Genomic DNA, 115,343 nt, shown 5'->3' on the forward strand with positions numbered 1-115,343 from the left:
AGTTAAAGATCATCTGTAATTAAAATATGCTATCTTACTGACTGAAGGATCATTAACATTGCAATTAATACCAACTTTAGCAGCCTGATATTTCAATTAAACAAACCCTGAAATTTAGTATTTATCTATTTACTTAAGATAAGAACTTATCGATTTTCCCATCGAGGTCACTTATTCTTAAAAATCAATTTTTACCCTGTTATTCATCAAATTTTCAGCACTTTTTCATCACTATAATTGCTAAATTTAAAGTTAAAGATCCTCTCAAGTTGAAATCTTTTAAAACATTGATTACATTAGTCTTAAGCGTATTTCAAAACTCCGTTTTTACATGACAGAAGTAGAAAAAACATTAGATAACAAAAGTGTACGACCAACCGCAATGCGTATTCTTATCTATAAATTTATGGCTAGTAAAAATACAGCCGTTGCATTGACCGATATTGAGAACGCTTTCGAAAAAGCTGAGCGCACAACCTTGTACAGAACTTTAAAAACATTTGAAGAAAAAGGTATTGTTCATCAAATAGATGATGGTACAAATATTTCCAAATTCGCGCTCTGCGAGCCCGGTTGTAATTGTGAGATCGATCAAGACTTACACCTGCATTTTCACTGTATTCAATGTGATAAAACCGTTTGCTTAACCGAACATAAAATTCCGCATATCAATTTACCCGCAGGTTATATTGCCGAAGATGCCAATTTGGTCATTAAAGGTATATGCGATTCGTGTAACGATCATTAAATGCACTTCTGTTGCACGATCTCTTTTCAGACCTTGCAGGTATTATGAAAAAGAAAAAAATAGACCTACAATCACTTACGCCAACGCAAAGCACTTGTGCTCATTGTAGCGATGACGAACATACCCACGAAGCTGTACCACATTCATCAAACTTTAAATTATACCTTCCGGCAATCATCAGCTTTACGATGCTGGTCATTGGTATAGCCTTAGACTATTTTAATATTTTTACATTCTTTCAGGGCTACATACGTTTAGCTTGGTATATCGCGGCATACATACCCGTTGGTTTACCTGTATTAAAAGAAGGATGGGAAAGCATCAAAAAAGGGAATTTCTTCACCGAATTCTTTTTAATGGGTGTTGCTACTATCGGGGCATTTGGTATTGGCGAATATCCAGAAGGTGTCGCAGTAATGGTATTCTACGCAGTGGGTGAACTTTTTCAAAGTGCTGCGGTTCAGCGTGCTAAAGGCAACATTAAAGCTTTACTTGATCTACAGCCGGATCAAGCCTTGGTTTTCCGTGATCATCAATTTATTTCTATATCTCCAGAAGAGGTTAATGTGGGAGAAAAAATACAAGTTAGAGTTGGCGAGAAAGTCCCGTTAGATGGTATATTACTCTCAGAAAAGGGATCATTTAATACCGCAGCCTTAACAGGAGAAAGCAAGCCTGATACCCTTAAAAAAGGAGATACTATATACGCAGGAAGCATAAATTTAGACGGAGTTATCGAAATTGAAACCACAAAGGTTTTCAAAGACAGTTCCATTGCTCGTATTCTTGATATGGTACAGAATGCGACGGCTAGAAAATCAAAGACAGAACTGTTTATTAGAAAATTTGCAAAGGTCTACACGCCAATTGTCACCTATCTAGCTATTGCACTTACTTTTCTTCCTTATTTTTTTGTCGAGAATTATGTTTTTCAAGATTGGCTATATAGAGCCCTGATTTTCCTTGTGATTTCTTGTCCGTGTGCGTTGGTAATTTCTATTCCGTTAGGATATTTTGGCGGATTAGGAGCAGCATCACGTAACGGAATTCTTTTCAAAGGCGCATCTTTTTTAGACACCATGACCAAAGTGAATACGGTGGTAATGGACAAAACAGGCACTGTAACAAAAGGGGTTTTTAAGATTAAGGATCTTATTAAAGATCAGATCTTTACCGAAGACGAATTCATGAAGTACTTGATCGCCATTGAAGAACAATCTACACACCCTATTGCAAAGGCAATTTTGGAATACAAGGCAGGCGGAGACAAGTTTAAAGCTACGGATGTTATCGAAATTGCCGGTAAGGGATTACGAGGAACAATTAACCAAAAATCGGTCTTGGTCGGTAATAAGGCGTTGATGATCGCGAACCAAATTGAAGTGCCCGCAGCAACTGATAACATTGTAGAATCTATCGTAATGATGGCGATAGATGGAAAATTTACAGGTTATGTGACCGTAGCTGACGAATTAAAAGATGATGCATTCGAAGCCATTGCCAATATGCGTAAAGCAGGTATTGATAAAATTATCATGCTTTCTGGAGATAAGGATTACATTACCCAGCAAGTGGCGAAAGAATTAGGAATTGACTGGGCAAAAGGCGGATTATTACCGGAAGAAAAACTAGAAGAAGTAGAGAAACTTAAAAAACAATCGAATACCAAAATTGCTTTTGTAGGCGACGGAATTAACGATGCTCCTGTTCTTGCTATTAGTGATGTAGGCATTGCTATGGGCGGACTTGGTAGTGACGTCGCCATTGAAATTGCTGATGTTATTATACAAAACGATCAGCCTTCTAAGATTGCTACCGCAATCAAAATCGGGAATTCTACACGAAAAATTGTATGGCAAAATATTGCTCTAGCTTTTGGAGTGAAATTTATTGTTTTAGCTATGGGTGCCGGCGGATTAGCTACTATGTGGGAAGCTGTTTTTGCCGATGTTGGTGTTGCGCTTTTAGCAATTTTGAATGCAGTGCGATTGCAGAGGATGCAATGGAAATAACCATCATTACGAACGTAGTGAAGTAATCTGTTTATTGGTAGCCGAGAACTCACTTGGTGTAGAAATTCGGCAGATTGCTTCGTTGCGAAAAAGCTCCTCGCAAAGACGACTTCAGTTTAAACCCAACGTGATTACGAACACAGTGAAGTAATCTGTCTACTGCCGACCTAAAACTAAATTGGCTCAGAAATTCAACAGATTGCTTCGTCGCAAAAAGCTCCTCGCAATTCGTCTAATAACAATCTGTTTTTAGCTGACCGCTCTTTTCAAAAGCTTCAAAACTGATTGTTTGGTTGCCTTGCAATATTCTTTCTAACACATCAAGAACATCATGTTGCATAGCCAGTGATCCACAAATCATAATGGTGCCATTTTGGTTAATGGTTTTCAACACTAACCCTTTTTGCTCTAAAACGACATCTTGAACATATTGCTTTTCACCTTCCCGGGAGAATGAAGTAAATACATTGATACTTTCATGATTTGAGACTTCTTTTTCCAAAACGGAATTATAAATCTCCATAGAAGCCTTTTCACGTCCTCCCCAGAACATGGATATATTCTGAGTTGTATTTTCAGAAATCATTCCTAAGAATGGAGCTATACCGGTGCCATTTGAGATGAAAATTGATTTTTTTGCATTTTTCGAAAAATGGAAGTCTTCATTTCGGTCTATAGCAACTTTTATAGTTTCGCCAATTTTTAATCCGAAGAGGTAATTAGAACCTTTCCCTAACTCGTGTTTTTTAATGCTAAGTAAAATAGTATCGTCAATTCTGGCAATTGAATATTGACGAACGGTATCATCATCATTTGGAAATACTTCTAACAAATCTCCCGAAGTGAAATCAACTTTAGATTTTGGCAGTAGTTTTAACAAGAACGTATTATCGACATTCAAATCGGTTCGCTCCAAAACTTCAAACTCAACTTTCTTATACTTTTTCTTTTTTAAAAGTGGTCTTTCTACAGGAATTGTGAATCCGACTTTAGTAGTGTATTGAATCATCCACAGTTCAAAAGAATCGAAATCGGACTTATTAATTTTAAAAAGTGGCAATTGCTGTTGAAAGTTTTCAGCTGCTGATAATTGATTATCTAGTTCAATCGCGAACTTGCAGTAATCAGGATAATCCAAAGAACCAAAACCAATAACTGAAAAGTCAATATTATTCGGTTGCTGTATCGTAGAAAATAACGCAGAGAATTTACGGGCATTCGTTGGTGGCTCTCCTTCACCATATGTTGATGTAAAAATGACTATATTTTTGGCTTTTTCATAGGTGCTATATTTATTAAGCTCGGTTAAATAGACCTTCTTCCCTACTTGCGTTAATCCGTTATAGAAACGCTGTGCAAAATCGAATGCAGTACCACTCTCCGACCCTACTAAAATTATATACTCACATTCATCTTTGTCTAATACCTGGGCAATTCGTTTTCCTTTCTTTCTACGCTTCAAGGTCATTACAAATCCTGAATACATAAAAAACAAAATAGATGCACTGGCAAGTAATAGTATAATGGACCAAATGACATTTCCTTCACCCGTATGCAATACCAAACTTAAGCGCGAAGCCAATGTAACAAAAGGGAAATCGCCACTACTTACGATGGCTCCGGTTTGCTGATTCACTTCCACTTCCCTATCCTGCAAGGCAATTACGTAATATTCTTCAGGATCATCTGAAAAAGGAAATTCAACTTGTCGAACTGCCGCTAAAGTAGTTTCCTTAAAAAAGGGCACTTCTTTTATATTGTTATATGCTTTGGCTTTTTCATTTACAACTACTTCTTGCTGTTCAACATTAGTATCAGGCAACAGATTAAACTTTTCGGCAGATAAATAGACTCCCGTTACAGCAAGAATTACAATAGGAATAAAGAACCAGCGACTTAACACCACGTGATATCGTAGCTCGAAATAATCTTTCTGGACTTTTGAGAATAATTTCAGGAATCCGCCTTGGCGCTTAGCAAGCAAAACTAAGCCTGTAATAGCAATTATAGCTAAGAGTAATGAAATAAGACCAACAAAGAAACGACCTATACTTTTTAAAAATAATGACCGATGCACATTAGTCGCAAAAGTATATACATACGGACGCTCTTTCACTTCACCCAACTGTTCACCAGTTACAGGATTTACATAGACATCTAAAGTTTCCATATCCATCGTTAGTACGGAAGCCTTTACGAAGCCCGATGATTCTACTTCTAAGCCCAACACTTCGTCATAGGTATTCTTTAAAGCATCGATGGTAGTAGCCAATGACACCTCTTCTAAATTTTCTACCGCATAACCCTTTGCTTGATGAGAAATGGGTTCTACCGCCAAAATGATTCCCGTAACAGAAGCCACTATCAAGAATAGCGAAGAAACTAGGGCAAGCGTAAGATGACTATAACGCCAAATAGAAATTGTCATACGAAGTAAAATAAATAACCTTGGGACAAGCCCGCGAGGCATTAAATTGAAAACATAAATAATATTTCGACGCAAGCGTCGGAGCTTTTAAATCTCGATTATCGAGCAATTTTGTAACCTTATATTGTTTAAAAACTTCCAGAATGGCTGTACTAAGTCATTCTGGAAGCGTGATTGTGATTGTAAAAATAAACACACTAACTATAAAACTTCATTATGAACCCGCATAATCGTCAGGCAGGCGCAGTCGAAACTCTTAAGTTAGCTTCTCCACACCTGGCGTTTCGACTACGCTCAATGTGACACGCTAACATGCTGACTCTATTCAACAGATTGCTTCGTCGCGAAATGCTCCTCGCAAAGACGTTTTAAATTAAACCAAAATGTCATTTCGAACGCAGTTTAGAACTCTTAAGTTAACTTCTCGCACACCTGGCATTTCGACTGCGCTCAATGTGACACGCTAACATGCTAACTCTATTCAACAGATTGCTTCGTCGCGAAATGCTCCTCGCAAAGACGTCATTCTGCTTCATGGTAAACTAAAACAAAAATATTGCCACTTTTCAACAGATTGCTTCGTCGCGAAAAGCTCCTCGCAAAGACGTTATAATAATCTTTATTGAGGAAGCATACGTACGTAACGAATGAATCCTTTTCCTTCCACTTTAGTTGTTAAGTTTTCAGTCGTTAACGGGAACTGAATATCATCTGCATAATACCCTTGATCCTCTACAGAAGTTTCAAAACGAAGGCTATAACCCTTATCAATTTTATCCGTAGGAATTTGCAAAACATTTAATGCACGTTCTCCGCCACTGATAGTTTCTCCAGAAATAGCATCTATATTCGGTCGATTTTTTCCGTAGAATTTCCACCATTCTGTAATTTCACTGTACCACTCGCTGTCTTTGCCCTGCACGTATATGGTCTCTACATATTTATTATTGGCATCAACGATAGATACGATCAAATAAGCACCTTCACCAGAATAATTTGTTAATTGAATAAGACACTTTACAGGCGTTTTATCTACCGGAGTAAATGCTGTCAACAAAGACCCGACCAATAGCACTGCCGGAATGTATTTTAAAAATCTTTTCATCTATATATAAGTTTATAAATATGTATCGTTATCAGTTAATTCGGTTATTGCTTTAAGAAATCTAACGATGTGTTCCCTTTCTGCAACACCTCGTTCTCACTTGCTAAATCGTATACCGTTTCTTCAAAATCGGTTGTACTCTTTGCGTCTGCACCTTTAGCTAACAAGAATTTAAGCAACTTATCATTCTCAGCCTTCATAGCTGCTAAATGCAATGCCGTTACCCCTTCATCGTTTTTAGCATTGATATCGATATTAAAATCGGATACCTTTTTCAATAACTCAAGGTCATTTTTCTTAGCAGCAACGTGGTATAAGGTGTTCCCTTCACCTTGAACAGTATTAAACTTTAAACCTTTAGATTTCAACAATGCTAATTTCGCATCAAAAGCTTTGGCGTTTCTTTTGCTGTATGAATCTGCCAAGTAAAAAGCAGCAGTATTTCCGGTAGTATCTTTTGCATTGATATCTGCACCTTTTTCTATTAGAAAAGCTACAACATCTGCTTTATTATCATGAGCCGCAAGCATAAGTGCAGTTTCACCACTATTGTTGGCAGCATTGATGTTCGTTACATCTTTTGCTAATAATTGAACCATAGCAAGTTCGTTTCTAGCAGCAGCGTTCAAGAACGGAGTACTACCCTCTTCATCTGCTTGGTTGACATCTGCACCAGCGTTTAAGAAAAGCTCAAAAATAGCAGCATCTTTAGTACCAAATGCTAAACGATGTAATGGCGTACTACCATTTTTCTCAACAATATTAGGTTCCAAACCTAGACTTTTTAAATAAGTATAGACCGGTAAGCCATTACTGAATCCGCGTCCGCCTTGCGATGCGAACATGAAAGCATTACCACCATTCTTGTTCAGCGACTTATAATCAACTCCCTTTTTAACCAGCAGTTTTAGAAAATCGATATTTCCTTTTTTAGAAGCATAATTGAAAATTCCGTTACCGTCATTATCCTTACTATCTAGAGCAAGACCTTTACTTAAAAAGAAATTTAATTCTTTTTCGTTCTTCAGAGAAGCTGCAGCTAGCAATAAAACGTTAGCGCCATGTTCATTTTTCTCTTCAGCCAAATTCACACCTTTCTTTTCGAAAGCGTTATAAACCGCAGGGTTTGTAAGTCCCGCATTTGCACCAAAAGCAAGCGGTGTAAAACGGTGACTATCTAAAGCCGTAACCGACGCACCATTATCTAATAAATACTGTACTAATTCGGCATCACCAGAATAACTTGCCCAATGTAAATAAATACGGCTATCATGAGTTTTTTTATCTACCCCATTACCATCAAGAGACACTAAATACTTAATTACTTCGGTATCTTGCTTAGTGGTAATTGCCAATGTTGTAGCATCAAAAGAGTTGCTATCTGATTCAGCCGGATCATTACCTTCTGCAATTTTTTGTTTTACGGCAGCAAGATCAGGGTTCGTTTTCCAGAATTTACGATCTATCAATTCGTTCTTCTCTTGCGCTATACTTGTAAATCCTAAAAATAATAGAGCGGTTAGGGCTATTTGTTTTACGGTTTTCATGTTCTTATTTTTTAACAAATGATTCAATTACTTCTTCAATTTCACCTTCTTGATCATATTCATCATCAAAAAGATATTTATACAATACTTTATTATCTACTTTCTCTTCTAAAGACAAGTCTTTATTACGACCATAAACAGCATCCCACTTAGAACGTACAATGGTCCATTTATCAGTATTTTCTTTCCACCAAGCAGCAGCTGCGGCACATCTGCTATCATCGACCTTAACGTAAGTATTGTATCCTTTTTCTTGAGCTACAATATCATCATCTTTACCGGTTTCACGAATTACCTTGGTATTGTCTTGATCATGCAACCAACCATAATCGGTAACCTGATGACGGTTGCCACGAACGGTTAAATTATAATCACTTCTTGTGGTGTACTCACGTCTTGGCAAGGGTGCATCGGCAGTATTTTCCCAAAAACTCTTTCCGTCTACATGAACCCAAGTAGAAGACCCCTCGTACCGCGGACTATCATCTACCTGAAACACTTTTTGTGTCCACTGCCCTTTTACATTATCTGCTGGTAGCTTCTTAAACGTCCATGTATTATCGGCATTATAAGAATATAGGTCGGTGTTCTCGAACAACCAATCTTGTCTCCAATGCTTAACTATATGTGGAGCAGCCGGGTTACCAACTTGTAACAAATGTTGAATAGAAATTTTATCGTCCTCATCTACAATTAACTCTGCCCACTCTAAGCCTTTATCAACTTTTGTTTTAGATGGCTTGTAAAGCGAGTCTGTACTATAATTAAAGGTTTCTGCGAAGTTAAAAGTCACTTCATAACAACCGCACATACGCTTTATAGCTTCGCGGTCTTTCTTCATTTTATCTTTTTGTGAAAAGGCACTTATTGAAACAAGCAGTGCCATGGCAATGGTAACAGGTGTTCTCATTAGGTATCGATTTTTTGTTTTCTGGTTCGATGACAAAAATAACTATTTTTATTTATTCTAAATAAGAATTGTTTATATATTTGCTTCATTATTCATAATTAGTCTAAATAAGCATAATGCGATTTCAGCTTACCCCATTACTAGTATTAATTGGTTTCCAAATCACCATTGCACAAAGTAATACTGAACGTTCTAACGACTCGATCTTATCACAGCAATTAGAAGAAGTAATAGTTACTGCCACTAGAACCGAACGCCAATTATCATCGTTACCCCTACCCGTTACATTAGTAGGTAAAAAGCAGATTATAAAATCGGGCACCGTTCGTTTAAACGAAATACTTAATGAGCAAACAGGTATTATAACTGTAGCTGATGAAAGCGGATTTCAAGGGGTACAAATACAAGGTATCGCATCAGACTATATTCTTATACTTATTGATGGGGTTCCGCTAGTGGGTAGAAGTGCCGGTAATTTTGATTTAAGTCGACTTACGGTTGGTAACATTAAACAGATTGAAGTAGTAAAAGGTCCGGCGAGCTCTTTATATGGTTCTGAGGCTTTAGGCGGAGTGATAAATATCATCACAGAAAAGCCAAAGACCGAAGATTTAAGTGGTAATGCATCTTACAGAATAGGAAGTTTCACTCAACAGGATATTAATCTAGATTTGAAACAAGCATTTAAAAAGTTTCGTTACGGATTTTTCGCTAATAGATTTTCATCTAACGGGTATGATTTAAATGAAGATGTAGAAGGGCAAACCGTAAATCCCTTTACCAACTACACTTTAAATGGTCGTTTGTATTATGATTTCAACGATAAACTATCCCTATTCACCTCCTCACGTTTTTACAATCAAAACCAAGATGCAGGTTTTACACTAGACAGTATATTATATACAGGTGATACAACAGAACGTGAATGGAATACTCACGCTAGATTAGACCATAAATGGACCCCAAATCTTACCATGGCCTACGAGCTTTATTATACAAATTATATGGCTACGGAATTATTGGCAGATCCTATTTCTACAGATGTATTGAGTGATAGTGATTTTAACCAAAAACTATTTCGCCCAGAGGTACGTGGCAGCTACACATTTGCTTCTAAAAACGAAAATAATACTGGGTTACAAAACGGAACTTTAACTGCCGGTGCTGGCTTACAAATAGATGAATTAGATAGAACCTACTTTGATGAGACGGTTAATTTTACCTCTGAATACGTATATGCACAATACGATTTTAACCCTATTGAAAAACTAAATGTTATTGCCGGCGCACGATTCGATAATCACTCTGAATACAACAATCAATTCAGTCCGAAATTAGCATTGCGCTACCAGTTAAACGAAAACCTAGCTATTAAAGGATCTGTAGGCTACGGTTTTAAAGCGCCAGATTTTAGGCAGCTGTATTTTGACTTCACCAATTCTGCCGTCGGCTATACCGTATTAGGTTATAATGTGGCTTTAGACAAATTACAAGAACTAGAAACGCAAGACCAAATTCTTAGTGTGCTCGTTACCGAAGAAGACCTTAGCAAACCTTTAGAAGCAGAAAGTTCTATTGGCTACAATTTAGGCTTTAATCTAAAACACGGTCGCGGTAACACCGAAGTAAATTTCTTTAGAAATGATTTTAAAAATTTAATAGATACCCGCATTATCGCCCGTAAGACCAACGGACAAAATGTATTCAGCTATATAAATTTGGATGAAATATACACCACAGGTTTCGAAATCAATTCTGCCTATAAACTGACCAACAACCTAAATATAAGTGCCGGATACCAATTGCTCTATGCCTTTGACAAACAGAAGAAACAAGACGTCGCAGATAACCGAGTATTTGTACGTGATGCAACAAATGGGCAATCGGTAGCACTATCACAATCGGATTATTTTGGGTTGGTCAATCGCTCTCGCCACAACGCAAATTTTAAAGTGTACTATGATATACCTTCTGCCAGCACTAATGTAAATATGCGTGTTCTGTACCGAAGTAAATATGCGCAATATGACACCAATGGTAACGGACTCATAGATAGTTTTGACTCCAGTTTCATAGATGGGTTCGTAACTGTAAATGCAGCGGTGAGCAAAACATTTTATCAAGATTTTACACTACAGGTAGGTGCCAATAACCTTTTGGACTATACCGATAACAATATCCCGACGATGCCGGGAATTCAAGCATACGTAAAACTTAATTATCAATTCTAACCCACCTGACAACGCGCAGGTTTTAATCACATTTACCATGACGAAGAACATTTTAGCAGTAGCATTTTTAGCGGTAGCATTCGCTTCTTGTAGCAACGATGATGACAGTACACCAGTAGAGCCAATACAAACCGAAACGGTAAGCAATCTATATGCTCCACAAACAGGAGGACAAGGACAACCTGTTGGCGGAGCGTTTACAAAGTTCGATTTTGAAACCGGCTTAGAGACCACAAGCGACACCGATTGGGATGTTGCCTTTAGAGGAAGTACTATTGCCATTAACGGTGGTGCTGCAACAGGTACCGAAGATGAGCCAGAAAGAACCGGAAATGTTGGTGTCGCCGAAGTAACTGGTACTTTGGCAAGTGTAACCACAGCAAACGACCTCACTTTTAACCAAGATGCAGATGCATCATTTGCCATAGCAACAGGTAGTGACAACGGTTGGTACAACTACGCAGGCGACCCAACACATTTAATTACACCTATACCAGGTAAAGTATTTGTATTTAAAACTACCGCTGGCAATTACGCCAAAGTAGAAATTATTAGCTACTATGAAAATGCCCCTACTGAACCAGATGCATTTACAGATGCTACACCATACTACACCTTCAACTATGTTTATAACCCTAATGAAGGGGAAACTTCTTTTGAGTAGTTTATTTTTTAAATTTAAGTTGTTTATAAAAGCTCGTCTGTAAAGACGGGCTTTTTTTGTTTTGTGAATACGACTTGTTAATACAGTTTAAAACCAGTAAGAGTTTTCTTCAAATGTAATTTGGTATATTGCTGATATAAAAGATATATATAACATATGTTTTATATATCTCATATTGGCAGGATATATAACATATGTTATATATTTAATTGTTAGCTGTAATTTACAAAATAAAACGCATCATGCTTGATAAAACAACTATAAAAAAAGCCTTGAAACTCTGTGTTAATTCATTAAACAGTGAAGAAAACAGAATACAAAATGCAAAAGAGGTCACTTTAACCATCAGGCAACTATACAAAGAACCTTATCAAGGAAAAGGTCTAGGAATTGGTGACTTAAGTTGGAGAAACTTTCGTGCAAAATGGGAAGATTATAGGATTCGATGGGAAGACTCTGAAAAAATACAAACTGGCTTGGATTGGAAAACTGCATTTCTATTGCTTGGTGATGCAATGAATGTAAGCGAAGTAGAAATATTTAATATTGCTAAAAATATTGAAGAAGATATTTTGTTTAACCACGTTTTAAAACATATTATCACAAACTGTGTTGTACAAAATGAAATAGAACAAGCCCTTTCTTATATTTCTCATTTTAGAGAAACACATATTTTTGAGCATTCGGATAACCAAGATTTAGGTTACTTGATTATATTGAAACATTATGCGACCAAAGGTGATAAGTATAATTTCTTCAAATACTTTAAATTAGCAAAACCTGCCAAAAATCGTACTGAAGTTGCTGATTGTAAAGATTGGTTAGTCACATGCTTTAGTGAAAACAACTCACTGAATGATGCTATAAAATTATGTACGCATCGTAATTTGGGTAAAAAGTTTTATCAATCAGCTTTAAAACCTTTTGCCGAAAAAGGAATGTATCAAGAATTAAAAAAAATATTTGTAAATCAACCGGAATTAAAACAACCAGAACTGAATACTGAAATTAAAATATATATTGAATCTTATTTGAATGCAGTAAAAAACAGTCAAAAAATTGATGATGATTTTGAATGGCTTTTTTCACAATGTTTAAAAATTGACAGGAAAATACGTTTTGGTGATGTAAAATTGCAAGACGCAATGTTGCTCGATTTAGGTATTGCTTCAGAGAAACAAGACTATAAGGAAAGAGCCTTAAAATGTCGTAAAGCAATTAAAGATAATCGAATGAAAAGAGAATTAGTGCTAAAATAAAAACTACTGCTAACATAATATATAAAAAATTGCTATTCCGTGCTTAACCAATGTTAGTTGCTTTGTTTGCTAGCATCTGATTTTCCTTCGGAAAATCCTCGCACACAAACACGCAACTTTCCATATAAATAAACGTTAGGGCTAATTTAAAATCACCAGAAAAATCAATGACCCTTATTGTCGCCAAAATTAAAGATGATAAAATTAAAATAGTATCTGACTCTAAAATTACAGATGAAGCCGCTGTTCGTAACAATCCGTTATTTGGAAATCTTAAAACTCTAATCCTTAATCCAGACACTTGTATTGGATTCGCTGGTAATGTTTACTTCGCTGAGATAGTTCTCAATGAATTCTATCAAGGGAAATTCAAAAATTTTCAAGAACTTTTTAATAGATGTGGACGTTTACATCATGAATCAAATTTCGAAACAGATTTTATTCTAGCCACTTTATTTGAAAACAAACCTGTTATCTACAAAATTTCAGAAAGTAAAATTTTTGTAGACCATACAAACCTATGGATTGGACATATAGACGGATTTAATAAATACCAAAGCGAATTTCATGATAAGAAAAATAAAGATAGGTCTGAATTTCAAAGAATGGGAATTGCATTTTCTGAAGTTATCAAAGACGAAAAAATATCTGGGATTAGTGACTTTCAAATAGGTATTGAGACTGTATATCATGAAGAATTAAAATCTTCAATCTTCATTTATGAATTTAAAGCCGAATTTAATTTCGCAAACCAAAAAGTCAGCGTACCTGGAGGAAAACAATTTACTCCAATGAAAGTTGGTGGAGCCCAAATTGGAGGATACGGAATATGTTATTTAAGGTCTGTAAATGTCTATCAACCCGGAGTTGCAATTCATTTTCCTCAAGGAGGTTTTGGTATGTTATTCTGTCCGAAATTAAATCATAATAAAGCTATTATCATAAAAGAGAAAGATGGAGAAGATTTCGCAAAAAAGGTATGGGACTTGCATAATATTGCGTTAGAAGGTATTGTATTAAAAGATGGTTTTGCATTTAAATATATAGTCAATAAAAACTAGCCCTAACACAACCTATAAACAATACGGGCTTCGGGTTTAATCGAAAGGTTTGCGTATTTTTATAATGTCCGCAAAATCTTTAGGATTTTGCTTTAAACAAGGAAAAGAAAAAACAAAACCAAAAGATTTAGCTATGTGCGTGGCGGAAAGCAAACGCTAGTTTGCTCCCGTACTGTTAATAGCTTAAACGTTAGCCTTAATTAAAAAAAATGAATAGAATTGAAGAACTAAAGAGCTTATTATTGAACGAAAGTGACATAAAAGAATTTTCAATTAAAATAAATGAACTTGGTAACATATTTTTAAATGCCAATGATAATTCTATAGCTAAATTCTTCATAGACCTTTTAGTTAAATCGAAAACAGATAAATTTCGAGTTCTTTGTTTGCGGAATTTAGAGAAACAAAATTTCATAACTGAAAATCACGAATACCTAATCCCATTATTAAAAAAAAAGAATTCAGAAATAGTAATTCATACACTTAAAGCGTTAAATTCATTTAATGAATTTAAAAATGAAGAGTTACTTATTGAGCTATTAAATAACACAAAGGATAATAATTTAAAAAGGCAAATTATTGAAAATCTTACTAAAATAGGAAGCCTTAATGCTATAGATTTAATTGTATCGCTTTTCAAAAAAAGTAGAGATTTAAACATTACGCTTACCGCATTTAAAGCATTACAAATATTAAGTCTAAAATATCCACAATCAGATTTAGAAACGTTCTTAAAGAAAAATTACAAAAAATGGTATAAGAACCTTAAAAGTATACAATATATTGAATTGAAGTCTTCTATTCATTTATTTTTAGAAGATTTTGAGCCTAATACCATTTTATTTGAATTTCCAATAGAAGAACAGTTTATTGGATTTGTTCAAATTTATGTTAAGAAATTGAATAATAACAGTTGGTGGTCAATTGAATATGGAATACAGAATTCTCAACTAGATTATTTTAATTCATACATAAATCAATACCCACATATAACCAAACATTTAAAATTTGAAGGATTAGATTTCAATAAAAACCTTAATGAATCGTATAAACAAATTTCTGATTTTTTTGAAAATGAATTTAAGAAATTTTATAAATTATGGAAAGAGCCGACCATAGAATCAGTAAAATATATGGCAAATAACTCACCACTTTCCGATTTTGAAAAAGACTCTCTTATGCTTGGTTTTCTAAAAACAAAAGTAGGAAGCCAAACTGAATACCTGAATCATACATTTGAAATTGCAAAGAACAATAAAAATTTATTTGACAGCTTAAATTATGTTAACGCAAAAAAAACTAAGGCTAACAATGTATAAAAAACATAGGGCGTTTGTGCTAAACCGAAAGGTCTGTGTTTATTTGCAAAGTCGCCAAATATAAAATTTGGCATTTTCAATAAAAAAGATAAAAGCAAAATATTATATTTGGCTTAGTACCAAGCCGAAACATATCGCTTATCACCTGCCCTACTTTTCTTATACTCAACGTTAGGCTTCATTACCAAAAAAAGCTGAAATCTGAAATTATAGAAAAATGAACACACCTATTGTAAGTGAGAATTATTATAAAGAAAGAGAAGGTGTTTTAAAGCTTGCATTGGAGTTAAATAAATACGGTTATGTATTCAGAGAAACTTCAAACGGAGATATTGGCATTGATGGACAGATTGAATACATCACTGATAAAGGAAATTCTTTAGGTAAAATTGTTGCAGCTCAAGTAAAATCAGGAAACTCTTATTTACATGACAAAGGAGACCATTATGCCTTTTATCCTCATGAAAAACATAAAAATTATTGGTCGATTTTCCCTTTACCAGTCATTCTGTTTGTTTATTATCCGATAGATGACAAAATCTATTTTACTGATGTAAGATATCAATTAAACAGTCCTAATCAATTACCATATATTAAACTGAATAAAATAAATTATCTCAACGAAAAAACAGCTTTAAACATATTTGAGACTAGTGGAGAATTTAATATGCCTTATTATTCGATTCCTGAAGTTTTTGACAAAATGTTAAATACTATTTGTCCTAACCCAACATTCAGTGTGAGTTTCTTAGACTTATTCACTCAAGGTTTAACAAATATATGTAGACACATTTATTTTAGCATGGACTTAGTAATGACAATTGCTGATTATAATAACAAAACTGAATTTGGAGCTTCAATAGGTTCGACTGAACATGAGTTTTTACATGATTATGCAAAGTTTATAATAGGTCAAAACCTTGCGTCTATTAATTATTCAGATTACTTAATTGATTGGCGCGAACGTCAATTACAACCAATGTTTATTGCACCTTTAAATAATAGAGGTTTCCTATTGCTCGATTATATTAAAGAGATAGAAAAAAAAGACAAAGAAGATTTACCAGAAACAACTTTGGTTAGAGAACGATTTATAGAAATGAAATTCTTTTCTAGTGATGATTATGCAAGATTAGAATTAGGCAAAAAAATTAGAGAAAAACTAAAAACGAAAGCCTAACAATGGCTATAATTAATACGGGTTTTGGTGCTTAACCCAAAGTTTAGAGCTTTTAACCAAGTCCGCCAAATCTTTTAATTTGGCTTTAGAACAAAAAAGATAAAACAAAATAAAAAGTTTTGGCTAAGTGCTTAATCGGAAATTCAGTAATTTTAATTCCCGTACTAACCATAGCCTAGACGTTGTGTTTAATTTGGTACGATATACAAACATCCTTTACAGAGTTATAGAAACATCGTTTACACTTTTTAAGTTGCATTTGAAACCAAAATTCAGATGCTATGCCTTGGAAAGAATCAACGATTATGGAACAAAAAATTGAATTTATCTGTGAATGGCGAACTGGAAAATATACCATCACGGAGCTTTGCCGAGTCTTTGAGATATCAAGGCCAACGGCTTACAAAATCATTGCCCGNAATGTATTTTTAGGTTACTTTGATGAACATGTATTTAGAAAAAAAGAACAATCAGTGAGGTTAGAAACTAATTTAGTGTAAACTCTAATCTATAACTTTTGTAAACCATGTATATTAACGAACATTTAAAAAAAATGAAATCAATATATCTAATTTGCCTAATATCAATAACATTTTCGACATCTCTTTTTGGTCAAAAATTATTAGCAGAGGTTGGAAACGAGAGGAATATTTATATTATCCATTATGGACAAATTCCAACTTTTGAATATGATTCGGTAACAACACTTTTCAAAAAAGGGGGACTGGACAAAGGATGGAAATGCTCAAGAATGATTGATAAGATGTTAAAAAAGATGTCAAAAGATGAAATAAAAGGAGACGCAATAATATTTACCTCTGAAAACATGAATGACGCTTTGGTAATTAATTTTAGAGAAAAAGAATTAGCTAAACCAACCGTAGAATTGGAAAAAATCGGAGATGTATACTTAATGTATCTAGAACAACGACCCTTATTCGAGATGGAATTTGTCATGGCTATAGAATCTCCAAAAGTGATTAAGAACTGGAGGACTTCAACCTTGAGAAAAATAATGTTGAAAAAAGCTTTAAGTTCAAACCGAAAATTTAATGTCTTACATTTTAAAGAGGACGATTTATGGCAAGCAGACTCTTATATTACAGGTGTTGACCAACCGAAGGAAAACTAAACACAACAATGCCTAAACGTAATGCGGACTTTAGGGTAAAACAGAAAGGTCTGTGTATATTTATGAAGTCGCTAAATCTTATGGATTTAGCTTTGGACAAGAAAAATAAAACTAAACAATAAGCTTTAGCTTCGCGCTAAGACGGAAACGAAAAGTTTCCTTGCCTCCGCACTACGCTTAGCCTATACGTTGTTGTCATTCATTTAAATAGATGCCTAAGAAATTAACAGAAATTGAAAGAGTATGGAGATTCATTTGTGGATCATCACAAAATGGTTTTTATTATATCAACAGTAACAAACATCTTTGCCAATGGAAGAAAAATAAAAGCATTACAATTATTGATTCCTTTAAATGTGAAATTGTTGAACCTTGGGCTGATGGATTACTAATAAATGAAAACACCCTTTACTCTGGTAGTAAAATTCAAAAACTATTTGAAGGGGAAATCTATTCAAAAAGCATAATTGACAACAACTCTCTTTTAGTCCGTGAGCTAGATTTCATTAATGAAAAGGTTGGATATGGTGTTTTCGATAAAACTACTTCCCTAATCAACAAAATTAAAACTCCCAGCAACATTCGTCCTCTACATTATCTGAATGAAAACCGAATAATATCACAATCAGAATCTGATTTATATTGTCATTCTATCGATGGAGACATAATTTGGAATCGAGCATTTAAAGAATTGATAAATTCATCTAAAGGAACCATAACTAAACCTTTAATTAAAGTAGGTTACAGTTATTTCATTGGAATTGGAGAAAACAAAAGTGACCATCTTTTTAATATAGATTTGGAATCAGGAAAATGTGATGAATTAAAATATTTTCAATTTGAGTTTTTCTTTAACAATCAAGAACAGTTAATAACAAGTCAACACCAAAATACTTTATTAAAGCTCAACCTAAGGACTAAAGAGCAAGAAGTCTGGGATGTGGATGAATTAATTAAAACTGCTGGTTTTGAAAGTGTTCACGATCAAAGATGTCAATTCGATAAAAACACCTTTTATTTCACTCAAACACTAGGTGATGACAGAGCTAAAGTTGGATTTTTAGACACTAAAATCAAAGAATTAACTTTTAGTCATAAGTTTCAGCCTAATAATGGGGGGATTTCAACAATTGAACAGAACGAAAATCAAATATTTGTATGCACACAAGACAACATTCTACACATATTTGAAAAATAACGAATGACAACACGGTATATAGCAAATAGGGCGTTCAGTGGTTTACGACAGTTCAGTGCTATTTACAAACACCGCCAAATCGTTGATTTGGCTTTTAAAATGAATAAGATAAAAACAAAATACAACGATTTGGCTAAGTGCATACTTAAAAGTTTATCGCTTTCTAATGCCCTACTTGCCATATACTAAACGTATGCAATTTAGACGAACGATAAATGATGATAAATACCTTTATAAAACAACTTCGAATTACAGAAGAAGAGCTCTTAAATGAACTGCATAAAAATGCGACTATTACAAAGCATAAAAAAGGTGATTTTATCATTAAGAACAATCAATATATTAAGGTTCTTAAAATAGTTTTAAAAGGAAGAGTTAGGGTTTATCAAGATAATGAAGACAGAGAAATCCTTATTTATTATCTAAACGATATGGAAACCTGTACTTTATCACTTTCTGCTTGTTTTGAAGACTGTAAAAGTACAGTAAATGCTATTGTAGAGAAAGAATGTACAATTCTTAATATACCCGTACGATTTGTAAGAGACTGGAATTTTAAATACAAATCTTGGAACACATTTACTACAAATACCTTTAGAGAAAGTTATAACTACCTGATTAATCAATATTCAAATTTAGCATTTCAGCCTCTTAAAGATAGGTTGTTTGATTATCTTGTTTCTAAAGCTGATAATAATATTCTAAAAAAATCTCACCAAGAATTAGCAAAAGAATTGGGTACTACAAGAGAGGTTATTTCTAGGCTATTAAAGAAACTTGAGCAAAATAACAAGATTCATTTAGGTCAAAAAGAAATTAAAATTATAAAAAAATAATACCCTTGTGACAAAAGGCACAGGTTTATGAAACGGGTTCTGTTTTTCTTTGCATTGAATTAATAAAAATAAAAAGATGAACAGCATTAAAACAGGAATTATAGTACTTATTTTACTAACAGGAGCAACTGCTTTTGGACAACAAAACCAAGCCTACTCGTCGAACACACCTACCGCACACCATACCGTTGCATTAGAAGTCTTAAATGCTAGTAAGACTTGGATTAACAATTTCAATAACGGAAATGCCAAAGCCTGCGTAGCTGGGTATACAGAAAATGCAGTGATGAGCGCAAAACCATTTGGAATAATGAATGGAACGGAAACCATTTCTGAATTCTGGACACCTTTTATAGAGTCTGGAGCTACAAACTTAATTTATACTGAAGTAAGTATAGAAGTAGTAAACGAAAAAACAGCATTTCTTTCTGCCAACTGGAGTATGAACGTTGGTGAAGGGGTGATTTTTCAAGAAAAATGGGAGAAAATTGAAGGTAAATGGTTACTAACGTATGATGATTTTCAAGTTCTAGAGCAATTTAAAACACCACAAGAAAACACGATTAATCCTATTGCAAATCACCTTATTTTAGAAGATGTAATAAATGCTTCTATTTCTTGGACTAAAGGATTTAACGGTGGTAAAAGTGAAGATTGTAGAAACGGATACACTAAAAATGCGACTATGAATGCCGTGCCATTTGCATCTATGCATAATCAAGAAGAAATCGATGGGTTTTGGTCGAAATTAATTAAAGATGGCGCAAACAATTTAACGTATCACAATCCTACTTTTAAAGTTATAACTAACAATACTGTACTTTTGTCCTCTAACTGGAGTATGAACATTGGTGAAGGTAAGATTTATCAAGAAAAATGGGAGAAAATAGAAGAGAAATGGCTATTGTCTTATGATGAATTTGAACTACTAAAACAATATTAATACAATTTAAGGCTGTTATTATAACAGCCTTTTTTTATTTTTATCCTTATGAAACTAAACAGTTTTACTTTACAAGTTTTTAAACCTAAACAAACCCTCGATTTCTACACCAAAATCTTAGGTTTGCATCTGCTAAATGAGTTTTCTGAAGATAATTCAATTTATTACAACCTAGGTTTTACTAATAAAGACTTCTACATTCAATTAAGATTCACACCCTCACTCTCCAAAGTAAGCTATCAACTAGATGCGGCTGATAATTATTGGAAATACAGCTTATTTGTAGATGATATCCAGAAACAGCACCAAGAAATTGGAAATAAAAACCATAAAATTGGAGCGCCTTTTCAATTTGGAAATATAGGGTACTTAGCACATACTGCTGATATTGAAAATCATCAAATAGAATACATTCAAAAAACATTTAAGCAGAACACACCTAAACAAATTGAGGACAATAAAACGACTCTAGGTTTATTAACCATTAGAACCAAAGACCCCTTAAAAAGTATTCGATTTTATGAAGATATTTTAGACTTAAAACTATTTGTAAGAATGTATGTGGATCGTGGAAATGGTTTTACACTTTATTTTTTAGGACACAAAGATTTAAAAGCACCATCGTCAAATATTGATGCGACAGAAAATAGAGAATGGATGTACCAACAAAGTCATTTATTTATTGAAATACAACATTATTGGAATAGTGAATATGACACTGATTTTTCTTTAAAGTCAACACGAAATAACGGTTTAAAAAGTATTAACTTCTCAGGGAACTTAGATGTTTTAAAAGAACGACTAACAAAGAATAACATTTTATTCCATCAGGAAGAGGATAGGATTAGATTTGAAACAATTGACAGGCACGTAGTTATGTTAAAAACTACATACAACAATGTGTATAATTCATAAGGGTTTCAGTGGTTTTCGAACGTTATCGCCAGCATCAATTTTGGGTGGTAACTCGATAGGTTTTTAGTCCTGAATCCCTTACAAAATCATACACGAACCGTAAAACATCAAAAAAAACAGAACTTTAATAAGTTAATGTGTTTTTTTACCAAGTGTATTCTGGTGGTTGAATATTATTCATTCTAAGATATAAATTTGCTTTAGCCCTGTGATTGGTCATATGATCTTGCACATAAAAAAAGGCAAATGCCCTACTCACGGTATTACCACTATGATACATTACACATGACTCATCCAATTGTTCCTGTTCTATGGTTCCTATTACATTAGTGGTATAAGCAAACCCATTTTGTAACAATTCAATAATCTCAGCCTTCGTCATCTTAGTAGCATCAGGTGTATTGGGTTTTACTTCCATTCCTTGTACATAGCGTTTTGTAAGCAGCTCCACTGTATATCCAATATGTACCATTTGTTCACCAAAAGACTTACTTACAGGTGTTGGTTTATATGAATACAGTTCTTCTGGCATTGCTTTGGCAACATCCAATGAGTGTTCACTAGCTGCAAGCCAAACAGCTAAATAGGTTTTAGTAAAGGGGGTTTTTGGAACAATTTCAGCTTGCCCATAAGTCATAACAGTACAAAAAAGGACAACTATTATTAGAACTAAATTTTTCATAATTAAAAAGAGTTAAACGATTCCACAAGATATATATAAGCTTTTAAATATCATTCAATTACTGCTGTAAACCATTTCGGCGGAATCGATAAAAATTGGATTTCACCTTACTTATATAAAAAATAACAAGCTAGATTTTGCATATATAGCAAGTGAAGTTTCTTGTTTATTTAAGGCTTGCCAACAGATAAACTAAAAGAACACAATTTACCCTATGAATACAATGGTTTACAGTAAATCTTGTTAGTGAAAATTTAATAGTAATTGAGTACTCAACCACTTAATCACTCTCCTCTATTTATATAATTATAGTATCTTCAAACTGAGAACATAATATATAAGACAAACCACTACCAAAGTTTAAATTTTAACACCATTGAGTTCTATTAAACCAAAACAATTGACTACAATACAGAAGCTCATATTACGATTTGTATTTCTATATTTTCTCTTGTACATCTATCCATACGGATTTGAGTATATCAATGAGATTGATCCGAATAATTTTTCATTTTGGAAGGGAATTACAATAGGCTTTGGAGAAATATTTTTGGGTTGGGAATACAACAAAGATATGTTGTTAAACGGTTTGGACTCTAAATATGACTTTACCAGGTTTCTTTTGGTTGCTGTAATTTCTATAATTGGCGCCATAATCTGGGTGTTCATTGATACTAAAATCAAAAAAGAATACAACAACAAACTCAAAATACTTCTACAAACAATTCTTAGATATCATATAGGTCTTACGTTAATTCTTTATGGGCTTTCAAAAGTATTCTTACTCCAGTTTGGCACCATGGATATTGATAGTTTAGAAACTGCAATTGGCGAACATAACGGAATGAATTTGGTATGGGCTTTCATGAGTTATTCTAAATTCTATGGTATAACTGCAGGGTTGATAGAAGTTGTTGGCGGCTTGCTGTTGTTATTTAGAAGAACAACTTCTTTAGGTGCTTTCTTGTTGTTAATAGCAATGACCAATGTTGTTTTAATGGATATTGGGTACGACGTTATTGTTAAGATGTTTGCGATTCATTTACTTCTTATGATCGTATTTTTAATGTGGGATGATTTAAAGCGATTATATGATTTTTTCTTAAGAAATAAGCCATCTACTGCGGCTATCTACATGCCTCTTTTTGAAGGGCGAAAAGGCAAATACATTAGATATATAACTAAAGGTGTATTATTGCTATATGTCTTTATCTCGTTTAGCCTTGACATGACAGAAAGAATAGAACAACAGCATAGTAATCAATATGAAAATTTTACAAGTTCACAAGACATTGAAATATTTGTAAAGAATGGAGATACAATACCAAAGAGCAAAATAAATGGCAGTCGTTGGAATAAAATAAGAATAAACGATTTATCTTATTTACCCGAAACCTTAATGATTTTAAATGAAGATAATACAACAGAACGTTACAAGTTCACTGCAGATACATTGACTAAAAAAATACATTTAACCGGTTTGTATGGCGATGACCAAACCTCTCACGAATTAACTTATAAAGTCTTAGAGAATAAAGTTTATATTTATGAAGGCATATTTAAAGGAGATTCCCTTTGGATGAGAACAAGAGCCAAAACAATTCGTGATTATAGATTAACGCGGAATGGAATTCGTTGGATTAGAGATTTGGAATAAATTTCAAATTCTACGTAAAGAATAGATTTAAAGTACGATTGAAAATAGGCTATTAATTATTTAAATAAAAAGTTATGGGTAAAAGTCAAGATTCCAAGAAAAATGTAAAAAAGGAACCAGTAAAAACAGCTAAAGAAAAGAAAGAAGCAAAAAGATTGAAAAAATCTAAATAAGAAAGGCAATTCGTTCAATTTCATTCTCCTGATTATTTTTAATCAAAGCTTAACTAAGAGTTTTACATGTGCGGATTTATAGCGATATAGATAAATTCATATGGCAGATGATGGTAAAATTAGGCAGAGAAGATATTGAAAAGCAACAATCAAAAAATCATTACAAAGAAATGTTACGGTATGTATTGTAACTCTTTTTAATGATTTTTTGTTTTATTCTAGAGTTTAAATAATGATCTTCTTAATGTCTAATTCCGGTTTTAAACTTAGTATGTTATATTCAATTGTTATCAGTATTTCCTCCTTTTGGGGGAAATACTGATAATTACTTTAAGCCATAGTTTAATTAGTTGATAAAGAAGAAAGCACAAATAAAAATAGAATAATAAATAGCTGATTTTCCGAAATTTAAAAAAAGTTAGTCAGAATAGTAAGGAGAATAAATGGAAAAAATTCATAGCAAAATAATAGGAAATTTATATCGAAAAAATGAAAATGAGGATTGGAAATCTGAAAAGGATATTGCCATTCCTTTTTTAAATAATATTGAACTCCCTGTTTTCTACTACCTTGATTCAATTGAGAAAGATACTTCTTTCGAAAAAGAGGCAGATGAAGCACTAAAGAATATTTTACAGCTCAAAAAGCCTGAAATATTAGAAGTTGCTAAACACCTCTTTGAAAACCTTCAAGAGTTTAAATCTTTAGTAGGATTAAATGATGTTACCCCTGAATTAAGAAACCTTACGAATAAAATAGAAATATGGAAATATATTAATCCTTCTTGTTTGACTGTAGAAAGAAGAGCTTATGAGGATAAAAATATTTATGTAGTTATACCATGTAATTGTGATTGGGAAGAGGAACATGGTCTTCAAATGGTATTTCGAAAAGGAAAAATGTTGACAAGAGTAAGTGATATTGATGGCCATTTAACGAATGCTGATGCATTTGATATTCCTGATAAAGAAGATAATTTATTAAACAGATTTGAAGATTAACAATACTGCTAACAATTTGCATAGTGCATCTACACCCTTTAGAATGCTATCGCACCATACACGAAACGTTTAACAACAATTTAAAACTAGCTATTTGAAAATAATTGAGTACTTAGAAAAAACAATTAAAATCTTAATAGCAATCTCATTATTGTTAATATTAATCGGTGCTTTTATTCATTTATTTGATATCTATAATATTTTGAGAAGTAGTATTTTCGTGGGGATACCTCTTTTTTTAATTAGCTTTATTTTGTACTTGTTTTTAAAAATAACACAGAATTTAAAAAATAAGAAACCTATAAATAAATGGCATATTTTTCTACTACTATTATGTCTATTCGGTATTGGTATGAGCGTATTGTTTGTGGAAATTATGAGTACTGGTCATTGAAATATTTATGATTTTATAACAAACCACCTTCAAATACGTTGTGCTTACAATTGAAAAAGGCTATTAACAAATCTTTTCTTTCTTAACTTAGACCAACGATGAAACTAATTACATCAATAATTTTATTTTTAATTTCAATTTCTAGTTTTTCACAAAATGACTTAGAAAAACAGATTGAATTTATAGAGAAAAATATCATATTAAATAGTATGTCCGATTTTGAAAAAATAGAAACGGACTTAGATAACGATAATGATTTAGACTATATATACTTATACCAATGCTCTGAACCAAAATGCATAGAAGTTTATTTAAATGTAAATCAAAAACTAGAAAAAGTAATCTCTGAATTCTGCTATAATTTTTATTTATATAATGGAACGAATAAAGATTTAGTAATTAAACAAAATCATTGTTGTGGAGAAAGTCCTTTTACATCAAACAGAGTTTTTAATTTTCATTTAGACCAAACGATAACTAAAGAGAATTACGTTCTTTATAATGAAAGCTATGAACTTTTTGAACCTAGTTTTTATTTATCTACATCTTATGATGTAAAAATTCTCAACAACAATTATAATGTTAGATTTTCGCCAAACATAAGAGAATATGATGAAGATGAATCTCAGTTCTCGTGTGAAACAAAAACTAATATTATCGGTAAATTAAAAGTAAATAGTAGAACAAAGGTTTTATCTGAATTAATTAAAGGAAATAGAATTTGGCTTTTTGTTGAAATTGAAAGCGAAAATTTAAACGATACTGAATGTCATAACCCTATAGACTATGATTTCAAAGGTCAAAAACTAAGAGGCTGGATAAGTAATAAATTCGTGAGCAAATCAAAAAACTAATGCTAGCACATATTTTAATTTGTTACTTGTTTTAAATAATTTACATAAACCTTCGCAAAGGTTCTTTCTGTGCCCTTTTACTAACTTCATTGCTTAAAACAAAAAGCATACATACAAGAGAAGTCGTTAATGCAAAAAAAAAATAGAAATTACTCATAAAACGTTATCATACTTAAAAATACAACTTTCCATATACGTCGATGTTAGGTAACATCTAACAAAATAACGAAAAGAGAAATATGAAACATACTTTTTTTATTTTGAGTCTCTTAATTGCCGCTTGTTCATCAAAGGAAAAAAAAGAAGTCAATCATGAACATAAAGAAGTAGTTACTAAAAAGATAATTATAGAAACTAACGAATTAAAAGAAGATGAATTAACTTTTGCTGAAATTCAAGATTCTTTGAGAATACAACTCCTTAATTCAAAACCAAACGAAAACCTGAAATCTAGTATTTTACAAGAACTATATATTAAAGGGCTCGTAAATCAAATAAAAGATAAAATTAGGTTTGACCTTCCTTTTAATCTTCATGGTTTTGATTGCGGAGTACCTGATTGTTATTCAACAGATATACTATTTGAATTTACAGCCAGCAACCCTATTGTATTTCCTAAAAAAATTGATTTTCAATTAGTTGAGTATGGCTGTGGAATTGGAAAAAATATAAAAGAAAATGGAGTTTTTGAATTAGTTGAACAATCGCTAAAATATGTCAATTACTATTCTAAAAATCAGAAAAGTAATTTGATAATTATTGGAGACAAAAGAGAACTGTATTATTTTTCAGACACAAAACCAAATTCCATAAAAGTCGATTTAATAGAGAAACTATTTGAAGAATACAATGAAGAAGACCCAAAATTCACAGAACCATATCAATCTACAACAATGAGAAATAATGATTATGGAAATTTTATAAGAAAAGAATAAATACATTAGTTCGTAGGATGTATAGTTAATTGGCTGGTTCTCGCTTACTCACAAAAAAAGTGTTTACTTAATAAATTGAGGTAACATATGAAAGAGAAAATAACAGATGACAGATTTGAAGATATTCTAAATAGTATTATTATATCATATGCAAAAAAATCATCTCCTCTAATTTGGCATCAAATGGCCATGGAATGGAATTGGGACAGTTCATCTGTATTTCTAAATTGGCTTGTTGAAAACCCATTAACCGATAAAGGAACTGCATTAATGATTTATTGGAAATCGGCACCCAGATATTGGAAGAAATTCAAAGACAAAAAAGATTTAATAACTAAAGAAAAATATTCTTTAAATAATTTTGAATTTATTGAAAAAATAGAGGCTAATTATCTAAATGGATTTTATAAACAAAGTACTTTTGAATATAACCCAAAAAATGATGAACAAGGCTACGATTGGACAAATGATTATTTAGATGAAGAAATTGTCAGAGATATACCGAAAATAATGTTCGAAAAAGTGGAAGGCAAAAAAGTAGTTGAACCAAAAGATTATATAGAGGGGTTTCCACCTGAACTTGATTTACTAAGGCAAGAGATTTTTGAGAAATACGAAATAGAATAAGAATCAAACTTAAGCACTATAAAAATAATTAGGACTTAGTATTTAAGCAAAGGTGATATCTTTTTTTACTGCGATGAGCATCAAATAAAACTTTACTGTTGTCGATTCAATAAATTTGCAACCATTTAAGAAGCGTACCAAATCTAAGACTTGGCAATAAAAATATTATAATAACTACTACCACAAATTTTATTCATGTATAAATCAACCTTAATTATATTCCTTTTCAGTTCATTTTTATTGAACTGCCAAACCATTAACGAGCTTAAATTATTACCCATTCAAGTAGATGGAAATTTTGGTTTTATTGACTATTCAGGAAATATGGTTATTGAACCCATATACAATGATTTTGAAGGCTATTTTGAAGGGATTATTGGAGTAGGGTTTGAAGGTAATGATGGGTTTATAAATGAAGAAGGTGAAGAAATAACAGGTTTTATATATGATAGAGTACGTTACTTTAGTGACGGTCTAGCTGTTGTTCAATTAGATAAGAATATTGGGTTTGTAAATACAAAAGGTGAAATAGTTATACCTATAAAATATAAATATGCTTTTCCTTTTAGTGATGGTATGGCGGCATTTAGTAATTATATAGATACTGATAAATATGGGTATTTAAATAAAAAAGGAGAGGAAATAGTAGCACCAAAATTTGATGAAGCAAAATTGTTTAAAGAAGGTTTTGCTGCAGTAAAAGTTAATGATAAATATGGTTTTATAGATAAAAAAGGAAAATATATAGTTGAGCCAAAATATGATAGTGTTGAAGATTTTTTTCAAGGCTATGCAGCTGTTAGCAAAGAAGATTTTTGGGGGTTTATAGACACTAATGGAATTGAAATAATACCACTAAAATATAATGAAGTAGCACCATTTATAAATGGTTATGCCGTGGTAAATGAACCGTATCGTAACTATGGAATTATAAATACTTTGAATAAACCCGTTATACCATTAGATTATTATAAACTAGAAAATTTTCAAGAAGATATGGCACTTGCCACAAACGATGAAGAGAAAATGGGTTTTGTAAATAAAAATGGAGAATTAGCTATACCAGCAATATATGATTATGCCTATGGTTTTAATGAAGGTCTAGCGCCCGTTGCTATTAGAGAGGGAAATGACAAAAATGGAAACTTAAATTGGGGTTACATTAATAATAAAGGGAAACTAATTATACCATTGAAATTTGATACCGCTCAACCTTTTATTGAAGGTGTAGCCCTTGTAGGTAGAAGAACAGGAGAATTTACATATGAATATGGTTATATAGATATGCAAGGTAATTACATTGTAAAACCACGTTTTTTTAGTGCAACTCCATTTCATAAAGGTGTTGCTTCAGTTTACGATGAAAACGCTAATCCGAAAAAAAACTATATTAATAAACAAGGAGAATTACTTTATACTATTTCAGAAAAGTAAAATACAGCTTATAATTTCATAACATGATATTTTATTTTTTCAAGTCTACAAAGACAGTTTTAAGTTTAAGGTTAAAAGACTACCAATAGAATAATTATAGGCAAGATCGTTTAAACTTAGTTATTAGTTTTCGCTCATTTAAAATATGTTTTAGATTTTCGTTGTTCGTGATTTAACGAATAGCCTTACTTCTTAAACCACTTAAAAAACTCATGCCTAAACATAGTAATCATTTGAAAATGTTTTAAGTATTATAAGCAATGATTTCTGATAAAAATGAGATCACCAATAAATAGGTATTTAATAAATGAGTTTTGTAATTGTATTTTTGATTATTATCATGTTACTATATGCCATTCAAGAAAAAAATAAAAGCTTTTACTAATTGGTTTGTTAAAACAATGGTAGCCATATTCGTAATTACAATGATTTTTTGTGTATTCACTTTTGTTTTAATGAAACTGAGACATTAAGCATATGAAACGATTGATTAATATTAACTAAAAAAATAGCGCTATTTGCGGTTATCTTTACGAATCATTATACGTTTACAAAATCTGCCAAATATTTTGATTTAGCATTAAAAATAATGAATTGTAGATGTAGCCTAAATAATTGTTTGTCTACCACCCTACTTACCATAAATTAAAAATTCTAAGAAATTAAAAATGAAACCAAAATTATTAAAAACAAAAATTCAGCTTGAAAACGATCGTGTACTATTACTCCCTTTTGAGAATGAACGAAATGAAGAGCTCAAAGAAATAATTTTCGATAAAGAAATCTGGGAATTTATGGGAATGAGTGTAAATAACGAACAGGGCTTAAAGAATTACATCTCTAAGACGATTAAAGACAAAAACAGCGGCTTGTGCTATCCGTTTCTAGTTATAGACAAACTAACCAATAAAGTTGCAGGCAGTACCAGATACGGCAATTTAAATACCTCTAGCCAAAAATGCGAAATTGGATGGACCTGGTACGGAACAGAATTTCAAGGCACAGGCATAAACAAAGCCTGCAAGTATGAACTATTGAAATTTGGCTTTGAAGAAATTGGCTTTAGAAGAATACAGTTTAGTGCAGACAAAGCTAACTTAAGATCTTTAAAAGCAATTGAGAAATTAGGTGCGCAGAAAGAGGGTGTTTTTAGAAATAACTATATCGCATCAAATGGAGAAAGTAGAACTGATGTCTATTATAGTATCATTAAAAACGAATGGAAAAAACTTAAAGATGAGCTCTTTTCTGAATTTGAAACCTATTAAGAGATTAGTGTTTTAAAATAAAACCCAGATACAGTAACTCATAAAATAAATTACCTTAGGTTTTCCTGAACAGAAATCACGTTTAAAAAAGCTTTAAGTTCTGCTAAATTGATATCTGAAATGAATTTTAACAGCAAACAAGAACTTAAACGCTATACCATAATTTACTGTCATCAAAATTCAATTTAAAAAGCACTAGAAAATGAATACTTATATTCCTGTATTCTTTTTTTCGATATTCATTATAACGCCCATTTTTTGACATTTGCTTCTCTACATATTATAAAAGTGTACGGAATTTGGTAATTTGACGTTTTTCTCATCAATATATAATTTATGACCTATCAAGATGTTTTTCTTATTTTCTGGAAACAAGTAACAGAAAGTGTTGAAGAAGGTAACTTTGCAAAATTAACCATGGCAAAAACCATTGGTAAACCTAATTTGAGAAACATTTTTGTAAGACCAATCTATTCTGAAGATGGCTTTAAAGTCTTGCTTAAATTACGTTACAGATCTAAAGAGACCGAAGATCAAACCGAAGAGCTCACTTTAGATGAGGCTTTTATTATCTTGAAATCTCATCTTAAAACATCTTTCTTGACAGTTCTTTTATTCACCACAACAAAAGATGTGCTTTTCAAAGTCAATAAAAAAGGTGTTGGAAGTTTTACTGAAAATCCTCCTACTTTTAGCGATATCACTCAAGCTAAAATTGATGAATAGAATAGCGGATTAACTGATGAAATAATAGAGAAGATAAATCTTTAGAATTTCGCTTTCGACAAGAAAAAGAAAACCCACCCAAATGTACCAATTAGTTTCGGGTGTGTAAAATCAAAAGATTTAGCTGTACACATGACAGATAGCAAACGCTAGTTTGGCTACTAACGCGCGCTCCCCTATTGCCTATGTATTCTATATAATTACCTTATCTTCAAACAAAGAACCTAACTATAGAGTTCACATACTGCTTATAATAAAAGAACTTAATCACAGAAAAATGTATAAAGTAATTTCGATCTCAATACTATTTTTATTCTTTAGTTGGAAAAGTAAAAAAAATGAAAATCTGTTAATTAAACAGACAACAGAAGTAATTCAAAATTCAAAAAATTTCAAATTTGTAATTGCTGAATCGGGTTTGAATTATAGAAGTGAACCTAAAGGAAAGATTTTAGGGAAATTTGAGTGGAGAGAAAAAGTTGAATACCTCTACGAAACAGGTATAACACAAAAAATAATCGATAACTATACAGAAATAGAAGGTACTTGGGTTGCTGTAAAAAACAAAAAGGACACTGTTTTTGTGTTTGACTATTATCTATCGGATGATGAGCCCAGTTTTTCAAAAACCAAATTATATTATGCAGAACCGTATTTTAATGAAATTCGTAAACCTTCCAATGAAAGAGATATTCGACAAGCATTTGTAAACGTTTCTGAAAGTTTTTATATGCCCGAAAATTTCTTAGAAAAAAAAGATTTAAGAAAAGACACCATCTATTTTAATAAAGAACAACGTAAAGAGTTTTTTAAAAGAATGAAATACTCAATTACTGATAGTATATTTATTTATGATTTTAAATCTGGGATTATTAAAAAGCATTTAGTTGACAAAACACCTATAATAGCTTGTATTAGTATCTACGCAAAAACTGATGAAGAAAACAAAACACAAGATTATGACGAATGGAGTTATCAAATAGGCTTTAATTTAGGTAAAATGACTTCTGCCGGCTTTGCAATGATTGCAAACGAAAACCCTTTTGTAGAAAATGGATTACAACAAATTATTTTTGAAGAAATGGATTCGGCATCTATTGAAATAAACATAGAAAACAGCTTAGTACCTGAGGGGTGGAAAAATAATACTGTGCCTGCTTATACCTTTAGTTATGAAAATACAGCCTTTTTTGTAAAAAAATCAAAAGATAGTTATGGTTGGAATAATCTACTAGTTAAAAATGTAAATACAAAAGAGTCTTTTGATGTTAATATATATTTAGGTGAAGGGAGTAGTTTAGCCCCCATAAAAATAAAAGGAGAAAAGGGTGCCCATGATAATTATTTTCAATACCAAGGAACTCAATATATAGGCAAGCTATTCAAAAATAAACCACCGGTTGTATTTGGGTTTACATATAAATCTTTTGGATGTCCAAGTATAAGATTTATAGATAAACAAGAGCTGCCAATATTAATTCTATGTGATAATAGGCATTAAGGCAAGAAAAATAGCTATGTTTTACAAAGACCCATTATAAAAAAGAATAAACTAAGGCGTTAGCTATAATTTTGTGGCATAGCCAAAAAGTCATAAAACTGAATACTATAAAAATGAAAAAATATCTAAAAAATATAATTTTTGCGTTAGCACTTATTCCTGTTTTTGCATTTTCGCAAACGAATAAAAATTATATTCCTATTAGTTATACTAGCATTTGTTGTGGTACGCCAACAGAAAAACCTGTAATGGATTTCATCAAGAATTTTGAAGTGAAAAACAATATAAAACCTTTCGAAATATTTATAGAAGTCGGTTTAGGAAAAGAAGGCGAACACACTTTTTATATTGGAACAGATAATTTAGACGCCAAATTATTAGAATCTTTAAGTAGTAGCTTAACAACTATTACAGCAACCCAAAACAAAAAACGTTCAAAAAATAGAAGTGGATATGTGCATTTGGGAAATAACCTTACATCAAATGCTACATTGAAAGGCATAAAAATGACACCTAGAACTGGTATTAGTTCAATTAAAATTTATGATTATAAAAAATAGTACTGAAAATTAAAATATGGGATTTGGTTTTAATCTTGGAATGATTTTTAAATCTTAACCTGTGCAAGACTACTACTTTTGATTTGGTTGATTTCAAAAATGCAATATTCGGAAAAATTATTCTCAGAATTTGTAGTTTAATTATACTTTTAGCGATTGTAGGTTCTCGCCTATTTACAAAATTCTATGCAGTCTCTATTTGCTTAATCACCTGGTTAATATACAACAAACCATATACAAAGACGTTAGCAAATATATGGCCGAACACATTAACAAATATTTCATATTCCCTGTTATATTTTTAGTTTTGATTTTAAAATCAGGAATTTGCTATTCTCAAAATTCTATCGATCTATCTAATGTTGACTTAATTGTCTACAATGAATACGATACTGATATGAGATTCTTTAGTGAGAAGAATAAAAATCAATTTATAGAGCTCTATCTAGAATTTGATAAAGACTGGGATACTAATTTCATTACTGCTGATATTGAATACGATGATATAGATGATACTGTCACATTAGAAGAAATTAATTTATATGAAGGTGACATTCTTTTAAATGTAAATGAAATAAAGAAAACAAGCTTTTCTCATTTTTTAAAACAGGAACTAGAAATCAACGAAAGCTCATACTACAGGGCGGGCGAAGACACCAATAAATTAGTTTTAAAGTTTTTGACTAATGATATAGCTACCATTCAAGAATTATATTTTCAAGAAAAAAAACACAATCAAAGTTTTGGTTCCTCACGTGTATCTGGTAAAGATGACAATGAAGAAAGATGGAGAATTTATAATGCCAAATTTTACGCTACTATTGATTTAAATTTCGGTAATGATAAACACATTTATTTATTACTTAACAAAGATCGTATAGACTTTACAATCATACCATTAATCAAAAATGAATACTTACTATCTGATGATGATGGCATTAGTACCTTTCAAAACACTTCAAAATACAAAACTAGTTATGTAGAAAATTTTGAACGGATTGAATTCGTTGATTTTGCAGCCATCACTAAAAATAAAAATGACAAGTACGAGTTAATGAATACGTCAAAAGAAAACGTATTAAAGACAGCATACGATACTATTAGATTTAACCAATATTTTATAATTACACAAAACGAAAATCAAATTGACATTTTTGATTCCTTTTATGAAAAGGTTAAAATTGATCATATCAAAAGTGCATATCTGTATAGAAATGGTATCGAAATTTTAAATGATAGAGGCGCAAATTATTACAATAATGAAGCGAAAATTATTGAAAAATTTCCTCGAATGGTTACTACTGTATGTGGTACTGTTAATGAGGTAACTTATACTTTAGATTATAATGACGAATTAAAGACGAGCACCTTAACAAAAATAGACGGAGGGTTTGCATCAAATCTAGATAAAAGAAGAGCATATTATTTAGAAGAGATTAAAGCAACAGACAGTGTTACTTTTCTAAATAACGAGAAAGAATACTATTGGGACGAAAACGATAGCTTTCTTGGCAAGTCTTACATGTACCCAGAATTATTAAAAATTACAAGAAGCAAAAAAAACGGAATCTTTGAGTATAACTACGTTAATACTGATAAAGTAATAGATACAATTTCTAAAGATTGGAAAAAAGAAGTAAACTATCTGCCAACAAAAACTCAAAGAACAATTGTTCTACCTATCAACAACGATTCTATTATTTTTAATAGAAAAGATGGCTTAACTTATTTTTATAGAAAAAACAAGGTTGGGCTTTTTCCTCGACATAAAAAGGTTCAATACAATTCAATTCAACAGATCACTAATTCTTTTTATGCTATTAGTAGAAAAGGCAAAAAAGGCTGGCTAGATATTAAAACGAATATAGAGTACTTTGAAAATTAAGTTCATTCTACAACAAAGTGCTAAGCGCAAAACAAAACATTTTCTTAATATGAGTTCGTATGCTAACGGTGCTTTATTTGCTGAATTAAGCACATACTAAAGCAACTAACCATACACAAATACGTTAACTAAAATATGAGAAAAACCATTTACTTATTGGCATTAGTATTTATGTTGGTGCATAATAGCAATGGGCAAGAAATTACAATTCCAGTAAATTACGCTATTATAGATTCCATTAAAGGCGATTTAGACAATGATTCAATCAACGAATTAGTTGTAGCCTTTAATGTAATGCCAGAAAATGAAATAGACGGCGTACCACGCCAACTTGTAATTTATAAACTTGAAAACAACCAATGGGTTGCATGGAAAACAAGCGACCAAGCATTATATGGCAGTAAAGATGGCGGAATGTTGGGTGATCCTTATGGCGAAATGGAAATTAAAAACGGAATACTACATATAAGCCAAAATGGAGGAAGTAGCTGGAAATGGGGGTTTACTGATAAGTATCGCTTTCAAAACGATGAATTCTATTTAATAGGGTATACAAGCCTTGCAGGTAAGCTCTGTGCATATTGGACAGATGTCGATTTTAATCTTAACACAGGCAAAATGATAGTGAATAAAGAATTTGAGAAATGTGAGAATGAAGAGCAACAATTTTACAAGAGCGAGAATGAAACCCTACTTGTGAAAGACTTAAAAATTACATTAGAAAATAGACAAGAACGCGAAATAAAGATTACAACACCTAAATACAAGCACGAAATATATATAGCAATTGGTAAAGAATAAAAACAAAGTAATTAACGCCTTTTTAAATAAATAAGGTGATTTATTTTATTTCGTAAAATACTGTTTGTTGCCTAAGTTAATATACCTTTTGATTTGACGATAAAATAAATTACAAGACAAAATGTTTAGTTTACAAATTCAACTAAAAATGAAACCCTTACCACCTACCCTACTAAGCATAACCGAGACGGTTGGTATTTATGAAACAAATGATAAACTTGTAAATAATTACGTTGCTAATATTAACTTTTGTCATTAGTACTTTCAATTCTTATGAAAAAAAGAAGCGATTTAAGCAAGGTTAAATTTCAACCAAGAATTTATTGAAATTAGCCAAAGTATATGTTCAGCTACTATTGGCTTAATACATATTATATTTAAAAAATAAAATGAAGAAAATATTTATCTCAGTACTACTAATAACTTTTGGGTACCTAGCTAATGCTCAAAATACTATAAATCTTGAAAACGTAAATACAAATTTTAGTGCCAAAAAAGTTGTTGAAGAATACGAGGATGAAAGAAATAAAATTTTAGAAGAAATTAATATTTTATCGAGTAAAATTGAGAATGAAAAAAAAGATAAAAAGAAAAATAAAGAAAACAGAAAAGAGCTTAGTAGATTAATCTTAAAAAAATATGAAGTTAATAGTATTGAATCATATACTTGGAGTATTCCTATAGATGAGGATAAAGAATTAAGTGATGAAAACTCTAAAAACTGGCTTATTGAGTATGATATGGTGTCTTTTTCTACAGCAGACTCAACTGCAAACTTTAAAGAAATATTTTTTCCGAGCATTAATTTTTTTGAAGAACCCAATGGTGGCTTTGTTGCATTAAACACTAGGACTAATAATGATATACCAACAAAAGAATATTTTACAATTTTAAATACAACACTTGATAAAAAATTTGGAAAACCTATATCTAAAAACATTGAGTTATTTGATATAGATTATTTATATAATGAATATAGTAATGATCAATTAGTGTACTTATTAATATGTCCTAATAAAATGGAAGGTTCTATACGACTTTTCATTATTAACAAAACATATTTAGATGATTTAAAAGGTGAGTTTTCTGAAGGCAACTGGTTGTTTCTAAAATAAAATAGGTAACTACCAACACTTAAGCAAACCTTTAATTAGAAATAGTAGTTATAGACAGAAGCCTTTTTAAAAAGCTCTTTGTATAAAATAGTTAAAGCAGAGTATAAAATTAACATAATAATTTAAAAATGAAAAAACTTATTTATACCTATATATTTTTAATGTCTTTTGGCTTTGTTAAAGCACAAGAAATTGACAGTTTAATTGAAAAAGTAGCACCAGAATTTTGTAATTGTATCGAAAAAATTGAGTCATACGCAAGTTCAAATGATTTAGGAAATCAACTTAAAAAATGTGACGATGCTTATACCTTATCAAAAAGTGATTCTTTATTAATTGAGAATGTAGGTTCAAAAGAATATGAAAGTAAAATATTTAAAGCTCTTAGAAATAATTGCTGCGCGTTTAAAGACATATTTTCAGAAATGTTCCAAAAATCAATTGAAAGGAATAAGATAACTCAGATTGAAATAGATTCAATTAAAACAAAACCATTGATTGGGAATAGCTTATCTGATAATAGAAAGCATTTCAATAGTATATCTGAAGCTATTAAAATAAAAGTAACTGATATAAAAAAAGATAGTTGTGGCTATCCTACCCACATTTACGCTAGTAGTAATGGCGTTACTTTTAGAATATCTACTCTTTTTGACGATGAATTAATACTTACAGATGACGACTACTTATTAATAGGAAAAATACAAGATGCTGCTGATGGATTGTATATTACAGATAACGATTTAAAAGACCCCTATTTTTTCGTCTTTACAGTAATTAATTTGAAGACTTTAGAGATGAGAAAAATGAAGTAATTGCACCAGGTACAAAGATTATGTGGACCATTGAAACCAACCACCATAATTTAAAATTGAATGAACAAAATTTTTAAAACACACTTACTTCTTCTACTTACAGGTATTGGGTGTAACGCACAGTACACAGAAACATCAGATTTTATACCACAAGGGTATACCCTATTTGAAAAGTTTTTTGGAGACCTAAATAAAGACGGACTAGATGACTGCGTTCTTATGGTTAAACAAACCGACACAGCTAATGTCGTTATAAATAGATTTGATAAAAAAGTTGATAGAAATAGGCGCGGAATTATTGTCTTATTTAAAAATGAAAACGGGTATCAACTTGCCGATAAAAATTACAATTGCTTTTCGTCAGAAAATGAAGACGGCGGAGTGTATTATCCGCCAGATTTGTGGATTGTGATTAAAGACGAAAAAATGTATGTGGAATATTCGCACGGCAGATATGGTCATTGGAGATATACGTTCCGGTTTCAAAACTCAAATTTCAAATTAATTGGATTTGATTCAAGTAGTAATTACGGACCAATAACAAATAAAGAAAGAAGTATTAACTTTTTGACAAAAAAGCAATTACTCAAAGAAAACACCAATGAAGATGCAGAAGGTGGCGATGAGATATTTAAGGAAACTTGGAGTACTATTGAATTAAAGAATCTAATTAAACTGTCTGATATAAAAGACTTTGATGAATTAAATATGTATAATTATTAAATACAAAATTACCAGCAACTGTGCCAACGGTCTTACAAGCATCCAATGAGATTGCTACAGCTAACCATGCAATAGTTCTTATAGCAAATGATGTCTCTACCTTAAAAAGACAATAACAATATTGTAATATAAACGTTAGGTAAAAGAACCTCAATTAAAATTTTTAATAATTAGTGATAAAGGTTCATTAATAAATCAACTTAATCTAGTCAACACCATTCAGATGAAAAATACTACCACAAAACTATGTAAACAAAGAAGGTTATATTTTCAACTATTAATCTTGTTTTTAGGTTTTCAACAAGCAAACAGTCAAAGCACTTGTTTTACAAATGAAACAATTGAATTTCATAAAGAGTCAGAAACCAAAGAGAAAACACTTGACTGGCTACTTAGGGCTGCAGAGGCAAATCATGCATACTCTTTACATGACCTAGGGTTATTATATGTTCAGGGTAATAACACTACACCTATTGACTTTGAAAAAGCATATTTATATTTTGAGAAATCTGCTCATCTTGGTATTCATAATTCTATGCGAAGTTTGGGTATACTGTGGCAATATGGCGATGGTAGAAAAGTTGACTTAGCTAAAGCTTATGGCTGGTATAGACTAGCTGGTGATTATGTACCAACAGATTGGGACGAATGGTATATGCCAAGGTCAAAAGTTTTAATGTTTAAACGATTAGCACCTAATTTGGCTGAAAAAATGACTTCAAAACAAATTAGAAAAGGGGACAAATATTATGAAGAAATAAAGTCTAAAGTAAAATGCAATTTTAATGTGTGGATCAACAAGAATAGGAATGAGTCTGTAAACAATTAAAAAGCGTTATAAAATGCAATAGCTAACATTATAGGCACTTAATTCTAATCATAAACTATTTTTATTATTCTAATTTTCTTTTTCAAAAACTACAAATGAAAACATTTTTTAAAAATTTAGAAGAAAAGAACAGCATTTTCAAAAACACGAAATTGTTACCAATAATAGTCATAGCAGGTGTTATTCACGTCATATTTTTTATTTACGGTTTTCTATTAATAAATGATCCTAAGATATTTCGTGAGTATAATTTTCATGAATATTATGAAAGCAATCTAGTCTATGTAGGTGCAATAATATCTCTTGTTCTATTTATTATTTGGATTTTCTTAATGACTAAACAAAAATCATTTAGACTTTTGTTTCAATTTTCAGTTAAGAAAATATTCTTGCAGTTTCTATGCTATTTTTTTATATCATTTTTCATAACTTCATTTTATTATTCATTTAATCTTGGTCTTATATCTGGGGTAAAATCAAACTATACAGATCAAGAACTCGCCAAAGATGTAGAAATAGTCAACAAGGCAGCAGTCTTTTTAAATTTTGATAAGTCATACTACTCATTAACCAATCGCACATACGATTTTCCTTTTAATGAATTAACCTCTGAGGAAGTACCAAGTTATACTACCAAAGATTATTTCTTTGATTATGAAAATAGAAAACACAGATTTTGGTCAGTGAAAGAAATAGAAGAAGCCTATGATAAAGAAAAATACCAAAGTGATAATCATACAGTAAGAAAAATACTAAATTCTGATAGTACCAAAATTAAAGTCATTGCTTATGATACCATTGTAAATGTTATTCGAAATCCGTTTGTAACTATTTCTGGTGACTTTCTAATATTCAAGAGCTTACCTCATGTAAAACTTGATACAGTACCTGCAGCGGACTCTAAAACAGGAGAAATTACTTATAAAGAAAATGGCAGTATAAAAAAAGCCGTAGTCAACATTAAAGATTTTTCGAAATATCTACTTTCTAATTATGAAAGTGCTAATGAATATCAATTAAATTATTACAACTACTCAAGTATTTTAATACCTACCAAAACCACTGTTGTAAATAATGAATTTGATATACAAGCAGAAGGTTATCAAAAAGTTCATCTTAAGAATAGTACTAACATGAACAAGTTTGTACACACCCTTTTAAATAGTACTGATAAGAAAGAACAAATAAATAAGATCATGGCAGATTTTATTTCAGTTACAGATAAATATGAAATAGACAGAAACATAGATGCTAAAGAATGGTTTGATTTAGTGTATAATGAACAATCTGTTGTTAAGAATATTGTTTTTGGTACAGACCCCTCGAATCCCGATGCCTTATTGCCTTATGGTATGGGAGGATATACCAAGAAAACTGACGGAAAAAATCCTTACATAGACGTTTTTGCACTTACAGAAATCTTCGACCCTATTAATAATTTTATAAACGGTGATCAGTTAAACACCATACTATCTAATTTATATAAGTTTTTCTATCTAGCATTTTTTCTGTCTTTAATAGTATTTACATTCAGAATTTCGTCTATAAAAGTATTCATAACAACACTGATAGCTACAATAATTGTTTTGACTACCAACGCTATATTAGTAGATCACAGCAAAATTTATTTCGAAAAAGTAGATGTTCAAGTTAGTTGCTTAATCATCTTATACTTTTGTTTTGTAATACTACCTTATGTACTGTATAAGAGAAATAAATTTATTTTTGGTTTAGTTTTTAACTTAGGGCTCTTCTGTTTTATTCCATTAGTCTATACCATACTCTACAGTATTTCGTCGCTTCAAGTGCTTTCAACAAAAACGGGTAGTGAATATTTTCCTAAATATGTTTACAATGATATTTTAACAAACCTTGGTGGTTATATACATCTAATTCTTCCTGTTTTGGGTTTTGTGTTTGTGTATTTCGCTATCGCATTAATAAAAAAACATGCACTATTAAATACTACTAAACCTGCCTAAATTGAGCTATTCAGCACCGGCTAGAAATGAACGATGGCAAACATTAAGTACTAATAAGAAAAAACTCGAAGATTTTTATGTGGAACAATTTCGTCATGATTTATTTACCGCATGTACAAATATGGGATATTCGTTAGAGGAAACTCATTAAAAAAATAAGTAAATGAAAGAATTTAGTGTAGATAATTTTCCGAATATTGGCGCGGTAATGTGCTCTAAAATGATAGTTGATGAAGACTATAAACCGTTATTTATATTTCGTGAAAAACCAATAAATGATAATGACAGCGGATGGCGATTATTTTCAGGATTCGAAAGTGATGAGTATTCTGAAGATTCAGAAAATTTTGGCATCTATGATCCTAAAACAATCTTAGCGATAGATAATTCAATATCTAGCTTATTACTTTATAAAGGCATCGGTTCGGTCTGGGAAAGAGAACCTGGTTTAGAATGGAAAGAGGTTTTAGACTATCCGTTAGAAGATGATTTTATGGTTCAGCATCAATTAACTGATAATTGGAATCTTTCAATTAATAATGTATTTATTCGAAGTAAAGAAGAAGATACCATTATGTATACTACAAATGATAAAACCTTGCGTTTAGATATTTGGAACTATGATGGTAAAACTAAAGAAGATATCGTTGAAGAAAAAAAAGTAGAAATACGCGATCGAAATGCTGGTAATGAAATTATAAAGAAGTACGAGCTGAACCAAGGTAATCGTATTAAGATTGGTTTTCATATTAAGGAATATGACCAACAAAAAGATATAGACTATAATTTAATTTGTGGGTTCTGTGTTGTAGATAATGAAATTTTGAACACTTTCTTTTATTTTAATGATGACAAAGATTTAGACTGGGCATTGAACACTTGGAAAATGATAGAATACAAATAACAACCTTCATAGACTGCTACAACAACACCAAAAAACATCACTAATTAAATACTTTTTTTGTCAGCGTTAGTTTAAAGGTAACTCCCCTCCTGCGCTATTACTAAACATAGAAACCGAACCGTTACAAAAAATTAGAAATAGCACTTTTAATGAATAGCAATCAAAATGAAATCAGAGATTTATTAAAATCTATAGAAGACGAATATAGCGAAGACTTAATTCCGGCATCGATTGAGAATATCGAATTATTTAAAATAAAAGCTAAAGCTAATGGCGTCATTACAAGTGTAATTGAGCAGTTGGTAGATTTATACACTGTTACTGATAATTATATGGCGCAAATGATTTTAGGCTTTCACTCGTGTAATGATGCTGTTTTATATGAATGGTGGGCTGAAAAAGAATTATGGTTAGGGCAACTGGACTTTAATACCATACGTTGGGCTAATGATAAATTTTGTTTGGGAGATGCCAGTAATATTAGTTACTCTAAAAACAATGAATATGATACTTTAATCGACTTGATAAAAGGGTGTGTTGAAGAAATAAAAGAGCTTAACGAATAACAAAGTAAAATCAATACATTAAAATGTTTAAAATTAAAGACAAATCATTTGATATAAAACATGCCTATTTAGATGCTTCTATTAGTGGTAACGAACTAATATTTGGGTTGCAAATAAAAGCTACAGGAACAGATAAACACACAGAAGAAGATATTGAAGAAGAAGATATGTTTTATTCTGAAGATGAAGTATCATTTAATGCAGAAGTATTATTGAAGATCAAACCTCATGAAATAAATAATTGGCAAGAAATTGTTGGAAAAAAAATTCAATGGGGTGATTATCCAGAAGATGAAGATGAACCTCACGCACTTCTATATTTATACGAACATGAAGAAGTCTATAATGCAGATATAGAATTTAAAAAAATTGATGAAAAAATAATTGTGCGTATTAAGGCTACTTGCAATCTATATTCAAGCGAAAATTATTCTCATAATTTACCTTTAGATATCGAAACCGAAGTACAATTTTTCGGAATATTATTTGGTGCCGATGCATCTGAAGAAAATTGTCGAAAAAAGACAGCCCCCTTTTTATATTTAGACAACTTAAAATACGTTACTAATAAGTATAATGTAGCTGTATTAATACCTGTTGATAGTGATGTGGAGAAGAATATTCTTGTTTTAGGTGATTATTAAGCCAATTAGCAAACGTAAACACATTTATACCAAATGAGAATTTTAGCTTCGTTCTCTCGCCTTATTACTACAAAAATCTAAAAAGAGACCTTAATGAAAAACAAAATCCTTTTTTACATTTTAATAGTACTTTCAATATATTCTTGCGATTTAAAACCTAAAAATAATACGGAGCCAAAAGTTGAGAACATAACAATTTCAAAAAGTGATTCTACTAATAATACCAGAATCAACAGAATCAGCAGTTATAAAACTAGAATTGATAGTATCAACCAATCCTTACAATGGAAAGAATTAAAGTGTGGTCTTTGGTTATCTAAAAAAAACGATTTAGGATTCAAAACTACAGCAGGAAACGAACAAGGAATCTTTATTACAAAATATATAACAGATCTTTGGAATTCAGATAGCCCCATAAAACTAAACTCGGTAATTGATACGCTAACATTCAATTATTTAGGAAGCTCTTTCTACAAAGACAAAAACAATATATACACGCATTATTCAATGGCAGATGGCGGATTCTTTAAAATAGTAGAAAATGCTGATCATCGTACATTTAAAATTATCGGAGATTGTTATGCGAAAGATAAAAACCACATTTTTGGAGTAAGAAAAATGATTTTAGACTCGGTAGATTATAAAACATTTAAAACCAAAAAGGGAATTGGTTGCTACGCAAAAGATAAAAATGGATACTATTTTTGGGACAATAAATTAAATGAAGAAGAAATTAATGATACTGAAATTATGGAAACGATTACAGCATTAAAAAAACTTTAAGGAACACTAATAAACTAGGCTAAATACCTTATTTATAGACTACTAATTTAAAATATTAAACTAATAAAAGTTGCATTCTTAAATTACATTCAAAAAAATTACATTAAAATATGAAGTTAAATTTATTCTTATTATGTTTTTCTCTATTTTTTATAACACAATGCTTCTCTCAAATCAACGAGCAACAAATTAACAAATCAACCACTTATAACGATGAAAATTGGCCTCAATATATGGGTCCGAATATGAATGCTAAAGTTAAAAGTGAATATATACCAAGTGCTCATCCAGAAATTAGTTGGGAGTTCAAATATGATGGCGGCACCCCAACGCCACTTGTCGTAGATAAAGGAACTACCTTTTTTGGCACTGAGTCTAAAAATGTATATGCCATTGACAGTATTGGTAATTTAAAATGGAAAGTTGAACTTGATAGTAGAATTAAACATAGCCCAGTTATTTATGAGGATATTTTAGTGGTAGCCCCAGATTCTACCTTGATCTATGGAATAAATGCTTTAAATGGAAACATTATATGGAAAAGAGAATTCTCATATGAATATAAAAGCTATATATCTGACAAAAAAGACATGTTCGGTCGAACAATCGTAACAGATCCAGATAAGTTTACTATTAAGAAAATGGGTCAAAACGAAGCTCCACCATTTATAGATAAAGCACAAGTATTAATTACAGCATATTATCACTTTGTTATTTTAGATATCAAAACAGGAAAAACACAATCTTCTTTCCAAAAAAATCAAGGAAAAATAAGTATTCCTTTGATCACAGACGATGCCATATACACTACAAACCGTTATAATAAATTATTTGCTTACAATAAAGGCACTGGTAAACTAAAATGGGAAACGAAATTATCAGAATTAGAAACAAAACCCATTTTATATAAAGACACGATCTACACTTCTTCCTATTATTATTTAAATAAAATAGACAAAAATTCAGGAGAAAATTTGGGTGCTTTTCATTCTATAAAATCACGAAAAGAATATGACATTATCGATAACGAAACATATTACACCTCAGAAAATGGGTATCACACCCATATGGGTGTTAACTATGGTTCTTACCTAACAGCCTTTGATTTAAGTACCGGTGAAGAAAAGTGGGACTTTAATATAGAAGGAAAATATATAACCGAATTAATTATGGTAGGTGATTATATTTATTTTGGTGACTCGTCAGGTAGAATTAGAGGAGTACATAAAATTACCGGCCAAAAACTATTTAGCGGCTATATTGGTGGTTCAATAGATACCCCATTATCCTACGCTAATGGCAAGCTCTATGGAGCTTATGAAAAAAATGAAAAATATGTGATTTTTGCTGTGGAGTAAATCAACTTACTAATTTAGTATTACCCTAGATAAATAGTATAATAGCCTTTAAATACATACGCTGTGTTGATAGCTATAGAAGATATCTTTAAACTGCACAGAATAGCATGATTACTCACTAAGATGGGCTTATTTCACGTACTACACACCTAAAACATACACCAATGCCAAAACTTGGCTCGTTCGATGTTAAATAAAAATGGCACACGATTATAGTTACTATTCACCTCTCCTATTTTAGCTATCACTAATCTTCAATAATCTACTATATTTATAATCAATAACATTGTAGGCATAAACCATTATAGCTGAATATTCGATACTGATTTAAATGAACTATACCAACGAAAAAATAATTGAGCGATTTGAATCTGGTGAAAAACTAAAATTCTTATTGTTTTGGGGGCACTCGAAATATGACAGTTTAACAAAATCATGTTTCAGTCAATGGTACGAATCTAAATTTGAGGTTAATGGTATTGAATTTCTTACTGCTGAACATTTTATGATGGCAGAAAAGGCTTTGCTATTTAATGACAAGGAAATTTACGAGCAAATTATCAAGAGCTCAAAAGCAGGAAAGGTTAAAGAACTTGGCAGACAAGTGCAGCACTTTAATCAACAAATTTGGGAAGAAAATAGATTTGAAATAGTCGCTAGAGGTAACTTTCATAAGTTTAGTCAGCACCTTGAATTATCAGAATTTTTAAAAAACACAAATGACAGAGTACTAGTTGAGGCAAGCCCTGTTGACAATATTTGGGGAATTGGTCTTGCGCAAGACAATGAAGATGCTGAAAAACCATATTTATGGAAAGGTCTGAATCTACTTGGCTACGCATTAATGGAAACCAGAGATATACTTAATGAAATTGGTGAATTTAAACCCCTTGAGAACCCGACTTTACCACCTTGGTTAGCATATCCAGAAATAGATAAATATAGCATTGGTTGGCGCATGGGATATGGAGAAACCCATATGATGGACTTAAACAAATATTGGAAAAATCTAAATGACACTGATAAGAGAATTTACCAACTTACATATCCGGCAAGAGGTGAATGGAAAGATTGGTATAACACCTAAAAACCAATAAAAGCAACCAATAAATTCGATGCATTCTAATTAAACAAAAACTACTTTATAAGCTAATAAATAGTTCTAGAAACCATCACCCTATCGTCTTTGTTTGTAAACATTTAAAATATATAAAATGGGAACTTGGAGTTCAGAAATTTTTGGAAATGATACTTCATGTGAAGTACAAGAATATTTCTATGAAAAATATAACTCAGGTCTTGAGCCTGATAATATTTTAAAGTTGATCGAGAATAAGTTCAAAAGTAGTTTACAGGACTTTGAAGATAAAAACAATGTTCTTTTTGCATTGGGGTTTTGCTTATGGGAAACTAGTGGTTTACAAAAATTAAAACTTAAAGAAATAGCATCAATTATTGAAGAGGGAGAAGATTTAAAAATTTTAAAAAATTTAGGTGCTACTGAGCAATTTTTAATAGACAGACAGAAGTATCTAACCAAATTCTATAATAAAATAAGTGTTGAAAAATCCAACGCAAAAAAACGAAAGAAACCACCTATAGAAATTAAAACAAATATAAAAACAGGGAGCTGTTTAAGCTTTGAATATTCTAAAGGTTTATATGGTGGCATTATAGTTATAGATAGCGAATATTATAATAACAGAGGTCAATTAAGGTTTGCAGTAACAAACATTGAGCAAAAAGAAAAACCTGATTTTAATACATTTTTAAAAGCTAAACTTAAAAGTTTTAGTTGGGAGATTGTATATGGGCAAGCCTACCGAAAAGTTGTATTCGATGACAAAACTGCTAGAATTTGGACGTACCCATTATCTTATTCAAAATCAAAAGAAAGAGAACAATACTTCTCATTCAACAATACCTTTTTTAATAATTGCGGTCAACTTTCAACTTTTACACAATGTTTACTAGGCACTTCTGGTATCAAGGTTGAATACAAGAAAGAATATATTGATTTTAAAAAATCATTAACCGAAGAACTATTATATTTAAAAAATATAGATGACGAAAATATAGAATCTTATTCTAATGAGCGTATTGAAAAACTAAATGAAATATTGAATAAACAACCTAAGGCAGACATTTGATATTAGACTCACTAAATAATTTATTAGCTAAGCATTGCCAAAACATTACCATCAATTAAATGAAAGAATTACAAGAATTTATAGACTGGAAAAATAAAATCATAAAAAGCAATGACAGCGACGAAATGAATGACTTTGTGTGGTCAATCATGAAAAGTCCATATGTTGAATATCACTATAATTTAATAACAGACAAAACGCTTAACAATGAGTTTAGAAGAGATTTATCTTCAAGGTTTAAAGAACACCAAGATAAAGCAGAAGACTTTTTAATTAATAAGTTAGACCAGAACCAAGATTACGAATTTCAAGGAGATATTATATTTCAATTAGGGAAACTTAATAAGAAACATAAAGCAAAAATTTTAAACTATACGCGTGAGTTTACCGAATCTGAATTGGCTTATACAAGAAACAAAGCATTAATAGTTTTAGGATGGTTAGGAAAAATTGCGGACACAAAAATTCTTGAAAAACATATGCTAGAAGATTCTGACACTGAATGTCGTGCTTGGAGTGCTTCTGCTTATATGCAATTATGGTTTAAAAGAAAAAACGAAACCCTAAAAAAGAAAGCTTTTGAAGGGTATTATAAAGCCTTGCCTCTAGAGAAAGATTATTTTGTACTATCAGTTATTTTAGATTCTATAAGGGAAATTGGAAAAACTAAACTAGGTATTTCTCAAACAGCATTAGATGATTTAGATGTTGAGAAAATTGAAATCTCAAAGATTAAAGCCATGAACTATCTAGAAAAGCAATTGAAATAAAACTACATTATAATTGTAATTTATTTGAATGAAAAACATATTCTAATCAAGCCATCGCTTACTATATTTAGATAAGAGAATATAAACGCAAATAGTACAAATGACAGCAAAATAGAAACATGAATATAAAATATATTTTAGGATCAATCATTACTATCCCGCTATTACCTATAATGTATTTTCAAGGTAAAAAGATCAAAAAAACTATTCCAAGATTACCAGAAGCAGAGGGTACCAAAGGCTCATCTAAATTCTCTTCTAAAAAGGTACTACGTATGCTAACTATCGGCGAAAGCACTATTGCCGGTGTTGGTGTTAAAACACACCAAGAAGGCTTTACTGGCTCGTTGGCAGACGAATTGGCTACGCAACTACATACTACTGTAAATTGGAAAGTTTATGCTAAAAGCGGCTACACCGCAAAAAAAGTAAACGAAAATATTATTGATATCATCACAGAAGAAGCTGTCGACCTTATTGTAATTGGTCTTGGTGGTAATGATGCTTTTGAACTAAACTCTCCTAAAAAATGGAACAGAGACATTCGAGAACTTATCAAAAGCATAAAAAGTAAATTTAACGATGTACCAATCGTATTTACCAATATGCCGCCCATCAAAGAATTCCCAGCTTTTACGCCCATCATAAAATTTACCATTGGCAATTTGGTTAACATACTAGGAGAAGAATTAATTAGTATTGTAAAAGATTTTGACAAGGTGTATTACTACGCATTAAAGCCTTCTAGCAAAGATTATATTGACAGATTCAATTTAGAAATAGAACCTTCTGAATTTTTCGTTGACGGAGTTCATCCTTCAAAACGAACGTATCATATTTGGGCGAAAGATATTTCAAACTTTATAACCCAAACAGAAGAAATTAAAAATAACTTAGACTATAACCCATCAACAATTTAGATTAAAACATTTCATAATGAGTATATCTGACTTACTTTTTGGAAAAAAGAAAACTTTTAATCACCCTATATTAGGTACTTTAAAAAGTGATAGGATTAAAGGCAACAACCAAACTAAAACCTATACTTGGCGAGGCAGTATTTTAATTGGCAACAATACCATAGAAACTCTTTTTTACTTAGAAGGTAACAACGCTGCCCCTTTCAGCAATCACATAGATTTTGTGTGTCAACTGGCAGAGAATTGGGACAGTGAACATCTATCTAATATTGAAGAAAAAATCAATAAAAAAGGAATTGATAAAGTTGAACCATTCTCTAATTGGAAAAATGATCTTTACCTAGCTGCCATCTATGCAACGAACAAAAAAAATACTGATTTTGAATTAACATTAGAACCAGTAGATAGCGAAAACTTAGATTCCATAGGCATCGATGTCAAAAATGGGATAATTACAAAAGTTGAAATTTATTAATTACATATAACCACATTAATAATTAACTAAATAATGCTTTTGCACTATTCTTAATAGGATACTAAATGAGTAATATTTAATTTTCCTGAAGAGAATTCATAGATACTAATTTGAATTTATTCTAACACAAAATTTCAACTAAAACAATATTCTACAAAATATGGGCATATTTAAAAATCTCTTTGGAGGAGATAAACCAAAAGAAAAATCTGAAATCGATTCCTCTAAATTTAAAGCAATTGATAAAACAGACTATACCAGTCTTGAAGAATTAATTGAACAACATGCGGGACTTTCTTTTGAAAAACAACTCGTTTTTGGAGATGTAATCGGTTCAAACGCATGGGAGCTTGATATGGGAAAAGGAAATATCATTTTTGGCGATTTAGACTTTCCTATTCAAATAATAGGTTCTCTTTCTTTTAGTGATAGTTCTTGGATGTGGGGATGGGCAAACGCAAAAAGCGGTATGCCAGAAAACCTATTAGTTCAATCTAACCAACTTAAAGAAATCGGGCAAGAGAAAGATATTAAAGAGTTAACTGATGGTCATTTTAATGTTGAAGAAGGCTTTGAACATAAAATAGGAATGATGGCCTGTGGACTTTTTAAATGCAAAAGTTATTACTGCGCCAATTACGGACAAGGTACTCTTGTAGTTACCATAAACGATGACAAAATACCTGAAATAGACAAAAGTAGAATAGAAAAGGTTCTGACCAATTTTCCTCAATTAATAAGTGCAGTAGATTTAAACCACCAAAATACCTTTAAAAATTATTTGATTGACAGAGATTTTGAACTGAACATCTCAGCTCATAAAACTGAAGGCATGAAAAACGGTAAGGTGCTTACTGCTGAATTTGATGAACTTAATAGGTTGAAATCACTAAACGGGAAACTATAATACGTTTAACAATTTGTGAATTAAAACAAGCCTAAAAAGCCTCTTCTATAAACTAATGTGAATCATAATTTTTTAAATACAAGATGGATTTAAATAAACTTAAAGGAGAAAAAAAAGTCAGCCCTATACTTTCTCTTGGTACAGACTCTAAAAATGCCGAACTACTTTTAACATTGGTAAGTTCCGAAAAAGGGAAACTAAAACAAGCAGCTATGAAAGCTCTTGCTAACTTCGATTATGAACCAGCCACTACCCTATGGCAAAAAGCCATAAAGACCAAAACAAAAGGAGAGAAAATATTTATAGAATCTACAGCCGACTCAATTTCAGAGATTATAGCCAACGAGTTTTTTGATTTCTTATCTGATCTATTTAATCAACCCGAGGGGTATTCATTAACAGCTAAAGAAACAGCTGATTTTAAAACATTTATATCATTATCTCTTGGCAAGGGAAGTCCGAAAATGCATGAAATATATAGACTAGCAGCAAAAAACAATAACAAACTAGCTACATATACTATTGAGGCTAGAGAAAGTAATTTATTCATCAATGATTATATTAGGTTCTTTGCACCTACGGCAGAAGACATTAAAAAAATATTTCCAGCTATTTTATCCATGTCCATTTTAAAAAGCAAAGACTCTAGGCTGATTAAATTGGCAAATGACTTACAGACTGAATATGCCGAAAATTGGTTATCCCCTGTGTTTATGTCTGCCCTATTAACAGAATCATCTAATAGTGTATTTGAGAAATTCTCTAATCAACTTAACGGTACAAATGCAACCTATTTGAATGATACGTTAGGCGCTTTATTCTTTGATAAAAAAATTCAAAAACATGTAGGATTACTATTTTGGGGGCAATTGATATATGGCGAAATTGATACGCGTTTTACCTTTAGCAGACCGTTATTCGAAAATTTAGACGAAAGATGGTTTTTGCAATTAACAAACGAACCTGCTAGTGAAGTTACTTTACAAGTTTATAATCGTAATGGGGTTCTTTATGATTCTTATGACGAAATGCTGCTAGAAATATTACCGCAAAAAATAGAAAACAAAAATATAGCACAAGCATTAGGAGAGTATTTTGTTGAAAAAGAAAAAGAACATAATGGTGCAAGTACTTTGTACATAGATGCTTTACATACTTTAAAACAAGATGTTAGTGAAGAAGTAATTAAAAAACACATTAATTGTCGCGATAATGCTGTCAGTAAATATTCATTGAAACCTATCATTAATTACTACACCAATTGGTCTAACGAAAGAAAAATAGCCTTCTACAAGTCCATATCTTCCAAATACGTATTAAAAGAAGAAATTGCAGTATTAGAAAAATAACCCATTTCAAAAAAATAACCACCAACATGAATGAATACCTAAAACCTATAGCGCATTTTCTCGAAAATGAAAATCTAGATTTTGATGAAGATGATTTTGTTGGATTGCAGTATGATGTTGTTGATCAATTGGAAGAGCACAATATTGGTTTTGAAATTATTACAGATGTTCTTGAATTAATGGAAACAAACCCATTAGTAGAATTCGGCTCACCTGGACCACTCACCCATTTTATCGAAAGTTTTTATAACCATAATCAAAAAGAATACGAAAAATTACTAGAAACATCCATAAATAAAAAAACGTCTGTACATACTTTATGGTTATTAAATAGAGTAATAAATGGTAGTGAAGAAGCAAGAGCTTTGCAATTAACCCAGGTTATGAAATCTGTTTATGAGAATGAGCAAGTAGTTACAGACATTCGTAGTGTTGCACAAAACTTTTTAGAATAAGCCCATTTCAACAAATACCAAATATCTTAACAAACTGATTTCTGTCTAACAAAAATCCCGACAATCTATTCTTTTAAATTATCAATTTCGAAAAAAATCTATTAAGGTTAAGTACTGATTCAAATCATATTTTTTCAATAGACTACAAAGTAACTTGCGATACTATTTATTTGTTTTTCAAACAATTAAACTACAATTATGAAAAAGAAGAAGAATTCTATCCTCAAAGTTTTAGTAGCCATTTTGTCTATTATAGGTGTTGTAGCTGTAGTAATTTGGTTTTCTATGCCTAAAGAGCAGCGTAACATGATTTCGTTCATGATGTCTAAAGGAGAAAGCTATGACAATTATCAAGAATATCAAGTTATTGAACGCAATGATAAAGCCTTAGCTCCGGCATCTTTTGAACCTAGTGTGGTCGATACTATTTCTAAAAATAGCTATACAGTCGCAATCACAGAAATGGTGAAAAATGAAAAGTCAAGCATGCTTAAAAAAGGTATGGTTCAAACTTTAGGTATAGATGATTACACAGGGTGGCAGGTACTTGCCGATGAAGGTGCAGAAGAAGGAACTTATCCGTTCGGTCCATCACCACTTAGTTATTACACTGCAGGTATCGCTTCAAATTTACATACACAACTGCTGAAAGCGGCAAAAGAGAAAGATGTAGCATTAAAAAACATAAAAGTAGAAGTATTAAATAAATTCCGTTGGAACAAAATGTCATCAAGTAATGGAGCAGGATTTTTAGATGTAACTACTACCAATATTATTATTGATAGCGATGTATCTCAAGATAAAGTTCAAGGTGTAATAAACCTTGCCCTCCAAGCATGGACAGCAGGAAATGCCTTAAAAAATGAAACGGTTATAGAACCACATTTAGTTATTAATGGAGATAACTTTGACACTTATAAGGCCACACCAGGCACATCTGGTTCAGAAATATCTTATGATTCAGATTTCTTATTGACCTCTGTTACCAACAGCCCTAGGTTACCAGAATTTTTAGAGTTAGAAGTACCTAAAAACGAAGGAGTTTTTGAAATGCTAAGTACTATGGATAATTTGGAATTTGAAATATTCGCTATTTCTGAATCAGCAAATAATAGTGAAAGACCTTATCTAACTAAAATCACTATTTCAACACCTTCTGAAGAAACATGGGAAATATATGCAGATGAATTTAGCGACAAAAATGATAAGCCTTTAGCACCTACCTCGCTTGAATATTTCACTTTAGGTACTGCGCTTTGTTTAACTTCACAGACGACATTAACGAGTGCTATGATGAATTTACAATATACCGATTACCGAGTTGAAGACCAGATTGATTTTAAACAAGAAGCTATAGATTCTACTCAAATGGTTGATCACATTAGTACAGTTCATTCATACATTTTAGTTGAATCAAATGAAACGCAAGAAAGATTAGAGTATTTTTATAAGAAATCTTTAGCATTATGTTTTACAGGCGAAGGGTTAAAAAGTGCCACTGAAATGAACACTCACTTCTATTTGAACGGGCAACCTATTCACTAGATCTGATCAGTTTAGGAAACAGTTTGATTTATCAAACTGTTATCCCGCGCAGCAAGAGCTTTATGCTCTTGCTGCTTTTTTTTATTTTAAATTCCGCATCATAGACTACCCCTAGCCTGTATTATACAGTATACTTTTATAATAGTAGTCTATTATAAAATCAGATTAATTCATAAAATCAAATTAAACATTTCCACTTCAATGATAACCTTAGGGGTTGTATATTTATGAGGTAGTTAGATCCTAGATGGAGGTTCAATGAGAATATATGTTGATAATATGTCTAATGTGAATAGTTTTTTAGAAAAGGAATTCGGACTTCAAGTTATTGATTGTAAACAACTCGATGGGTACGATAATTGGAATTACCTCATTACCACATCAGATTCCTGTTATATTTATAAAACCTATCAATACTCAGAAGTAGTATTTGATATGGTTAAAGCAGAGAATGATACCCTGTTATTTCTACAAAGTGATTTTAAAAATAAAGTTCCAAAACCCATTCCATTTAAAGATGGTTCTTATCTAGGTACTTTTTCCATAACCGAGAAACCTTCTATATGTCGAATGCTTTCATTTCTAGAAGGTGATTTTTTAGGTGATGTCTCACACACAATTCCATTAATTGAATCTCTAGGTGCATTTCTAGCGGAATTAGACCTGAAACTAAAAGGGTTTAAAAATTACACGATACAGAGCAGACAATGGGAATGGGATCTTCAGTATTTTGATTTAAACAGAAAGTATATAGATGATATAACTGATGCCACAGATAGAAATATTGTCCGCTACTTTTTTAATCAATTTGAAGAAAATGTAAGACCACTATTTCCTGAATTAAGAAAGCAGATCATACATAATGATGCCAACGAATGGAATGTTCTGGTACAACAGAACAAAGTTTCCGGTATTATAGATTTCGGGGATCTAGCGCATTCTTTTCTTATTAATGAACTAGCTATTGCCATCACCTACACGTGCTACGATAAAGAAAATCCGTTAGAGTGGGCTGTTGTATTACTAAAATCTTACCATGAAAAGCTGCCGTTAGAAGCTAAAGAAATAAGTATTTTATATTACCTAATAGCAGCCAGGTTATGCACCAGTGTTTGTAACTCTGCACATGCAAAAAAGGTGAATCCAGCTAACAGCTACGCATCGGTAAGTGAGCAATCTGCTTGGAAAATGCTACACCGTTGGTTGACAATTAACCCTATACATGCTGAAAATGAATTTAGAAAAGCAGCTAATCTTTCTATTGAGAAGCCTGCTTCAATTTCGAGTCTTCTAAATAGAAGGTACGAACACATTAGTCCTATTTTATCTACTAGCTACAAAGACCCCATTTATATGGTAAGGTCAGCATTTCAATATATGTATGATGCGGAGGGAAATACGTTTTTAGACGCCTATAATAACATTCCGCATGTTGGTCATTCCCACCCAAAAGTCGTGGAAGCAGCGCAACGGCAAATGGCGAAACTAAATACCAATACACGTTATATTTATGATGAGTTAGCAGATTATGCAGAGAAATTATTAAAACATTTTCCACCCAATCTGAATAAAGTCTTTTTTGTGAATTCAGGTAGCGCAGCGAGTGATTTAGCGGTACGCATGGCAAATAATCATACCAAAAGTAATACCATGATGGTTATGGAATCTGGCTATCACGGCAACACCCAAATAGCCATAGATATTAGTGATTACAAGTTTAATAACCCTAAAGGGGAAGGTCAAAAAAACAATATAATCAAAGCGACGCTACCAGATACGTACCGAGGTAAATACACCGTTGATATTACAAATGCAGGTACGCCATATGGTAAAGAAGCAGTTGCTCAGATAGCACAAAGTAAACAAGCTATATCTGCTTTTATAAGTGAACCAATTTTAGGATGCGCAGGTCAAGTTCCACTAGCAGATGGCTATTTAAAAGAGGTGTACCCTACTATTCGAGCGCAGGGCGGAGTTTGTATAAGTGATGAAGTCCAAACAGGTTTTGGTAGATTAGGAGATCATTTTTGGGGATATGAAGCCCATGGCGTCGAACCTGATATGGTAATTTTAGGAAAACCTATAGCCAATGGTCACCCAATGGGAGCGGTGGTTTGCACACAAGAAATTGCAGCATCTTTTGAAAAAGGTGTGGAATTTTTCAGCTCTTTTGGTGGCAACCCAGTTTCTTGCGCAATTGCAAGTGCTGTGTTAGATGTTATAGCAGATGAAAAACTACAAGAAAACGCAAAAGTTGTCGGCGATTATTATAGGTCCCTTTTAAAAGATTTGATGCAAAAATATAGTTGCATTGGCGATGTGCGTGGTTCTGGACTATTTATAGGTTTTGATATAGTCGTAAATAATACCAAAACACCAAATACTTCATTAGCAAGCCATATAAAAAATGAACTAAGAAAAAGACATATTTTAGTAAGCACAGACGGCTCTTACGATAATGTTATTAAAACAAAACCCCCTTTATGTTTTAGTAAAGAAAATGCAGAAAAAGTAGTTACGACGGTCAGTGCAATTCTGCAGGAATATTATAATAATGGAGCAATTTTTGATGTTTAAATAAGTATGAAGAAAGCGATGTATTTGGTTTTAATTTGTTTTGTAATTGCTTTAACAGCAAAGGCTCAAGATAAGTCATACAATGAATCTGATTTCTACGGCATTTGGTCGCTTGACCTTAATGAATATGAATTAGAAGATGATATATACATTTTCAAAAAAGAGAAATCATCAAATAGTCAAGAAGAAAAATTAAATATAATAGTCACCTTTCTTGAGTCAGGTAAATGCAGAGTTAACTACGATAAAACTTCAGGTTTTTGCAGCAATGAAACATTTAGAGATTATAGCTGGTCGTTTGAAAAGGACTCAGGCATAATAAACATTTATCATTCTAAAAAGTGGTTAAAAGAATTTAAAGAACAAAGTCCTGAAGATTTTAAAGATTTCGGTTTACCTGAAAAATATAAATCTATGGAGCTCAAAATAATTACACTCCAAAGTGGAGGTACAGGATTAGAAATTTTAGATTGGGAGTGATTTAGTATAACCATAATAAACACGGTATACCTACTTATTTTTTGAACTTAGGCAGTTAAGATTCGTAGATACCTTTTACAACAAAAGAAGAAGTATTTAGTTCATTTAATAGAACGTCTGTAAAATTAGTTTAAATAGTTATTTGCGCCTTAGTTAGGTGGCCACAAAAAGAATTATAAATGAATACAGCTAACTTCGATAATTGGAGCGCAGACCTTGAAAAGGTCTGGGATTTAAAAACAGAAGATGATAGTAAAAAATTCAGTGATTTAATATATTCATTACATGGAGATGAAGGCATAAGCTACCTCTACAAACTAATTGATTCGGTCAAACTAAAAGAAGACTTTGGCTTATATGAAAGTATATATAATGCCATTTGGGCATTTCCACCAAATATAGTAGCACAAACGCTTGCTAAAAGGCTTCCCTCATTTCAAAAAAGAATAGGTAAATATGACCAAGTATTTAGATTTTACCTTCCTATTTCTACTAATATTGATCTATTAAAAGTTTTTATTGAAGAAGCAAAACAGTGGACTGCCAGTGAAAAACGAACGGCATTTGCTGCTATAAAAAACTGGAGCGTTGAAGACAAAAAATGGGAAGATATATTAGCACAATTAGGTAAACCTGTTTCTAAAAGTAAAGAAGACCCTATACCAGAATATTGGGATGAAAGCTGGAAAACCAGACTTGAAGAAGTTCGAGAAAAAGAAGGCGAATTTTCGTTTAATGGTTTATTCTGGAAAAAGGGTAAAAAAGCCTGGTTAGAAGATTTAGATTTTTTATTAGAGGTATTAACCCTCAATCATGGTAAACATTGGAGACAGGTCGACAACATTACTAATCCGCTTTGGTTTTATGCAAAAACCACAGTTTATCCAACCTTTTTAAAGAAACTAAAACAATTACCGATTGAAAAACAGACAAAAATTCTTGAAAATATAAAGCGTGTTAACAAGAGAAAACATAAGTTTTTACAAGAAGAAATAAGCGGTAGCTAGCATTATTAAAGTTTAATTTACAGACCATAAAGATCATCTAGAAAATATGAACATAGAATTATATCCAGACTTTAGTGAAGTCTTTGAAAATGATCAATTAAAAGGCATCTTTTATTCGCTTTGTAAAATTACAGATATAGAAACAAGCCTAAATCAACCTTTATATATTGTCTCAAGTAATGGTATTTGGACAAATGAGGATATTAAAAACGAAAACAACCAAACTGGTTTTACCTGCTTTCAATTAAACCATGGCAAATATTCATTTAATGGCGATTTAAATGTATACATAGGGCACAAAGAAGCTAAAGAAATAGTTAAAATATTAGAAGATGATTTTCATGAAAATGGAGCATCATATTTATCTAACAAAGTAAAAACAGAAGAATACATTCAAACTATTAAAGACAAATATGATTTGAATTTTGGGGAATTAGATGAAGAGTACTTTCTTGAAACCTTCTATCAGTTTTCTATAAACAAACTAAATTATAAACAAACAGGAAACTTTGGAACCTTTCGCCATATTATAGATGGATGGGGCAAACCAGATAAAATTAGTCCCGTAGTTCACGAAATTAAAGATGATAATTCTACCGGTTTTGCTGATATACAAATAAACCAAGAGTATATATTTCCTGACTCCATTGCCGTTGACAACTATGAAAAAATCGGCTATACGATAGGTTACGAATTCTTTACCGATGGTAATGACACATACCTTTTGTTTGATAAACAAAACAATAGAGCCATCTGTGTAAATCACTATTCATAATAGCACTACATTTTGAAAAGTAGAATTTTAAGTTGGCTTATATTTATTGTAGGTCTTATAGTGGTTGTATTTTCAATTTCACTAATTATTAAAGGAAATAGACCTTGCAGTAGTGACGGTTGTCTAATTCATTTATTAGTAATTGGCGGAGTTTTATTATTGCTTCCATCACTTACTATAGTAGTGTTGATTTTATGGAAATCATTTAGTCAAAAAATAAAAAAATTAAATACCCCCTTTAAATAATTACAAAATGATCAATCCAGATTTTGAAGAGTTTAAAAGCGATATAAGTTGGTATCTAGAACCAACCGACACTGTTGAATTAACGAATATAGAGGATGAAATATATTTATCCGACGAGTTTCAATCCATTTTCCCAAACTTGACTAAACTGGTTCGCAAGGCAAGAATTCAGAATTTAAAAATCAACGACCTCCCTTTCAAACTTTTCTCTTGGACCAACATTGATGATGTAAGCTGTGGCTGGCTGAGTAAAATTGAGCCAGAAAGCATATCTGACCTTAATATTTCAAAAGAGCATCAAATACTATTAAACGCAATTGGCGGCATTGAAGAATCTTACAATCAGCCAGAGCCATGTTTGGCGAACAATCAAGATTTTTTATTTACAAAATCAAAATGTAGTAAAGGAATCGGAGATTGGAACGTTTAATATGATGCTATGTGCACCGAGTATCATAAACCAAAAATAGATCCTAGTAATTACATCTCATTTGTAAAAGAAGCGAATGGAGCACTAACATTTTATGATCCAAAAAATAATGAAGTGTTATTATTCTCTGCCGACCATTGTTTTGATGACGTTGTATTTTTAAAAGACCAACCAGAATATACCTTTCATACTATAAACGGAATCAAAAACTTTAATGATTATGTAGAAAAGCTAGCTGAAGAATGGATTTCTGAGGTTCAGATTTAAGTAGATTATAAATTAAAAGACTTGTACAAAAATCGACCATTATCAGACCAAAGCACCTAACTACTGTTTGCAAACCAGCAATATCTTATATTCTTAACAACCTTGTTAACACTACTACAAAATGTAAGACAATTCTACTAAAAGAAATTACTATTTTGGCTGTAGAATAATTATAAAGAATAACCACGGTTAGCTAAAACGCTACCCACAACCACCTATTACTTGAATATTATGAGTGAAACGCAACAAAATGACTCTCAAAACAACAATGGTCAAACCATTATAATTAATCAAAACAATAGTAGTAATGGCATTGGAACCGCTGGTTTTGTATTATCTATTGTGGCACTTATTATAGGCTGTGTACCTATTCTTGGTTGGTTTATTTGGTTTTTAGGTCTTATGTTTTCTTTTATCGGAATTTTTAAAAAGCCAAGAACACTAGCTATGATCGGTTTATTCATTTCATTAATAGGCATAATTCTATTACTTTTTGTTTTTGCTAATCTTGCCTTATTTGGAGCTTCATCTGCAGCACTTGATGGATTGTAAGTTCACCTTAGAAAACAGATCAAGATAGCATCCGTTACAATACCCATAAAATTTAAAAAATGAGTTTATTTCGAATTTTTGGTCGCAAAGACAACAATGAAAATGACCCATACTGGGCGTTTAATGAAAAAGATCATTTTAAACCAAAACTTAATAAAGGTGATTACTATAAGCTAAGTGGTTTTGATTTTGGGTGGTTTGTTCTTGAACCGTTATCAAATTTTGTACAAGATAAAGAACATGAAATTGAGCGTGGCAAATCATTATCATACGGGCAAAAAGCACTTTACTATTGGTGGTATTTAGACGCACAGGTTACAAATGGTGGCTTTGTACAATTCTACTACAACGGTTATGGTGATTATATGCCAACCATTATAAAAGGTTTAGAATATATTGGTGATGTTGACATGGCTGAATTGGTTCGAAAAGCAGACAACATTTATCAAAAAAACAAGAAACTAATGAACAAGGCGCAACAAAGCGATTTGTTTGGTAGTGACCTCTATGAGAGGTTAGATGAGCTTTCTTTACTTGATGATAAATATTATGAAATGAACACTAATACCATGTCATTAATCGAAGATTACATTCGTAAGCACCCCAATGAAATCTGTATAGACGAAGACGGTTTATCATTCGATTTAAACTTTTCTGGCACCTACAAAACGTATTATGAAGATCAAAAGTTAAAAGAAGAATTTAGTATTCAAAAAGGTCATATTCACGGAGCATACAAAATCTACTTCCAAAATGGAAACCTTAAGGAATTTATAGCATATAAAGAAGGTAAGAAAACAGGCATTTACCAAGAGTATTATGAAAATGGAATCTTAAAATATGAAGTAACTAAAGGTGATACAGAAAACAAATTAATTCATAAATGGTTTTATGAAAACGGTATTCCTAAAAAACTAGAGGAAAGAAATGCCGATACTGACAAAAAATTTGGCGTGTTTAAAGAATGGTACGACAATGGTCAATTAAAGGAAGAAGGTAATTTTGCCAATAATACCACAAGAATTGGCAAATGGTTTTTATTTTGGAAAGATGGCAGCAAGAAACTAGAAGGTGAGGCCAAGAACGAAAAAGTATATTTAATTAATTATTGGAATGAAAATGGCGAACAAACCCTAATAAATGGTACAGGTATTCATTATACAGAATGGATTTCGCGCTCTAGTACAAGCATATATGAAACAGCATATAAAAACTATTTAAGAGATGGAGTTTCTAAAAGTGTAACAAACGATAAGGTTACGCTATATCAAGAATTTAAAGACGGAAAGCAACATGGGTATACACGATCCTATTATAATAATGGCAATTTAAAAGAAGAAAAGTACTTTGAATTTGGCAACTTGATTTCGAACGATGAGTTACCAATGTTTAAAAATCCTAAAGTAAAAACGACCATCGTTTGCAAAATGGAAGATGAATGGCTTATAAATAGAGAACTAGAAACTGCAGACTCCTACCCCATTATCTTGAACAAAACAGAACTAGAAGATAGCTTTAAAGCTTTGGTTTCTGTTTTTGATGGCTACACGCAAGATTACGAATTAAGTTACAACTACTTTGTTTCAATTGATGAAAATGGAAAACCGATCAAATTAAATTTTTTAATGGCAGACAATGGTTTTCTAAAAGATGAAGTAGAATCTAACATTAATAAAATGAAGTTTAAGCCTGCTTTAAAAGATGGTATAGCGGTAAATTCATATATAATCATTCACTTTAAACTACGGCTCAGCTCATAATGCACTGCTAACTAAGATTAAAAAAATGAAAAAGAAATATGAAGTCATTCCGTTTATATCTGTTGGAAATATAAATTTTGGAATATCTAAAGAAAACGTTGAAGAAAATATAGGAAAACCAAACAAGATAATAGATAACCCAATCATGGGAGAAGTAAGTGTTTATTATCCTGATTTTATTTTAATTTTTATTCGAAAGAGACTTGTAGATGTCAGATTTACTGATGAATTAAATATGGATAACTTATCGATTATTGTAAAAGAAGTGGATATATTAGAAACTAAAAATCTAATAAATATCTTATCTGAAATGCCTAGAGCCAAACCTTCTAAGGAAATAAAGGGATATATCAATTTTTATAATTTAGGATTAAATTTAGCAGGTTTTGGTAGAAAAAAAATGAAGAACAAAAGGGAAATTAGATTCTTCTCTAAGGGTCGAAAAAATATTATGAGTCATATTTGTTAGCATAGTTTTATGCTATAATCTTATAATACATGAGGTAATAGAACCTTAATAAACTTTAATACTTAATAAATTCTTTGGTTCAATAAATAAGTCCGTAAAAAGCTTATGCCCAAATGCTATTTAACTATAGATTTAAATACCTTTGTATTCATAGAAATCTTACTGATTAGTATAATTACTTCATTAAAAGTTCTCCGCTTTTAGTACATGAAGTGAAAATAGTTATTGCTATTAGTCTCGTTTTCTAATACCGATTAAATCATAAACGCAATGTTTAGACATCAAGGCAAAAGCAGAAAATTAAAGCACAATCTGCAAATTGCCACTATTTTATCTTTTGTAGCAGGCATTGTAAATGTAACGGGATTTTTGGCTTACAACCAGCTAACTACCAATGTTACTGGGCATTTCGCACTTTTCATGAACGATGTTGCTAATTTAGAATTCTGGAAAGGCACGATTTATTTTCTCTATATATTTTCTTTTCTTTTTGGATCTTTCTTCTCGAGTTTTCTGATCGAAAAATTTAGAAAGAATAAAAAATTAAATGTTTTTGTACTACCAACTATAATTGAATGTCTAATTCTAATAGCCATACCGCTTTATAGCGATGCTTTTGAAATCACTTATCCAGATATAATTATCTGCGCGCTTCTCTTTGCTATGGGGCTTCAAAATTCTTTCGTCACCAGAATTTCAAATGCAGTGGTAAGAACAACGCACTTAACGGGGCTATTTACAGATTTAGGAATTGAGTTATCGCAATTATTTTTTCCAGAAAGGCATCCAAATAGAGAAAAATTAAAATCTAATATTAAACTCCGTCTTTACATTATTTGCTTCTTTTTTCTCGGTGGAATAATCGGCGGATTTCTGTACCTGCAACTCAACTTAAAATTGAATGCACTCATTGTTGGTGCACTAATTTTATTGGGCAGTTTATTTTATGATGATTTTAGATATCAATTTATACGTACCAGAAGAAAATATACGCAACGTTGAGTTTTAATTACCCTTTTGAAACATTCAGTTATATTTTATAAAAAAGGATTGCGTAATTTTAAAAGTATTCTATAATCCTTTGAATATTAAAAAAGCTTAAACTAAAAACCATAAACCATGAAATATCTACTCTCTACATTCCTTTTCGCTGCACTATTAGTTTCTTGTAATTCATCAGATAAATCTAAATCAACATCTGCAGAAAGCACAGATGTAGACACAAGAACAGAAGCCGTTGCGAAAATTGAAAAGCAATTAAAAACCATAGAAACAGATGAAGACCTTATTGCTACGGCATTAATGGCAGCACCTGCAGAAAGTAGAGCTACTAGTAAAGTAATTGGTTATAATATGGCTGGTGAGTTTGTAACTTTAAAAGAAGGTGATAGCGAATATATTGTACTTGCAGATGACTCAAAGAAAGATGGTTTCAACGCTGCTTGTTACCATAAAGACCTAGACCCTTTTATGGCAAGAGGTAGAGCATTACGTGCCGAAGGCAAATCTGCAGATGAAATTTTCGCAATTAGAGAAGCTGAAGTAAAATCTGGTAAAATTAAAATTACTCCCGGTTCTACATTACACATTTACTACGGTCCCAATGCTGCTTATGATGTAGAAACATCAAAAGTAGATGGCGCAAGGCTACGTTATGTAATATACACGCCATTTGCAACATCAGCATCAATTGGGTTACCAGAAACTCCGTCTGCACCCAATCACCCATGGATTATGAATCCTGGTACGCACAGAGCACATATTATGATTTCTCCGTTAGAAAATGAAGTAGAGTAATAACAAAGCGAGTCAAAAAGCGTTAACCATATATGGTAAAACGACTACTTAAATACCTTGGCTGGTTTATTGTAGCCATAATTTTAGGGTTTCTACATATGCGCATAGTTTTAGGTGCACCACCAGAATCTGACGATGACAAATTCTCGTTTGCAAGTATGGTATATGAATGGGCTTTAGTACAAGTTGGCGCAATCGTTGGCTGTGTAATTGCACTTATATTCATTTTATTCGACGTATTTTATTTGAACAACAAACTTCAAGGTAATAGCAAAGCAACGCTGTTTCGTTTTGTTATTATTTCTATAATCGCAGCTATTGTTGGCGTCACGCATTATATTTTAGAAAACGTAATCGATGTTATATAGGTTTTACTTGACCTACATATTTAATCATCACCTATTAAAATGAGAAGCATTCTATTTCTATTTATTTCACTTATTTCATTAAATTTTGCTAAAACAGAAGACCTTGTATCAGCGCAGTACCCAGATAAATTAATGTACGAAGGCAATGTCTATGACTTGCATACCAACCCGTTAGAGCGCTATTTTGAGAAACACCAAGATAAAAAACCCGAACAAGTTTCATCTGCATTATGGCGCGGTTATGTTGCTTATTTCGAAATTATAGAAAATCAGCTTCTTGTGACCGACATAACTACACCCGTTTACGAAGAAAACGGAGAAACGAAATGGGTTTCTATTTACACTAATATTTTTCCCAATAATGAAAAAGTAATTATTGATTGGTATTCGGGTATTTTAACCCTTCCCTATGGCGAAATTGTAAACTATGTAAACCAGGGTTATGCTTCAACATACAGTAATTATAATCTTCTAGAAATTAAAAATGGATGTTTTACTGAAGCCAGAAATTTAAATCACAATCAATTTATAATGTTCAAAAAGAACCAGTTTTTAGCTTTTGAAAAAACAGAAACCTACAAAGAACTGTTTAATAGATTAAAAAATAATAGCACGCAAAAAGATCCGGTTGCCACTAAGTCTTACATCTCAGATTTTATTTTAGAATATACTTCGCAGTTTTTAGTGGAATAATCGTGTTGCTTTTCTTTAAAAATGCAGCTAATAGAAATCGTTCAATTAAATTTGCGGTATTATGCTTAGCATTATAGCGCTATATTTAATTTTATGAATACACTTGACATTAGAACAGTAGATGTTGTTCAATATTTACAGCCCTTACGCGAAGGTGGCTCTATGCCTGCCATTGTAAAAGCCGACGACGATTTTCTCTATGTATTGAAGTTTAGAGGCTCTGGGCAAGGTAAAAAATCACTCATCTCAGAGTTTATTGGTGGCGAATTGGCGCGTGCCATCGGTTTAAAAGTACCTGAGTTGGTATTTATGAATTTAGAAGATTCTTTTAGGCAGACCGAGCCAGACGAAGAAATTCAAGATTTATTGAAGTTTAGCGTAGGGCTTAACCTTGGTTTACACTTTCTATCTGGTGCCATTACATTTGATCCGTTAATTTCAACGGCAGATGCTATGACAGCTTCAAAGGTTGTGGTATTAGATAGTTTAATTAGCAATATAGATCGTACCGCTAAAAATGCAAATCTATTATACTGGCATAATGAATTATGGGTGATAGATAACGGAGCAAGTTTCTATTTTCATCATAATTGGGAGACTTGGGAGAGTCACCTTACCAGAACATTTCCGTTTATAAAAGACCATGTGCTTATACACCAAGCCACTGCCCTACCTGAAGCTGCAGCAGAAATTCAAAAATTAATCACGTTAGAAAAAATAACAGAAATTGTAACTAAAATACCAGAAGATTGGTTGACAAGTGAGTCGGATGTTTTAAATGCAGATGAAAAAAGAGCTGCCTATATTAAATTTATAACCACTAAGCTATCTATGATCGATGTTTTAGTTAAAGAAGCAAAAGATGCAAGATAGACATACCTTCAAATTTGCTATAGTTAGGATTGTACCCAAGGTAGAACGAGAAGAGTTCTTTAATGTTGGTGTGATTCTGTTCTGTAAACGGACAAAATTTTTAGATATTAAATATCATATTAATGAGGATAAATTAAAAGCATTTTCTCCGGAAATTGAATATGAAATACTGAATGATTATTTAAAAGCCTGGAAATTAATTTGTGAAGGAAAGGAAGCTGGCGGACCAATAGGAATGTTAGATTTACCTGATCGATTTGGGTGGTTAACTGCATGCAGAAGCACCGTGATACAAAGTTCCACTACCCGATCCGGACTCAGTACCGAACCAGAAAAAGAGTTAGAAGACATATTTAATAAGTACGTATTGTAAAGTTGAATACTTTTTACTACTCTTATATTAATTATATTCTAGAAATAATAATATTTAATTAAGTCAAAGGCTTGCCTTTTTTTTTTAAAATCAATAATATGCAATCATCAGAACTAAAAAGAATAATTCAAGGCATTCCAAAAACAGAACTTCACTTACACTTAGAAGGGAGTTTTGAACCAGAATTAATGTTCGAGATTGCAAAAAGAAACAATATTACATTACCATACGATTCTATCGAATCGGTTAAAGAAGCATACAAATTCAACAACCTTCAAGAATTTTTAGATATCTATTATGCTGGCGCGCAGGTACTATTACACGAGCAAGATTTCTTTGACTTGACTTGGGCGTATTTAACCAAAGTACACAGTGAAAATGTAAAGCATGTAGAGGTGTTTTTTGACCCGCAGACACATACCGAAAGAGGTGTTGCTTTTGATGTGGTGATAAAAGGAATTCACCGCGCTCTAGAAAAGGGAAAAAATGAGTTAAATATATCTTACAAACTCATCATGAGCTATTTGCGTCATATGAGTGAAGAAGATGCTTTTAAAACCTTAGAAGAATCATTACCGTTCAAAGACATTATCGATGGCGTTGGTTTAGATTCATCAGAAATGGGAAACCCGCCAAGTAAATTTGAAAAAGTATTTAAAGCGTCTGGTGAACATGGCTACAAGCTTGTTGCGCATGCAGGTGAAGAAGGTCCGGCAGAATATATATGGGAAGCTTTAGATATTTTAAACGTAGAACGCATAGATCATGGCAATCGCTGCCTAACAGACGAAGCTTTGGTTAAAAGATTGGTAGATGATAAAATCGCCCTAACCCTCTGCCCTACCAGTAATGTTGCCTTAAAAGTAATTCAGAAGATGGATGAGCATCCTGTTGCTAAAATGCTTGATAAAGGAATTGTGGCTACTATACACTCAGACGACCCTGCCTATTTTGGCGGATACATGAACGAGAACTACTACCAAACTGCGAAAGCGCTTAATTTAAGTTTAGCACAAATTGAGCAACTAGCAATAAATGGTTTTGAAGCAAGTTGGTTGAGTGCCACATCCAAAGAAAAATATATAAAAGAAGTGAAAGATTACTTTAAATCGCTTTAATCTGCGAGGGGTATAAATATTTCAAAAACAGCACCATTACCAAGAGAGCTTTCTACAGTAATATGCCCGTTATGCGTAGTAACAATACGTTTTACAATGGCGAGTCCGATTCCCGTGCCTTGATATTCTTCGTCGCTGTGTAAGCGCTGAAAAATCTCAAAGACTTTACTTTCGTACTTCTGATCAAAACCAATACCATTATCGGTTACCATAATATGAGAATATCGCTTGTCGTCATGTAATTGTAAAAGAGGATAATCTGCACCCTGTACAATTTTACCTGATACTTTAATTACAGGTTTATCTTCTTTTTTGGTAAACTTAATAGCATTAGTAAATAGATTGAATAACAACTGCTTAAACTGTATGGGTCGAACAGTAATTTCGCAATCACTCGGTATTTTAAGCAATGTTTTATGCTCTTTTAACTCTTCACTTAAAACATCTTTAACATCTAAAACCAACTTTTTTAAAGACACCGTTGTTAAGCTATTATCTATAGTTTCAGTAGCGCCATAGGTCAATAAATCTTGAATAAGATTACGCATACGAGCAGCAGACAAATCTATTCGTTCTAATTTATGTTTACCCGAAGTAGATAAATTATTAAACTCATTATCACTGACCTGAGAAATAAACATTTGTATTTTACGCAAGGGCTCTTGCAAATCGTGACTACAAATATGATTGAACGATGCCAAATCGTTTATCATCAACTCTAACTTTATAGTCTTGATTTCTAATTGATTGGTTCGTTGAAAAACTTTCTTCTCTAATTTTTTAGAGAATTTCTTCAACTTTTTATGTGCCCTTTCAAGCTCTAATTTATTCTTTCTAAGCTCCAATAAATTAATGACCTGCTCAGACAAAATATTCAATGATTCTTTTTGGCTCTCGGTTAATTTTCTAGGCTTATTATCAATAACACATAAGGTACCTAAAGGCAAACCACTTGCATTTTTTAACGGAATTCCAGCATAAAAAACAATATTAGGGTCACCGGTTACTAACGGGTTATCATGAAAACGATCATCTTCACGAGCATCTTCGGTGGTGAAAATAGGGTCATTACCCGTAATGGCATGTGCACAAAAAGCATCTTCAATCGGTGTTTCAGAAACTCCTAGTCCGTAGTGAGATTTAAACCACTGCCTTTTATCATCTAGCAGCGTAATTAATGAAATTGGAGTCTGACAAATTTCTGCCGCAAGTTTGGTAAGGTTATCATAATCTTTTTCAGGCAATGTGTCTAAAATGGAATATGAATTAAGAAGCGCAAGGCGTTCTTTTTCCCTATCATGAATTTTGGCTTTTGTCATAGTCTATCTAAGAGAAGTTGTTTTAACAACAGCAAATATAAGGCGCATGTTACTTTTGATATGCTAAATATAATATAATAGCGGTAAAAAATAAACCTATTAAAATACAGACTTGGAGAATGAATGAGGATTTACAAAAATGAGATTAAAATATATAGTTGTGATTCACTCCGTGCAACCCTCAACCTCCGCACCTGACAATAAAGCTCAAATCTGCTCTCGCAGATTTATGAACTTTTTCTTTTTCCGTCCTTACAAAAGCTTGCTTTGGACATAAGAAGTTGCGAACAAGGGATTCACTCCGTGCATCCCTCAACCTACGCACCTGACAATAAAGCTCAAATCTGCTCTCGCAGATTTATGAACTTTTTCTTTTTCCGTCCTTACAAAAGCAAGCTTTTGAAGTCCGTAAAAAGAAAAAAGCTCAATATCAAAAAGATATTGAGCTTTGCTCTAAGCGGAGAAAGAGGGATTCGAACCCCCGGAGGTGTGACCCTCAACAGTTTTCAAGACTGCCGCATTCGACCACTCTGCCATTTCTCCTGAGTGCCTCATCAGGTATTCCCTGAATGCGGGTGCAAATATATAAAGGTTTTCTTATCTATTAAAGCCTTTTCTTAATTATTTTTCAACTCATTTTTTTCTGAACTTTTCAAAGCAAATGAAAAGGTTGAAATTCAGTTATTTATTACCTTGCCGCAATGGTAAATTCGCTAGTAAGCATATTGATTCCTTTTAAGAATGTTGAAGATTATTTTGAAGATTGTCTGAAATCCATCCAAAATCAAACCTATAAAAATTGGGAAGTCATTGCCGTAAATGATAATTCTAGCGACAACAGTCTATTAATTGCAAATAAATTTGCTGCTGAAGATAATCGATTTAAAATATTCTCTAATGATGAATCGGGCATTATAACTGCTCTCAGAAAAGCGTACATAAATAGTTCTGGTAATTTTATCTCTCGAATGGATGCCGATGACCACATGACCAAAGACCGTATTAAAATAATGGTCGATTCTTTGGTAAAAGAAGGTATAGGAACTCTTGCCGTTGGAAAGGTGAAGTATTTTTCTAAAGCGGGAGTAAACGATGGCTATGATCGCTACGAGAAGTGGCTCAACAAACTGACTGCTACCGGAGAAAATTTTAAAGAGATATATAAAGAGTGCGTAATACCATCGCCCTGCTGGATGGTTCATAAAGAAGACTTTGACAACTGCGGAGCGTTTATGCCAGACCGATATCCTGAAGATTATGACCTTGCTTTTCGTTTCTATGAATACGGATTGAAATGTATACCCTGCTCCACTACCCTGCACTATTGGCGAGATTACGACAACAGAACATCGCGTACCAGCGAGCACTATGCACAGAATTACTTTTTAGATATAAAACTGCATTACTTTTTAAAATTAGAAATCAAACCAACAAACAACTTAGTGGTTTGGGGTGCTGGTAAAAAAGGAAAAACTATTGCCAACTCGCTCGTAGAAAAGAATATTAACTTTCATTGGGTTTGTGATAATGAAAAGAAAATAGGCAAAGATATTTATGGTGTGCGACTTGAACACTATACAGCACTTCAAAATATAAAAAATACTAAGTGTATGATTACTGTTGCCAATGAGGAAGACCAAATGAGCATTACTTCTTTTTTTAAAGAATTGAATTTAAAACCTGCTGTAGATTATTTCTTCTTTTGCTAAGTAATATTCATAAAAATAATAGTTGCATTCTCACAAGCTTCTAATTTCAAAATAATTATCTTTGGCATAAGCAAAATCAGGAATGCAATTTAAATATCCAGAACTTCTTTGGGGTCTTTTACTACTACTCATTCCGATTATTATTCATCTTTTTCAATTACGTCGATTTAAGAAAACGCCCTTTACCAACGTAAAGTTCTTAAAACAAGTAGTTTCTGAATCTAGAAAAAGTAGCACCTTAAAAAAGTGGTTATTACTTTTTACTAGAATGGGCTTATTAGCGGCTTTAGTACTAGCATTTGCACAGCCATTTATTGCCAATGACGCTGCACTTCAAGAAAAAGAAACCGTTTTCTACTTAGACGATTCTTTTAGTATGAACGGGCAAATTGAAAATGGCAATCTCTTTAAAAACACGATACAAGATTTTATAAAATACATACCTAACGACCAACGCTTTACTTTATTCACCAACAAACAGGTATTTAAAGATGTTGAAGTAAAAGATATTCAAAACGAATTGTTGAATCTTACCGTAGCTGCCGATCAGTTGGGTGTTACCGAAATTATTTTAAAAGGAAATACCTATTTCAGCGATAATGCCGCATCTCAAAAAAACCTAGTGATTATTTCAGATTTTCAGCAACGTATGGGAGACCTTGGCGAGATTGATTCAACAAGAAATATCAATATTCAGTACATAAAACCGTCTAACGCACCAATTACGAATACATCTATTGATTCTGTATTTATTGCCGAACGGACTAATGATAACATTGAATTGGTTGCGCTACTATCTACCAATGCTAATGATGAAACTATACCAGTTTCTTTATTCAACGATAACAAACTTATCGCTAAAACATCTGCTAAATTTGATACTAGTAATACGGCTGAAGTCCGGTTTACTGTCAACGCCAACGATATTATTTTAGGCAAGGTAAGTATCACAGATACCGGCTTGGATTATGACAACCGATTCTTCTTTAACATTGATAAGAAATCGAAAATTAAGGTATTGGCAATCGGTGATTCGTCAGCAGATTTCTTAAGACGCATCTATACCGAAAATGATTTTGATTTTGTGGTAAGCACATTAAATCAATTGAATTACAGCACTATAGAGAATCAAGATTTGGTTATACTTAACCAGATTCAAAAAATACCAAGCGCTCTTAATACGGCTCTGAAGTCTTTAAGTAATAATGGCGGCAGTTTTGTTTTGATTCCCTCAGTTGATGGCGATATAGCTTCTTATAACGAATTAGCATCCGCATATTTCAATAGTAAATTCTTAAACGGAGTATCACAAGAGATTGCAATTTCCGAAGTAAAGACAGCACATCCTTTGTTTATAAATGTGTTTGATAAAAAGGTTAGCGATTTTCAATTTCCCACTGTAAAAGAATATTTCAAAATTAATTCTAAAGCACCGACAGCACTTTCTTTTCAAAATAAAGAGCCGTTTTTAATAGGGAATAAAAATGGGTATTTCTTTACTGCAGCAATTAGTAGCGATAATTCAAATTTCAAAAATTCACCTTTAATAGTACCTGCATTCTACAATATGGGTATGAACAGTTTAAAGCTACCGCCACTGTATGCAACTATTGGCACTGACGTTGAAATAGAATTACCAATTACCCTACAGCAAGACGATATTATTAAAATCGCCAACGAAACCAATGAGTTTATACCGCAACAACGCGTATTGCCAAAAAAAGTACAGGTCAATTTTATAGAGAATCCGAAAGAAGCCGGCATCTATAAAATTATGCACAATGACAAAACCATTAGAAGCATCAGTTTTAATAACAACAGAGAAGAGAGTGTATTAATTTACACTCCTTTACCAGAAAATAACAGCGATACATCACTATCGAATTTCTTTTTAGAAAGTCAAAAAAACAATGCCATAAACGAGTTTTGGAAATGGTTTGCTATTTTAGCATTAGCATTTGTTTTAATAGAAACGGCACTTCAAAGATTCTTAAAATAAACTAGTAACGAACCAGCCATAACCCTATGAATATACTTTTAAAATCTGTTACGATAGTAAATGGGAACACAAAGAGTCTTCATTTAAAGAAGCGGGATATTCTTATTAAAAACGGAGTTATAGATGCTATTGAAACTACTATTGAACCTAGTGGCAAAACAAAGGTTGTCGATATTAAAAATTTACATGTTTCTTTAGGATGGTTTGATAGCGGCGTTAGTTTTGGCGAGCCTGGGTATGAAGAGAGAGAAACTATTGAAAACGGATTGTTAACGGCTGCCAAAAGCGGATTTACAGATGTCATCTTAAATACCAGCAGCTACCCAACACCAGATTCAGCTTCTAATATTGTGTATTTAAAAAATGCAGCCAAACATCAATTAACAGGTTTACACCCTTTAGGCAACCTAACTGTTAAAGGTGATGGCGAAGTACTCGCAGAGCTTTATGATATGAAAAATGCAGGTGCATTAGGCTTTTATGACTACAAGCACCCAATGGCAAATGCCAACCTTTTAAAAATTGCGTTGCAGTATGCTCAGAATTTCGACGGACTCGTATTTTCTTTTCCGTTGGATAAAAGCATATCTGGCAAAGGCATCGTTAATGAAGGTATTACCAGTACCAAATTAGGACTAAAAGGGATACCTGCCCTAGCAGAAGAATTACAGATTGCAAGAGATTTATTTATCTTAGAATATACAGGCGGAAAATTATTTATCCCAACCATTTCTACGGCAAGTTCTGTAAAACTGATAGCCGATGCCAAGAAAAAGGGATTGCAAGTATTCTGCAGCGTAGCAGCACACAACCTTGTTATTACCGATAGTGCGCTAGAAGATTTCGACACACAATATAAAGTAATGCCACCACTGAGAACGGCAGCAGATATAAAGGCACTTCAAAAAGGAGTAAAAAACGGAACTATAGATTTTGTAACATCTGATCACACACCATTGAATGTTGAACTGAAGCATGTGGAGTTTGATAATGCTGCTTTTGGCACCATAGGTCTAGAAAGCATCTTCGGTATGTTGAACGAACTTTTAGGTGCTGAAGACACTATTGAACTGCTTACAAAAGGAAGATCAGTTTTCGGAATGAAAGAGCCAGAATTAAAAGTTGGACAACCAGCAAACCTTTCTCTTTTTACTGCAGATGACGCTTACGAATTTTCAGAAGATCAGATCCTTAGCTCCAGTAAAAACTCCATCGCAATCGGCAAACCAATGAAAGGAAAAGTAGTTGGATCTATTGCAAATAACCAATTAGTATTAAATAAGTAACATGGAGAAAGCTCCCGAATTACCCGGAAAAACAACTGCCATTGTGGCCTACCTTACAATTGTAGGAGCACTAATTGCGATCAGTATGAATTCAGAACCAAAACACAAATTTGCTCGTTTTCACACAAGACAAGCTTTCGGACTTCATATTATCTTTCTGGCTTTTGCCATATTAAATGCGCAATGGGGTAATGAGTATGGCTTTTACGGTCTTTACATATTCTATATTGTTCTATGGTTTTATGCCTTTTTAGGCCTATTGGCAAACAAAGAACAAGAAGTTCCCGTATTGGGACCTTACTTTCAAAAATGGTTCACTTTTATAAATTAATATAATGACAACAGCTCCCCTTTCTTTAGAACACATTATTAAGCCTTCTAGCCTAACCGATAAAAAACCACCAGTACTTTTTATGCTGCATGGTTACGGTAGTAATGAAGAAGATTTATTTTCTTTCGCACCAGAATTGCCAGAAGAACTATGTATAATAGCCGTTCGTGCTCCTTATATATTACAGCCTTATGGTTATGCTTGGTACGCCATTAATTTTGATGATGAAAAAGGAAAATGGAGCGATGATAATCAAGCCATTGAATCTCGCGACAAAATCAAGAATTTCATTGATGAAGCCTGTTCTACTTATGGGCTAGATGAAAATAATGTAAACCTTTTAGGCTTTAGTCAAGGTACCATTCTTAGTTATGCAGTAGCCTTATCATATCCTGAAAAAGTAAAAAATATTATCGCTTTAAGCGGATATATTAATGAAGATGTATTAATTGATTCTTATAAGGATAATAACTTCGATAACCTTAATTTCTATTGCTCTCATGGCGATATGGATCAAGTGATACCGGTAGATTGGGCTAGAAAAGCACCAGAATTATTAACAACATTGGGTATTAAGCATGTATATGAAGAGTTTCCTGCAGGGCATGGTGTTGCACCGCAGAATTTCTACTCACTTAAAAAATGGATTTCAGATAAAATCTAGTTGCTTTGGGTATATAATAAGTGATCAATTAAGGTGAAATCTACACCTAGGTCATCTTTTAATTCATACTTGATCAATAGCTCACCCCAATATTTACCATCAGAGAAATCGGTAAGTATCCATTTATGGTTTAGAACTTTTATTTTATTGATTTTGAAATCGTTCTGCATTCCTTCATAAGGCACTAAAGGGTTATCACCTTTTTGAGCATTGGTTTCCAATAATTTATCGGCAACATAGGCTGCAGGATCGCTCATATTTAAATGCTCGAAATAAGCAAGTGCATCGTCGTTGTTCTCTAAAGAGAAATACTGCATATCAAGCACCTTCAAAGAAGATTTCTGAAGCGAGTCTTTCAAATTTTCAACCTTACTTTCTAGCCTTGTTATTGTTTCAGCATTAGCTTTAGTCATATTACCACTGCTAACCACTAGGTATAAACAGATTAAGGATACAAATAGAAATAAATAAAGGTATATTTTGCTCTTCATAGTTATATAGTAATTGTTAAATTATCGTATGCCAAATGTACATTTTTCGGCAGCATTTTCTCGACTTCTTCGTGAAAACCAAGCAAGTGGCTAATATGTGTTAAGTATGCTTTATCTGGGTTTACTTCTTTTATAAAAGCGAGTGCCTCTTCTAAATTAAAATGAGAAATATGAGGCTCTAATCTCAATGCATTAACCACAACAACTTTAGAACCTTTAATTTTCTCTATCTCTTTGGGTTCAATCGATTTTACATCAGTGAGATAAGTAAAATCCCCTAACCTAAAGCCGAAGACCTGAAGTTCGTTATGCAAGACATTAATTGGTGTAACCTCGCTATCACCGATTTTAAAGGGCTCATTATTCTTAACTAGATTGATATCTACTGTTGGTGCACCTGGGTATTTGTTTTTTTCTTGAAATATATACGCAAAACGGGTTTTTAAAGACTCCACTACCCTTTTATGGGCATAAATAGGAATATTACCTTGTCTAAAGAAAAAAGGACGGATATCATCTAAACCAGCAGTATGATCAGAATGTTCATGAGTGTATATGATACCATCAAGATGTCTAACATTATGGGTAAGCATTTGCTGACGAAAATCTGGACCACAATCAATAACATAGTTATAATCATTCCAAGAAAGTAAAACTGACACCCGCAATCTTTTATCCTTTGGGTTATCACTCAAACAAACCGGATGCGTACTACCAATAATTGGAATACCTTGAGAAGTTCCCGTTCCTAAAAATGTTACACGTAATTTGTTCATCATGTGCTACAAATTTAATTCCTTTTTAATAAAATCGGTAGTTCTAAATTATAAGATAGCTGTATTTAAAAGGGAATAAAAACAATAACCGAAACTTATACCTTTTTTTTGGTGCTATTGCCCTTTGTCACAACCATTCTTTATAACTTTGTGAAAAGCTAAACAGGTAAAAAATGGCATCGGTATTAAAAAGAGATAGTGTTTTTGAAAATATTCCCTCAATAAAAGCAAAAACCCTACGTATAAATCTGAATCCGGATATATACGGAACCTTCGCGGAAATTGGCGCCGGACAAGAAACCGCACGTCATTTCTTTAGATCTGGTGGTGCCTCGGGTACTATTGCAAAAGCAATGAGTGCTTATGATAAAGATTTTAGTGATGCTATTTATGGTATCGAGACAGATGGGCGATATGTAACCCAAGCGAGACTAAAAACCATGCTGGATTATGAAATGCAATTGATGGAAGAGCGTATTAGTCGCGAAAACCACCCAGAAAGATTGTTCTTTTCATATGCAAATACAGTAGCGACGATTGATTTCTCTAAACGCTACAAAGGTCACGGATGGATCGGTATTCGTTACCAATTAGACCCGAATCAAAAAGAATATGATGAAATTATTCTTCATATTCGTTTTAAGCAAAACGAAGCACGATTACAACAAGAAACTTTAGGTATTCTTGGGGTTAACTTAATCTACGGTGCATTTTACAAGTACCATAAGCCAAAGAAAATGTTGAAATATCTATATGACCATATAGATAAGGATACCTTAGAAATTGATATGATCAACTTCTCTGGACCAAATTTCAAAGAAGTAGATAACCGTTTAATGAGTTTACAACTTATTAAAAATGACATGACAGATGCCGTAATGTTCGGTCCTGATGGTAATAACCTATTGCCAGCTGCGGTACTTTACAAAAAGAATATTTTAGCGTTACGTGGTAGCTTTAGACCTGTAACCAAAGTGAATTTAGATATGTTTGAAAAGTCTTATGACATTTTCATTCGTGATAAAGGTGTTGACCAAAACAATACCATCGTAATTTTTGAGATAACACTTTCTAACTTAAAAGCATCGGGTGAAATCGATGAACAAGATTTTATGGATAGGGCAGAATTGCTTTGTTCTCTTGGTCATTCGGTAATGATTTCTAAATTTCAAGAATATTACAAATTAGTAGAGTACTTTAATAATTATACTAAAAACAGAATTGGTCTGACCATGGGTGTAAACAACCTGGTAGACATATTCGACGAAAAATATTACCGTCATTTAAGTGGTGGTATACTAGAAGCATTCGGTAAATTATTCTTTAAAGATTTACAGGTATACCTATACCCAATGAAAAACCCAGATACTGGGCAGATCATGACAAGTAATAATGTTAAGGTTCACCCACGTATGAAAGAATTGTACAAGTTCTTTAAATACAATGGCAAGGTTATGGACATCATAGATTACGAACCAGAAGTAATGCATATTTTCTCTAGAGATGTTCTTAAGAAATTAATGAACAATGACGAAGGCTGGGAAAAAATGCTGCCGGAAGGAATTGCTGAAATCATTAAAAAAAGACAGCTATTTACTAGAAAAACAGATGATCAAGAAACCGAATAAGTAGTTGGTTCTTAAAATAGCAATAACAAAAAAACGCCCATTTGAAATGGGCATTTTTTTTGTAAAATACTAAATATCAATCCAATAGCTGAGCTGCGTGATCTTTAGTCTTCACCTTATCGATTACTTTAGTAACAATACCATCACCATCTACAACAAAGGTTTTTCTATGAATACCATCGTACTCACGCCCCATAAATTTCTTTAATCCCCATACACCAAAAGCATTAATAACAGTTTTATCTTCATCTGCCAATAATGGAAATGGAAATTCATATTTCTCTTTAAATTTTGCCTGTCTTTTTTCAGAATCTGCACTAACTCCTAAAAGTTCATACCCCTCAGATTGCAATTCTTTATAATTATCCCTTAAATTACATGCTTCAGCCGTGCAACCAGGTGTACTTGCTTTTGGATAGAAAAAAACAACCAGCTTTTTACCAGCATAATCTTCTAATTTAATAGTATTGCCATCTTGATCTTTAGCAGAAAACGAAGGAACTTTATCACCAACTTTTAACGTATTCATAAATGAAGTTTTATAAATTTGTGTTTAAATATTTTCAATCAAAATTAAACAATTAATGACGAAAGCCGAAAAAATAGCATTTACAATTTCTACGCTTCAAGAGCTTTATCCAGAAATTCCTGTGCCTTTAGATCATAAAGATCCGTATACCTTATTGATTGCAGTTTTGATGTCAGCACAAAGTACCGATGTGAGAGTAAATAAAATTACTCCCCTCCTATTTGCTAAAGCTGACAACCCTTACGATATGATAAAATTAAGCGTAGAAGAAATACGTGAAATTATAAAGCCAGTTGGTTTATCACCGATGAAAGCAAAAGGTATTCATGGATTATCTCATATATTAATTGATAAACATAATGGTCAGGTTCCAAAAGAACTTGAATATTTAGAAGAATTACCAGCCGTTGGTCATAAAACGGCAAGTGTTGTAATATCGCAAGCTTTCGGTATACCTGCTTTTCCTGTAGATACTCATATTCATAGATTGTTATATCGCTGGGGATTTACCAACGGAAAAAATGTGGTACAGACAGAAAAGGATGCAAAACGACTATTCCCAGAAGAGATTTGGAACGATCTTCATTTACAAATAATCTGGTATGGTCGTGAATATTCACCAGCAAGAGGTTGGGATATGGAGAAAGATATAATTACGAAGACAATTGGTAGAAAAACAGTACTTAACGAGTACTATAAAAATAAAAAAGCCCGCTAATTGCGGGCTTTTTTATTAATTCAAAAATGTTTCGAATTCTAAATCTTCGTGTTCAAATTCAAATAAAGCTTGTGAATAGCTTAATAAGAAGTTGATTGTCTTCGGACAAACTTTGTTAAATCCGGTCTGTTCTTGGTAATTAGAGTAAATTTTTTCCATACTTCCTACGTTGTTACAATAAAATAACGCCGCAAATTTGGAAATATTGTTTATTCTAATTTCTACACCATCCTAGTTGGTAAGAACTATATTGTTTTTTTCAATGATTTTTCTAAGGTTGATTAAAGCATAACGCATTCTACCAAGAGCAGTATTAATGCTAACCCCAGTGTTTTCAGAGATTTCTTTGAAACTCATATCTTTATAGATACGCATTAAAAGAACTTCTTTTTGATCATCTGGTAACTCTTCAACTAATTGTCTTAGGTCAGAATCTATTTGATTTTTTATTAATTGTTTTTCAGCATTTAACTTATCGTCTCCAATTACAGAGAAAATATTGAAGTCATCGCTACCTTCAAACATTGGCATTCTTTTGTTTCTTCTAAAGTGATCGATAATAAGGTTATGAGAAATTCTCATTACCCAAGGTAAAAATTTACCCTCTTCACTATACTTACCTCTTTTTAAAGTTTTAATAACCTTAATAAAAGTATCTTGAAAAATGTCTTCAGTGATATCCCTATCTAAAACCTTAGAATAGATAAAACTAGTAATACGTTGATTGTGTCTGTTAATTAAAATTTCAAGGGCACCTTCGTTACCGCTGATATAATCTTTAACTAATTCTGAGTCTTCAATTTGTAGTTTCATACGAGTTACTTTCTTTAATTGGTTAAGCGTGGGAAATCTTTTAGTTAATTGGTTTGTTTCTTATTTCTGATATAAAACTAGAGAAAAGGGTCGCTGTAGGAAAAAGTATGTTGTCAAAACACGTATTTATGATGTGAAACATCGAAAAAGTATATTTCTACACAATAAATACAATTTCAGATAGTTCGGCAGAGAAATGTAGGAAAGGTAAAAATGACCTAAAAGCCCTTTATTATTAGCCCGACATTACTATACCTATATATAAGGTAGTATAGAAAACCTAGTTCTCTTACAAGTAATAAGTAGGTTACAAGCAGTAAATAGCAGAACTAAACCCATTTAAAACCAAAAAACCCCTTAGGCAATGCCTAAGGGGTTTATATATATTTGTAGGATTATTCTAGTTCAAATTACTCTCAAACTGCAATCCGTCTACTTCAGTAATATTTAAAGACTTCGAATAAGAAAGCAAAAACTGAATTGTTTCTGGCTTAGCTTTTACCAATTTGGTCTTATTCTGGTCTTTCGTGTATAATTTTTCCATGTTACGTGTTGTTTAGGTTCATCTAAAGAACGACACATGTATGAAGATAGTAGATCCACTCGACCTGCGACCTATTAATTCGTTAAAACTATATTATTGGCCTCTACCAGCTTTCTAAGGTTAATTAATGCGTAGCGCATTCTACCTAATGCCGTATTAATACTAACACCTGTGTTATCAGAAATTTCTTTAAAGCTCATATCCTTATATATACGCATCTCTAAAACTTCTTGCTGATCTTCTGGCAACTCTTTGATCATACGAAGTAAATCAGAATCTATTTGTTCTTTGATCAATTGCTTTTCTGCATTCAACTTATCGTCACCTAATAAAGAAAATATATTATAGCTCTCTTTGCTATTATACATTGGCATTCTATTATGCTTTCTAAAATGATCGATAACCAGGTTATGCGCAATACGCATTACCCAAGGTAAAAATTTACCTTCTTCATTATATGCACCTCTTTTTAGGGTGCGTATAACTTTCATGAATGTATCTTGAAAAATATCTTCGGTTAGTTCACGGTCACCTACTTTAGAATAGATAAAACCCGTAAGACGAGAATTATGACGATTAATTAGAGCCTCGATAGCTCTTTCGTCTCCTTGAATGTATTTTTTTACTAATTGGGAATCTTCAATTTGTACTACCATAACGTTACTTGTAGGGTTAAAAAGCAGCCCCAGATTCTAATGAATAAGGGTCTAATGGTTAAATTCTAACTTTTAAAAGTAATGTTGCGTTATAGGCTAATTGAATTTCTATGAGATCCCAAAGATATAAAAAAATAAATACTCTTATAATAATGTGAAAATTTCTTCTACTATTTTTAGATAAACTGCATTTTTTAGTTCAGAAAAAAGGCAAAGCGTATCTTTGTATCCTTAGATATTTGTATGCCTACACTCACCGAAGTAAATCCGAAAGAAAACATCATAATTAAAGGTGCAAAACTGCATAACCTTAAAAATATTGATGTCGTAATCCCTAGAAATAAACTTGTAGTAATTACAGGTTTGTCTGGTTCTGGTAAATCTAGTTTAGCTTTTGACACCCTATATGCCGAAGGTCAAAGACGATATGTAGAAAGTCTTTCTTCATACGCAAGACAGTTTTTAGGCAAATTAGACAAACCCAAGGTCGATTATATAAAAGGTATAGCCCCTGCAATTGCCATAGAGCAAAAGGTAAACTCTACCAACCCAAGATCTACGGTAGGTACAACTACTGAGATTTATGATTACATAAAGCTATTATATGCACGTATTGGCAGAACCTTCTCTCCTATTTCGGGCAAAGAAGTAAAAAAGCATACGGTTACAGATGTTGTTAATCATGTTAAAACATATAGTGAAGGAACCAAGCTGCTATTATTAGCACCAATAGTTATTCGTGAAGATAGAGATGCATTAAAATCTTTGGAGCTATTTTCTAAACAAGGTTATGCTCGTATTAAGTATAATGACAAGGTACTTCGTATTGATCAAGCACCTGAAGATATTGGTAAAAAATTCGACTTGGTAATCGATAGAATTATAACCAAAGACGACGAAGATTTTTATAATCGTTTGGCAAATGCTGTAGACACTGCTTTCTTTGAAGGAAAGGGCGAATGCATTATTGAAGAATTGGCAGATGGCAAACAAACGCCTTTCAGTAATAAGTTTGAGCTCGACGGTATGACATTTCTTGAGCCCAATGTTCACCTTTTTAGTTTTAACAATCCGTATGGTGCGTGTCCTAAATGTGAAGGTTATGGCGATGTTATAGGTATAGATGAAGATTTGGTTGTGCCAAATACTGCTTTATCTGTTTTTGAAAATGCCATTTTCCCATGGCGAGGTGAAAGCATGAGTTTTTATCGAGATCAATTGGTAAACTCTGCGTACAAATATGATTTTCCTATTCATAAACCTTGGTTTGAGCTTTCTGAAGCGCAACAGCAATTAGTTTGGGATGGTAATGCACATTTTATAGGTCTTCATAAGTTCTTCGGAATGTTAGAAGAGAAAAGCTATAAAATTCAGAACAGAGTGATGCTCTCTAGATATAGAGGTAAAACTAAATGTAAAGTTTGTAACGGAAAACGATTACGACAAGAAACAGATTACGTAAAAGTTGGCGGAGCATCTATTTCGTCATTAGTAGGTTTATCGATTGAAAAATTAATTGTTTTCTTTAATGAGCTGAAGCTAAATGAAAATGATGCTACAATTGCGAAAAGACTTTTAGTTGAAATAAATACAAGATTAGGATTTTTAGATAAAGTAGGATTAAACTACTTGACCATAAATAGAAAATCGAACACCCTATCTGGTGGGGAAAGTCAGCGAATAAATTTAGCAACCTCATTAGGGAGTAGTCTCGTAGGTTCTATGTATATATTAGATGAACCTAGTATTGGTTTACACCCAAGAGATACAGAAAATCTAATAGAAGTTTTAATATCGCTACGAAACTTAGGCAACACCGTAATTGTAGTAGAGCATGATGAAGATATCATGAAAGCTGCAGATATGGTCATCGATATAGGTCCGGAAGCTGGTACACATGGTGGTGAAGTTGTAGCGCAGGGAACATTGAAAGAAATTCTAAAATCTAATTCGCTTACCGCACAGTATTTGAATGGTAAAATGGAGATTAAAGTACCCAAAGAACGTAGAACTTCTAAAAATCATATTACTATTAAAGGTGTTCGTGAGCATAACCTCAAAAATATAAATGTCACTTTTCCATTAGATATGCTTACTGTAGTAACAGGGGTATCCGGTAGTGGTAAAAGTACCTTAGTTAAAAAACTGCTATATCCTATTATATTAAAAGAAACAGGTGGCTATGGTGAAAAGGCTGGTCAGCACACATCTGTAGAAGGTAAATTCAAACATATTAAGCATGTAGAATTTGTTGATCAAAACCCGATAGGTAGATCTTCGCGTTCTAATCCTGTTACTTATATTAAGGCATATGATGATATTAGAAGTTTATATGCTGGGCAAAAACTAAGCAAGATTAGAAACTACCAGCCAAAACATTTTTCTTTTAATGTAGATGGTGGGCGTTGCGAGAAATGTAAAGGCGAAGGTGAAATTACTGTAGAAATGCAGTTTATGGCCGATGTGCACTTAGAGTGTGAAACTTGCAGTGGCAAAAGATTTAAGAAAGAAGTATTAGAAGTTACTTTCAATAATGTTAATATAGATGATGTTCTTAATATGACCATCGACGATGCTATTCAGTTCTTTGAAACCGGAGAACAAACTAAGATTGTCAACAAACTAAAACCTTTACAAGATGTAGGTTTAGGGTACGTTACTTTGGGGCAATCATCTTCTACCCTATCTGGTGGTGAAGCACAACGTATTAAACTGGCATCGTTCTTAATTAAAGGAAGCACTAAAGACAAAGCACTGTTCATTTTTGATGAGCCAACCACCGGATTACACTTTCATGATATTCAAAAATTATTGAAATCATTTAATGCTCTTATTAAAAAAGGACACTCTATTGTAGTCATCGAGCATAACATAGAATTAATAAAATGTGCCGATTACATTATTGATCTCGGACCGGGTGGTGGTGAAAATGGCGGTCAGCTATTAGCCGAAGGCACACCAGAAGAGGTTGCAAAAAGTAAAAAATCGTATACCGCTAGCTACTTAAAAGAGAAATTAAATTAGAATATCTCAATAAGCGATATATTAAATTAACATATAAACCCTTGATTATCATTAGTATAATCAAGGGTTTCGTTTTTTGGCACGCTGTTTGTATACTACTAAGGGAATGTGAATAATTACATTTAGAACAACTGCCTAAGGGGCAGATTTAAAACCTTATATTATGAAAAACTTAGTACTACTTTTTACAGCGATGATTTTTAGCACCACAGGTGTTTTCGCTACAGGTATTAGTGAAGATAAGGTTGCAACCAGCAATTCTTATACATACGACAACTCATTTATTTTTATAGAAAACGGAATTACATTTTCTGTTTATCCAGATGGTGAATTCGATTTTTATATCGAAAACCAAGTTTCAGGAAGAAAAAACGGAGTAACATTTAACTCTGGTTACGATTATAGCCCATTTGCTCAATACGATGATTATGGTGCAGTAATTCAGGTAGAGAATGTGCCAATCTTTTACGACTACTATGGTCGTGTTAGCGAAATTGGTGATGTAAATATCAATTACTCAAATAACAGAGTTCGTAGTGTAGGTAACATGAATGTTTATTATAACAACCGTGGTTTCTATGATTACCACACAGGATATATCAATGTATATAACAGAAATTATGTTTACCGTCCATTTCATAGATGGTTTGTAAGACCTGCAGTTGGTTTTAGCTTTGTATTCAACAGTCCTTACAGAAGATATTATACTCCTGTTAGATATTCTTACTATAGTCCTTACAGAAATAACTTTAGAAGGTCTTATGTAAATGTTGGTAAACAATATAGATACAATAAGGTAAGAAATAATAGAGCTACCATTTACAGAAATGATAAGCGTGTTGCAGTAAGAAATAACAACTATAGAAGTAATAGAACTGTTGCTAAAAGAGATAACGGTTTAAGAACTAACAGAACGTTGGCATCTAATAATACATCAAGAGCAAATAGAAACGCTACTGTAAACAGATCAACTACCGTTAGACGTAATAACACAAATAGTGGTAGAACTACTCAAAGTAGAACAACTACAAGAAGTTCATCTAATAATGGTACGGTAAAAAGAAGTAATAGTTCTGCAGTGCGTAGCACACCAAATAGAACGGTTACTACAAGAGAAGTTTCTCGTACACCTAGAAGTACAACTGTAAAAAGAAGTACTACTACATATAAAAAACCGGTAAGCAGAAGTGCAAATACTAGAACTGCAACAAATACTAGAACTCAACGTAGTACGGTATCTAGAAAAGCGACTAGTAGTCCGTCTAGAAGTACTGTAAGTAGAAGCTCTAGTTCAAGATCAGTAAGTAAAGCTCCTGCTAGAAGCTCAAGTTCAAGAACAAGTTCAGCGACTAGAAGTAGCAGAAGAAATTAAAATAAGTTTTTAGGTTGGTTAGTTGTAAAGCGCCGTAGTGATTTAATTCATTACGGCGCTTTTTCTATTCCTATAAATATAATTGACCAGGAAAAAGTTTAGTGAATTTTTTAGGCAGTTTAGATTCAATATACATTTCTTCATTAGTAACAGGATGCTGAAACCGAAGTGACTTCGCATGTAAATACAATCCTTTCCCTTTTAATTGGAGTCCGGTTAAAAAATATGTGGCATCTCCTAAAATAGGATTCTCAATAGATAACAAATGCTTTCTTAATTGATGCCTTCTGCCGGTATGCGGACTCAGTTTCACCAAGTTTAGATATGAAAAGCGATCCGAAACAATTGATGCTAAAACTTCAAAAGAAGACTTCGATGGTTTGCCATCTATATCGCTGTTTATAGCTCCAACAGTATCCATACCTCCAATAGTTACCGCAAAATATTCCTTTTCAATATTCTTATTTTCAAATAATTGATTGAGACTAGTAATAACACTGCTTGTTTTACCAACCAATAGCAAACCCGTTGTGGCGTAATCTAAACGATGAACAGGCTGCGGACTAACAGCATCTTCAGCAGAACTCTTCTTTAAATTCTGAGCTAGTGCGTTAGCTACAGTTTTAAATCCGTTACCGCTTACTAGAATTCCTGCTGGTTTATTGATAACCGCCAAGTATTCATCTTCATAAACAACATCTAGTTTTAAAATAAGCCGAGTATTGTTTTCATTCTCTGGCGGATGTTGATATACAATAGTTTCCCCACCAATAATCATAGTTGCTGTAGTAGCAATTACCCCATCCACTAAAATCAATTTTTTCTTAATCGCTTTCTTTAAAGCAGATTTTGTAGATATACGCTGAAACACCCCTACCCCATATTCTTGCAATCTCTTTGACCTTACATTTTCATTTACAATATGTGTTTCTTTTTGTTGCATAGTATCCTTCAAAGTTAATTAGGTTTTAGGTGATTTCTACTACATAAACTTTTGGACTATTAATAAATTGAAGTGAGTTAATGTTCCTTGGCATATAAACCTAATTTTCAACCGATTCTTAACTGCTACAGAAACAACCTTAATGAAAAAGATAAACCACAAAATCCTTAGACAGCTAATCATACTAGCCTTGATTATTTTTCTTGGCGGATTGATTATAAAATACATGCTACCATACATCTCTGGCGTACTTGGTGCACTCACATTATATGTGGTTCTAAGAAAGTGGATGTTGAAACTAATCAATAAAGGATTAAAAAGATCTTGGGCAGCCATGTTATTAATATTCGCTGCTTTCATTGGTATTTTTATTCCTTTGACTGGCGCAGGTTTTATGTTAAGTTCACAATTGGGAGATTTTGCAGATAAATCTGAACAAGTAACCAAAGCCTTTAAAAGTCAGCTATCACAAGTAGAAAAATATGTACAATATGATGTTTCTTCTGCAATTGACCCTGAACAAGCTTCTGGTTGGTTAACCGATAACCTTTCTGGTTTTGCAAGTGGCACTTTTAATATTTTCATTTCATTGGGTATTTTACTGTTTCTACTTTATTACATGCTAAAGAGTCCGAAACAACTAAAAGAATCTTTGTTGGAATATATTCCATTAAGTAATAAAAATCTTGTTGCGCTGGGCAAAGAAATAGATAGCGTCGTTCGATCTAATGCGATTGCGATACCCTTAGTAGCCATAGCTCAGGGAATTATAGCACTTATTGGTTTTTATATATTCGGAGTAGAGAATCCGCTTTTCTGGTTTGTAATCGTAACCATAGGATCCATGATTCCGTTTATAGGAACATTCATAGGTATTTTTCCCGTATTTGTTTTAACACTGGCTAGTGGAGACGATTTTCAAGCTTGGGGAATTCTATTATACGGAATTTTAGTAGTGGGTATGACCGATAATCTTATTCGACTATTTGTACTTAAAAAATTAGATAGCACCCACCCTTTGGTAACCTTGATAGGAGTATTAATTGGTATTCCCTTATTCGGATTTGTTGGATTGATTTTTGGTCCGTTAATAATAAATCTATTCTTAATAATCGTGAAGATTTACAAGCAACAATATGGCATTCAAAAACCGAATAAACAAAGGGTTAGTCAAATGTAATTAGCGACCTAGAAACTTATTTAAAAATCCGTATACATCTTCAGATATTTTAAAACGATAAAGAACGCCAACATAGAAAACAGTCATAAGAATACTTTTCAGCGCTATGTTAATTATAGGATGAAAAGAAAATGAAAAGGCTGAAAAAATAGCGCCAACTACTATTAATAAGGCAAGCACCTTTAAAGTTTCATTGGTAAACGGCAGGATTTTAAATTTCGATTTTACGTAGCCTAATTTTAGGGTATTGTAAATAAAGAAAGCACTAAAGCTTGCAATAGCAGCACCATCGATACCATATTTCGGAATCAACCAAAGATTGAATAGTATAGCCAATACCGCCAATAACACTCCGAAAAGCAAAATAGAACGGTAGTAATCTGAATTGAATAAGATAGCATTATTATTACCTAAAAGCGCATCATATACTTTTACCAAACCTACCCAAAAGACAATCATGAATCCGCCAGCATACTTATCTGGTAGTAGTTCATACAGTTCATTTAAGTTTAATAATATCAGCAAAAAAAGAAGACCGGATACTATAAATAAGGTTAATGAACTTTTTTGATATAATTGAGAAAGTGCAGAAGTATCCTTATTATTCAAATAAGTAGCTGTTAGTGGGTACGTTATTTGATGCATAGATTTTGAAGGCACAGCTATAGTTGATGCTATAAAACCGGCAACGGCATAAAAAGCAACATTCTCCAACTCTAAAAAGTTATTCAACATTACCTTATCTACCTCCATGAGTACAATTGCAGTAGATCCGCCCAATATTATTAAGGCACTGTATTTTACAATAGTTTTCCAATTTTGTAGCGGGGTAAAATTTAATTTTGGCTTTCGTAAAGAATACGCATACAGTTTCATAATTACGGTTCGCACTAAGTAAAAACCGACCAATGCATTGATGAAAAATTCAATATCAATAATTTTGAAATATAAAAGGAGCAACAAAATAGTTTGACCAATTCTACAAAAGATTTCTTTCATAAAATTACCGAACATAGATTTCATTCTAATTCTCGCCCAAGCATAAAAAACCTCAAAGTATGCCATCGCCATACCTACTAAAAAGATATGCCAAACATAATCTCGAACGATACCATTCTGTCTTGAAAGTAAATTACCAATTGCATCATTTGCCAAATAACTTAGTAAAGCAACAGGTATAATTAACACCAAGGGCAGCAACAACATTAAAGTCAAAAAAGAATCTTGACTTTTTTCATTTTTAAAACTAGAGTAGAATTTAACTAAGCTATTAGGTACACCAAATGCTAAAATAGGCGTTAGCACAGCTGATACAGATAAAATTACTTGTATTAATCCATAATTACTTGGCTGCATAAAATTGGTATACAAAAACAAGGTATTCGCTGCCCCAATTGCAAAACCAAAATAGGTTACAATTGTATTATTCAACGATTGTTTAAGTACGATACCCATTAAATATATTCGACCAATTTTCGGGTGAGTTCCCTTCTACTGTATTGCTCAATACTACCAGAACTTATTTGTAATTCTCCTTTCTGATAATCTTGAAACCAACTTAAAAGTACATTTTTCAACGCAATTTCATCAGCATAGTCAAATATTCTACCGGTTTCCGTTTCATTAACGATACCAGAAACTTCCCAATTTACAGGACCTACACCTAAAATAGGACGCTTTGCCGCCATATATTCAAATAACTTGCCAGGTATAATACCAATAGTATCTTGAGAGTCTATTTCTACCAATAATAAAATTTGCGAAGACTTTTGGTAAGCCAGCGCCTCTTGATGCGATACATAACCAACTATTTCAATAAAACCTTGCAAACCTAATTCAGCGAGTGATGCCAGTATTTCTTCACTAACCACACCTATAAATCGTAATTGCAAAGCATTCTTAAATTCAATATTTTCATTCACTAATTCTGACAAAACCATCCAAAGGTTCTTAGGGTTTCTACCACTTAACAATGACCCTATATGAGCAATAGTAAATTTAGAATCTAGTTTATCACTTGCTGCTATTTCACCGTCAAATCCGTTTGTAATGACTTTTATTGGCTGAATAGTAATATGCTGAAACTCTTGTTTTGTAGTAGCACTAGTAACTATAATTTTATCGGCAGTGTTTAAAACATCAGACTCTAACTTCTTATGTTTCTTTTCTGCAGTTGAAGTTAGTTTCAATTTCTTATGATAGCCAATGGTAGTCCAAGGATCGCGAAAATCTGCAATCCAGTTTAATTGTTTAGCTTGTTTTAAATAGTAACCAATTAGGTGTACACTATGCGGAGGTCCCGTAGTAATTATGGTATCTATACCCTCTTTTTCTAAAACTACTTTTAAAAAACTAACAGAAGGTTTTACCCAAAACTTTCTTGCATCTGGTATAAACAGATTACCCCTTATCCACAAAAGAGCTTTCTCTAAAAAAGATTGATTTTTAGTTTGAATAATTCCAGAACTAATACGCTTTGTTTTCTTACTAGAAAATATGGCAGCAATACGATATGGCTCTTTTATAGGATACTTATAGATTTTTAAATCATCGGGAATATCCTGTAAAAAAGATTCATCTAACAGCGGGTAATGAGGATTCTCAGGAATATAAAGCACTGGTTCAACACCAAAGTCTCTAAAGTATTTTACAAACTTTAACCAACGTTGAACTCCCGGTCCGCCAGCAGGTGGCCAATAATAAGTAATGACCAGCACCTTTCTCATTATGCTTCGTCTTCTTTTTTTGACCTCCAAAAAGAGAAACCAAATCCACCAACAATAACCAGTCCTAATAAAATAGTACTCGCTAAGGTGATTTTGCTTCCTGTTACGACTACTTCTGGTTCAAATTTAAATTCTACCTTATGTTCGCCTGAAGGAATTTTAAGGGCTCTTAATACGTAGTCAACTTTCAAGTAATCACTTTCTTTTCCATCGATATAAGCGTTCCATCCATTTTCGTAATACATCTCTGAAAATACAGCAACACCTTCATTGCTATTCTTAGATGAATATGTTAAATGATTCGGCTCATAATCAATTAAAGCAATTGAAGCCGTAGAATCTACTTGATACGTTAATGGGTATAAGTCAGAAAATTTAGTAGTATTGACAACCGCCACATTCTTAGTATCTAAACTATCTAATGCCATTATTTCTTCATTGGCATTTGCAACTGGTTGCAACTCAGAAATAAACCAAGCATTACCATTTGCATTCGGGTTTTCAATAGGAAAAGCATTACCCTCTTGATCTTGCCTGATCACATATTTAATGTTCATCATATTCAATACGGACAAGTTACCGTTGTAGACATGAAAATTGAACAAGTCTTGCATACCGGCAGGTTTAGCTGCATGGTATCCCGTTATACTTTGGTGAAAATATGCTGTTTTAGCCGAATCGAATCCGTCTGTTTGATCGAAAACACGGAATACTCCGTCATCTTTAGCAATTATTTTATCTGCTGTAGTTTCTTTAAAAGGCTCTAACATTTTACGTTTAGACACAAAATTATCATTATTTACATATCGTAAATCAACACCTACTAAATCAACAACAACCAATAAACCAATTGCAATTATCAAAAGGTTCATTTTTAATTTCTCTTTTAAATACAACCAAATCAATAACGCTGTACCAAGAGCAAAACCTAATGAGCGTAACAAATCGCTCGTGTAAACACTCTTACGATCTAAACGAAGCATTTCTGGCAATTCTTCTAAACCGGTCATTCTTAGATTATCATCATTGACACCTACAAAGTGGAAAGCACCTTTGAATATGAACAAAACAACACCTAATCCTAAAACAATTGCTGCTGCAATAGTTAAAGATTTCATTTTATCCGCTTGCGGAACTTTATCCTTAAATAATTTCTTTAAAGCTAAAATTGCCAACACAGGCACACAAAGTTCTAATACGATTTGTATAGATGATACCGCCCTAAATTTATCGTATAAAGGAAAATAGTCTATCATGAAATCGGTTAATGAACTAAAGTTTTTACCCCATGATAATACTAATGACATAATTGATCCAAAAAGCAACCACCACTTATGTTTACCCTTAACTAAGAATAATCCTAAAATAAATAAAAAGAAAATAACCGCACCTAAATACGCCGGACCAGATGTACCGGGTTGTTCACCCCAATACAAAGGTAAGCCACTAACAAAATCTAAAGCACTTGATCTAGCCAAGCCCTTATCTATTAAATAATTATAAGATTTAGAATTCTCACCTAAATTCTCTTGACTTGCGCCACCAAAAAGTCTTGGTACAAATAAGTTTAAAGATTCTGTAATACCGTAACTCCAATTTGTAATATAGGCTTTGCTCAATCCGCCAGTGTCTTCTTTTGGCGAACCATCTGGGTTTATGGTCAATTCACTTTTACCACGAGTACTCCAATCGGCATACTCTTTTGTAGCCATTAACCCTGTAGCATTTGCAGCGATACCTAAAGTTACAGCCAATAGTAAAATACCAACAGATGTGAAAAAATGTTTTAATTGTTTATCTCTAATCGCATACACCAAATACACCACACCCAAAATGAGCACCAACAACATAAAGTAATAGGTCATTTGATAGTGGTTGGCAGTAATTTCAAGAGCCATTGCCAGCGCTGTCAAAACAAAACCCCAGAGATATTTTTTTCTAAAAACGAGTACTATACCTGCCAATAGCACAGGTAAATATGCAACAGCGTGTGCCTTTGCATTATGTCCGGCTCCTAAAATAATAATAAGGTATGTAGAAAAACCAAATGCCAAAGCACCTACTACAGCTAATCTATAGTCTACCTTAAGACAACAAAGAAGAATATAAAAACCTATAAAATACAGAAATAGATAATCTGCAGGTCTTGGTAAAAACCGAATTAAACGGTCTAATTTTTTAATATAATTGTGTGGATAATTTGCTCCTAGTTGGTATGTTGGCATACCGCCAAATGCACTATTTGTCCAATACGGTTCTTGATCATTAGATTTTCTAAAATCGTTCTGCTCTTTTGCCATACCCGTATATTGGGCGATATCATGCTGGTACATTACTTTACCCTGTAATACCGGGCTGAAATATGCTAACGCAGCAATGATAAAAAATACGACAACAAAAAAATGGATGAAAAAGAATTTTAAGCCTTGCTTCATTTGCTAAATAAGTAGTGTTTAGACAAAGATAACTAGTCTAGCTCTTCAAAGTCAATGTATTCACCTACTTTTTCAGAATCGTTCTTTTTACGAGATGGTTTTTTATTGATAATAACACTTTCTTCTTCCTCTTGATTAAAAGGGCGTTGATTATCAAAAGCTTCTCTAAAATGAGATTCGGTTTTCTTAGCGGCGTAGTTCAATATTTTCGGCGCAAATAACTTTGCCAAAAATTTTAGCAAGTAATACACCAAAAGAATAATTAATATAGTTTTTAAAAAAGCCATTTATTCTTACTTAAGATATATCAAAAATACAATTATCACGTTGTATATAAAGAATCATACTATTAAAATAAATATAAAATCGTGTTCATGAATAGTCTTTTTGCCTACTCTAAATCATATCAATACGTATTAACCTTATTATTTCTTCTACCTCTGGTGGGTATTTCACAGTACACAGATGTAATAAATTCTAATAGACCCGGGGTATCTGTAAGTGCATATGCCGTTGGAAAAAATGTGGTACAAGCCGAAATGGGACTCTTTTATGAGCAAAAAGATCATACACTTTTGAATACAGAATCTAATATTTGGGGAACCGATATTTCTTTGCGATACGGATTACTATTTGAAAAATTAGAACTGAATTACGAAGGTACTTTTCAAGACCAAAACCTTACTTATTTAAATTTTGACTTAACTGCAAAGCGTAGAGATTTTTCTAGAAATAGATTAGGATTAAAGTTTCTTGTTTATGATCCATTTAAAAACCCTGAAGCAAATAAGCCAAATCTGTATAGCTGGAGAGCGAATAATAAATTTCAATTAAAAAATCTTTTACCCGCTGTATCCCTTTACGGTGGCGCCAATTTTGTATTAGGTGACAATCCGTTTTACATTGGTGAACCAACAATATCTTACCGAGGTATGATTGCTACCCAAAGTAGATTAACACCAAGGTTTGTGTTAATTACAAATACAGCTTTTGACCGCATTAGCACAGATGATCCAGAATTAAGCTATACCATTTCATTATCGCACGCCTTTAGAAACCCTAAATGGAGTGTTTTTGTTGAGCACCAAGGTATAGACAGTGATCGTTATTCAGATTTGCTAATTCGTGGTGGTATCGCACATTTACTTAAAGAAAATCTACAATTAGATTTTAATATGGGTGCTAGTTTAAAAAATACCCCAACGCGTATTTTCTTTGGAATAGGTGGTTCATATAGAATGGATTTCCATAAAGACAAACTTAAACCAATTGAAGATCAAGAAGCTGACCAGAATGGTGGAGCAATTGATAAGAAGGCGATGAAAAAGAAAAAGAAGGAAAAAAATGAAAAAGGAAGCGGTGCAGAAGACATCGACCTTGGACCTTCTAAAAAGCAACTTAAAAAATTAAAGAAAGCAGAAAAGAAGAAAAAGAAAGAGAGTAGCGAGATAGACTTTTAACGAACCACTACTCCGCCCTATTTTTCATTCTCAACAACTTTAATTTGTTGATTAATATCACTAATATTGGCACTTCTAAAGAAGTTCAATGATCACACTACATGAAGCTAAAACAAAGCAAGACTTAAAACGCTTTGTAACCTTTCCGTTTTCGCTATATAAAAACAACAAGTATTGGGTGCCGCCCATTATCAATGATGAGCTAGAAAGCTTTGACAAAGATAAAAACCCGGTATTTAAAGATGCAGAAGCATGGTTCTTTCTTGCGAAGGACGGAGATAAAATTGTAGGTCGTGTAGCTGCAGTGATCAATCACCTAGAAATCAATCAACAAAACGTAAAGAAAATGCGTTTTGGATGGTTCGATTTTATTGATGACCCAGCAGTTTCAAAAGCACTTTTAGATAAAGTTGCCGAAATAGGCACAGAACATAATTTAGAATACATGGAAGGTCCTGTTGGATTTTCAAATCTAGATAAGGTTGGAGTTCTAGTAGAAGGTTTTGACCATATTGGCACTATGATTACTTGGTACAACCATTCTTACTATCAAAGTCATTACGAAAATTTAGGCTTTGTAAAAGAAAAGGAATACATGGAAAATAAGTTTCCTGCAAAAAATGCAGATCCGGCTTTGTTTACCAGACTGAATGACTTAGTAAAAAAACGCTACGGACTAAAAGAAGTAAATTTCACCAAGACAAAAGAGGTGATGCCTATGGCAGACGAAATGTTCGACCTCTTTAATGCAACGTACGCCAACCTTTCTTCATTTGTGCCAATTACAGAAATTCAGAAAGCATACTTCAAGAAAAAATACATCAGCTTTATAAATCCTGAATATATAAAGTTTGTAAAAGATAAAGATGATAAATTAATTGCCTTTGCTATTGTGATGCCTTCATTTTCAGAAGCACTACAAAAAGCAAATGGAAAGTTATTCCCCTTCGGATTGTACCATTTACTAAAGGCAAAGAAGAATAGTAAAGACGTTATTTTCTATTTGATAGGCATAGACCCAGAATATCAAAACAAAGGAGTTACAGCTGTTATATTCAATGAATATCACAAAACATTTAATGAGAAAGGTATTGATATGTGCTACAGAACTCCCGAATTGGAAGAAAACTTGGCTATCAAGCAAATGTGGAAACATTTTGACCCTAAAATCTATAAGCGCAGAAGAACGTATAGAAAATCACTCTAAAAAAAGACAAAAGCAAAAAGCCCGAAATCAAATGATTTCGGGCTTTTTAATATACTTTAATGAGATATTATTCTCCCATTGCTGCAGCTACTGCTGCTGATAATCTTTTGTAAGTACCATTTTGCAAACGCTCACGAATTGCAGAGAACGCTGTTAAAGTCTCCTCTACATCTTGTAATGTATGTGTAGCAGTTGGTATTAAACGTAAAAGAATTAATCCTTTAGGTATTACCGGATACACAACGATAGAACAGAAAATTCCGTGATTTTCACGTAAATCTTTAACTAACGCCATTGCCTCAGGAATACTACCGTTAAGATATACCGGTGTTACACAACTTGTTGTTGTACCAATATCGAATCCTTTTTCTTTTAATCCGTTTTGTAATGCATTTGTATTCTCCCAAAGTTTAGCTTTAAGCTCTGGTTGCGTACGTAACATATCTAAACGTTTCAATGCTCCTTTTACATAAACCATTGGTAATGATTTAGCGAACATTTGAGAACGTAGGTTGTATTTTAAATAATCTATAATTTCTTGATCAGCAGCAACAAATGCACCAATACTAGCCATAGACTTAGCGAAAGTAGCCAAGTAAACATCTATACCGTCTTGTACACCTTGTTCTTGACCTGCTCCTGCACCAGTTTCACCTAAAGTACCAAAACCGTGAGCATCATCAACTAAAAGTCTGAAGTTGAATTTTTCTTTTAGAGCAACGATTTCTTTTAAGATACCTTGCTCACCACGCATACCAAATACACCTTCAGAGATAACTAAGATACCTCCACCAGTCTGCTCAGCTAATTTAGTAGCGCGCTCTAAGTTCTTTTGTAAACTTTCTGGATTATTATGCACAAACGTAAATCGCTTACCCATATGTAAACGCACACCATCAATAATACAAGCGTGGCAATCTACATCGTAAACTATAATATCGTCTTTAGTAACAAGAGCGTCAATTACAGACATAAAACCTTGGTAACCAAAATTTAGTAAGTAAGAAGCTTCCTTTTGTACGAAAGCAGCACATTCTTGCTCTAGTTGCTCATGAAACTCAGTATGACCACTCATCATTCTTGCTCCCATTGGGTATGCAGAACCATATTCAGCTGCAGCCTCACCATCAACCTTCTTTATCTCTGGAAGATTTGCTAAACCTAAATAGTCATTTATACTCCAGGTGATAACATCTTTCCCCTGAAATTTCATTCTATTAGAAATAGGACCTTCCAACTTAGGGAACACAAAGTATCCCTCTGCTTGTGAAGCCCATTTACCTAAAGGGCCTTTATTCGCTAAAATTCTATCAAATAAGTCTTTCATTGTTTAATTTGGATCTGTCTGCAAAAGTAAATAATTTTGATAAAAATTCATAAATTATTTATAATGCAAAAAAGTGGGCTATAAACCCACTTTTTATTTAATACACTATTGTATACAAATTACTTTATATATTGAATCTCTTGTGCCTCTTCAACTGTTTCAGTATTCAAGAATCCTTGATCTTCCATCCACTGGTCACTATATATTTTACTCATATAGCGAGAACCATGATCAGGAAAAATACAAACTACGTTGCTATTTTCGTCAAATGTATTTAGTTCATCAAGTTGCTTAATAGCTTGCATTACCGCACCACTAGTATACCCGACAAAAATACCTTCTGTTCTAGAAATCTCTCTAGCCGTATGTGCACTTTCAGCATCGGTTACTTTAATAAACTCATCTATAGCCGTAAAATCTGTAGCACCAGGAATAAGATTTTTACCTAAACCTTCTATTCTATACGGATAGATTTCGTTAGTATCTAATTTACCTGTTTCGTGATATTTCTTTAATACAGAACCAAAAGCATCAACACCGATAACTTTAATATTCGGATTTTGTTCTTTTAAGAAACGAGCTGTACCTGAAATAGTACCACCTGTACCGCTACACGCAATAAGGTGCGTTATTTGTCCGCCAGTTTGTTCCCAAATCTCAGGACCGGTAGATTTATAATGCGCTTCCATATTCAGCTTATTGAAATACTGATTAATATATATGGAACCTTTAGTTTCTTTATGTAATCTCTTGGCAACCTCGTAGTAAGACCTTGGATCATCTGCACTAACGTGCGCCGGACAAACATATACTTTAGCGCCCATAGAGCGAAGCATATCTATTTTATCTGGAGATGATTTAGAACTAACTGCCAGTATGCAATCGTACCCTTTAATGATACTAGCCATTGCAATACTAAAACCAGTATTACCTGAAGTTGTTTCTATTATTGTGCTGCCTTCAGTAAGAATACCTGCTTTCTCTGCCTGCTCAATAATATGAATCGCAATTCTATCTTTAGAAGAGTGACCTGGATTGAATGCTTCTACCTTCGCGTAAAAATTACCAGTAAGGTTTTCTGCTATTCTATTTAATTTAACTAGTGGTGTATTACCTACTAGTTCTAAAATATTGTTGTAAGCCCTGATCTCATTTTTCATAAGGGGGATATCAATGTTTAATTAATATATGAACGAAATTTGTTAAAATTTCTGATGCAAATTTACTGATTTTTTTCCACTATGCGATTTTTCCTTCTAAATCTAAAAGAAATGCATATTCCTTAGCCACCTCACGTAAAGACTCAAACCTTCCTGAAGCACCGCCATGACCTGCTTCCATGTTGGTATTCATTAACAATATACGGTTATCAGTTTTTAACTCTCTTAGCTTAGCAACCCATTTTGCAGGTTCAAAATACTGAACTTGAGAATCATGCAACCCTGTTGTCACCAACATATTCGGGTATTCTTGAGCAATAACGTTATCATAAGGAGAATACGATTTCATATAATCGTAATATTCCTTTTCGTTCGGGTTACCCCACTCATCATATTCGCCAGTAGTAAGTGGTATAGAATCATCTAACATAGTTGTCACCACATCTACAAAAGGTACTGCGGCTATTACCCCGTTATAAATATCGGGCTGAATATTTATAATCGCCCCCATCAACAAGCCACCTGCCGAACCACCCATGGCATATAAATGACTGGCACTTGTCATTTTTTGTGCAATTAAAAATTTAGAACAATCGATAAAATCCGTGAACGTGTTTTTCTTTTTCAACAACTTCCCAGTCTCGTACCATCTGCGCCCTAAGTATTCCCCTCCTCTAATATGAGCAATGGCAAATACAAATCCGCGATCTAGCAAGCTCAACCTAACGGTAGAAAAATAGGGGTCAATTGTTGAGCCGTATGATCCATATGCATATTGCAAAATGGGTGTATTTTCAGTTAAGACAGTATCTTTTCTATACACAAGAGACATTGGCACTTTTACACCATCTCTTGCGGTAGCCCATCTACGTTCTTCTTTATAATTGTCTTTATCAAATAGACCACCAAGTACCTCTTGTTCTTTTTTGATTTCCTTTGCCTTAGTTCTCATATTAAAATCAATAACAGAACTAGGTGTTGACATAGAGTTATAAGAATACCTCAAAATCTCAGTATCAAAATCAGGATTACTACCTACATAAGCTGTGTATGTTTCGCTTTTAAAAGGTAAAAAGTACTCTCCGCTACCATCCCAACGAATAATTCTAATTTTATTAAGTCCGTTCTCACGTTCAGAAAGCACATAGTATTCTTTAAAAATATCGATATCCTCTAAGAGCACCTCTTCACGATGGGCAATAAATTCTTGCCAATGCTCAGAAGAAGTTTCCTCTTCAGAAGTACGCATTAGCTTAAAATTCTCTGCTTTATCCTTATTCGTTAAAATATAGAAGCTATCCTCATAATGAAAAATAGTATATTCTAACCCTCTTTCTCTAGGTGAGAATACTTCAAACTCCCCATCAGGATTATCCGTAGAAAGAATTTGAAATTCAGAAGTTAGCGTACTAAATGAGCCTATTACCAAATACTTTTTAGACTTGGTTCGGTATACGAATGTGCTAAACGTATCATCTTTTTCGTGAAAGATCAATACATCTTCAGACGTCGGTGTACCTAATTTATGCTTGTAAATTTTATCTGAACGCAGCGTTACAGGGTCTTTGCGCGTATAAAACAGCGTTTGGTTATCATTTGCCCAAACACCACCACCTGTTGTATTCTCTATTTTATCATCTAAAATCAGGCCTGTTTCAAGATCTTTTATTTGAAGTGTATATTGCCTTCTAGATACCGTATCTACCCCAAAGGCAGCCAACTTGTTATTTGGACTAATAGCTATACCGCCAAGACTAAAGTAGTCATGACCTTTAGCCATATCATTACAATTGAATATAATTTCTTCAGTAGCTTCTAAATTTTGCTTAAATCTAGAATACAAAGGGTACTCCCCTCCTATTATGTAACGGGTACTGTACCAATAACCATTTAGCTTATAAGGCACCGAAGAATCGTCTTCTTTAATTCTACCCTTCATTTCTTGAAATAGAGACTCTTGAAAATCTTTGGTATGCTTTGTTAAAGAATCGTAATACGTATTCTCTGCCTCTAAATATGAAATAACATCTTTATTCTCCTTATCATTTAGCCAATAATAATTATCTAAACGAACATCATCATGTTTAACTAATTCTTTGGAAATTTTTTTCGCCTTTGGCGGATGCTTAAGAGCCATATGAACTTCTTTATAAAATAAGATGGCAAAAATAAGACTAATTCATAGACCCCCGTTTTATTAGCTTGAAAAACTGAAATACTCCTATTTTTAGTACTTTTACAACCTAAATCTAAAAATGATATTATGTTTGGAGATATGATGGGTATGATGGGAAAACTTAAAGAGACCCAAAAAAAAGTAGAAGAAACTAAAAAAAGATTAGACACCGTAACATTAGAAGAAAAGTCCAATGACGGTACCATATCAGTTACCATAACTGCAAACCGAGAAATTAAGAAAATCGTAATAGATGACAGTCTTTTGCAAGATAAAGAGCAATTAGAAGATTATTTAATACTAACTTTAAACAAAGCTATAAAAAATGCAACTAACGTTAACGAAACCGAATTAGCAGCTGTTGCTAAGGACGGAATGCCCAATATTCCTGGCATGGATTCGTTATTTAAGTAAGATTGACAAGTTATTTGTAGTTAACCTTTTAAATATTAATTATGAAGTATTTTATTTTATTATTCATGATTCCACTATTCGCTTCCGCGCAAGCAGATTTCAATAGTGTAGATGATTCTAAATGGCTTACCAATTATGATTCTGCCATTTCAAAAGCTAAAAAGCAACACAAAAACGTTTTAGTTTATTTTACGGGAAGTGACTGGTGTCCGCCTTGTAAAATGCTAAAGACCGATTTATTCGATACGAACGAATTTCAAGAATTATCGAGTAATTACATTCTTCTTTATATTGATGTTCCTAGAAATAGAGATTTAATATCAGAGAATCAAATGGTCCATAATAAAGAACTGTTGACCAAGTTGAATAAGAAAAAGGTATTTCCGATGTTTAAGGTAATAGATGCAAAAGGAAATGAACTAGATAAATTATCTGGCTATAGCATGAACGGTGTTATAGATTCTCATCTTAAACTTTTAGAAAAGAATAAATAATTTAAAAATTACCGATATAAAAAAGGGCTTACATCTTGTAAGCCCTTTTTGTTTTTATATACTTCTGCATTATCGATATTAATTAATACATGGTATTGACATAACTAACATTTACATTTAAATAGATAACCTCAACGGTAATACCGTTACTCTTTAATAACTACCTTCTTTAGGGCCTGTAATACGTTACCCCTTTAAGAATCCAATACATATCATATAAAAAGTAAGACTAGCAATTGCTTAGTAGAAATTAGAAGAAGAAGAAGAAGAAGAAGAAGAAGAAGAAGAAGAAGAAGAAGAAGAAGAAGAAGAAGTAGTAGTAGAAATTACCTCTCTATATCTATCAGCAGCCTCTATTATATCTCACAGCATCTAATGTAGAAATAGCTAAGTAAGATACCTACCCTTAGCCATAGAACTGATTACATATAAAAAGCAGTGAGTTTTAAGCATAAAAAAAGGGCTTACTTTACGTAAGCCCTTTTCAACTAAATAACCTAATTACTAGTTATTAATTAATCTAAATTGAGTTCTTCTGTTAGCTGCGTGCTCTCTTGAAGTACAAGAAACACCATCGCTACATCTGTTTAATAATTTAGTTTCACCGTAACCGTTAGCTACTAAAAGACTAGAGTTAACACCTTTAGTGATTAAGTAATCTGCAACCGCCTTAGCTCTTCTTTCAGAAAGGTTTTGGTTAGATGCAGCACCACCTTGAGAATCTGTGTGAGAAGCTAATTCAACTTTAACACCAGGGTTTTGAGCTAATACAGGTAACAATCTGTTATCGATAATACTTTTTGCTGCAGAAGTTAATGTTGCGCTACCAGAATCCCAGTTTATAGGTAAAGCTTGGTACTCAACTAATGCACACTCTACTTCTTTCCAAGTAGTTAATCCACCTTTTTCTTTTAACACCTCTTTAGAGATAGTAGTAGTCTTAGCAGGAATCAATTCTTCAACTGTGTAAGCATCTTTATCTAATACAGTTTTAGTAATTTCTCTGTACTCAGCAGGAATAATTTTTTCAACAACTTGTGCAGGAGAAATTAATACTGATTTAGTGTAAGAACCATTTTTAGAACCTAATGGAGAACTTGTAGTAGAAGCAGCATTTGCAAGAACTTGAGTTGAAACTGTCTCAAATTGTGCAGGATACCCTTTATAACACCAGTATCTACAATCATCAGGATTACCAGACTCACAATCAGGAGCAGCAACTCCTAATTCCCATTGTGCATAGGCTGGCTTTATTTCTAATGTTTGTGTGCTAGGAGAAAAAGAAGCAGGGATCACCTGTAAAGAATTTCCACCTCCTTTAGATACATACGTTACAGTTTCTGTTCCCCACTTAGCAGGAACAACTGTTAGTACTTTTTCTTCTTCTCTCACTAATACACGTTCTGTAATTGTCTTAAATGTAGCAGGAACCGTTTTTAAAATCTTGTACGACGGATTTGTTGTAATTGTAGTTGACTCGTTAACGTAAACATCAGGAGTTGTACAACGAACGTAACATTTACCAGGTTCTGGATTTGACGGCAAATCTTGTGCCATTGCAAAAGAAGCTGAAAATGCAACTGCTAGGAATAATACTTTTTTCATTTTGATAAGGATTTAAATAGTTAATATTTGGCAATTTATGTTAATATTTTAACATTTCAATAAGAAACGCCCTACTTTTTGTAAGCTTTTTCTTAATCAAAAGTTAATGAATTAACCTCTCAATAGTTTAGACACAGTATTATTTGAAAGGTCACTAAAAAGCAGAGAAAATATTAATTATCTTTAATGATATGATTAAAATTGACAAGAAGGAAGACGGGTTGTATCAGTTCATTTTGAAGTCTGACAATGGTAGCACTCTATTAGAAAGTGTATCGTTCAGCACTGAAAACGAATTAGATAACACTTTAAAAGATATAAAAGCATTGAAAAATGCTAACGGTAAATTCTTCGAACGCAGAACAAATACCGACGGTAAATTTTTAGTAGAATTAAAAAATTCAACCGGAAAAATAATTGGCTCCAGCGGACTTTACTCCTCTGAAGCCGGTATGGAAAATGGAATTTTGAATATTTCTAACAGTATTGACCTAGGTATTATATAGCAGCTAATTGCTTCAATAATTCTTGGTGCATTACATCTGTATAATCTAAATGCGTCACCATTCTCAACTTACCCTGCCCCATACCAATGATTAAAATATCTTTTTCTTTTAAGGTATTTACAAATTGATCACTGGTCATAAAAGATTCATCTATTTCAAAAATGACAATATTAGTCTCTATAGGTTCCACCTTTTTTATGAAAGATTTTGATGCCAATGCCTTTCCTATTTCTTTTGCCCTCTTATGATCTTCTGCCAATCTTTCGACATTATTATCTAAGGCATATATTGCTGCAGCAGCCAAAAAGCCAGACTGGCGCATACCTCCACCAAAAATTTTACGAAAACGAAGCGCTTTGTCCATATGTTCTTTTGTACCTATTAATAAAGAACCTACTGGGCAACCCAAGCCCTTACTTAAGCAGACGCTAATAGTATCGAATAATTGACCATATTGTAATGCTGTTTCATTCTTTTCAACCATAGCATTCCATAAACGGGCACCATCTAAGTGATATCCTAATTTATGATCATCGCAGACTTTTCTTATTTTCTGAAGCTCTTGAAAATCCCAACAAGTACCACCACCTTTATTAGCCGTATTTTCTACACATACTAATGTTGTAAGCGGACTATGATAAAAATCTGGCGGATTAATAACCGACTCAACCTGAGCAGCCGTCATAGTACCTCGATCACCATCTACCAGCCTACACGAGACACCACTATTAAAACTGACTCCGCCACCCTCATAATTATATACATGAGCATATTTATCGCAAATCAATTGTTCGCCTGGCTGTGTATGTAATTTTATAGCAGTCTGGTTCGTCATAGTACCACTAGGGAAAAACAACGCAGATTCCATTCCGAAAAGACTAGCTGCTTTTTCTTCTAAAGCATTTACTGTTGGGTCTTCTTTAAAAACATCGTCACCAACCGCTGCAGACATCATAGCATCTAACATACCTGGCGTGGGTTTTGTTACCGTATCACTGATAAGATTAATTAGCATAAAAAATATAAAAATTGAATTAATGAAAACAACTCATTCCAATAGGCGAACCATCAGGAATCTTAGGCGAAGGTATCACTTTGAACAATTCTGGATGCTCTCTAAATGTTTTAATTCTTTTCACCATTTCTGCACTAATTGCATTCGACCCTGAATCTTTAACCAATTGAAAACTCAATTCTTTCAACTTCTGGGAAGCAATTGCATTTACCTGCGGATGCACATTGGTATGACCCGCCAAATTCATAATATGAAATAACACTCTAAAATTAATAATGGTCTGCGCTTCGCTCAAATAAGCATCTTTCTGCTTCTTATTAATAGTTGCTGCAATCAATTTATCTAAAACCTCATCTAAACCTACATTATCGGTAGCAATTGCTTTTTGCTGAATAAGCCTCGATGCTTTCTCAGGATGTAATAAAAATGTCAAGGTCATATCTGATGCAGTTTCAACAGCTGACAATGCATCAAAAGAAACTCCCGTTTTACCATTAATAGATTCTCTAGTTCTTGGAGTTCCAAAAGCACGCGGTGGAAACAAGCTCAACTTACCTTTAGGTATTGCAATTTCATTTGCATCTAAAGTTTTTAAAACACTCTTTAATGCTTCCTCTTGCATCGCTTTATCTGCAATAGCAACAACTTCTTGTCCGTCTCCTTTTATAGCATAGTTATATTCTAATCCGCCTATAACCTTCGCTACACCTTCCGTCTGGTATCTATGAAAGAAATAAAGTGGTACAAATACATCTTCTAGAACTGAATACGGTGTACCATCTTGAATATTATCCGCAGAAAAATTGGCTATAGCCACTTTACGCAGCTTCAACATATCATCTAATTCTTTACTAACATCTTTTCCGTTATCCCATAAATGAGCCAATACATGTGCACTACCTTGTGGTCGAGCATCTTGATCGGTAATATAACGGAGTCCGTCAGCTTTGGCTTTATCTAATATTTTGTTCAGACCTACTTTCTCATTTTCACCTTCATTAAAATTCTGATATGAATAAGCCACTGTTACCTTATCCCAATCCCCTATTCCAACTTCATAGGCTTTTGCAAAATCAACTTCACCGTCAATTAATGAAAACTGCGGATGCGGATAATCCATCACCGATGATTTATCAGTAGTACTCGCCGCATAGTTATGTGCAAAACCCAACGTATGTCCTATTTCATGAGCTGACAGCTGACGAATACGGGCAATTGCCATTTCTAACATTGGTTGATAGTTATCATCTCTTTCTGCAAAAGGCTTGTTCATTAATGCTTGGGCAATTAAAAAATCTTGACGAATTCTTAAACTACCTAAACTTACATGACCTTTCATTATCTCTCCAGTTCTTGGGTCGGTAATACTACTACCATAGCTCCACCCTCTTGTTGACCGGTGCACCCATTGTATAACATTATAGCGCACATCTAAAGGATCTGCATCGTCAGGTAACATTTTTAATTGAAAGGCATCTTTATAACCAATTGCCTCGAAAGCTTGGTTCCACCAACGACCACCTTCTAAAAGAGCAGAACGCACCGGCTCTGGAGTACCATTATCTAAATAATAAATAATTGGCTCAACCGCTTCACTAACCGCTGCTGTAGGATCTTTTTTCTCTAAGCGGTGTCTTCTTATAAATTGCTTTAGAATATTTGACTCAACGGGAGTCGCATAATCATAATAATTAAAAGGAGAAGAACCTGATCTAGGGTCAAACACACGTTTTTCATATTTATCATCTGGCAATTCAATAAAAGAATGGTGTTCTGCCACGGTAATCAAATTAGCATTCGGCGCAACACTTCTAATATATCTTCCTTTAGCTTCACCCTTAAAAGTCATAGTAACATCAAACTCTACATTTTTAGGGAATGCTTTAGTTCTATCAAGAGCAAATGCGCTTTTAGATTTATCTAAACTATACGAACCTTGTTCTGTTCTTTTTAAACGACTAGAAACACCATGAGCATCTTGCATTAAAAAATCAGTGATATCAATAACATACGTACCACTTTTCTCTTCTACAATCGGGAAACCGAACAATACAGATTTAGCAAAAGCCTGCTCTACAGATTTACGCTCTAATTCATTATCTGTAATTGCCCTATACTTCATATTTGGCTGAACCAACAATAGCTTATTACCTGCTTTCTTAAAAAAGACAACTTGCTCATCACCTAATTGACCACGATCTAAACCGATATCATTACTACCGATACCACTACTTAATGAGTAGACATATAAAAAATCTTCGTTTAAATTATCAACTTCTAAATATATTTTGTCAGTATCGCCATCATAATAAAAATCATAAAGCCCCTCATACTTGACAAAATTTTTCTTTTGATCACTAAACTGTGCTGATAGCATATTAAAGGATAGTAATACTAACCCAACCAGAAGTGCGTAATTCTTTCTCATTTTCTATAAGTTTTGCTTAAAAGTATAGAAAAACTAATGAATGTAAAACAGCAGTGGCCAACTAAATTATAAATACTATACTTGTTAAAAAAGCTATCGAATAATTACAGAATAAAGAAAAATACTATCGATTATTATAAAAATGTCATTTGTTTATTGCTTTTTATCATGTACCTTTTAACAAAAGAAAATATATGACCAACATTGAAAATCAAATTTTTTCTTCTTATCAAAGAAATCCAGATTTATATGATGAAATCTATGATAAGAATGGAAAAATTAAGGAGGTATACCAAAAACTATTCAACCTTTATGGCGAACATTCAATTATTGATTATGTATCATTAAATAATAAAGCCAAATCTTCTTTTTTCAATCAAGGAATCACTTTTCAGGTATACGGTGACAATAACGTACAAGAGAAGATTTTTCCCTTCGATTTATTTCCTCGAATAATAGACCCTGTTGAATGGGATATTATAGAACGTGGATCTATACAAAGAAGTAAAGCTTTGAATTTATTTCTATGGGATATTTATCATGACAAGAAAATTCTAAAAGATAAAGTAGTTCCTATAGACCTTATAACATCTTCTGCGAATTACTTGGATCAAATGAATGGTGTAAATCCGCCTGGCGGAATTTACAATCATATTTCAGGTACAGATGTTATTAAACATAACGACGGTAAGTACTATGTTCTTGAAGATAATATAAGATGCCCCTCTGGTGTAAGCTATGTAATATGTAACCGTACAGCACTAAAAAAGGCACTTTTTGGTGTATTCAATCACTACCAAACACATACCGTTACCAATTACGCAGAAAACCTTTTAGAACTTTTAGAATCGGTTAAACCAAAAGGTGTAGATATACCTAATGTAGTGGTTATAACCCCAGGCATGTATAATTCTGCTTTTTACGAGCATTCATACTTAGCTAAAACTATGGGTGTTGAATTGGTAGAAGGTCGTGACCTTTTTGTGGAAAACGATTTTGTGTACATGAAAACTATTAAAGGACCAGAAAGGGTCGATGTTATTTACCGCAGAATAGATGATCAGTTTATTGATCCTTTAGAATTTAACCCTGATTCTGTGCTTGGCGTACCCGGTTTGTTCGCTGCTTATAAAAAAGGTAATGTCACTTTAGCAAATGCTCCCGGTACTGGTGTAGCAGATGACAAAGCGGTTTATACCTACATGCCACAGATTATAAAGTACTATTTAGATGAAGAGCCTATTTTAAACAATGTTCACACTTACCACTGCAGTAGACCCGATGAATTAAAATATGTTCTTGAACATATTCATGAACTTGTTGTAAAACCAGTTGATGAAGCTGGCGGTTATGGTATCTCTATCGGTAATAAACTTACCAAGGCCGAAATAGAAAAGGTAAAAGCAGAAATAAAGGCGAGCCCTAGAAAATATGTTGCTCAACCTATTATGTCATTATCTGTACACCCAACCTATATCGATGATACAGAATCTTTTGAACAAAGACACGTAGACTTAAGAACGTTTACTGTTCTAGGAAAGGACAAAGAATTTGTTTTAAAAGGAGGATTGACCCGTGTAGCCTTAAAAAGAGGCAATTTAATTGTAAACTCATCTCAAGGTGGAGGATCAAAAGATACTTGGGTACTAAAAAAATAAAGAAACTATATGTTAGCAAGAGTAGCCAATAACTTATTTTGGATGGGACGTTATATTGAACGTTCAGAACACGTCGCAAGATATTTAAATGTAAATTATTTTTCATCACTAGATGCGCCGAATCTAAAATCTCAAGACAGGCAATTTGTATTACGCTCCATGTTATTCATGGTAGGTGACCCTGAAAAGGATGCAGAAAAATTTTTAAAAGAAGAAGATGTACTTTATAAAATTGGGCTTGACCCAACGTATGGCGCCTCTATAATAAATAATATAAAATTTGCTAGAGAAAACGCAAATAGCGCACGAGATTTAATTTCTACAGAGCTATATGAAGCCATCAACAAATTTTATCATTTTGTAATAAACTACCCAAAAGAAATATTTGTTAAAAACGGACTGCATGATTTTACAACACATGTTGCAGAAATGACAGATATATTAAGAGGAAAAATAAGAGGAACCCTTTTGCATGATGCCACCTATGCCGTTATTTCAATGGGGATAAACATTGAGAGAGCCACCCAAATCACTAGAATGATTAATGCAAAATATAATGATGCATTACTTTCTCAAGATGGCGAAAATGATAGATTCAGCAAAAGTTTTGAATGGACCACATTATTAAAATGTGCAGAGTCTTATGATATGATGCGTAGGTTCTATAAAAAGACACCAACTAGTATATCAACATTAGAGTTTTTAATTCTAAACCCTAATTGCCCTAGATCTGTAATGAACTCTTTAAATCAGGTTAACCAGCATGTAAAAATGCTTAACCCCGAAAAGCGTTATAATAAAGATTCAACAGCTTTTTTAATTGGCAGAGTCAGATCTGAATATGAATTTAAATATATTGAAGAAATAGATAAGGACATTAAATCATTTATAGAGAATATTCTTAAAAGTCTTGTGGACATAAGCGACAAGGTTGATGAGGAATTTTTTAACTATTAGACGGGTTAAATAAAGTATATTTGTTCTTATGCCGAGAGAATTTGAGATTACTTATAAAGCAGAGAATATTTATGATGGTTGGGTGCATGATGCGCACTGGCAATTTTTAATAATTCCGGTAGAAAACGAAAGTCAGTACGAGGTCGAAATTGAGTTCGAAAACTCGTTATTTGCCCACACCGAAGAATCTATAAACGGGTATGGTTTTAAAACCCTACGCATACATCCTAAGAAAAAATTTAAGAAAATTACGTTCGAGGCTAAATTCAAGTTCAAAAAGGAAGAAGTTGACCCGTATAATTTTAATATAAATCCAGATAATTCAACAGCCTACACCGAACTGCAAAGTTTAGATTTTAGGATAACACATGAGCGTTATTTAAAATTTACTTCGTTTACAACATTAGATAGTGCACAGCAGCAACTATTTAAATTCAATACTTCAATTTCGATTTTCGATAATCTTGAAGCATTAAATCACTGGGTTTTTGAATACATTAAATTCACTACTGGTGTAACAGAAGTAGGTACACCGTTAAAAGATGTCATTTCTAAGAAAAAGGGCGTTTGCCAAGATTTCGCACATTTGTTTTCTGCATTGGCGCGAATTAACGGCGTACCAACAAGATATGTTTCTGGCTATTTAGATCAAGAAAGTGGCTATATGGGTGATTCTCAAATGCACGCATGGGCAGAGGCATTCGTACCAGAGATTGGATGGAAAGGTTTTGACCCTACTAACAATATTTTAGCCAATACAAACCATATAAAAGTTTGTCATGGCAAAGACTACAATGATTGCGCACCTTTAAAAGGTATAATCCACTCGCATGGTAAGCACAAGACATCACATTCAGTATCTGTTAAAAGCCATCGATAGGTATTCTTAAAATATCTTCCATCCTTATTTAAAAGAGTATTATTTTTACCCAAAATAGAATTGTATGAATATTAGTATGGACCATTACAAAGGTCTTATAGATCGCCTTGGTGCGTTAAGGAGGTATCTTTGACATTGATGCCAAATTAATAGAAATAGAGAACGAGCAAGAAAAAACCTTGGCACCTGATTTTTGGGATAATCCTCAAGAAGCACAGGCACATATGAAATTTATCCAATCTAAAAAACAATGGGTAGATGATTATAACGCGGCAGAACTTTTGATTGCAGATTTAGAAGTGCTCATTGAATTTCAACAAGAAGGAGAAGTTGCAGAAGCTGAAGTTGAAAGTCAATACGAAAAGGCTTTGAACACCATAGAAAAGATGGAATTCAAAAATATGCTTTCTGAAGAGGGTGATGAATTACCAGCTGTACTTCAAATTACTGCAGGAGCCGGTGGAACAGAAAGTTGTGATTGGGCTGCGATGCTTATGCGCATGTACATGATGTGGGCAGAAAAGAACGGTTATAAAATCAAAGAGCTCAACTACCAAGAAGGTGATGTTGCAGGTATTAAAACCGTTACATTAGAGATTGATGGCGAGTATGCCTTCGGATGGTTAAAAGGTGAAAACGGCGTACATAGGTTGGTACGAATTTCTCCGTTCGATAGTAATGCCAAAAGGCACACTTCATTTGCATCGGTATACGTTTACCCATTGGTTGATGATAGTATAGAGGTAGATGTAAACCCTGCAGACATAACTATTACGACCGCTAGGTCTAGTGGTGCCGGTGGACAGAATGTAAACAAGGTAGAAACCAAAGTACAATTGACCCACCACCCTACAGGTATTCAAATTTCTTGTTCAGACAGTAGAAGTCAACACGACAATAGAGCGACGGCAATGAAAATGCTAAAGTCGCAATTGTATGAGATAGAACTGCGTAAGAAAATGGAAGCACGACAAGAAATTGAGTCTTCTAAAATGAAAATTGAATGGGGCTCACAAATTAGAAACTATGTCATGCATCCTTACAAATTGATAAAAGATGTAAGAACAGGAGAAGAAACTGGAAATGTAGATAACGTTATGAACGGCGATATTGACCAGTTTTTGAAAGCCTTTCTAATGATGATGGGTCAAAAAGATGAAGAATAACATAGCATATCCCAATTCGTTTATATAGTGAATTGGGATTTCTAGTATTAAAATTAAATAGTATGATTAAAATATATCACAATTCTAGATGTAGTAAATCTAGAGAAGGACTTAAGGTACTTGAAAATTCTGGCAAGGAATTTGAAGTCGTAAAGTATTTAGAAGACATACCAACAAAAGATGAGTTGAGAAATGTTATCAGTTGTTTAGGTATTAAACCAATAAATTTAGTTCGTAAGTCTGAAGCAATCTGGAAAGAGGAGTTCAGGAATTTACAATTAAACGATGAAGAATTATTGAATGCAATGATTACACATCCTAAATTAATAGAAAGACCAATCGTAATAAATGGTAACAGTGCAGTCATCGGTAGACCGGCATCGAACATAGATTCATTGTTAAAATAGAAATCACTATAATTGCCTAGTTAATTATCTTAACAAAGTATTAACCATTTTCAGTTAAACCATCGTATAACTTTATAATCTAATCACATGAAAAAAGTAATAAAATGTAGCAATCTAAATTTATTAGCACTGCTATTAATTCTATTAGGAAGTTCTGAAATTTACGCACAATACGGTTATGGCAATAACGGTTATGGATCACGTGGCGGCTATGGTTATGGTAACCAAAGAAGCTCAATACCTCAGGCACAAACACCTGCTGAGCCTCCAAAACCTAAAACTGCCGAACAATTAGTTGATGACGAAATGCCAAGAATTTCTGAAGCGCTTGCATTAAATGAATTTGAACAGGCTGTATTAAGTTCTGTTTTAAAGAAATATGTACAAGAGCGTATAGAAGCTCAAATATTAAAGCTTCCGCCAGAAAAAATGGCTGAAGTATATGAGAACATTACTAAAAGGCAAGACGAAGAATTAAAAGCAGGTTTGCCATTAGAGAAGTATGAAGCTTTTGTTGCACTACAAAAAGATGGTGTTTCAAAAACTATCAAGAAGAATAAAAAGAAGAAAAAAGATAAACGAAAGAAATCTAAAACTGACTAAATGAAACAACTTTTCCCTTTACTCCTACTCCTAGCACTATCATTCAATTACACATATAGTCAAAGACCGGGAGGAGACCGGGAAAGAGGTCCAATTGTCATTACAGGTAAGGTTTTAGACAAAGATGACAACCTACCTTTAGAATATGCTACACTCGTACTACAAAGTGTTAATAACCCAAATCAAATTACTGGGGGTATTACAGATATAGATGGTAATTTCAAGGTAGAAGCCACTGCTGGAAAATACAATATCTCCATTGAATACATATCTTATAAAACATACAAGCTGCCAAATCAGACCCTAAGGGAATCTACAAATTTGGGCACTATTAAACTGGCTTTAGATGTGGCTCAACTAGAAGCTGTTGAAGTCGTAGGCGAAAAAACTACTGTAGAGGTACGTTTAGATAAAAAGATTTACAATATTGGCAAAGACTTAACCAATAGTGGTGCTACCATTACAGATGCGCTAAACAATGTACCATCTGTTGATGTTGATGTTGAAGGTGCTATTAGCTTACGAGGTAATGAAAATGTTAGAATATTAATAAACGGAAAACCGTCTGCCTTAGCGGGTTTTGGTTCTACCGATGCCTTAACACAACTACCTGCAGATGCTATTGAAAAGGTTGAGGTAATTACGAGTCCGTCTGCACGATACGACGCCGAAGGTACAGCTGGTATTTTGAATATTGTACTTAAAAAAGAAAAAACACTTGGTTTTAATGGTTCGGTAAATACTACAATAGGCTACCCTGTTAATAGCGGTATCTCAGTAAATGCCAATTTGCGTACAGACAAATTCAACTTATTCAACACTACAGGTTACAATTACAGAGACGCGCCAGGTAATGCGTTTTATGACAACACCTACTCTTCTGGTACTTATGACAGAATTATTGAAGACAGAGAATATAATAGGCTTCGTAAAAGTTTCAATACAAATTTAGGCTTAGAGTATTTTCTAACCGAGTCATCATCTCTTACCGGTAGCGTATTTTATAGAACATCTGACAGTGAAGATGAAACCGGTAATACCAACCAAAGGTTTATCAATAATGCTTTAAATAGTGAAACATTTAGAACTGAAGATGAAAATGAAGATGACGAAAACTATCAATTCTCGTTAAATTATGTAAATGACCTTGATGAGGACGGACAAAAATTAACGGTAGACCTTCAGTATTCTAAGGGCAATGAAGATAAATTTTCTATCATTCAAGAAAATAATACATTACCGAACGATGATTTAATAGTATTAGAAAATGTTTATGAAAAAGAAACTGATAACGAATATTTAGTACAGGCAGATTACGTACTTCCTATGGGCGATGCGCAGTTTGAGGTTGGTTACAGAGGTACTTTTGAAGAAACAGGAACCGATTACCGTTTAGACTCTTTAAATCAAGTTACCGGACAGTTTAATATTAATGAAGATCTTACCAACTTATTTACCTATACTGAAAATGTAAATGCCTTATATACCCAATACGGAAACAAATTCGGGAAGTTTTCTTTTCTATTAGGACTACGATTAGAAAACACGCAATTAAAAGGTGAACTATCATCACTTTATGACACCAGCGAATTAGAAGATCAATTAGGTGTAGATGTAGATGCGAATTTTGATAAAAACTACTTAGGTCTTTTCCCTACCGTAAATTTGATTTTCGAATTGGCAGAAAATGAAAATATCTCTTTAGGGTACAACAGAAGAATAAATAGACCAAGAGGTAGATATGTAAATCCTTTTCCTTCTAGATCAAGTAGAACCAATATTTTTCAAGGTAATCCTGATTTAAATCCGGCATTTTCAAATGCTTTTGATGTGGGTTATTTAAAAAGGTGGGATAAATTAACTTTAACTTCTTCTATTTATTACCAAAAAGAAACAGACTCTTTTGAGCGTGTTCAAGAAGAAACCGGACAAACAACCACTGATGGTATAGAAATCATTAGATCTATTCCTATAAACCTATCTACTAACGACAGAATAGGTGTTGAAGCTGGGGTACTATATAGTGCAACAAAATGGTTACGTTTAAATTCTAGTTTTAATTTCTTTCAGTTTTCTTCAGAAGGTGACTTTAATGGTGTCGATTATGGTACTACTAACACTAGTTGGTTTGCAAGGTTTAGCTCTAAAGTCTCATTACCTGCAAAAGTAGATTGGCAAACGAATGCATTCTATAGAGGTCCGTCTTCTACAGCACAAACAGAAAATGGAGGAATATTCTCTTTGAACTTAGCCTTCAGTAAAGATATTTTGAATGATAATGGAACACTATCTCTTAATGTAAGTGACTTATTAAACTCTAGAAAAAGAAGCTCTTACACAGAAACAGAGTTCTTTACCTCAGATAGTGAGTTTCAATATAGACAACGTCAAATAACAATGGGCTTTGTATATCGTTTCAACCAACCAAAAGAACGCAACAGAGGCTCTAGAGGAAATGGTGGCGATGAAGGAGGAGAAGAAATTGAAGGATAAAAAACAGTTACAACAAGACACAAAAAAAAGGAGCCAATAGGCTCCTTTTTTTATACTGTATTATTTATGCTTCTCTTGCGGCTTTTTTCTTGTCGCGTCTTTCTTTCAATAACTCTATAATGTTACCTCCTAACCAGTAAGGAACAACGAATAATAACAAAAACATCATTAGCCAAAAACCAA

109 protein-coding genes and 1 tRNA gene (1 of these 110 cut by a window edge) are annotated in these 115,343 nt (G+C 32.8%); 84 read left to right on the forward strand and 26 right to left on the reverse strand.

Annotated features, from left to right (window positions below; genetic code table 11):
- Positions 1-331 precede the first annotated feature (331 nt).
- Entirely contained in the window at positions 332-748 is a 417-nt protein-coding gene (locus ACJJVT_RS07880) for a Fur family transcriptional regulator (RefSeq protein ID WP_405397742.1), read from the forward strand.
- Positions 749-792: 44 nt separating this feature from the next.
- The gene (locus ACJJVT_RS07885) at positions 793-2,760 is read left to right on the forward strand and encodes a heavy metal translocating P-type ATPase (protein ID WP_405397744.1); all 1,968 of its coding nucleotides are present in this window, start codon (positions 793-795) and stop codon (positions 2,758-2,760) included.
- Between the two features lie 232 nt (positions 2,761-2,992).
- Here ACJJVT_RS07885 and ACJJVT_RS07890 read toward each other — a convergent pair whose 3' ends face one another.
- From ACJJVT_RS07890 to ACJJVT_RS07905, 4 genes are all read right to left on the reverse strand, one after another.
- A complete protein-coding gene (locus ACJJVT_RS07890; RefSeq protein WP_405397745.1) occupies positions 2,993-5,188 on the reverse strand; it encodes a PepSY domain-containing protein in 2,196 nt (731 codons plus the stop codon).
- 619 nt (positions 5,189-5,807) lie between these two features.
- Positions 5,808-6,293, reverse strand: a complete 486-nt coding sequence (locus ACJJVT_RS07895; protein ID WP_405397746.1) for a DUF2271 domain-containing protein — start codon at positions 6,291-6,293, stop codon at positions 5,808-5,810.
- 44 nt (positions 6,294-6,337) lie between these two features.
- Positions 6,338-7,840: an ankyrin repeat domain-containing protein gene (locus ACJJVT_RS07900; RefSeq protein WP_405397747.1), complete on the reverse strand. Its 1,503-nt coding sequence runs from the start codon at positions 7,838-7,840 to the stop codon at positions 6,338-6,340.
- Between the two features lie 4 nt (positions 7,841-7,844).
- A complete protein-coding gene (locus ACJJVT_RS07905; protein WP_405398947.1) occupies positions 7,845-8,726 on the reverse strand; it encodes a DUF6607 family protein in 882 nt (293 codons plus the stop codon).
- A 140-nt stretch (positions 8,727-8,866) separates the two neighbouring features.
- On the opposite strand from ACJJVT_RS07905, the gene ACJJVT_RS07910 reads away from it, so the two are divergent.
- The 12 genes from ACJJVT_RS07910 to ACJJVT_RS07965 all read left to right on the forward strand — a co-directional run bounded on the left by ACJJVT_RS07910 (position 8,867) and on the right by ACJJVT_RS07965 (position 21,488).
- The gene (locus tag ACJJVT_RS07910) at positions 8,867-10,981 is read left to right on the forward strand and encodes a TonB-dependent receptor plug domain-containing protein (protein WP_405397749.1); all 2,115 of its coding nucleotides are present in this window, start codon (positions 8,867-8,869) and stop codon (positions 10,979-10,981) included.
- 37 nt (positions 10,982-11,018) lie between these two features.
- Positions 11,019-11,645 (forward strand): HmuY family protein, encoded by a 627-nt coding sequence (locus ACJJVT_RS07915; RefSeq protein WP_405397751.1) that lies wholly within the window; start codon positions 11,019-11,021, stop codon positions 11,643-11,645.
- A 242-nt stretch (positions 11,646-11,887) separates the two neighbouring features.
- Positions 11,888-12,904, forward strand: a complete 1,017-nt coding sequence (locus ACJJVT_RS07920) for a hypothetical protein (protein ID WP_405397752.1) — start codon at positions 11,888-11,890, stop codon at positions 12,902-12,904.
- A 167-nt stretch (positions 12,905-13,071) separates the two neighbouring features.
- Positions 13,072-13,965, forward strand: coding sequence for a hypothetical protein (locus tag ACJJVT_RS07925; protein ID WP_405397754.1), 894 nt, complete (start codon positions 13,072-13,074; stop codon positions 13,963-13,965).
- 209 nt (positions 13,966-14,174) lie between these two features.
- On the forward strand, positions 14,175-15,284 hold the full coding sequence (locus tag ACJJVT_RS07930) for a HEAT repeat domain-containing protein (protein WP_405397756.1): 1,110 nt from the start codon (positions 14,175-14,177) through the stop codon (positions 15,282-15,284).
- 217 nt (positions 15,285-15,501) lie between these two features.
- Positions 15,502-16,464, forward strand: coding sequence for a DUF4365 domain-containing protein (locus ACJJVT_RS07935; RefSeq protein ID WP_405397758.1), 963 nt, complete (start codon positions 15,502-15,504; stop codon positions 16,462-16,464).
- A 553-nt stretch (positions 16,465-17,017) separates the two neighbouring features.
- Positions 17,018-17,596 carry a hypothetical protein gene (locus ACJJVT_RS07940; RefSeq protein ID WP_405397760.1) on the forward strand — a complete coding sequence of 193 codons (579 nt, stop codon included), beginning with the start codon at positions 17,018-17,020 and terminating at the stop codon, positions 17,594-17,596.
- A gap of 211 nt (positions 17,597-17,807) precedes the next feature.
- Positions 17,808-18,794: a hypothetical protein gene (locus ACJJVT_RS07945; protein WP_405397762.1), complete on the forward strand. Its 987-nt coding sequence runs from the start codon at positions 17,808-17,810 to the stop codon at positions 18,792-18,794.
- Positions 18,795-18,797: 3 nt separating this feature from the next.
- Positions 18,798-18,983, forward strand: a complete 186-nt coding sequence (locus ACJJVT_RS07950) for a hypothetical protein (RefSeq protein ID WP_405397764.1) — start codon at positions 18,798-18,800, stop codon at positions 18,981-18,983.
- Between the two features lie 26 nt (positions 18,984-19,009).
- Positions 19,010-19,630: a Crp/Fnr family transcriptional regulator gene (locus ACJJVT_RS07955; protein WP_405397765.1), complete on the forward strand. Its 621-nt coding sequence runs from the start codon at positions 19,010-19,012 to the stop codon at positions 19,628-19,630.
- A 76-nt stretch (positions 19,631-19,706) separates the two neighbouring features.
- On the forward strand, positions 19,707-20,573 hold the full coding sequence (locus tag ACJJVT_RS07960; RefSeq protein ID WP_405397767.1) for a YybH family protein: 867 nt from the start codon (positions 19,707-19,709) through the stop codon (positions 20,571-20,573).
- Positions 20,574-20,621: 48 nt separating this feature from the next.
- On the forward strand, positions 20,622-21,488 hold the full coding sequence (locus ACJJVT_RS07965) for a hypothetical protein (RefSeq protein WP_405397768.1): 867 nt from the start codon (positions 20,622-20,624) through the stop codon (positions 21,486-21,488).
- Between the two features lie 145 nt (positions 21,489-21,633).
- Here the strand turns inward: ACJJVT_RS07965 and ACJJVT_RS07970 are convergent, their stop codons facing one another.
- Positions 21,634-22,125, reverse strand: a complete 492-nt coding sequence (locus ACJJVT_RS07970) for a DinB family protein (RefSeq protein ID WP_405397770.1) — start codon at positions 22,123-22,125, stop codon at positions 21,634-21,636.
- A 421-nt stretch (positions 22,126-22,546) separates the two neighbouring features.
- On the opposite strand from ACJJVT_RS07970, the gene ACJJVT_RS07975 reads away from it, so the two are divergent.
- From ACJJVT_RS07975 to ACJJVT_RS08210, 48 genes are all read left to right on the forward strand, one after another.
- Entirely contained in the window at positions 22,547-23,827 is a 1,281-nt protein-coding gene (locus ACJJVT_RS07975; protein ID WP_405397772.1) for a DoxX family protein, read from the forward strand.
- A gap of 616 nt (positions 23,828-24,443) precedes the next feature.
- On the forward strand, positions 24,444-25,001 hold the full coding sequence (locus ACJJVT_RS07980) for a DUF6985 domain-containing protein (RefSeq protein WP_405397774.1): 558 nt from the start codon (positions 24,444-24,446) through the stop codon (positions 24,999-25,001).
- A 492-nt stretch (positions 25,002-25,493) separates the two neighbouring features.
- Positions 25,494-26,249, forward strand: a complete 756-nt coding sequence (locus ACJJVT_RS07985) for a hypothetical protein (protein WP_405397775.1) — start codon at positions 25,494-25,496, stop codon at positions 26,247-26,249.
- A gap of 239 nt (positions 26,250-26,488) precedes the next feature.
- Positions 26,489-27,184: a hypothetical protein gene (locus tag ACJJVT_RS07990; RefSeq protein WP_405397777.1), complete on the forward strand. Its 696-nt coding sequence runs from the start codon at positions 26,489-26,491 to the stop codon at positions 27,182-27,184.
- Positions 27,185-27,271: 87 nt separating this feature from the next.
- On the forward strand, positions 27,272-27,811 hold the full coding sequence (locus ACJJVT_RS07995; protein ID WP_405397778.1) for a DUF4274 domain-containing protein: 540 nt from the start codon (positions 27,272-27,274) through the stop codon (positions 27,809-27,811).
- Between the two features lie 195 nt (positions 27,812-28,006).
- Complete coding sequence (locus ACJJVT_RS08000; protein WP_405397781.1) at positions 28,007-29,245, forward strand: WG repeat-containing protein; 1,239 nt, start codon at positions 28,007-28,009, stop codon at positions 29,243-29,245.
- Positions 29,246-29,913: 668 nt separating this feature from the next.
- Positions 29,914-30,513 carry a GNAT family N-acetyltransferase gene (locus ACJJVT_RS08005; RefSeq protein ID WP_405397783.1) on the forward strand — a complete coding sequence of 200 codons (600 nt, stop codon included), beginning with the start codon at positions 29,914-29,916 and terminating at the stop codon, positions 30,511-30,513.
- A gap of 336 nt (positions 30,514-30,849) precedes the next feature.
- Positions 30,850-31,239 carry a hypothetical protein gene (locus tag ACJJVT_RS08010; protein ID WP_405397786.1) on the forward strand — a complete coding sequence of 130 codons (390 nt, stop codon included), beginning with the start codon at positions 30,850-30,852 and terminating at the stop codon, positions 31,237-31,239.
- A 277-nt stretch (positions 31,240-31,516) separates the two neighbouring features.
- Positions 31,517-32,740 (forward strand): hypothetical protein, encoded by a 1,224-nt coding sequence (locus ACJJVT_RS08015; protein WP_405397788.1) that lies wholly within the window; start codon positions 31,517-31,519, stop codon positions 32,738-32,740.
- Between the two features lie 113 nt (positions 32,741-32,853).
- Positions 32,854-33,300, forward strand: a complete 447-nt coding sequence (locus ACJJVT_RS08020; protein WP_405397790.1) for a hypothetical protein — start codon at positions 32,854-32,856, stop codon at positions 33,298-33,300.
- 256 nt (positions 33,301-33,556) lie between these two features.
- Positions 33,557-35,185 (forward strand): hypothetical protein, encoded by a 1,629-nt coding sequence (locus ACJJVT_RS08025; protein ID WP_405397792.1) that lies wholly within the window; start codon positions 33,557-33,559, stop codon positions 35,183-35,185.
- A gap of 135 nt (positions 35,186-35,320) precedes the next feature.
- On the forward strand, positions 35,321-35,986 hold the full coding sequence (locus tag ACJJVT_RS08030; RefSeq protein WP_405397793.1) for a hypothetical protein: 666 nt from the start codon (positions 35,321-35,323) through the stop codon (positions 35,984-35,986).
- A gap of 389 nt (positions 35,987-36,375) precedes the next feature.
- Positions 36,376-37,101, forward strand: coding sequence for a hypothetical protein (locus tag ACJJVT_RS08035; RefSeq protein ID WP_405397794.1), 726 nt, complete (start codon positions 36,376-36,378; stop codon positions 37,099-37,101).
- Between the two features lie 128 nt (positions 37,102-37,229).
- Positions 37,230-37,916: a hypothetical protein gene (locus ACJJVT_RS08040; RefSeq protein ID WP_405397796.1), complete on the forward strand. Its 687-nt coding sequence runs from the start codon at positions 37,230-37,232 to the stop codon at positions 37,914-37,916.
- Between the two features lie 60 nt (positions 37,917-37,976).
- Positions 37,977-38,639, forward strand: coding sequence for a hypothetical protein (locus ACJJVT_RS08045; RefSeq protein WP_405397799.1), 663 nt, complete (start codon positions 37,977-37,979; stop codon positions 38,637-38,639).
- Between the two features lie 223 nt (positions 38,640-38,862).
- On the forward strand, positions 38,863-39,468 hold the full coding sequence (locus tag ACJJVT_RS08050) for a tetratricopeptide repeat protein (RefSeq protein WP_405397800.1): 606 nt from the start codon (positions 38,863-38,865) through the stop codon (positions 39,466-39,468).
- A 95-nt stretch (positions 39,469-39,563) separates the two neighbouring features.
- Positions 39,564-41,450 carry a hypothetical protein gene (locus tag ACJJVT_RS08055; RefSeq protein ID WP_405397802.1) on the forward strand — a complete coding sequence of 629 codons (1,887 nt, stop codon included), beginning with the start codon at positions 39,564-39,566 and terminating at the stop codon, positions 41,448-41,450.
- Position 41,451: 1 nt separating this feature from the next.
- Positions 41,452-41,601 carry a hypothetical protein gene (locus tag ACJJVT_RS08060; RefSeq protein ID WP_405397803.1) on the forward strand — a complete coding sequence of 50 codons (150 nt, stop codon included), beginning with the start codon at positions 41,452-41,454 and terminating at the stop codon, positions 41,599-41,601.
- Positions 41,602-41,613: 12 nt separating this feature from the next.
- Entirely contained in the window at positions 41,614-42,354 is a 741-nt protein-coding gene (locus ACJJVT_RS08065; RefSeq protein ID WP_405397805.1) for a DUF2185 domain-containing protein, read from the forward strand.
- A 149-nt stretch (positions 42,355-42,503) separates the two neighbouring features.
- Complete coding sequence (locus ACJJVT_RS08070) at positions 42,504-42,920, forward strand: hypothetical protein (protein ID WP_405397807.1); 417 nt, start codon at positions 42,504-42,506, stop codon at positions 42,918-42,920.
- A gap of 23 nt (positions 42,921-42,943) precedes the next feature.
- On the forward strand, positions 42,944-43,564 hold the full coding sequence (locus ACJJVT_RS08075) for a hypothetical protein (protein ID WP_405397808.1): 621 nt from the start codon (positions 42,944-42,946) through the stop codon (positions 43,562-43,564).
- Positions 43,565-43,657: 93 nt separating this feature from the next.
- Positions 43,658-44,347 carry a DKNYY domain-containing protein gene (locus tag ACJJVT_RS08080; protein WP_405397810.1) on the forward strand — a complete coding sequence of 230 codons (690 nt, stop codon included), beginning with the start codon at positions 43,658-43,660 and terminating at the stop codon, positions 44,345-44,347.
- Between the two features lie 110 nt (positions 44,348-44,457).
- On the forward strand, positions 44,458-45,705 hold the full coding sequence (locus tag ACJJVT_RS08085) for a PQQ-binding-like beta-propeller repeat protein (RefSeq protein WP_405397812.1): 1,248 nt from the start codon (positions 44,458-44,460) through the stop codon (positions 45,703-45,705).
- Between the two features lie 331 nt (positions 45,706-46,036).
- Positions 46,037-46,792 carry an NADAR family protein gene (locus ACJJVT_RS08090; protein ID WP_405397814.1) on the forward strand — a complete coding sequence of 252 codons (756 nt, stop codon included), beginning with the start codon at positions 46,037-46,039 and terminating at the stop codon, positions 46,790-46,792.
- A 127-nt stretch (positions 46,793-46,919) separates the two neighbouring features.
- A complete protein-coding gene (locus ACJJVT_RS08095; RefSeq protein ID WP_405397815.1) occupies positions 46,920-47,855 on the forward strand; it encodes a hypothetical protein in 936 nt (311 codons plus the stop codon).
- 59 nt (positions 47,856-47,914) lie between these two features.
- Complete coding sequence (locus ACJJVT_RS08100) at positions 47,915-48,625, forward strand: HEAT repeat domain-containing protein (RefSeq protein ID WP_405397816.1); 711 nt, start codon at positions 47,915-47,917, stop codon at positions 48,623-48,625.
- 119 nt (positions 48,626-48,744) lie between these two features.
- Positions 48,745-49,545 (forward strand): SGNH/GDSL hydrolase family protein, encoded by an 801-nt coding sequence (locus tag ACJJVT_RS08105; RefSeq protein WP_405397818.1) that lies wholly within the window; start codon positions 48,745-48,747, stop codon positions 49,543-49,545.
- A 16-nt stretch (positions 49,546-49,561) separates the two neighbouring features.
- Entirely contained in the window at positions 49,562-50,020 is a 459-nt protein-coding gene (locus ACJJVT_RS08110; RefSeq protein ID WP_405397820.1) for a hypothetical protein, read from the forward strand.
- A 160-nt stretch (positions 50,021-50,180) separates the two neighbouring features.
- On the forward strand, positions 50,181-50,927 hold the full coding sequence (locus ACJJVT_RS08115) for a DUF6882 domain-containing protein (protein ID WP_405397822.1): 747 nt from the start codon (positions 50,181-50,183) through the stop codon (positions 50,925-50,927).
- Between the two features lie 83 nt (positions 50,928-51,010).
- Positions 51,011-52,276, forward strand: a complete 1,266-nt coding sequence (locus ACJJVT_RS08120; RefSeq protein WP_405397823.1) for a hypothetical protein — start codon at positions 51,011-51,013, stop codon at positions 52,274-52,276.
- Between the two features lie 26 nt (positions 52,277-52,302).
- Entirely contained in the window at positions 52,303-52,731 is a 429-nt protein-coding gene (locus ACJJVT_RS08125; protein ID WP_405397825.1) for a hypothetical protein, read from the forward strand.
- 198 nt (positions 52,732-52,929) lie between these two features.
- Positions 52,930-54,276 (forward strand): OsmC family protein, encoded by a 1,347-nt coding sequence (locus ACJJVT_RS08130; protein ID WP_405397826.1) that lies wholly within the window; start codon positions 52,930-52,932, stop codon positions 54,274-54,276.
- Positions 54,277-54,534: 258 nt separating this feature from the next.
- On the forward strand, positions 54,535-56,853 hold the full coding sequence (locus ACJJVT_RS08135) for an aminotransferase class III-fold pyridoxal phosphate-dependent enzyme (protein WP_405397827.1): 2,319 nt from the start codon (positions 54,535-54,537) through the stop codon (positions 56,851-56,853).
- Positions 56,854-56,859: 6 nt separating this feature from the next.
- The gene (locus ACJJVT_RS08140) at positions 56,860-57,333 is read left to right on the forward strand and encodes a hypothetical protein (protein WP_405397828.1); all 474 of its coding nucleotides are present in this window, start codon (positions 56,860-56,862) and stop codon (positions 57,331-57,333) included.
- Positions 57,334-57,512: 179 nt separating this feature from the next.
- Entirely contained in the window at positions 57,513-58,340 is an 828-nt protein-coding gene (locus ACJJVT_RS08145) for a hypothetical protein (RefSeq protein WP_405397830.1), read from the forward strand.
- 46 nt (positions 58,341-58,386) lie between these two features.
- On the forward strand, positions 58,387-59,115 hold the full coding sequence (locus ACJJVT_RS08150; RefSeq protein WP_405397831.1) for a hypothetical protein: 729 nt from the start codon (positions 58,387-58,389) through the stop codon (positions 59,113-59,115).
- Positions 59,116-59,368: 253 nt separating this feature from the next.
- Positions 59,369-59,791 (forward strand): hypothetical protein, encoded by a 423-nt coding sequence (locus ACJJVT_RS08155; RefSeq protein WP_405397832.1) that lies wholly within the window; start codon positions 59,369-59,371, stop codon positions 59,789-59,791.
- 9 nt (positions 59,792-59,800) lie between these two features.
- The gene (locus ACJJVT_RS08160) at positions 59,801-60,058 is read left to right on the forward strand and encodes a hypothetical protein (RefSeq protein ID WP_405397833.1); all 258 of its coding nucleotides are present in this window, start codon (positions 59,801-59,803) and stop codon (positions 60,056-60,058) included.
- 231 nt (positions 60,059-60,289) lie between these two features.
- Entirely contained in the window at positions 60,290-60,610 is a 321-nt protein-coding gene (locus ACJJVT_RS08165) for a hypothetical protein (protein ID WP_405397835.1), read from the forward strand.
- A 59-nt stretch (positions 60,611-60,669) separates the two neighbouring features.
- Complete coding sequence (locus ACJJVT_RS08170) at positions 60,670-62,370, forward strand: DUF4375 domain-containing protein (RefSeq protein ID WP_405397837.1); 1,701 nt, start codon at positions 60,670-60,672, stop codon at positions 62,368-62,370.
- Between the two features lie 25 nt (positions 62,371-62,395).
- A complete protein-coding gene (locus ACJJVT_RS08175) occupies positions 62,396-62,839 on the forward strand; it encodes a hypothetical protein (protein ID WP_405397838.1) in 444 nt (147 codons plus the stop codon).
- 270 nt (positions 62,840-63,109) lie between these two features.
- Entirely contained in the window at positions 63,110-63,841 is a 732-nt protein-coding gene (locus ACJJVT_RS08180; RefSeq protein ID WP_405397840.1) for a YoaK family protein, read from the forward strand.
- Between the two features lie 117 nt (positions 63,842-63,958).
- Positions 63,959-64,636 carry a hypothetical protein gene (locus ACJJVT_RS08185; RefSeq protein WP_405397842.1) on the forward strand — a complete coding sequence of 226 codons (678 nt, stop codon included), beginning with the start codon at positions 63,959-63,961 and terminating at the stop codon, positions 64,634-64,636.
- A 98-nt stretch (positions 64,637-64,734) separates the two neighbouring features.
- On the forward strand, positions 64,735-65,004 hold the full coding sequence (locus ACJJVT_RS08190; protein ID WP_405397843.1) for a hypothetical protein: 270 nt from the start codon (positions 64,735-64,737) through the stop codon (positions 65,002-65,004).
- 39 nt (positions 65,005-65,043) lie between these two features.
- Positions 65,044-65,697, forward strand: a complete 654-nt coding sequence (locus ACJJVT_RS08195) for a hypothetical protein (protein WP_405397844.1) — start codon at positions 65,044-65,046, stop codon at positions 65,695-65,697.
- A 93-nt stretch (positions 65,698-65,790) separates the two neighbouring features.
- Positions 65,791-66,570: a HipA family kinase gene (locus ACJJVT_RS08200; protein ID WP_405397846.1), complete on the forward strand. Its 780-nt coding sequence runs from the start codon at positions 65,791-65,793 to the stop codon at positions 66,568-66,570.
- A complete protein-coding gene (locus ACJJVT_RS08205) occupies positions 66,560-66,943 on the forward strand; it encodes a DUF3037 domain-containing protein (RefSeq protein WP_405397848.1) in 384 nt (127 codons plus the stop codon). The genes ACJJVT_RS08200 and ACJJVT_RS08205 overlap by 11 nt, the downstream gene beginning before the upstream one ends.
- Positions 66,944-67,041: 98 nt before the next feature.
- The gene (locus ACJJVT_RS08210; protein WP_405397850.1) at positions 67,042-68,061 is read left to right on the forward strand and encodes an adenosine deaminase; all 1,020 of its coding nucleotides are present in this window, start codon (positions 67,042-67,044) and stop codon (positions 68,059-68,061) included.
- Here the strand turns inward: ACJJVT_RS08210 and ACJJVT_RS08215 are convergent.
- Both ACJJVT_RS08215 and ACJJVT_RS08220 read right to left on the reverse strand, forming a co-directional pair.
- Positions 68,058-69,380 carry an ATP-binding protein gene (locus tag ACJJVT_RS08215; RefSeq protein WP_405397852.1) on the reverse strand — a complete coding sequence of 441 codons (1,323 nt, stop codon included), beginning with the start codon at positions 69,378-69,380 and terminating at the stop codon, positions 68,058-68,060. The genes ACJJVT_RS08210 and ACJJVT_RS08215 overlap by 4 nt on opposite strands.
- 458 nt (positions 69,381-69,838) lie before the next feature.
- Positions 69,839-69,923, reverse strand: a tRNA-Ser gene (locus ACJJVT_RS08220).
- 158 nt (positions 69,924-70,081) lie between these two features.
- Between ACJJVT_RS08220 and ACJJVT_RS08225 the strand changes: the two genes are divergently transcribed.
- The 5 genes from ACJJVT_RS08225 (at position 70,082) to ACJJVT_RS08245 (ending at position 75,369) form a co-directional block, all read left to right on the forward strand.
- Positions 70,082-71,089 carry a glycosyltransferase family 2 protein gene (locus ACJJVT_RS08225; RefSeq protein ID WP_405397853.1) on the forward strand — a complete coding sequence of 336 codons (1,008 nt, stop codon included), beginning with the start codon at positions 70,082-70,084 and terminating at the stop codon, positions 71,087-71,089.
- Between the two features lie 82 nt (positions 71,090-71,171).
- Positions 71,172-73,088, forward strand: a complete 1,917-nt coding sequence (locus ACJJVT_RS08230; RefSeq protein WP_405397854.1) for a BatA domain-containing protein — start codon at positions 71,172-71,174, stop codon at positions 73,086-73,088.
- A gap of 26 nt (positions 73,089-73,114) precedes the next feature.
- Positions 73,115-74,374: a dihydroorotase gene (locus tag ACJJVT_RS08235; RefSeq protein WP_405397855.1), complete on the forward strand. Its 1,260-nt coding sequence runs from the start codon at positions 73,115-73,117 to the stop codon at positions 74,372-74,374.
- Position 74,375: 1 nt separating this feature from the next.
- Positions 74,376-74,705: a hypothetical protein gene (locus tag ACJJVT_RS08240; protein WP_405397856.1), complete on the forward strand. Its 330-nt coding sequence runs from the start codon at positions 74,376-74,378 to the stop codon at positions 74,703-74,705.
- Positions 74,706-74,709: 4 nt separating this feature from the next.
- Positions 74,710-75,369, forward strand: a complete 660-nt coding sequence (locus ACJJVT_RS08245; RefSeq protein WP_405397858.1) for an alpha/beta hydrolase — start codon at positions 74,710-74,712, stop codon at positions 75,367-75,369.
- Here the strand turns inward: ACJJVT_RS08245 and ACJJVT_RS08250 are convergent.
- Both ACJJVT_RS08250 and ACJJVT_RS08255 read right to left on the reverse strand, forming a co-directional pair.
- Entirely contained in the window at positions 75,366-75,860 is a 495-nt protein-coding gene (locus ACJJVT_RS08250) for a hydrolase (protein ID WP_405397860.1), read from the reverse strand. The two genes, ACJJVT_RS08245 and ACJJVT_RS08250, sit on opposite strands and share 4 nt — an antisense overlap.
- Positions 75,861-75,862: 2 nt before the next feature.
- The gene (locus tag ACJJVT_RS08255) at positions 75,863-76,639 is read right to left on the reverse strand and encodes an MBL fold metallo-hydrolase (protein WP_405397862.1); all 777 of its coding nucleotides are present in this window, start codon (positions 76,637-76,639) and stop codon (positions 75,863-75,865) included.
- A gap of 170 nt (positions 76,640-76,809) precedes the next feature.
- Here ACJJVT_RS08255 and ACJJVT_RS08260 point away from each other — a divergent pair, with 170 nt between their 5' ends.
- A complete protein-coding gene (locus ACJJVT_RS08260) occupies positions 76,810-78,264 on the forward strand; it encodes a TonB-dependent receptor (protein WP_405397863.1) in 1,455 nt (484 codons plus the stop codon).
- 76 nt (positions 78,265-78,340) lie between these two features.
- Here the strand turns inward: ACJJVT_RS08260 and bcp are convergent, their stop codons facing one another.
- Positions 78,341-78,793, reverse strand: coding sequence for a thioredoxin-dependent thiol peroxidase (gene bcp / locus ACJJVT_RS08265; protein ID WP_405397864.1), 453 nt, complete (start codon positions 78,791-78,793; stop codon positions 78,341-78,343).
- Positions 78,794-78,848: 55 nt separating this feature from the next.
- On the opposite strand from bcp, the gene nth reads away from it, so the two are divergent.
- Complete coding sequence (gene nth / locus ACJJVT_RS08270; protein WP_405397866.1) at positions 78,849-79,511, forward strand: endonuclease III domain-containing protein; 663 nt, start codon at positions 78,849-78,851, stop codon at positions 79,509-79,511.
- A gap of 15 nt (positions 79,512-79,526) precedes the next feature.
- Here the strand turns inward: nth and ACJJVT_RS08275 are convergent, their stop codons facing one another.
- The 4 genes from ACJJVT_RS08275 to ACJJVT_RS08290 all read right to left on the reverse strand — a co-directional run bounded on the left by ACJJVT_RS08275 (position 79,527) and on the right by ACJJVT_RS08290 (position 81,524).
- On the reverse strand, positions 79,527-79,670 hold the full coding sequence (locus tag ACJJVT_RS08275) for a hypothetical protein (RefSeq protein WP_282050287.1): 144 nt from the start codon (positions 79,668-79,670) through the stop codon (positions 79,527-79,529).
- 72 nt (positions 79,671-79,742) lie between these two features.
- A complete protein-coding gene (locus tag ACJJVT_RS08280) occupies positions 79,743-80,324 on the reverse strand; it encodes an RNA polymerase sigma factor (RefSeq protein ID WP_133673739.1) in 582 nt (193 codons plus the stop codon).
- A 400-nt stretch (positions 80,325-80,724) separates the two neighbouring features.
- Positions 80,725-80,868 (reverse strand): hypothetical protein, encoded by a 144-nt coding sequence (locus ACJJVT_RS08285; protein WP_299324852.1) that lies wholly within the window; start codon positions 80,866-80,868, stop codon positions 80,725-80,727.
- A gap of 74 nt (positions 80,869-80,942) precedes the next feature.
- A complete protein-coding gene (locus ACJJVT_RS08290) occupies positions 80,943-81,524 on the reverse strand; it encodes an RNA polymerase sigma factor (protein ID WP_073246503.1) in 582 nt (193 codons plus the stop codon).
- A 243-nt stretch (positions 81,525-81,767) separates the two neighbouring features.
- Between ACJJVT_RS08290 and uvrA the strand changes: the two genes are divergently transcribed.
- Entirely contained in the window at positions 81,768-84,548 is a 2,781-nt protein-coding gene (uvrA, locus tag ACJJVT_RS08295) for an excinuclease ABC subunit UvrA (RefSeq protein WP_405397868.1), read from the forward strand.
- Positions 84,549-84,711: 163 nt separating this feature from the next.
- The gene (locus ACJJVT_RS08300) at positions 84,712-85,920 is read left to right on the forward strand and encodes a hypothetical protein (protein ID WP_405397869.1); all 1,209 of its coding nucleotides are present in this window, start codon (positions 84,712-84,714) and stop codon (positions 85,918-85,920) included.
- Between the two features lie 70 nt (positions 85,921-85,990).
- Here ACJJVT_RS08300 and ACJJVT_RS08305 read toward each other — a convergent pair whose 3' ends face one another.
- Positions 85,991-86,863, reverse strand: a complete 873-nt coding sequence (locus ACJJVT_RS08305) for an RluA family pseudouridine synthase (protein WP_405397870.1) — start codon at positions 86,861-86,863, stop codon at positions 85,991-85,993.
- 142 nt (positions 86,864-87,005) lie between these two features.
- Between ACJJVT_RS08305 and ACJJVT_RS08310 the strand changes: the two genes are divergently transcribed.
- Positions 87,006-88,043: an AI-2E family transporter gene (locus ACJJVT_RS08310; protein ID WP_405397871.1), complete on the forward strand. Its 1,038-nt coding sequence runs from the start codon at positions 87,006-87,008 to the stop codon at positions 88,041-88,043.
- Here ACJJVT_RS08310 and ACJJVT_RS08315 read toward each other — a convergent pair whose 3' ends face one another.
- Genes ACJJVT_RS08315 through ACJJVT_RS08330 form a run of 4 tightly spaced genes read right to left on the reverse strand, consistent with a single transcriptional unit; the run spans position 88,044 to position 93,434 of the window.
- A complete protein-coding gene (locus ACJJVT_RS08315) occupies positions 88,044-89,498 on the reverse strand; it encodes a polysaccharide biosynthesis C-terminal domain-containing protein (protein ID WP_405397872.1) in 1,455 nt (484 codons plus the stop codon).
- Positions 89,498-90,769 carry a glycosyltransferase family 4 protein gene (locus tag ACJJVT_RS08320; protein WP_405397873.1) on the reverse strand — a complete coding sequence of 424 codons (1,272 nt, stop codon included), beginning with the start codon at positions 90,767-90,769 and terminating at the stop codon, positions 89,498-89,500. Before ACJJVT_RS08320 ends, ACJJVT_RS08315 begins: the two co-directional genes overlap by 1 nt.
- On the reverse strand, positions 90,769-93,204 hold the full coding sequence (locus tag ACJJVT_RS08325) for a YfhO family protein (RefSeq protein ID WP_405397875.1): 2,436 nt from the start codon (positions 93,202-93,204) through the stop codon (positions 90,769-90,771). The genes ACJJVT_RS08320 and ACJJVT_RS08325 overlap by 1 nt, the downstream gene beginning before the upstream one ends.
- 32 nt (positions 93,205-93,236) lie before the next feature.
- Positions 93,237-93,434: a DUF4834 domain-containing protein gene (locus ACJJVT_RS08330; RefSeq protein WP_405397876.1), complete on the reverse strand. Its 198-nt coding sequence runs from the start codon at positions 93,432-93,434 to the stop codon at positions 93,237-93,239.
- Between the two features lie 144 nt (positions 93,435-93,578).
- Between ACJJVT_RS08330 and ACJJVT_RS08335 the strand changes: the two genes are divergently transcribed.
- Positions 93,579-94,664: a transporter gene (locus tag ACJJVT_RS08335; protein WP_405397877.1), complete on the forward strand. Its 1,086-nt coding sequence runs from the start codon at positions 93,579-93,581 to the stop codon at positions 94,662-94,664.
- Positions 94,665-94,752: 88 nt separating this feature from the next.
- Positions 94,753-95,871, forward strand: coding sequence for a GTP cyclohydrolase (locus tag ACJJVT_RS08340; RefSeq protein WP_405397878.1), 1,119 nt, complete (start codon positions 94,753-94,755; stop codon positions 95,869-95,871).
- A gap of 67 nt (positions 95,872-95,938) precedes the next feature.
- Here the strand turns inward: ACJJVT_RS08340 and ACJJVT_RS08345 are convergent, their stop codons facing one another.
- From ACJJVT_RS08345 to ACJJVT_RS08355, 3 genes are all read right to left on the reverse strand, one after another.
- A complete protein-coding gene (locus ACJJVT_RS08345) occupies positions 95,939-97,198 on the reverse strand; it encodes an aminotransferase class I/II-fold pyridoxal phosphate-dependent enzyme (RefSeq protein WP_299799252.1) in 1,260 nt (419 codons plus the stop codon).
- Positions 97,199-97,317: 119 nt separating this feature from the next.
- Complete coding sequence (locus ACJJVT_RS08350; RefSeq protein WP_299324888.1) at positions 97,318-98,358, reverse strand: PLP-dependent cysteine synthase family protein; 1,041 nt, start codon at positions 98,356-98,358, stop codon at positions 97,318-97,320.
- Positions 98,359-98,437: 79 nt separating this feature from the next.
- Entirely contained in the window at positions 98,438-100,495 is a 2,058-nt protein-coding gene (locus ACJJVT_RS08355) for a S9 family peptidase (protein WP_405397879.1), read from the reverse strand.
- A gap of 126 nt (positions 100,496-100,621) precedes the next feature.
- Between ACJJVT_RS08355 and ACJJVT_RS08360 the strand changes: the two genes are divergently transcribed.
- The gene (locus tag ACJJVT_RS08360; RefSeq protein ID WP_299799249.1) at positions 100,622-100,948 is read left to right on the forward strand and encodes a YbaB/EbfC family nucleoid-associated protein; all 327 of its coding nucleotides are present in this window, start codon (positions 100,622-100,624) and stop codon (positions 100,946-100,948) included.
- A 41-nt stretch (positions 100,949-100,989) separates the two neighbouring features.
- Entirely contained in the window at positions 100,990-101,442 is a 453-nt protein-coding gene (locus tag ACJJVT_RS08365) for a thioredoxin family protein (protein WP_405397881.1), read from the forward strand.
- Positions 101,443-101,946: 504 nt separating this feature from the next.
- On the opposite strand, the gene ACJJVT_RS08370 is transcribed toward ACJJVT_RS08365, so the two are convergent.
- Positions 101,947-103,047: an OmpA family protein gene (locus ACJJVT_RS08370; RefSeq protein ID WP_405397882.1), complete on the reverse strand. Its 1,101-nt coding sequence runs from the start codon at positions 103,045-103,047 to the stop codon at positions 101,947-101,949.
- A gap of 191 nt (positions 103,048-103,238) precedes the next feature.
- Between ACJJVT_RS08370 and ACJJVT_RS08375 the strand changes: the two genes are divergently transcribed.
- Positions 103,239-103,553 (forward strand): YegP family protein, encoded by a 315-nt coding sequence (locus ACJJVT_RS08375; RefSeq protein WP_405397883.1) that lies wholly within the window; start codon positions 103,239-103,241, stop codon positions 103,551-103,553.
- On the opposite strand, the gene ACJJVT_RS08380 is transcribed toward ACJJVT_RS08375, so the two are convergent.
- The gene (locus ACJJVT_RS08380; protein ID WP_405397884.1) at positions 103,546-104,568 is read right to left on the reverse strand and encodes a threonine aldolase family protein; all 1,023 of its coding nucleotides are present in this window, start codon (positions 104,566-104,568) and stop codon (positions 103,546-103,548) included. The genes ACJJVT_RS08375 and ACJJVT_RS08380 overlap by 8 nt on opposite strands.
- Before the next feature lie 19 nt (positions 104,569-104,587).
- The gene (locus ACJJVT_RS08385) at positions 104,588-106,996 is read right to left on the reverse strand and encodes a zinc-dependent metalloprotease (protein WP_405397885.1); all 2,409 of its coding nucleotides are present in this window, start codon (positions 106,994-106,996) and stop codon (positions 104,588-104,590) included.
- Positions 106,997-107,190: 194 nt separating this feature from the next.
- Here ACJJVT_RS08385 and ACJJVT_RS08390 point away from each other — a divergent pair, with 194 nt between their 5' ends.
- The 7 genes from ACJJVT_RS08390 (at position 107,191) to ACJJVT_RS08420 (ending at position 115,160) form a co-directional block, all read left to right on the forward strand.
- The gene (locus tag ACJJVT_RS08390; protein ID WP_405397887.1) at positions 107,191-108,654 is read left to right on the forward strand and encodes a circularly permuted type 2 ATP-grasp protein; all 1,464 of its coding nucleotides are present in this window, start codon (positions 107,191-107,193) and stop codon (positions 108,652-108,654) included.
- 9 nt (positions 108,655-108,663) lie between these two features.
- The gene (locus ACJJVT_RS08395) at positions 108,664-109,611 is read left to right on the forward strand and encodes an alpha-E domain-containing protein (protein ID WP_073246466.1); all 948 of its coding nucleotides are present in this window, start codon (positions 108,664-108,666) and stop codon (positions 109,609-109,611) included.
- A 28-nt stretch (positions 109,612-109,639) separates the two neighbouring features.
- Positions 109,640-110,491 carry a transglutaminase family protein gene (locus tag ACJJVT_RS08400; protein WP_405397888.1) on the forward strand — a complete coding sequence of 284 codons (852 nt, stop codon included), beginning with the start codon at positions 109,640-109,642 and terminating at the stop codon, positions 110,489-110,491.
- Between the two features lie 64 nt (positions 110,492-110,555).
- Positions 110,556-111,657, forward strand: a protein-coding gene (gene prfB, locus ACJJVT_RS08405) for a peptide chain release factor 2 (protein ID WP_405397890.1) whose coding sequence is annotated in 2 segments (ribosomal slippage) — positions 110,556-110,621 and positions 110,623-111,657 — 1,101 coding nt in all. Because the reading frame shifts where the segments join, the coding sequence is not laid out codon by codon here.
- A 62-nt stretch (positions 111,658-111,719) separates the two neighbouring features.
- On the forward strand, positions 111,720-112,064 hold the full coding sequence (arsC, locus tag ACJJVT_RS08410; protein WP_405397891.1) for an arsenate reductase (glutaredoxin): 345 nt from the start codon (positions 111,720-111,722) through the stop codon (positions 112,062-112,064).
- 87 nt (positions 112,065-112,151) lie between these two features.
- Positions 112,152-112,667, forward strand: a complete 516-nt coding sequence (locus ACJJVT_RS08415; RefSeq protein WP_405397892.1) for a hypothetical protein — start codon at positions 112,152-112,154, stop codon at positions 112,665-112,667.
- Positions 112,668-115,160: a TonB-dependent receptor domain-containing protein gene (locus tag ACJJVT_RS08420; RefSeq protein WP_405397893.1), complete on the forward strand. Its 2,493-nt coding sequence runs from the start codon at positions 112,668-112,670 to the stop codon at positions 115,158-115,160.
- A 64-nt stretch (positions 115,161-115,224) separates the two neighbouring features.
- Here the strand turns inward: ACJJVT_RS08420 and ACJJVT_RS08425 are convergent, their stop codons facing one another.
- A protein-coding gene (locus ACJJVT_RS08425; protein WP_091609002.1) for a hypothetical protein crosses the window boundary here: on the reverse strand, positions 115,225-115,343 show its 3' portion. It continues 55 nt past the right edge of the window; only the last 119 of its 174 coding nucleotides appear in the window; the start codon falls outside the window, past its right edge; the stop codon is at positions 115,225-115,227.

The sequence above is a fragment of the Maribacter sp. Asnod2-G09 genome, assembly GCF_045063795.1.
Taxonomy (GTDB): Bacteria; Bacteroidota; Bacteroidia; order Flavobacteriales; family Flavobacteriaceae; genus Maribacter.

Bases quoted from the DNA above. Each gene is read 5' to 3' on its own strand.
- ACJJVT_RS07880 (WP_405397742.1), top strand. From the start codon at position 332: ATGACAGAAGTAGAAAAAACATTAGATAACAAAAGTGTACGACCAACC.
- ACJJVT_RS07885 (WP_405397744.1), top strand. From the start codon at position 793: ATGAAAAAGAAAAAAATAGACCTACAATCACTTACGCCAACGCAAAGC.
- ACJJVT_RS07890 (WP_405397745.1), bottom strand. From the start codon at position 5,188: ATGACAATTTCTATTTGGCGTTATAGTCATCTTACGCTTGCCCTAGTT.
- ACJJVT_RS07895 (WP_405397746.1), bottom strand. From the start codon at position 6,293: ATGAAAAGATTTTTAAAATACATTCCGGCAGTGCTATTGGTCGGGTCT.
- ACJJVT_RS07900 (WP_405397747.1), bottom strand. From the start codon at position 7,840: ATGAAAACCGTAAAACAAATAGCCCTAACCGCTCTATTATTTTTAGGA.
- ACJJVT_RS07905 (WP_405398947.1), bottom strand. From the start codon at position 8,726: ATGGCACTGCTTGTTTCAATAAGTGCCTTTTCACAAAAAGATAAAATG.
- ACJJVT_RS07910 (WP_405397749.1), top strand. From the start codon at position 8,867: ATGCGATTTCAGCTTACCCCATTACTAGTATTAATTGGTTTCCAAATC.
- ACJJVT_RS07915 (WP_405397751.1), top strand. From the start codon at position 11,019: ATGACGAAGAACATTTTAGCAGTAGCATTTTTAGCGGTAGCATTCGCT.
- ACJJVT_RS07920 (WP_405397752.1), top strand. From the start codon at position 11,888: ATGCTTGATAAAACAACTATAAAAAAAGCCTTGAAACTCTGTGTTAAT.
- ACJJVT_RS07925 (WP_405397754.1), top strand. From the start codon at position 13,072: ATGACCCTTATTGTCGCCAAAATTAAAGATGATAAAATTAAAATAGTA.
- ACJJVT_RS07930 (WP_405397756.1), top strand. From the start codon at position 14,175: ATGAATAGAATTGAAGAACTAAAGAGCTTATTATTGAACGAAAGTGAC.
- ACJJVT_RS07935 (WP_405397758.1), top strand. From the start codon at position 15,502: ATGAACACACCTATTGTAAGTGAGAATTATTATAAAGAAAGAGAAGGT.
- ACJJVT_RS07940 (WP_405397760.1), top strand. From the start codon at position 17,018: ATGAAATCAATATATCTAATTTGCCTAATATCAATAACATTTTCGACA.
- ACJJVT_RS07945 (WP_405397762.1), top strand. From the start codon at position 17,808: ATGCCTAAGAAATTAACAGAAATTGAAAGAGTATGGAGATTCATTTGT.
- ACJJVT_RS07950 (WP_405397764.1), top strand. From the start codon at position 18,798: ATGACAACACGGTATATAGCAAATAGGGCGTTCAGTGGTTTACGACAG.
- ACJJVT_RS07955 (WP_405397765.1), top strand. From the start codon at position 19,010: ATGATGATAAATACCTTTATAAAACAACTTCGAATTACAGAAGAAGAG.
- ACJJVT_RS07960 (WP_405397767.1), top strand. From the start codon at position 19,707: ATGAACAGCATTAAAACAGGAATTATAGTACTTATTTTACTAACAGGA.
- ACJJVT_RS07965 (WP_405397768.1), top strand. From the start codon at position 20,622: ATGAAACTAAACAGTTTTACTTTACAAGTTTTTAAACCTAAACAAACC.
- ACJJVT_RS07970 (WP_405397770.1), bottom strand. From the start codon at position 22,125: ATGACTTATGGGCAAGCTGAAATTGTTCCAAAAACCCCCTTTACTAAA.
- ACJJVT_RS07980 (WP_405397774.1), top strand. From the start codon at position 24,444: ATGGAAAAAATTCATAGCAAAATAATAGGAAATTTATATCGAAAAAAT.
- ACJJVT_RS07985 (WP_405397775.1), top strand. From the start codon at position 25,494: ATGAAACTAATTACATCAATAATTTTATTTTTAATTTCAATTTCTAGT.
- ACJJVT_RS07990 (WP_405397777.1), top strand. From the start codon at position 26,489: ATGAAACATACTTTTTTTATTTTGAGTCTCTTAATTGCCGCTTGTTCA.
- ACJJVT_RS07995 (WP_405397778.1), top strand. From the start codon at position 27,272: ATGAAAGAGAAAATAACAGATGACAGATTTGAAGATATTCTAAATAGT.
- ACJJVT_RS08000 (WP_405397781.1), top strand. From the start codon at position 28,007: ATGTATAAATCAACCTTAATTATATTCCTTTTCAGTTCATTTTTATTG.
- ACJJVT_RS08005 (WP_405397783.1), top strand. From the start codon at position 29,914: ATGAAACCAAAATTATTAAAAACAAAAATTCAGCTTGAAAACGATCGT.
- ACJJVT_RS08010 (WP_405397786.1), top strand. From the start codon at position 30,850: ATGACCTATCAAGATGTTTTTCTTATTTTCTGGAAACAAGTAACAGAA.
- ACJJVT_RS08015 (WP_405397788.1), top strand. From the start codon at position 31,517: ATGTATAAAGTAATTTCGATCTCAATACTATTTTTATTCTTTAGTTGG.
- ACJJVT_RS08020 (WP_405397790.1), top strand. From the start codon at position 32,854: ATGAAAAAATATCTAAAAAATATAATTTTTGCGTTAGCACTTATTCCT.
- ACJJVT_RS08025 (WP_405397792.1), top strand. From the start codon at position 33,557: ATGGCCGAACACATTAACAAATATTTCATATTCCCTGTTATATTTTTA.
- ACJJVT_RS08030 (WP_405397793.1), top strand. From the start codon at position 35,321: ATGAGAAAAACCATTTACTTATTGGCATTAGTATTTATGTTGGTGCAT.
- ACJJVT_RS08035 (WP_405397794.1), top strand. From the start codon at position 36,376: ATGAAGAAAATATTTATCTCAGTACTACTAATAACTTTTGGGTACCTA.
- ACJJVT_RS08040 (WP_405397796.1), top strand. From the start codon at position 37,230: ATGAAAAAACTTATTTATACCTATATATTTTTAATGTCTTTTGGCTTT.
- ACJJVT_RS08045 (WP_405397799.1), top strand. From the start codon at position 37,977: ATGAACAAAATTTTTAAAACACACTTACTTCTTCTACTTACAGGTATT.
- ACJJVT_RS08050 (WP_405397800.1), top strand. From the start codon at position 38,863: ATGAAAAATACTACCACAAAACTATGTAAACAAAGAAGGTTATATTTT.
- ACJJVT_RS08055 (WP_405397802.1), top strand. From the start codon at position 39,564: ATGAAAACATTTTTTAAAAATTTAGAAGAAAAGAACAGCATTTTCAAA.
- ACJJVT_RS08065 (WP_405397805.1), top strand. From the start codon at position 41,614: ATGAAAGAATTTAGTGTAGATAATTTTCCGAATATTGGCGCGGTAATG.
- ACJJVT_RS08070 (WP_405397807.1), top strand. From the start codon at position 42,504: ATGAATAGCAATCAAAATGAAATCAGAGATTTATTAAAATCTATAGAA.
- ACJJVT_RS08075 (WP_405397808.1), top strand. From the start codon at position 42,944: ATGTTTAAAATTAAAGACAAATCATTTGATATAAAACATGCCTATTTA.
- ACJJVT_RS08080 (WP_405397810.1), top strand. From the start codon at position 43,658: ATGAAAAACAAAATCCTTTTTTACATTTTAATAGTACTTTCAATATAT.
- ACJJVT_RS08085 (WP_405397812.1), top strand. From the start codon at position 44,458: ATGAAGTTAAATTTATTCTTATTATGTTTTTCTCTATTTTTTATAACA.
- ACJJVT_RS08090 (WP_405397814.1), top strand. From the start codon at position 46,037: ATGAACTATACCAACGAAAAAATAATTGAGCGATTTGAATCTGGTGAA.
- ACJJVT_RS08095 (WP_405397815.1), top strand. From the start codon at position 46,920: ATGGGAACTTGGAGTTCAGAAATTTTTGGAAATGATACTTCATGTGAA.
- ACJJVT_RS08100 (WP_405397816.1), top strand. From the start codon at position 47,915: ATGAAAGAATTACAAGAATTTATAGACTGGAAAAATAAAATCATAAAA.
- ACJJVT_RS08105 (WP_405397818.1), top strand. From the start codon at position 48,745: ATGAATATAAAATATATTTTAGGATCAATCATTACTATCCCGCTATTA.
- ACJJVT_RS08110 (WP_405397820.1), top strand. From the start codon at position 49,562: ATGAGTATATCTGACTTACTTTTTGGAAAAAAGAAAACTTTTAATCAC.
- ACJJVT_RS08115 (WP_405397822.1), top strand. From the start codon at position 50,181: ATGGGCATATTTAAAAATCTCTTTGGAGGAGATAAACCAAAAGAAAAA.
- ACJJVT_RS08120 (WP_405397823.1), top strand. From the start codon at position 51,011: ATGGATTTAAATAAACTTAAAGGAGAAAAAAAAGTCAGCCCTATACTT.
- ACJJVT_RS08125 (WP_405397825.1), top strand. From the start codon at position 52,303: ATGAATGAATACCTAAAACCTATAGCGCATTTTCTCGAAAATGAAAAT.
- ACJJVT_RS08130 (WP_405397826.1), top strand. From the start codon at position 52,930: ATGAAAAAGAAGAAGAATTCTATCCTCAAAGTTTTAGTAGCCATTTTG.
- ACJJVT_RS08135 (WP_405397827.1), top strand. From the start codon at position 54,535: ATGAGAATATATGTTGATAATATGTCTAATGTGAATAGTTTTTTAGAA.
- ACJJVT_RS08140 (WP_405397828.1), top strand. From the start codon at position 56,860: ATGAAGAAAGCGATGTATTTGGTTTTAATTTGTTTTGTAATTGCTTTA.
- ACJJVT_RS08145 (WP_405397830.1), top strand. From the start codon at position 57,513: ATGAATACAGCTAACTTCGATAATTGGAGCGCAGACCTTGAAAAGGTC.
- ACJJVT_RS08150 (WP_405397831.1), top strand. From the start codon at position 58,387: ATGAACATAGAATTATATCCAGACTTTAGTGAAGTCTTTGAAAATGAT.
- ACJJVT_RS08155 (WP_405397832.1), top strand. From the start codon at position 59,369: ATGATCAATCCAGATTTTGAAGAGTTTAAAAGCGATATAAGTTGGTAT.
- ACJJVT_RS08160 (WP_405397833.1), top strand. From the start codon at position 59,801: ATGTGCACCGAGTATCATAAACCAAAAATAGATCCTAGTAATTACATC.
- ACJJVT_RS08165 (WP_405397835.1), top strand. From the start codon at position 60,290: ATGAGTGAAACGCAACAAAATGACTCTCAAAACAACAATGGTCAAACC.
- ACJJVT_RS08170 (WP_405397837.1), top strand. From the start codon at position 60,670: ATGAGTTTATTTCGAATTTTTGGTCGCAAAGACAACAATGAAAATGAC.
- ACJJVT_RS08175 (WP_405397838.1), top strand. From the start codon at position 62,396: ATGAAAAAGAAATATGAAGTCATTCCGTTTATATCTGTTGGAAATATA.
- ACJJVT_RS08180 (WP_405397840.1), top strand. From the start codon at position 63,110: ATGTTTAGACATCAAGGCAAAAGCAGAAAATTAAAGCACAATCTGCAA.
- ACJJVT_RS08185 (WP_405397842.1), top strand. From the start codon at position 63,959: ATGAAATATCTACTCTCTACATTCCTTTTCGCTGCACTATTAGTTTCT.
- ACJJVT_RS08190 (WP_405397843.1), top strand. From the start codon at position 64,735: ATGCGCATAGTTTTAGGTGCACCACCAGAATCTGACGATGACAAATTC.
- ACJJVT_RS08195 (WP_405397844.1), top strand. From the start codon at position 65,044: ATGAGAAGCATTCTATTTCTATTTATTTCACTTATTTCATTAAATTTT.
- ACJJVT_RS08200 (WP_405397846.1), top strand. From the start codon at position 65,791: ATGAATACACTTGACATTAGAACAGTAGATGTTGTTCAATATTTACAG.
- ACJJVT_RS08205 (WP_405397848.1), top strand. From the start codon at position 66,560: ATGCAAGATAGACATACCTTCAAATTTGCTATAGTTAGGATTGTACCC.
- ACJJVT_RS08210 (WP_405397850.1), top strand. From the start codon at position 67,042: ATGCAATCATCAGAACTAAAAAGAATAATTCAAGGCATTCCAAAAACA.
- ACJJVT_RS08215 (WP_405397852.1), bottom strand. From the start codon at position 69,380: ATGACAAAAGCCAAAATTCATGATAGGGAAAAAGAACGCCTTGCGCTT.
- ACJJVT_RS08225 (WP_405397853.1), top strand. From the start codon at position 70,082: ATGGTAAATTCGCTAGTAAGCATATTGATTCCTTTTAAGAATGTTGAA.
- ACJJVT_RS08230 (WP_405397854.1), top strand. From the start codon at position 71,172: ATGCAATTTAAATATCCAGAACTTCTTTGGGGTCTTTTACTACTACTC.
- ACJJVT_RS08235 (WP_405397855.1), top strand. From the start codon at position 73,115: ATGAATATACTTTTAAAATCTGTTACGATAGTAAATGGGAACACAAAG.
- ACJJVT_RS08240 (WP_405397856.1), top strand. From the start codon at position 74,376: ATGGAGAAAGCTCCCGAATTACCCGGAAAAACAACTGCCATTGTGGCC.
- ACJJVT_RS08245 (WP_405397858.1), top strand. From the start codon at position 74,710: ATGACAACAGCTCCCCTTTCTTTAGAACACATTATTAAGCCTTCTAGC.
- ACJJVT_RS08250 (WP_405397860.1), bottom strand. From the start codon at position 75,860: ATGAAGAGCAAAATATACCTTTATTTATTTCTATTTGTATCCTTAATC.
- ACJJVT_RS08255 (WP_405397862.1), bottom strand. From the start codon at position 76,639: ATGATGAACAAATTACGTGTAACATTTTTAGGAACGGGAACTTCTCAA.
- ACJJVT_RS08260 (WP_405397863.1), top strand. From the start codon at position 76,810: ATGGCATCGGTATTAAAAAGAGATAGTGTTTTTGAAAATATTCCCTCA.
- bcp (WP_405397864.1), bottom strand. From the start codon at position 78,793: ATGAATACGTTAAAAGTTGGTGATAAAGTTCCTTCGTTTTCTGCTAAA.
- nth (WP_405397866.1), top strand. From the start codon at position 78,849: ATGACGAAAGCCGAAAAAATAGCATTTACAATTTCTACGCTTCAAGAG.
- ACJJVT_RS08275 (WP_282050287.1), bottom strand. From the start codon at position 79,670: ATGGAAAAAATTTACTCTAATTACCAAGAACAGACCGGATTTAACAAA.
- ACJJVT_RS08280 (WP_133673739.1), bottom strand. From the start codon at position 80,324: ATGAAACTACAAATTGAAGACTCAGAATTAGTTAAAGATTATATCAGC.
- ACJJVT_RS08285 (WP_299324852.1), bottom strand. From the start codon at position 80,868: ATGGAAAAATTATACACGAAAGACCAGAATAAGACCAAATTGGTAAAA.
- ACJJVT_RS08290 (WP_073246503.1), bottom strand. From the start codon at position 81,524: ATGGTAGTACAAATTGAAGATTCCCAATTAGTAAAAAAATACATTCAA.
- uvrA (WP_405397868.1), top strand. From the start codon at position 81,768: ATGCCTACACTCACCGAAGTAAATCCGAAAGAAAACATCATAATTAAA.
- ACJJVT_RS08300 (WP_405397869.1), top strand. From the start codon at position 84,712: ATGAAAAACTTAGTACTACTTTTTACAGCGATGATTTTTAGCACCACA.
- ACJJVT_RS08305 (WP_405397870.1), bottom strand. From the start codon at position 86,863: ATGCAACAAAAAGAAACACATATTGTAAATGAAAATGTAAGGTCAAAG.
- ACJJVT_RS08310 (WP_405397871.1), top strand. From the start codon at position 87,006: ATGAAAAAGATAAACCACAAAATCCTTAGACAGCTAATCATACTAGCC.
- ACJJVT_RS08315 (WP_405397872.1), bottom strand. From the start codon at position 89,498: ATGGGTATCGTACTTAAACAATCGTTGAATAATACAATTGTAACCTAT.
- ACJJVT_RS08320 (WP_405397873.1), bottom strand. From the start codon at position 90,769: ATGAGAAAGGTGCTGGTCATTACTTATTATTGGCCACCTGCTGGCGGA.
- ACJJVT_RS08325 (WP_405397875.1), bottom strand. From the start codon at position 93,204: ATGAAGCAAGGCTTAAAATTCTTTTTCATCCATTTTTTTGTTGTCGTA.
- ACJJVT_RS08335 (WP_405397877.1), top strand. From the start codon at position 93,579: ATGAATAGTCTTTTTGCCTACTCTAAATCATATCAATACGTATTAACC.
- ACJJVT_RS08340 (WP_405397878.1), top strand. From the start codon at position 94,753: ATGATCACACTACATGAAGCTAAAACAAAGCAAGACTTAAAACGCTTT.
- ACJJVT_RS08345 (WP_299799252.1), bottom strand. From the start codon at position 97,198: ATGAAAGACTTATTTGATAGAATTTTAGCGAATAAAGGCCCTTTAGGT.
- ACJJVT_RS08350 (WP_299324888.1), bottom strand. From the start codon at position 98,358: ATGAAAAATGAGATCAGGGCTTACAACAATATTTTAGAACTAGTAGGT.
- ACJJVT_RS08355 (WP_405397879.1), bottom strand. From the start codon at position 100,495: ATGGCTCTTAAGCATCCGCCAAAGGCGAAAAAAATTTCCAAAGAATTA.
- ACJJVT_RS08360 (WP_299799249.1), top strand. From the start codon at position 100,622: ATGTTTGGAGATATGATGGGTATGATGGGAAAACTTAAAGAGACCCAA.
- ACJJVT_RS08365 (WP_405397881.1), top strand. From the start codon at position 100,990: ATGAAGTATTTTATTTTATTATTCATGATTCCACTATTCGCTTCCGCG.
- ACJJVT_RS08370 (WP_405397882.1), bottom strand. From the start codon at position 103,047: ATGAAAAAAGTATTATTCCTAGCAGTTGCATTTTCAGCTTCTTTTGCA.
- ACJJVT_RS08375 (WP_405397883.1), top strand. From the start codon at position 103,239: ATGATTAAAATTGACAAGAAGGAAGACGGGTTGTATCAGTTCATTTTG.
- ACJJVT_RS08380 (WP_405397884.1), bottom strand. From the start codon at position 104,568: ATGCTAATTAATCTTATCAGTGATACGGTAACAAAACCCACGCCAGGT.
- ACJJVT_RS08385 (WP_405397885.1), bottom strand. From the start codon at position 106,996: ATGAGAAAGAATTACGCACTTCTGGTTGGGTTAGTATTACTATCCTTT.
- ACJJVT_RS08390 (WP_405397887.1), top strand. From the start codon at position 107,191: ATGACCAACATTGAAAATCAAATTTTTTCTTCTTATCAAAGAAATCCA.
- ACJJVT_RS08395 (WP_073246466.1), top strand. From the start codon at position 108,664: ATGTTAGCAAGAGTAGCCAATAACTTATTTTGGATGGGACGTTATATT.
- ACJJVT_RS08400 (WP_405397888.1), top strand. From the start codon at position 109,640: ATGCCGAGAGAATTTGAGATTACTTATAAAGCAGAGAATATTTATGAT.
- arsC (WP_405397891.1), top strand. From the start codon at position 111,720: ATGATTAAAATATATCACAATTCTAGATGTAGTAAATCTAGAGAAGGA.
- ACJJVT_RS08415 (WP_405397892.1), top strand. From the start codon at position 112,152: ATGAAAAAAGTAATAAAATGTAGCAATCTAAATTTATTAGCACTGCTA.
- ACJJVT_RS08420 (WP_405397893.1), top strand. From the start codon at position 112,668: ATGAAACAACTTTTCCCTTTACTCCTACTCCTAGCACTATCATTCAAT.